The sequence below is a fragment of the Amycolatopsis sp. NBRC 101858 genome, from assembly GCF_030269325.1.
Lineage (GTDB): Bacteria > Actinomycetota > Actinomycetes > Mycobacteriales > Pseudonocardiaceae > Amycolatopsis > Amycolatopsis ponsaeliensis.
Genome location: NZ_BSTD01000005.1, coordinates 1 through 107,240, shown reverse-complemented (window position 1 = coordinate 107,240; position 107,240 = coordinate 1). Strand labels below are relative to the sequence as shown.

Below are 107,240 nucleotides of genomic sequence, written 5' to 3'. Positions count from 1 at the left end.
AGGCGCCGGCCATCGGTGCGTTCGCCCGGGACACTGCCCGCCGCCATCCGTTCGGAGATCAGTTCGAGTACCGGGTGCACTCCTCCCATCCTCGTCGTTTCGGCCGATCCGTCGACCCGATTTGTGCCACCCAGGGGGGTGAAGTGATGCGCGCCTCGTTGCACTGCAACTCGTTGCATAGGACCCTCGGGCCATGGCACTGGAGCACGCGATCCTCGTCTCGCTGTCCGAGCGCGCCGGCTCGGGCTACGAGCTCACGCGCCGGTTCGAGAAGTCGATCGGGCTGTTCTGGAGCGCCACCCACCAGCAGATCTACCGCGTGCTGAAGCGGATGGAAGAGGCCGGCTGGGTCGCCGTCGACGTCGTCGCGCAGTCGGGCCGGCCGGACAAGAAGGTCTACACGGTCGGCGACGGCGGCCGCGCCGAGCTCGTCCGCTGGCTGGCCGAGCCGGACCCGTCGGCCGGGCCGGTGGAACTCGCCGTGAAGATCCGCGGCGCCACTTTCGGCGACCCCTCAGCCGTCGCCGAGGAAATCGTCCGGCACCGCTCCGCGCACGCCGAGCGGCTCGACGTCTACCGCCAGATCGAGAAGCGCGACTTCCCCGCGCCCGCGGCGCTGACCGGCCAGCACCTGCACCAGTACCTGGTCCTGCGCGGCGGCATCCGCGTCGAAGAGGGCCAGGTCGAGTGGTTCGACGAAGTCCTCGCCGCCCTCCACCACGAGAAGGACGCCTGATGAGCCAGTACCCGAACCTGCTGTCGCCGCTGGACCTCGGCTTCACGACGCTGCGCAACCGCGTCCTGATGGGGTCGATGCACACCGGTCTCGAAGACAAGGCCGCCCACTTCCCCGAGCTGGCCGAGTACTACGCCGAACGCGCCCGCGGTGGCGTCGGGCTGATCGTCACCGGCGGGTTCGCGCCGAACAAGACCGGCTGGCTGCTGCCGCTCGCGTCCAAGCTGACGACGTCCGCCGAGGCCCGGCAGCACCGGCAGCTCACCGCGCCCGTCCACGAGGCCGGCGGCAAGATCGCGCTGCAGGTCCTGCACGCGGGCCGGTACGCCTACCACCCGCTGAGCGTGTCCGCGTCGAGCATCAAGGCGCCGATCAACCCGTTCCGGCCGCGGGCCCTCACGAGTCGAGGCGTCCGCAAGCAGATCGACGCCTTCGCCGAGTGCGCCGCTCTCGCACGCGAAGCGGGCTACGACGGCGTCGAGATCATGGGCTCCGAGGGCTACCTGATCAACCAGTTCCTGGCCGAGCGCACCAACAAGCGCACCGACGCCTGGGGCGGCACGCCGGAGAAGCGCCGCCGGTTCGCCGTCGAAATCGTCAAGCGCACCAGGGAAAAGGTCGGCGACGACTTCATCATCGTCTACCGGCTCTCCATGCTCGACCTCGTCCCGGGCGGTCAGCGCTGGGAGGACGTCGTCGCGCTCGCGAAGGACGTCGAAGCCGCCGGCGCGACGATCATCAACACCGGCATCGGCTGGCACGAAGCCCGCGTGCCGACGATCGTGACGTCGGTGCCGCGCGCCGCGTTCACCTGGGTGACCGGGAAGCTCAAGCCGCACGTCGCGATCCCGGTGGTCACGTCGAACCGGATCAACATGCCGCAGGTCGCCGAAGAAGCCCTCAGCAGCGGCGACGCCGATCTCGTGTCGATGGCCCGGCCGTTCCTCGCCGACCCCGAGTGGATCCGCAAGGCCGAGACCGGCCGCGAGGACGAGATCAACACCTGCATCGCCTGCAACCAGGCCTGCCTCGACCACGCCTTCAAGCGCAAGCTCGTGTCCTGCATGGTGAACCCGCGCGCCGGCCACGAAACGACGTTGACGCTGGCGCCCACCCGGCGCTCGAAGCACGTCGCCGTCGTCGGCGCCGGGCCCGCCGGACTCTCGGCCGCGACCGCGCTGGCCGAACGCGGGCACAGCGTCGAGCTGTTCGAAGCCGACGACGAGATCGGCGGCCAGTTCGGCATCGCGCGGAAGATCCCCGGCAAGGAGGAGTTCGCCGAGACGATCCGCTACTACCAGCGGCGCGTCGAGGTGACCGGTGTGAAGCTGCACCTCGGCACCCGCGTGACCGCGGCCGAGCTCACCGGCTTCGACGAGGTCGTGCTGGCCACCGGCGTCACGCCGCGGGTGCCGTCGCTGCCCGGGATCGACCACCCCAAGGTGCTCTCCTACGTCGACGTCGTGCGGCACGGGAAGCCGGTCGGCGAGCGGGTCGCGGTGATCGGGGCCGGCGGCATCGGCGTCGACGTCAGCGAGTTCCTCACGCACACCGCTTCGCCGGCTCTCGACCGCGACGCGTGGATGGCCGAGTGGGGGGTCACCGATCCGGAGCACGCGCCGGGCGGGCTGACGAAGCCGAAGCCCGAGCCGTCGCCGCGGCAGGTTTACCTGCTGCAGCGCAAGAAGTCCGGGATCGGTTCCGGACTCGGCAAGACGTCGGGCTGGGTGCACCGGGCCGCGCTCAAGGCCAAGCGCGTCGAGCAGCTCACCGGCGTGACGTACGAGCGGATCGACGACGCCGGCCTGCACCTCACCGTCGACGGCGCGCCGCGGCTCCTGGAAGTCGACACGATCGTCGTCTGCGCCGGTCAGGAACCCGTGCGGGATCTCGCGGACGAGCTGCGCGCCGCCGGCCTGCCGGTGCACCTCGTCGGGGGTGCCGACGTCGCCGCGGAACTCGACGCGAAACGGGCGATCGACCAGGGAACGAGGCTCGCCGCTGCGCTGTAGCCCGGGAAGCGTCCGGCACTGGCAGGATGAACCCCGTGCGAGACGTATGCGTGATCGGGCTCGGGCTGATCGGTGGTTCGCTGCTGCGCGCGGCGGCCGCCAGCGGCCGCACGGCGTTCGGCGCCGCGGTTTCCGAAGTGGACGCCGACGCGGCCAGCAGAGCGGGTTACGACGTCACGACGGACGTCGAAGCCGCGCTGCACCGGGCCGCCGCCGAGGACGCGATGGTCGTGCTGGCCGTGCCGCTGCCTGCCGTCGACGACCTGCTGCGCCTGGTCGCCCAGCACGCGTCGCACTGCCTGCTCACCGACGTGACCAGCGTGAAAGCGCCGGTCCTGGACGCCGTCCGCCGTCGCGTGCCGTACACGCGCTACGTCGGCGGGCACCCGATGGCCGGGACGTCGAGCTCCGGCTGGCTGGCCGGGGACGCCGCGTTGTTCCAGGGCGCGGCCTGGGTGGTCGGCGTCGAGGACGACACCGATCTCGAGGCGTGGGCCGAGATCGCCGGGTTCGTGCTGGACGTCGGGGCGCACGTCGTCCCGCTGCCCGCCGAGTCGCACGACGAAGCCGTCGCCCGGATCTCGCACCTGCCGCACCTGCTCGCGGCGATCCTCGCCACGATCGGCGCCGAGGGCGGGCCGCTGGCCATGTCGCTGGCCGCCGGGTCCTACCGCGACGGGACGCGCGTCGCGGGGTCGAACCCGCAGCTCGTGCGCGCGATGACGGAAGGCAACCGGGACGCGCTGCTGCCGATCGTCGACGAAGCCCTCGGCCGGCTCGGCGCCGCGCGCGGTTCGCTGGCCTCGACCGGCGGGCTGGCGGCCACGATCAACGCGGGGTACGAAGGCGCGCAGGCGCTGGCCGCCAGCCTGGACGTCGAACGCGCGGGTGTCCGGATCAGCCTCTCGGCCCCGGACGCGCGCCAAGGCCTGATCGCGCTCGGCGAACGCGGCGGCCGGATCACCGGCCTCGCGGACGGGATCGCGACCGGCGAGGTCCAGTAGGAGCTACTGGGCCGGGGGCGTGTCCGGCTTGTCGTCGAACTTGTCGAGGAAGCTCTTCGCCTTCTCGATGCCGCTGTCGATCTGCTCGTCGTGCCCGGCGAACTTCGACTTCGCGAAGTCACCCGCCTTGTCGAGGCCATCCTCGATCTTGTCGCCGTGCTCGCGCAGGGCCTCTTCGGCCTTGCCCTTCAACGCATCGAAGTCGATTCCCATGAGGGCAATTGAACAGCACGGACGTCACGTGCGCCTGTGGTAGGGCAGGAACCGCCGGACGAGCCGCAGCGGCGTGCGTTCCACCAGGTCAGGACCGCGGACGGCGTCGAACGCCGACTCCAGCTGGTCGACCACCCCGGCCAGTTGCGGGCTGTCCGGCAGCGGCACCGACCGCGGCTCGCGCTGCTCGCGGATCGCCGACGCCAGTTCGTCCAGCGCGGTGGTCAGCAGCTCGACGTCACCCGGGTCCGGCGGCACGACGCCCCGGCCGATCGTCACGCCGACCTCGGTGACGGCGTCCGCGACGCGTTCCTGCGCGGCGATGACCGGCCACCACGCCACCGCCTGCCGTCCGTTCGCGGACGGCTCGACGACGACCTGCTGGAACGCCGTCCGCAGGTCGGCCAGCGCCCGGTAGGCGCCGCGCCGCGCCCGCGACCGCGCGAGCCGTGCGTCCCCGGAAGACGCTTCCACCAGCGCGCACGAGACGTACTTCGCGACCGCGTCCAGCCCGTCGGCCAGCCGGCCGCCGACCTGCGGACGACGGCTGCCCGGCCAGAGCAGGTAGCCGAAGACGAGCACGATCACGCAGCCCAGCACGGTGTCCACCAGCCGTGCCACCACGACGTTCCAGCTGCCGGTGTTCGCCAGGTCCATCTGCAGGATGATCAACGGCGTCACGAACGCGCTGAGGATGCCGTAGTTGCGCACCTTCCCGACCGCGACGCCACCGGCGAAGATCGCGATCAGCGCGACCAGCAGCCAGCCGTGCCCGCCGACGCCGAGCACGATGGCCCCCACCCCGACGCCGACGACCGTGCCGATCCCGCGCAGCACCGCGCGGCCGAAGACCGAGCCGAAGTCGGGTTTGAGCACGATCCCGACGGTCAGGGTGATCCAGTAGGACCGCTCGAACGGCACGAGCAGCCCGACGACCTCGGCGATCGCGACGCACAAGGTCAGCCGCAGCGCGGCGATCCACGTCAGCGGGCCGGACGCCAGCGAGCCCGCCCACGTCCGCAGGCGGCGGTACCAGGGCGTCGGCTCCCGGCGCTTGCGGTCGTCGCCCTTCCCGATCCGGACCAGGCCGGCGTACAACGCGGCGAGCAGCGGGTCGCCTTCGTCCTCCGGCATCGGCGGCGGTTCCGGCAGCGGCTGGCTGGCCAGCACGGACGCCGACAGCGCGACGAAGTGGTCGATGACCTCCGGCGGTGTGCGGCGGCCGGCGTTGACCATCGCCACCGACGCCTCGACCGCGGGCGTCGTCGCCGAAAGCAGGTTGAGCAGGTGCCGGTAGGCGGCGTCCCGGCCGGACAGCCACGAGCGCGCGGTGAGCAGCTGGTCGTAGGCGGTGTTCATCGCCGTGGTCAGCCGGTGGCGGGCGACCCGCGAGACGGCTTCGTCGGTCGCCGAGAGCATCGCAGCCAGCTCGACGTAGACGTGCGCGACGGCGGTGCGTTCGGGGCTGGTCGCCCGGAACGTCCAGCTGGCGAGCGCCACCGACAGGCTCCACACCGCGCCGAGGCAGAAGAAGCCGAGCAGGATCTCGACGCGCACGCCGGTCGCGTGCTGGCCGGTCCCGAGGACGCAGAACACGAACATCTGCAGCCCGGCCACCGAGGCGTTGCTGCCGGCCGCGCTGATCAGCGCGGACACCGCCGCGACCAGGATCACCGCGGGCACGGACAGGGCGGGCGTGCCGCCGGTGAGCAGCCCGACGAGGTACCCGGCCGTCGCCGCCAACGTCGCGCCGCCGAGCCGCCGGGCGCGGTAGCGGTAGGGGCCGGCCGACTCGGACAGCACGGCGGGCAGCGCGCCGGTCGAGATCAGCGCGCCGACGGCGATGTCCCCGGCCGCGTAGGCGACCGCGAGCGGCACGGCCAGCGCGAGGACGGCGCGGGCGACCATGTTCCACGGCACCGGGACCGGCTTGCTGCGCAGGAGCTGGGTCAGCCAGTGCGGCGCGGCGATGTCGGGACGCGGCGTGCTCACGCCCCCATCTTGACCTACGCTGCGCGGAACGCTTAATTATCAATCTGTCAACAACGTGGGAGGTTCCGGTGGGCCGCAAGTTCTCCTTCGAGGTCAACCGCACGAGCACCGCGCCGCCGGCCGCGTTGTTCGCGCTCGAAGCCGACGGGCCGAGCTGGGCGAAGTGGGGAAAGCCACTCATCGTGCAGGCCCGCTGGAAGCGCCAGGGCACCGATGAGCCGGGCGGCGTCGGCGCCGTCCGCGAGGTCGGCCTCTGGCCGGTGCTGATCCGCGAGGAGACGCTCGAGTACGAGCCCGGCCACAAGCACGTCTACACGTTCTTCGGCGCCAACCCGATCAAGGACTACCGCGCCGAGGTGCTGTTCACGCCGACCGACGGCGGCGGCACGCACCTGCGCTGGACCGGGTCGTTCACCGAACCGGTCAAGGGCAGCGGCCCGATCCTGGCCGCCGGACTCGAACGGGTGATCCGGCTGTTCTCCGGCAAGCTGGTCAAGGCGGCCGAAACAGGGCGCTGACCTGGGTGGCCCCGGCCACACAAGATCACCGGACACAACCTCGACCCACTCCCCAACGTCACTCTTTCGTGTAGTTGCGTACTACGCGGAAGGGGGACGTGGGATGAAGCGCGTCGTAGCCGTGGTCGCCGCCGCGGCATTGGCACTGACGGCCTGTTCGGCGAACGAGCCGGCACAGCGGGAGTTCGGCACCAGCCAGCCCAACCCGGCCCCCGGGGGCGGCCCCGGGGCGACGACGCCGGGGCCGTACCCGTTCGGCACGGTCCAGCAGAAGGCGCCGGCGATCGCGAACGGCCAGGTCCCGGTGGTCAAGCGGATCCCCACCGACAAGCCGTACGTCTTCCTCACCATGGACGACGGCGCGGTCAAGGACCCCGGCGCCCTGAAGCTGATGCAGCAGAACGGGACCCACCCGGTGCTGTTCCTGAACGAGAAGTACGTGAAGGGCCACGAGGCCTACTTCAAGCAGATCCTCGACGCCACCGGCGCGACGCTCGGCGACCACACGGTCGACCACCCGAACCTCAAGGGCAAGCCGTACGAGTTCCAGCGCAAGGAGATCTGCGACGACGCGGACGACTTCCAGAAGAGCCTCGGCGTGCGGCCGTCGCTGTTCCGGCCGCCCTTCGGCAACTACGACCAGAACACACTGCGCGCGGCGGCGGCGTGCGGGATGCGCGCGGCGGTGCTGTGGACGGCCGCGGTCAACGACGGGCACGTCCAGTTCCAGGCCGGCGACAAGCTCAAGCCCGGTGACGTCGTGCTGATGCACTTCCGCAAGACGTTCGCCGAGGACTACACGGCGTTCGTGGAGCAGGCCAAGAAGGACGGGCTGACTCCCGTCCCCCTGGCCGACTTCCTGGGCTAAAGCACGACCGTCGGCGTCACGACGGTCCGGCGGCACGACACGTCACCGAGGTGCACGAGGATCTGCGTCGTCCCGCGCGGCACGTTGTCGAGCACGAACCGGCCGCCTTCGTCGGCGGTCGTGGACGACGTCCCGTGCTCGGCGACCCGCACCTCGACGCCGTACTGGCCGGCGGGCACCAGCCACCCGTCGATGCGGTGCAGCTTGCCGATCTTGGTCAGGTTGATCATCACGGTCAGGTCGCTGACGGTGAAGGTGATCGTCCCGGTGCCGCCGCCGCGCACGCCGGCGAGGGTGTCCAGCCGTTCCCACCGCGCGACCTCGACGTCGAGGTCTTCGAGGGCGAGCGCGAACTGGACCCGCTGCACCAGGTCGTCCGGTGGCGGGTCCAGCTCGTCGAGGAAGCGGCCGATGCCGGCCAGGATCATTTCGTCGGAAAAGGCCTCGCCCGGCGCTCCGAGGTCGTTCATCGGGTTCCCCCTTCACTGGCGAGGAGATCGCGCATCTGGTCGAGGCAGCGCCCTCTGGTCGGTCCGACGCTGCCGCGGGGCATGCGCAGTGTCTCGGCGACGAGCTGGTACTCCGCCCGACCCGCGAGCACGGTCAGCCGGAGCAGGTCCTGACAGCGGTGGGGCAACCGGACGAAGGCGCGCCAGACCCGGCGGTCGCGGTCGGCGCGGACGGCTTCGTCTTCGGGTGCCGGTTGCGTGCTCGGCATGGCTTCGGCGACTTCGTCGCTCAGCGGCACGGGCTGCATGCGACGGCCGAAGGGGTGCGTGGCCTCGCGCCGGGTGGTCGTGATCAGCCACGCGGCGAGGGCCTTGGGGTCTCTGAGTTTTCCGAGCTGGCTGAAGAGGGCGAGCCACACGGTCTGGACCACGTCCTCGGCGACCGAGCGGTCGAGGCCGTTGGCCCGGGCGACGTGCCAGACGAGGGGGGTCAGCTCGGCGACGAGGCGGTCCATCGCGCGGCGGTCACCCTCCCGGGCGGCTTGCATGCACGCGGCGTGCAGCTCGGCGCCGGTCAAGCCCTCCCAAGGCGGGTCTACCTCTGTGGTTTGCACGTCGGTCACCGTATCTGCCCCTCTTCGGAAAAGTCTTCGAGTCGGCTTCGGCAGTATCGCGGGTCCTTCGGGGGGAAGGAGCGTGCAGGTGGATCTCGGATACATCAAGGTCACTTACTTCGTCGGTCGCGCTCCGGGCAAGGACAGCTGCGGGAGGTACCGGCCGACGCGAGCGGGTGACCCGCGCCGACCGGTACTCCCCTCCCTCAAGGGGCCCGCTCCCCAACGGGACCCCGCCGGATGTCCCCTCCCCCGAAGGGCACCCGGCCGACGGTGTCCGGAAGCCCCCTCGGCTCCCGGTCACCGCGTATTTCCGAACTCGGCACCCCCTGCCGCGTTCCCATCTCGTGCTTGGCTGCTCCACAGGACGCAATGGCGGGACGGCCAGATACACGAACCGCGAACTTTTTTTGAAGATCGACGCAGTGCGGCTAAGCAATCACCGAACGTGCTTCGGAAAGCGTTTGCGCCCACCGCGCGTAGCCCGCGGGCCCGGGGTGGAAGCGATCGGACGCGAACGCGGCCGGGTCGAGCAGCCGCGGGTCCATCGGGAGGTGCGTGACGCCGGGGATCTTCCCGAGCGTCGCGGCCGCCGCGTCGAGTGCGGCCGAGCGGGCGGCGAGGAAGTCCCGCAGTGGCCGCGGCAGCGCCGGGAAGCGGGACATCGGCGGCACGCCGGCCAGCAGGACGTCCACCGGGCCGAGCCGCCGCCGCAGCTCGACGACCAGTTCCAGCAGGTCACGGCGGTAGCCGGCGGCCGTCCGGAGCTCGATGGTGTCGTTGACGCCGAGCGCGATGACGACCAGATCGGCCGGGCGGACGAGCGGCACCAGCTCGGCGCGGACGGTCCGGGCGTTGGCCCCGGTCCGGCCGACCGCCTGCCAGTGGACCGCCCGGCCGTCGCGGGCGAGCTCGCGGGCCAGGCAGCCGGTGAGCGCTTCCTCGTGGTCCCGCGCACCGACGCCGTCCACTGTGGACTCGCCGAGGACGGCCAGGCGGAAGGGCTCGCCCTCGCCCGGGACTCGCCCCTCGGTCGGACCGGACGCGCCGGGGAGCCGCGGGGTCTTCCGCTTGACGTACAGCGCTTGCGCGAGGATCACCATGGCGGAATTAGAACAGCGGCGCGAAGCGCCTCGGTTGAGGGTGGCGGCGGGGAGGAAGGCGGAGTTAGCCGTGCGCGATGGAAACCTTCGCCCTGATCAGCGTGGGGTCCGCCACGGCGTCGAGCAGGAAGGCGGCGACGTCGGCCCGCCGGATGGTGAACGTGCGGACGTTCCCGTCGAGCCGGCTCGCGACCTTGCCGGTGCGCGGGCCGTCGAGCAGCATCGGCGGGCGGACCACCGTCCAGTCCACCCCGGACGCCGTGACCACGTCCTCCATCGCGAGCATGTCGGCCCAGCCGTGCTTGAGGAAGGTGTTGAGGAGCGGCTTCACGAGCGTGCGGGTGAAGAAGCCGTCCCCCTCGGTGTGCATGCCGCTGGCGCTGACGACCAGCAGGCGCTTCGCCCCGGCCTCGATCGCCGCGCGGGCGCCGTCCGCGCAGACCGTGGTCGGCCCGCGGTCCCGCGAACCCACCGCCGAGATCACCGCGTCGCGGCCTTCGATCGCGGCCGTCAGCTTGGCGTGCTCGTGCAGGCCGGCGACGACGACCCGCGCCGGCAGCTTCAGCCGGGCGGGGTCCCGGACGACGGCCGTGACGTCCCAGCCGCGCTCCAGCGCCTGCCCGACGACCTCGCCGCCGACGCCGCCGGTGGCCCCCAGAACGGTGATCTCCATGGTGGTTCCTCCTCGGTTAGTGAACACTCACCAGGTAAGGTGAGTGTTCACTAACCACGCTGAGAACGCACTCAGGAGCCGTCATGGGAAGCCGTGAGGAGATCGTCGCCGCGGCCGCGAAGGTGATGCGCGAGCAGGGCTACGCCCACGCGACCACCAAGGTCATCGCGCAGACCGCGGGCTACTCGGAAGCGATGCTCTACAAGCACTTCCGCGACAAGACGGACCTGTTCCTCAGCGTCATGGCCGAGGAACTGCCCGCCCTCGGCGCGACCCTGGCGGACCTGACCGCGAACCCCGGCCAGGCGCCGTTGCGGGACAACCTCGTCCGCGTCGCGCGGCTCGGCCTCGCGTTCTACCTCGAAGGGTTCCCGATCGCCGTCTCGGTCTTCTCGTCGCGCGAACTGCTCCGCAACCACCGCGAGCGGATGGGCACGACCGGCCCGCGCATCCCGCTGAAGGGGGTCGCGGACTACCTGCGGGCCGAGCGGGCACTGGGCCGGATCAGCGTGGACACCGACGTCGAGGCGGCCGCGTCCCTGCTGCTCGGCGCGTGCTTCCAGCAGGCGTTCCTGGCCACGTTCGAAGAAAGCGAGCCGGCCGATCCCGCCGGCCGGCTCGTGGACACCCTGCTCGCCGCGCTCTAGGCGTTCTTCTCCGCGCGGAGCTTGTGCCAGCGCTCGTACATGCCGTTGAGCTCCTCCAGCATGAACGACAGGAAGTCCCGCATCTCGGCGAGCCGCTGCCCCGCCGGGGAGTCCTCGCCGAGGGCGTCGATGCCGTCGCCCGCCGCGTCGCGCCACATGATGATCATGCGGTCGCGCTTGAGGAACGTGGCGTACCAAAGGTCGTCGAAGAGGCGGTAGTGGTCACGGCGCTCGCCGGGCTCGCGTTCCTTCGCGACCAGGCCGACCTGCTCGAGGAAGCGCACCGCGCCGGAGATGGCCGCCGGGCTCACCGACAGCTGCGAGGCCAGGTCGGCCGCGGTCAGGCGGGCGTCGTCGGTGGTCATCAGGGCCGCGAAGACCCGCGCGGACATGCGCTGCATCCCGATCTGCGAGAGCACCAGGGCCAGGCTCTCGACGTACCGGCGGACGGCGTCTTCATCTCTTTTCGTGTCAGGCGTCGTCATCGGCCCATCCTCTCGTACCCGCCCACCAAGATCACTCAATCTAGACATTTTCTTAACTTCACAACTTCGTGAAATCAGTGTAGCTTCCGAAGCATGGAAAACGCCATCGCGATCTCCGGCCTCCACAAGTCGTTCGGCCGGACCAAGGCCTTGGACGGCCTCGATCTGCAGGTACCTACTGGGGAAGTACACGGGTTCCTCGGCCCGAACGGCGCCGGGAAGTCGACCACCGTCCGGGTCCTGCTCGGCCTGCTCCACGCGGACTCGGGGGACGTCCGGCTGCTCGGCGGCGACCCTTGGAAGGACGCCGCGAGCCTGCACCGCCGGCTGGCCTACGTGCCCGGCGACGTCAACCTCTGGCCCAACCTCTCCGGCGGCGAGGTGATCGACCTCCTCGGGCGCCTGCGCGGCGGGCTCGACGAGAAGCGCCGCGCCGACCTCGTCGAGCGGTTCGACCTCGACCCGAAGAAGAAGGGGCGGACGTACTCCAAGGGCAACCGGCAGAAGGTCGCCATCGTCGCGGCCCTGGCGTCCCGGGTCGACCTGCTGATCCTCGACGAGCCGACGTCCGGCCTCGACCCGCTGATGGAGGCGACGTTCCAGTACGCCATCCAGGAGGAGCGCGAGCAGGGCCGGACCGTGCTGCTGTCGAGCCACATCCTCGCCGAGGTCGAGGCGCTGTGCGACAAGGTCAGCATCATCCGCAACGGCACGACCGTCGAGTCGGGCACCCTGGCCGAGCTGCGCCACCTCACCCGGACGTCGATCACCGCCGAGCTCGCCGGCCCGCCGAACGGGCTCGCGAAGCTGGAGAACATCCACGACCTCAAGGTCGACGGCAACCGCGTCCGGTTCGACGTCGAAACGCGCTCGCTCGACGAAGCCTTGCGCCAGCTGACCCAGGTCGGCGTCCGCAGCCTGGTCAGCCAGCCGCCGACGCTGGAAGAGCTGTTCCTGCGGCACTACACCACCGAGGCGAGCGCGAAATGACCGCGACCCTCGAGCGGCCCGCCGAGGTCGCGCCGGCGCACGAACTGGCCGGCACCTGGCACCTCACCCGGCTCGCGCTGCGCCGCGACCGCGTCGTCCTGCCGATCTGGATCGTGCTGCTGAGCATCGTCCCGGCCAGCACGGTGAAGACGTTCACGCAGTTCTACCCGACCGTCGCCGACCGGCAGGCACTGCAGGTCGGCGCGAACACCAACCCGTCGTACGCGCTGCTCTACGGGCCGCCGTTCGACCTGACCACCGCCGGCGGGTTCATCTCCTGGCGCTTGTGCGGCTTCCTGGCCCTGCTGACCGGGTTGATGGTGGTCTTCACGGTCACCCGGCACACCCGCGCCGAGGAGGACACGGGCCGCGCGGAGCTGCTCGCGTCCGCGGTCGTCGGCCGGTACGCGGCGCTGACGTCGGCCGTCCTGGTGGCCGGTGGAGCGAGCGTGCTGGTCGGCTTGATCCAGTACGGCAGCATGGTCGGCGCCGGGCTGCCCGCCGCCGGTTCGCTCGCCTTCGGCGCGGCGCAAGCGTTGTCGGGCTTGGTGTTCACCGCGGTGGCGGCGGTCGCCGTCCAGCTCGCCGAGTACTCCCGCACGGCCAACGGGATCGGCACCGCCGTGGTCGGCGCGGCCTTCCTGCTGCGCGGCGCCGGGGACTCCACTGTGGACGCTCGCTGGCTGTCGTGGCTGTCGCCGATCGGCTGGGTGCAGCAGGTCCGCGCGTTCGCCGGGGAACGCTGGTGGGTGCTCGTGCTGCCGGTGGTCTTCGGGCTGGCCGTCGGCGCGGCCGGGTACTGGCTGCTGCCGCGGCGCGACGTCGGCGTCGGCATCCTGCCGCCGCGGCCGGGCCCGGCGCGGGCGGCGGCGAGCCTGCGGACGCCGTTCGCGCTCGCCGTGCGGCTGCACCGCGGCCCGCTGCTCGGCTGGACGATCGGGATGGCCGTGGTCGGCGCGGTGTTCGGCTCGATCGCCAGCGGCATCGGCGGCTTGGTCGGCTCCAGCCCGCAGGCGCAGGAGATCATGGCGCGCCTCGGCGGCAGCGCGGCGCTCACGCAGGCGTTCCTCGCCGCCATGGCCAGCATGTTCGCGATGGTCGCGTCGCTGTACGGGATCCAGGCGGTGCTGCGGATGCGCGGCGAGGAGACCGCGATCCGGCTCGAGCCGGTGCTGGCCACGAGCGTCGGCAAGCTGCGCTGGGCGGCGGGCCACCTGGTGTTCGCGTTCTTCGGCACGGCGGTGCTGCTGCTGGCGGGCGGGCTGTTCATGGGGCTGGCCAACGGGTTGCGCACCGGCGATGTCGGCGGCTCGGTCGGCGACTCCCTCGCCGGGATGCTCGTCCAGCTGCCCGCGGTGTGGGTCGTGGTCGCGCTGGCGGTGACGATCTTCGGGCTGCTGCCGGGCTTTTCGGCCGCGGCCTGGGCGGTCGGCTCGCTGGCGCTGCTGCTGAGCCTGTTCGGCCCGGTCGTCAACCTGCCGCAGGCGGTGCTGGACGTCTCGCCGTTCCAGCACCCGCCGAAGATCCCCGGCCAGGAGCTCGTCGCCACGCCGCTCGTCTGGCTCACGGCGATCGCGGCCGCGGCCCTGGTCGCCGGCCTGGTGGGCTGGCGGCGCCGCGACGTCGGCTAACGCGGTTTGATCTCCCGGTCGGCCCCGGCCACGAGCTGAGCCTGTGGCCCCGCCTTCCCACAGGCGGGGCCGCCCGGTTCGCTGAACGCGGGCGTGACGACCGTGGTGTGCGGCTTGCCGTCGTCGAAGCGGACGGTGACCCGGATCGGCTCGGCCGCCAGGCCGGGGATGTCGGCGAAGCCCTGCAGCTCGCCGGTCGGGACCATCGAGACGCCGCACGAGGCGTCCGGGCCGGTCCCGGTGCAGGTTTGGGTGCCCGCGGCCGTCCCGGGGAAGAGCTCCACCGGGCGCGTGACGCACTGGTCGCCCCAGCACGCTTCGAGCGTCGCGCGGGTGATGCCCGCGGGGTCCGGGACGGTCAGGCCGATGCCGATCCGGGTGCCGATCGCCGGGCACGCGACTTCGGTTCCGGAGCCGGCCTGGCCGCAGCCGGCGGTGACGAGCAGCAGGGCCGCGATCCACGTTCGCATGCCGACCAGACGGAATTCCCGGCGCCGGGGTTGCACGGATCAGTCGCGCCACACGCTGGTCAACGGCAAGGCGGGTGGAGTCGAGGTCGGCGTGGCCGACGTCGGGGTGGACGTCACGGTGACCTCGACGACGCTCGTGGTGGTGCTCGGCGGCGAGGTCTCGACCGACGTGACGGTGGACGGCGGCACCGACGCGGTCACGGTGACCGGCACGGCGGGAACCGTGCTGGTCGGCGGCGGGGCGACGACATCGGCGGGTTTGGGGGTGGGCCGGCCGGCGACGAGCAGCGCGGCCACCAGCAACCCGGTGGCGAATCCCGCCAGCCCGGTCACCGCGGTGGAACCCCAGGTAGGTCGACCAGTCATCCGGGCACCCCCTCGCCACGCGCAGCGCAGGTACGAGGACTAACTCGCGTTGATCTTAGCTCTTGTTACAGACCGTGCACCTTGAGTCTGATTGACTCAACTTTATTGAGCGTGGCACGTTGGGGTCATGGGGGCCTTCGGAAACCGCGAATTCCGCCGGCTGTGGCTGGCCGACCTCGTGAGCCAGCTCGGCAGCCGGCTCGACGTGCTGGCAATCCCCTTGCTCGCGGCCACCGCGCTCGGCGCGTCCGTCTTCGAGGTCTCCCTGCTGCGGACCGCGGAGACTCTCCCCTACCTGGTGCTGGGCCTGCAGGTCGGCGCGTGGTGCGACCGGATGCGCCACCGCCCGGCGCTGATCGCCGCCGACCTCGGGCGCGCGGCGCTGATCGGGTCGATCCCGGTCGCGGCGTTGTTCGGGGTGCTCGGGCTGGGGCACCTGCTGGCCGTCGTCCTCGGGGTCGGGCTGCTCGGCGTGTTCTTCGACATCGCGCACCAGACCTACGTCCCCCGCCTGGTGACGCGGGAGCAGCTGCCGGAAGCGAACGCCCGGCTCCAGACGAACCTGTCGATGGCGGCCTTCACCCGGTCCGCGGCACCTGTTGCGCGAGATCGGCGACGGCCTGCGCGCGGTCCGCGGCGATCGCGTCCTGCTGGCGGTCAGCGTCCACGGCGCCGTGTCGAGCTTCTTCCAGTCGGTGCACCTGGCGATCGTGATCGTCTTCCTCGCGCGCGACGTCGGGCTCTCGCCGTGGGCGATCGGGCTGCTCGGCACGTCGACGCTGACCGGCGCCCTCACGGCCGGGCTCACCGCGCGGCGCATCGGCGACCGGATCGGCGGCGCGCGGGCGCTGTGGGGCGCGGCGGTGCTGTACGGCCTGGCCTACCAGCTCCACCCGTTCACCGGCCGCGGCTGGGCGCTCGCCTGCTACGTCGTCGCCGGGTTCTTCGCGAGCTTCGGCGTCATCGTGCTGAACGTGTTCGGCATGAGCTTCCAGCAGTCCGCCGCGGCGCCGGAGCTGCTGGGCCGGGTCAACTCGATCACGCACACGCTGGTGTTCGGCGCGATCCCGCTCGGCAGCCTCGCCGGCGGCGCGCTGGCCAGTGCGTTCGGGATGCGGGTGACGCTGCACATCGCGGCGGCGGGCGTGCTCGCCTCGGCCGCGATCCTGGTGTGCTCGCCGCTGCGGAAGCTGCGCGACCTAGTTCCCGGCTGACGCCCGAAGCCCGTCGACGACCACGCGGACCAGGTGTTCGCTGCCCGGCGCGTACCGCTCGACGGCGAGGCAGCCGACGATGAGCGCACGCAGGTCGTCGGCGTCGATGTCCTTCCGGATGGCACCGGCGGCCTGGGCCCGGCGCAACAGTTCGCCGTGGGCGGCGCGGAAGTCGTCGCCCGCGCCGGCCTTGAAGGCGTGCCCGCTGGTCTCGGCCAGCGCGTCGCAGATGGCGCGGTTGAGCGACGCCTGCTTGATGACGCGGACGAAGTAGTCGAGGAAGGCTTCGCCGGGGTTGTCGGCCGCGGCGAGGGCGCGGGCCTCTTCGGCGAACTGCTCGATGCGTTCGAGGACGACGGCCTGGAAGAGCGCTTCCTTGCTGGGGAAGTGCCGGTAGACGGTCCCGGCGCCGACCCCGGCCAGCCGCGCGATGTCGTCGAGCGGCACGGCGAGCCCATCGGCGGCGAACGCCTCTTCGGCGGCAGCCAGGACCTTGGCCCGGTTGCGCCGCGCGTCCGCACGCATCTTCTCCATGTCTTCTCCTCGTTGACAACCGGAACGCACGCTCCGTATCGTCCTAAGCGGGTGCACCGTTCCGATTCAACGTCCAGTCTTCCAGGAGAATTCCGATGCCACGCACCGTGCCCGAAATAGCCGCCTTGGTGAGCGAGGGGATGTCCACGTTGGACACGACGCCGTTCGCGGACCTCTTCGCCGCCGACGCGGTGTACGAACTGCCCTTCCTCGGCCAGCGTGCTGAAGGCCGGGAAGCGATCTTGGCGCGCCTGGCCGCGGGCGGTACGCGAGCCCGTGCGATCGGCGTCGAGAAGGTGCAGGTCAAGACGACCCCGGCGGAGTCCGGGTTCGTGGTGGAACTGACGGTTTCCGGTCCCGCCTTCAGCTTTCCGTCGTCCGTGGGGATCCTGACGGTGGCCGACGGCTTGATCACGTCGTACCGCGACTACCCGAACGTGGCCGGCGCATCCGCCGGAGCGCGGGCGGTGTTCGACGCGTTCCTGGCCGCCTCGGTGGATAACCGCTGGGACGACCTCGCCGATCTCTACGCCGAGGACGTCGTGCTCGAGATGCCGTTCACCCCCGCCGGCGTCCCCCGCGAAACGAAGGGCCGTGAAGAACTCCGCCGCCGTTTCCGCGCGGCGGGACCGCTCCGGCGGATCGTGGGCGCGGACAACGTCGTGGTCCACGAGACGAAGGACCCGTCGGTGCTGGTGGCGGAGTTCGACCTGCGCCAGGAACTCGGCGGCGAGACCTTCGTGGCGTCCTACGTCATGGTGATGACCATCAAGGACGGCTTGATCACGCACTCCCGCGACTACGCGGACACCGCCGCGTCGGCCGAGCGGATCAAGCGGTTCACGGAGTCGTCGCCTGCTGGCTCGCCGGCGGGATGAACAGCCGCTCGACCGTGTTCACCGACCAGTCCCAGACACCCGGGACCAGCAGCACGCCGAGCACCACGAACACCGGGAAGACCAGCCGCTTCTCGACCTTCTTCCCGGTCTTGAACCGGAGGGCTTTCGGGGGCCCGATCTCGTACCACGTCTCGCCCGCGATCGGGATCGGGAAGAGGAACGGGCAGCCCGACTCGGTCAGGGCGTCGCCCAGGCAGTGGGTCAGGCAGCCCGCCGCCACCGCGATACCCAGCCAGCCCGTGATCGACTCCAGCTCACCCGCCCGGTCGGGCGGTGCCGTGAAGAACCACCAGGCCACCGCGGCGCCGCTCACCGGCAGGAGCCAGTCGCCCAGTGCGCCTTCCGCCAGCATCAACCCGAAGACCACGACGCCGACGACCGCCCACGGGCCGCCGGCTTCCGTGCCCCACGACGTCAAAGCTCCGACGCCCGCCGCGAACAGCACCGTGTGGGAGAGGTGGCGGTGCTGGCCCGTCACCTTCTCGTCGCGCGGGCCCTTCGTCAGCGCGTAGAACGCCGCCGACACGCGGCGCAGCAGCCACGACAAAGCACCCGTCAGCCAACCGAGCAGACGGGACGCGCTCGCTCCGGGGTGGTCAAGATCGGGCAGCAGGGCGAACCCCGCCGTCGTGGCGGCGAAAACCACCGCCTGGTGCACCGAACCGGCCCCGACCGCGGGCGCCAGGGCCAAGCCCGCGCACCAGCCGGTCAGGGCGTGCGTCCGCCCCATCATCGTGCCGCCCCCAAGGTCCACGCACAGAAATCAGTCCGCGGAACCGTAGCGGGCGGTCAGGCTTGGGGGTCTTCCGACACGCTCAGGTGTTCGGCCACGCCGGTGAGCTCGATCACGCGGCTCACCGCGGGGCTCGGGACGACCTCGAGTTCGACGTCCTGCTCGCCGGCCTGGCGTTGTGCGCGGAGCACCACGTTCAGCGCGGAGGAATCGAAGAAGGTCACCCCGGTCAGATCGGCCACGACCCGCTGCGCTCGCTTGTCCGCGATCAGCCCCGCCAGGGCTTCCTGCAGCTGCGGACTGGTCAGCAGATCGAGCTCGCCGGTGACCACCACCCGGGGCTCCGTCGCGTCGGTGTCCAGCGTGATGCCGAACCCGGGCGGGGTGGCGTTCTGGTCGGCTGCGGGCATGCAGTTTCTCCTCGTCAGGCGCTGCTCCTGCGCCGGGTACGCGCCTGTTGTCTCAAGCGGCAACCGTGTCACCGTGCCTTTCCAGAAGCTCGCGGCGGCACGGTCAAGGCAACTCCGGGGCCAACCCTAACCCAGGAAGCGGCCGAGCCCGCCACGGCCGCCGCCCTTTCGCGCTGACTGCTCACGTGCGATCGAATCCTGCCTGGTCAGTGCGCACTCATCACCTTCCGGGCCGCCCTGCGCTGCCGCAGAAAGAGCTGTCGCCGCTCGATCTCCCCGAGGCCGCCCCAGATGCCGTAGGGCTCCTGTACCGTCATCGCGTGCGTGCGGCACTGGGCCAGGACCGGGCAGGTCTGGCAGATGGCCTTGGCCCGCGACTCGCGCCGCTCCCGCGCCGAACCCCGCTCGTTGTCCGTGTGGAAGAAGAGACTGCTGTCGGCGCCGCGGCAAGAACCGCGCAGCTGCCATTCCCACTCTTCAGCAACCACGTTGGGCAGTCGGCTGACGTCAGCCATGTCGTCCCTGCCTTTCCCAGGATGAGCATGTCGATCGCTACATGCCCGCCGGTGGAGCGGATCAAACCCGGGTTTGGTTTGCTCACCCCACGGGCATCTCGCGACCGGGCGTGAAGAGGACACCGCCGAACCCTGGAGCGCGAGCCGGAGAAAGGAACAAACGTGGAGGACAACGCCCCGCTCGTCCCGGAAGGCGCGCAGGTCATCGAGGTGCGGACGGCCGCGATCCCGCACGTCGTGCCGACGCTGCGCACGATCGTGGCGGACATCGCCATGCGCCAGGACTTCGACCTCGACGCCGTCGAGGACCTCCGGATGGCGGTGGACGAAGCGTGCTCGCTGCTCCTCCCCGCCAGCTCGGACGGCCGCCTCACCTGCGTCTTCTCGTGGAGCGGGCCGCGCATCGAGGTTTCGGTGTCGGTGCTTTCGGACACCCCCGACCACGAAGACGACTCCGGCCTGTCGTGGCAGCTGCTCACCGCGCTCGCGACGTCGGCCCAGCGCACCGTGACCCCCGAGGACGGGCGCTACCTGTCCCGGGTCGACCTCGTCCGGGAGAGCCAGGCGGCGGACTCGTGAGCGATCCCGCCGGGAACAGCGGGAGCGACCTCGACGTCGGCGCGCTGTTCACCCGCCTCGCCGCGCTGACGGCGGGCTCCGCGGAGTGGGAGCGCGTCCGCGACACCCTGGTGCGCGGCCACCTGGAGCTCGCGCGCAACCTGGCCCGGAAGTTCCGCAACCGCGACGAGGCGATGGAGGACCTGGTCCAGATCGCCACGGTCGGGCTCATCCACGCCGTCGACCGGTTCGACCCCGAGCAGGGGACGGACTTCCTGGCCTTCGCCGTCCCCACCATCTCCGGGGAGCTGCGGCACCACTTCCGGGACAACAGCTGGTCGGTGCGGGTGCCGCGGCGGCTCAAGGAGCTGAACGCGAACATCTCCGCCGCGCGCGAAGAGCTCACCGTGCAGCTCTCGCGCGCGCCGAAGCCCAGTGAGATCGCGTCCCGGCTCGGCGTGCCGATCGAGGACGTCTACGAGGGCCTTCGCGCTGGTCAAGGCCGTTACGGCGCGTCGCTGGACCACCTGCTGGAGAACGCGGCGCACACACGGTTCGGGGCGCCGGACGCCGAGCTGGGCCAGGCCGAGCTGCGCGAGGCGCTGCGCCCGATGCTGGACAGCCTGCCGGAGCGGGAGCGCAAGATCGTCGCGCTGCGGTTCGGCTCCGGGATGAGCCAGTCGGACATCGCGCGCCGCGTCGGGGTCTCCCAGATGCAGGTGTCGCGGTTGCTGGCCGCGACCTTGAAGAAGCTGCGTTCGGGCCTGGACGAATCCGAGCTCGCCGACGGCACCTGATTAGCCGCTGACGGCCTTGGGTACCTCGCGGACGGTACCGGAACTCACTGGGAGGAGGACCGATGACGACGAACATCCCGCAGCGCACCACCGTGCCGGTCGCGCCGCTGACGGTGCTGCTCCCGGACGACGTCACCGCCCCGGCTCGCGCGCGGCACGAGGTGCGCTCGATGCTGCTCGGCTTCGGCCTGGACGAAGCGCAGCTGGACGACGTCCTGCTGGCCGTGTCCGAGCTGGTCACGAACGCCTTCGAGCACGGTGAGAGCCCGCAGCGGCTCGAGCTCGCCTACTTCGAGGGACAGCTGACGCTGCAGGTGCACGACACCGGCCGCCGGCTGCCCCAGCTGCGGGCGCCGGCCCCGGCCGAGGCGCGCAGCCGCGGGCTGGTCCTGGTCCAGGCGCTGTCGGAAGACTGGGGCTTCGAGGTCTGCCCCGGCGGCAAGTTCGTCTGGGCCGTCTTCCGCATCCCCGGCGCTTGATCAGGGCTCCAGCAGCTCCCGCGCCGCGCCGGTCTCGCCGATCCGCTGCCGGAACGGCTTCCGCTCCAGCGCTTCGACAATCGCCGCCAGCACCCCGCGCAGCGGGTACGGCAGCTCCGCCTCCAGCGCTTCCGACGCCTCGGTCGTCGCCGTCCACTCCGCCTCGATCAGCGGCAGGAGTTCGCGCGTCTTCGCGGTGAGCGACACGATGCGCTGCCGGGCGTCCGCGCCCGGTTCGAGGCCGACGAGCCCGGCGCGGTTCATCTGCGCGACGGTCTGGCTGGCCGCCGAGTGCGTCACGCCCATCTCCGCGGCGAGGTCGCGGATGGCCAGCGGGCCGCGCGCGAGCAGTGCCCGCACGACCGGCGAGTACCGCGGGCGGTAGTCGTCGAGGCCGATGTCGGCGAGGAACTTCGCGACGTCGCCCTCGAGGATCTCGAGGACGTGCCGCATCCGGGTCCCGAGTCCGTCCGGACCCGACGTCATGGCCATGACGGCCGATCATAGGCGGGGCGGTGTGCTTGGATCGCGGCATGGAGAACCGGAAGATCACCCGGCTGGGCCGCGAGGTGTCCGTCGTCGGGCTCGGCTGCTGGCAGCTCGGCGCCGACTGGGGCGAGGTCGACGAGAACGACGCCCTGGCGGTGCTGCACGCGGCGGCCGACGCCGGCGTCACCTTCTTCGACACGGCCGACGTCTACGGCGACGGGCGCAGCGAGCGGCTGGTCGGCCGGTTCCTCGCCGAGCGCGGCGACGTCTTCGTGGCGACCAAGATGGGCCGCCGGGTCGAGCAGCTGCCGGAGAACTACGTCCGCGAGAACTTCCGCGAGTGGAACGACCGGTCGCGCCGCAACCTCGGCGTCGAGACGCTCGACCTGGTCCAGCTGCACTGCCCGCCGACCCCGGTGTACTCGTCCGACGCCGTGTACGACGCCCTGGACGAGATGGTGGCCGAGGGCCGAATCAAGGCGTACGGCGTGAGCGTCGAGACGGTCTCGGAAGCCCTGACCGCGTTGGCGCGGCCGCACGTGGCCTCCGTCCAGATCATCCTGAACTGCCTGCGGCTCAAGCCCCTGGAGCGCGTCCTGCCGGCGGCGGCGGAGGCGGGCGCGGGGATCATCGCGCGGGTGCCGCTGGCGTCCGGCCTGCTGTCCGGGCGCTACACGGCTTCGACGACGTTCGCGGAGAACGACCACCGGAACTTCAACCGCCACGGCGAGGCGTTCGACGTCGGCGAGACGTTCGCGGGTGTGCCGTTCGAGGCCGGCCTGGAGGCCGTCGAACGGCTGCGCGGGCTGGTGCCGGGGGGTCAGACGCTGGCGCAGTTCGCGCTGCGGTGGATCATCGACCAGCCCGGCGTGAGCACGGTGATCCCGGGCGCGCGCAACGCTTCGCAGGCCACGGCGAACACGGCGGCGGCCGCGCTCCCGCCGTTGTCCGAGGAAGCTCTGGCCGGTGTCCGCGAAACGTACGACGAGCTGATCCGGCCGCTGGTGCACGATCGCTGGTAGGCCCGGCATGATGGGCCGATGATGACGCCCGAAGAGCTCCTGACGACCACCAGGACCGTCCGCAAGCGGCTGGACTTCGACCGGCCGGTGCCGCTCGAACTGGTGAAACACTGCGTGCAGGTGGCCCTGCAGGCGCCGAGCGGTTCGAACACCCAGCGGTGGCAGTGGCTGGTCGTGACGGACGCGGACCAGCGGGCCGCGCTCGGGCGGATCTACAGCCGGGCGTGCCACGAGTACCTGGCGTCGCCGAACGCGGCGGGCAAGCAGTTCGCGGACGACCCTTCGCGGGCACCGGTGCAGAAGCGGGTCGGCGACAGCGTCGCGTACCTGGCCGACCGGATGGGCGACGTCCCGGTGCTGGTGGTGCCGTGCCTGGAGACGGCGTCCGCGGAGCTGCCGGCCGGCAACCAGGCGGGGATGTGGGCGTCCCTGCTGCCGGCGGTGTGGAGCTACATGCTGGCGGCGCGGTCGGTGACGCTGGGGACGGCGTGGACGACGCTGCACCTGAAGTACGAGCAGGAGGCGGCGGAGGTGCTGGAGCTGCCGAAGAACGTCCACCAGGCGGCGTTGATCCCGACGGCGTTCTACACGGGCGACACGTTCAAGCCGGCGGCCCGCCAGCCCCTCGACGACGTGCTGCACCTCGACCGCTGGTAGGCGCCGTGAAGGCCTCCTTGCCGGGGCATAGGGGACGTCGGCAAGGAGGCCGTCACGGCCTTTCGGCCGTCAGGGGGACCGTCAGCGCACCGTCAGGGTCAGCCGCTGGATGCCCCAGGCGTCGGCCTGGGAGCCGGGCAGCCAGACGTCGACGATGTCGTCCTTGATCCAGCTGCCGATGTCCGCCGCGTAGCACTCGCCGTAGCCCGGTACCGAGAACCTGGTGCCCCACGGGATGTTCCGGGCGTCGACCGCGCAGAAGCCCGGCCCCGCGCTGTAGCCCAGCGCCGTCTGCGCGACGTCGTTGTAGGACGTGACGCGGTAGTTGAGCGTGGTGCCGGCCGGGATGCGGTAGGTCGCGAGGTGGTTGCCGCTGTCGAGGCGGTACGCGGTGGAGATCTGGCCGAGCGAGCCGGGCGAGTTGTCCTCGGCCGTCATCGCGTAGAGCTGGTAGTTCGCGTTCTGGCAGGGGCTCGCGTCGGTGACGGTGAGCGTCGGCTGGCCCCAGTCGCTGATCCACTGCAGGGCTTGACCGTTGCGGAACGCGCGGTAGGCCTTCGCGCCGGAGACGCGGGCGAAGGTGAACGTGACCTTCCCGTCGGCACCCAGTCCGCCGGCGACCGAGCCGGGCGCGGGCAGGCGGTTGCCCACGTTCACGGCGCCGACGAGCGTGCCGGGACCGTGGCCGCCGGTGACCGGGCGGTCCGGGATGGTGCCGGTGTAGAAGTGCTGGCAGGCGGGCAGGGTGGCCGCGGACGCGGTGGCCGGCGCGACGAGCACGCTGCCGGCGGCGAAGGCCGCGAGCGCGAAGATCCTGGCGAAGCGCATGACGGAGAGACCTCCATGGTGGGGACCGGGGTGGAGGTGACGCAGGTGGGGAGGTGCGGGTTCGCCGCGAAAAAGACGTTAAGTGGCCTGGACCATGCAGTCAATAGGTCTAGACCTTTAAGTTTCCCGGCGCGTGCCGCGATGGCGGCTCAGCGGGCTTCGCTCGCGGATCACCGAACGCGTGCTGTTCGCCGTCGCCGGTACGTCGGCGCTGACCAAGACCGGCCGGCTGTACTCGGGCAGATCCACCGGTCGACGATCGAGCACCTCGCCCTGGAAGGCCAGGCGGTCGAGAAAGATGAACCACGCCGACCGGGTGGTCCGGTGCCGACTGCTCGATCGGGCCACGCCGGAGGAGCTCCCCGAGCGCGTCGGCTCGCGGAGCTGACGAGGACGCCGATCCGGACGCTGGGCACGGTGTGCGCGTTGAGCGGCCGAGGCACGGACGGCGAACCGGGTATGGGGGTCAACGTCGGCACCGCCGAGCCGCTGTGGGTGAAACGGCAGCGGCCTGGTCGGTCGGAGGCGTCGTCGAGGTCTTGTCGAGCAGGGAGGATGCCGAGACACCGGTGACCGCGCGGTCACCACGGCAACTCGCCATGGCCGTTTGGCCGGATCAGGTCCGGGGAGCCGCGGTGCGACAGCGGACCGGCTCCGCCGACTGCGGGACGATCCCGGCGGTGGAGATCATCGACGCCGGGGCCGGACCATCGGTGGCGACCTCGCCGAGCACGCTCCAGGTCCGCCGAACGGACTACCGGAAGCTCACCAGCAGGTCGGCGATCTCGGCCGGGTGACTCAACGGCGCGCAGTGCGGGCCGTCGACCTCGGCCGGCTCGATGCCCAGCCGTTCGCGCGCGACGCGACGCTGGAAGTCCGGTGTGAAGAACCGGTCGTCGCGGCACAGCACCACGCGGGTCGGGACGTCCGGGTGGGCCGGCAGCGGCCACGGCTCGTCCCACTCCTTGCTCACCTGCTCGCGGCCGTGCGCCATGCCCGCCTCGGCCAGTGGCAGCGGGACGCCGTTGAAGTACGTCTCGATGTCGCTCAGGCCCTTCGGCGCCTCGAAGCCCGTGTTGCCCCACCACTGCCCCGGCGGCTCCCCCGGCGCCGGGATCATCCCGGCCAGGTACACCAGCACCCGCGCCCGCACCTTCGCGGCGACCAGCGGTGCCGTGAACCCGCCGTACGAATGGCCGACGACGGCGACGTCCGAAGCGTCGCCCAGCGCGGCCAGCACCGTGTCGGTGAAGTCGGCCAGTCCGGCCGAGGAGTCCGTGATCGGCAGGTCGGGTGCGATCGCGTCGTGGCCGCGCGCGGCCAGCTCCGGCACCAGCCGGTGGAAGTCCCACCCGCTGCCGCCACCCCCGTGGATCAGCGCGAACGTCGTCATGCCGGCCAGCTCAGCAGCGCCGCAGCATGTCCGTCAAGGCGGTCTTCTCCCCGTCGGTGACGGTCAGCCCGTAGTAGTGCTTCACCACGATCCAGTCGGTCGCGTAGGTGCACCAGAACGCGACCAGCGGCGGCTTCCACTGGTCCGGGGCCTTGTCGCTCTTCTGCTGGTTCAGGTTGTCGGTGACGGCGAACAGCTGCGGCCGCGTGAGGTCGTTGGCGAACTGCTCGCGCTTCTCGGTCGTCCACGTCTTGGCGCCGCTGGCCCAGGCCTGCCCGAGCGGGACCATGTGGTCGATGTCGAGGTCGGTCGCCTTGGTCCAGGTCTCGTCGTCGTAGACGCTCTTCCACGTCCCGGACGTCGCCTTGCAGTCCTTGTCCGTCTTCACGTCCGTGCCGGCGCGCTTCAGCACGACTTCGCGGGTGTCACACCCTGACCCCTGGCTGTCCCAGTGCGGGAACTTCTCACGCGAGTAGCCGTCCATGGACGTCCGCGCCGCGACCTTCAGCTCGCCGAGCTGCTTCTGCGCGTCCGCCGCACTCACCGGAACCGGTGCCGGGGACGACGACGGCGGCGGGGTCGCCCCGGAGCTTCTGCTCGTCGCCCAGTACCCGAAGAGGGCAACCGCGAGGATCGCGACTACCAGCAGAGATCGCTGCGTCACGCTGAGCCGAAAGCCGCGGGCCGCCAAGATTTTCTCCTCTCGAATTCACCTGAGCGCGGCGTAGTCTCACCCCTGCCGGCCTGGGAAAACCGCGCCGACACGACGACCCGGCGCGAATGTGACCTCGCCCACCCACGGCGGAGGTGTCACACCGAGCCGATCATCTGCGACTACCGGAGCAGGACCCATCCGGAGGGAGCAGCCGATGCCCGGCCGGCTCAAGAAGTTCGACGAGTTCTTCCAGCGCAAAGCCGCCGAGGGCGGCAACGTCGTCGCCATGGCCCGCATGGGGTCGGCGATGCGCGAGCGCGGGGACCTCGCCGAGGCCGAGACGTGGTTCCGCCAGGCCGCCATGGGCGGCGACCGCGTCTCGATGACCTCGCTCGCCCACCTGCTGGCCGAACGCGGCGCGCACGACGAGGCCGAGCGCTGGTACCACGAGGCCGCCCTGGCCGGCGAGCCGCACGGGATGCTGAACCTCGCCAAGTCCTACGAGCGGCGCGGCAAGCGCGAAGACGCCCAGCACTGGTACGGCGAGGCGGCCCGCACCGGCGACCTGCCCTCGATCGCCGCGCTCGGGCACCTGCTGCGCGAGCAGGGCCGGGTCGAAGAGGCCGAGTCGTGGCTGCGGCAGGCCGCCGACGCCGGGTACACCACCGCGATGATCGACCTGGGCATCGTCCTCCGCGACCGCGGCCAGGCCGCCGAAGCCGCCCGCTGGTGGCGCTCGGCCGTGCTGGCCGGCGACCTCGCGGCCACCTGCCAGCTGGGCAGGCAGGCCGAACGGCTCGGCAGGCCCGGCGACGCGGAGTCGTGGTACCGCCAGGGCGCGACCGGCGGGCACGTCGAGGCGATCGTCCGGCTCGGGCTGCTGCTGCACCGCCGCGGTGACCTCGAAGAGGCCGAGAACTGGTACCTCGACGCCGCCGAGCGCGGCGACCCCGCGGCGATGACCAACCTCGGCGTGCTCGCCCGCAACCGCGGCGACGAGGGCGAGGCCGCCGCCTGGTACCGCAAGGCCGCCGAGCACGGCAGCGTCCCGGCCCTGACCAACCTCGGGCACCTCGCCGAGCACGGGGAGGACTTCGCCGAGGCCGAGCGGTGGTTCCGCCGCGCCGCCGAGACGGGCGACGTCCAGGGCATGCTCAGCCTGGCCCGGATGCTGCGGTCACGCGGGTCCGGCCATGAGGCGGAACAGTGGCTCGCCCGGGCGGAGCACGTCCAGGACGACCGCGAGCACCAGGTCTGAGCGGCCGATCCGACCCGGTTGGCGGAGCGGAGACCACGTTCGATCTATTGTGTGATCCAACTCACAGCTCTAGCCTGAATGGGCTCCCACCACCGAGCAGCAGCCCCCGAGGAAGTGCCGCGATGTCGTGGTCACCGAATCACCCGGACTCCGTCGACGCCCTTTTCGAGCGGCGCAAGGCGCCCGTGCTCGCCCTGGCCGACGACGCCAGGACCGTGGCCGAGGCGTGCCACGGCATGGCCCGCCGCTTCCACCGCGGCGGCAAGCTCGTGGTGTTCGGCAACGGCGGCCCCAGCACCGACGCCCAGCACGTCGCGGTCGAGTTCGTCCACCCGGTGATCGTCGGCAAGCGCGCGCTGCCGGCGCTCTCGCTGACCGCCGACGTCGCGACGGTCACCGGCGTCGCCAACCGCGTCGGACTGGACGACGTCTTCGCGCACCAGCTGCGGATCATCGGCGAACCCGCCGACATCGCGCTGGGCATCTCCACCGACGGCGACTGCGCGAACGTCCGCCGCGCCCTCGAGACGGCCCGTGACCTCGGCATGCTCACCGTCGCGCTGACCGGTGGTAACGGCGGCGCGATTGCCGCGACTACTGGGCTGAATCACGTCTTCACCGCCCGCTCGACCGACCCGCGGATCGTCAAGGAGGTCCACGTGACCACCTACCACGTGCTGTGGGAGCTGGTGCACGTCTTCTTCGAACAACCCGGCCTGCTGACCCCGGAGGTGGCGTCGTGAGCGCCCGTGACGCCGACAGAGACGTCGGCCCCGTCTGCCATGACGGGGTGTGCATCACCTGCTCCGACACCGCGGTCGAAGTGACCGTAGTCGAACTCCTGGACCTCGGGTTCGCCGTCGTGGATACCGGCTCGGGCCGGGAAGAGGTGAGCGTGGCGCTGGTCTCGGCCGGCGTCGGCGACCGAATCCTGGTGCACGCCGGGGAAGCCATCGCCCGTCTGGAGAATCCCTAGCCAAGGGAGTTGACGCGCCATGACGCGGGAGCACACCCCCGTGGGCGCGGACGGTCTCGAAGCGCTGTACCCGTTCCTCTACGCGGGTTCCGGCGATCTCGACGCCGTCCTCAGCCAGGTCGAACACTCCACTGTGGACAAGGTGCGCGAGATCGTCGCCCTCCGCGGCGACGTGCTCGCGGCCGACCGCGACCGGTTGTTCGCGTGCGCGCAGGACCTCGCGCGCGCGTTCCGCGGCGGCGGCAGGCTGCTCGCGTTCGGCAACGGCGGGAGCTCGACCGACGCACAGGACCTCGCCAGCCTGTTCCTCAGCCCGGCGGGCGACGCGAAGCCGTTGCCCGCCTTCGGGCTGACGAACGACATCGCCGTGGTGACCGCGCTGTCCAACGACGTCGGGTTCGACGTCGTGTTCGCCCGGCAGATCGGCGCCTTCGGGCGGGCCGGCGACATCGCGGTGGGCCTGTCCACCAGCGGGAGCTCCGCGAACCTGCTGCGCGCCTTCGACGAAGCCGCCCGGCGCGGCATGGTGACCGTCGGCATCGCCGGCTACGACGGGGGGAAGATGGCCGAGCTGGACAGCATCGACCACCTCTTCGTCGTCCCGTCACCTTCCGTGCACCGCATCCAGGAAGCCCAGACGACCCTCTACCACGCGCTGTGGGAGCTGACCCTCGGCGCGCTCGACGACCTCGCCAAGGGTGATCAGCCGTGACGCATGCCGCAGAGCAAACCGAAGAGCAGCCCATCCACATCCTCTGGATCAACGCCGGCCTCTCGTGCGACGGCGACTCCGTCGCACTGACCGCCGCCACGCAACCGAGCATCGAGGAAATCGTCCTCGGCGCCTTGCCCGGCCTGCCCAAGATCGCGGTCCACTGGCCGTTGATCGACTTCGAATGCGGCCCCGACAAGGGGGCCGACACGTTCATCGAGTGGTTCTACAAAGCGGACCGCGGTGAGCTGGAGCCGTTCGTGCTGGTCGTCGAGGGCTCGATCCCGAACGAGGCGATCAAGGACGAGGGCTACTGGTGCGGCTTCGGGAACAACCCCGAGACCGGCCAGCCGATGACGACCAGCGAGTGGCTGGACCGCCTGGCTCCCAAGGCACTGGCGGTCATGGCCGTCGGGACCTGCGCCACCTACGGCGGCATCCACGCGATGGAGGGCAACCCGACCGGCGCCATGGGCGTGCCCGACTACCTGGGCTGGAACTGGAAGTCCGGGGCCGGCATCCCGATCGTCTGCGTGCCCGGCTGCCCGACCCACCCGGACAACCTCTCGGAGACCATCGTCTACCTGCTCTACCAGGCCGCCGGGCAGGCGCCGATGATCCCGCTCGACGACCAGCTGCGGCCCCAGTGGCTCTTCGGCGCGACCGTGCACGAGGGCTGCGACCGCGGCGGCTACTACGAGCAGGGCCAGTTCGCCACCGAGTACGGCTCCCCGAAGTGCCTGGTGAAGCTGGGCTGCTGGGGTCCGGTCGTGAAGTGCAACGTGCCGAAGCGCGGCTGGATCAACGGCGTCGGCGGCTGCCCGAACGTCGGCGGCATCTGCATCGGCTGCACCATGCCGGGCTTCCCGGACAAGTTCATGCCGTTCATGGACGAGCCGCCGGGCGCGAACGTGTCCTCGTTCGCCAGCGGCGCGTACGGATCGGTGATCCGGCGCCTGCGGAAGATCACCGAACGCAAGGCGGACAAGGAGCCCAAGTGGCGGCACACCGGCAAGACGCTCGACACCGGCTACCAGTCCTCGTGGCGCTGAAAGGGGTCGGAAGATGACGGACAAGGGCGTCAGCACCAAGGGCCGGACCGACCTGGTCGAGATGGCGTGGGACCCGATCACCCGGATCGTCGGCAGCCTCGGCATCTACACGAAGATCGACTGGGCGGCCAAGCGCGTCGTCGAGTGCCACAGCACGTCGTCGGTCTTCCGCGGCTACAGCATCTTCATGAAGGGCAAGGACCCGCGCGACGCGCACTTCATCACCAGCCGGATCTGCGGGATCTGCGGCGACAACCACGCGACGTGCTCGGTGTACGCGCAGAACATGGCCTACGGCGTCCGCCCGCCGCACCTGGGCGAGTGGATCCTCAACCTCGGCGAGGCCGCCGAGTACATGTTCGACCACAACATCTTCCAGGAGAACCTGGTCGGGGTCGACTACTGCGAGAAGATGGTCGCCGAGACCAACCCCGGCGTCCTGGAGCTGGCCAACCGCACCGAGGCACCGCACGCGGGCGACCACGGCTACAAGACCATCGGCGACATCATGCGGTCGCTGAACCCACTGGAAGGCGAGTTCTACCGCGAGGCCCTGCAGGTTTCCCGCAGCACGCGTGAGATGTTCTGCCTGATGGAGGGCAGGCACGTCCATCCGTCCACTTTGTACCCGGGCGGCGTGGGCACGGTCGCCACCGTGCAGCTGTTCACCGACTACCTGACCCGGCTCATGCGCTACGTCGAGTTCATGAAGCGCTGCCTGCCGATGCACGACGACCTGTTCGACTTCTTCTACGAAGCCCTGCCCGGCTACGAAGAGGTCGGGCGGCGGCGCGTCCTGCTCGGCTGCTGGGGCAGCCTGAACAACCCGGAGTACTGCGACTTCAGCTACGAGAACATGGAGTCCTGGGGCCGGAAGATGTACGTGACACCCGGCGTGGTCGTCGACGGCAAGCTCGTCACCACCAGCTTGCTCGACATCAACCTCGGCATCCGGATCCTGCTCGGCAGCTCGTTCTACGAGGACTGGGCCGACCAGCCGATGTTCGTCACCCACGACCCGCTGGGCAACCCGGTCGACCAGCGCCACCCGTGGAACCAGCACACCATCCCGCGCCCGGCCAAGCGCGACTTCGACGGCAAGTACTCGTGGACGATGTCGCCGCGCTGGTTCGACGGCAAGGACCACCTCGCCCTCGACACCGGCGGCGGCCCGATCGCCCGGCTGTGGGTGACGGCGCTCGCCGGGCTCGTCGACACGCCGTACGTCAAGTCGACCGGGCACAGCGTGACGATCACCCTGCCGCGCACGGCGACGAAACCCGAGGTCGCCTTCGAGTGGAAGATCCCGCAGTGGAGCAACGCGCTCGAGCGCAACCGCGCCCGGACGTACTTCCAGGCGTACTCGGCGGCGATGGCCCTGCACTTCGCCGAGCAGGCACTGGGTGAGGTCCGCAAGGGCAACACCAAGACGTGGGAGCCGTTCAAGGTCCCCGACGAAGGGGTCAGCTGCGGGTTCACCGAGGCGGTCCGCGGGGTGCTCTCGCACCACATGGTGATCAAGGGCGGCAAGATCGCGAACTACCACCCGTACCCGCCGACGCCGTGGAACGGCAGCGTGCGCGACAGCTTCGGCACGCCGGGGCCGTACGAGGACGCCGTGCAGAACACGCCGATCTTCGAGGAGAACACGCAGGAGAACTTCAAGGGCATCGACATCATGCGCGCGGTCCGCAGCTTCGACCCGTGCCTGCCCTGCGGCGTCCACATGTACACCGGCAAGGGCAAGGTGATCGAACGGCTGCACACCCCGCACGCGTTCGGCGGGGAGCTCGGCTGATGACGGAGGTCGACCGGGTCGGCGAGCGCATCGAGCAGCTGCTGGGCGAGTTCTCCGGCCCGGACGCCGAGCTCGCCGAGGATCTCGTCCACACGCTGCTCGAGTTCTACGGCGCCGGCCTGGCCCGGATCGTCGAGGTCGTCGATCGTCCCCTGCTGGACCGGCTCGCGGAGGACGACCACATCCGCGGCCTGCTCGTCCTGCACGACCTGCACCCCCGGTCGACCCACGAGCGGGTCACCGAGGCGCTCGACAAGGTCCGGCCGTACCTCGGTTCGCACGCCGGCGACGTCGAGCTCGTCGGGATCGACGACGGTGTCCTGCGGCTGCGGCTGCAGGGCACCTGCGACGGCTGCCCGTCGTCGACGGTCACCGCGAAGTACGCCATCGAGCGCGTGGTCCGGGAAGCGGCGCCGGAGATCGCCGACGTCGTCGTCGAAGGGGTCGTGCCCGAGGAGACCGGACCGGGCGGACGCCCGCTGCTGCCGCTGGTCCCGTGTCCCGTGGAGGTCCCGTGACGGGCGGCCTGCGCAGGTTCCGCACGCCCGCCCCGCGCGCCGCGCCGGGCGAGAAGTGCGAGATGTGCGCGGAACCGATCGGCGCCGAGCACGGCCACGTCATCGACCTCGAGTCCCGGACGATCCTGTGCACCTGCCGGGGCTGCTACCTGCTCTTCACCCACCGCGGGTCGGGCGGGAAGCGGCACCGCGCGGTGCCGGACCGGTTCCGGCACGCACCGCGGTTCGGGCCGGGGACGGCGCTGTGGGAGACGGCGGGCATCCCGGTGAAGACGGCGTTCCTGTTCCGCAACTCGGTGCAGGACCGCCCGGTCGCGTTCTACCCGAGCCCGGCCGGGGCGACCGAGTCGCTGCTGCCGCTCGGAACCTGGGACGAGCTGCTGGCGGGCACGCCGGCGTTCGCCGACATCGCCGACGACGTCGAAGCCCTGCTGCTGAACCAGCTCGACCTGGGTTTCGAGTGCTTCCTGGTGCCGATCGACGTCTGCTACGAGCTGGTCGGGCTCGTCCGGACGACGTGGCGCGGCTTCGACGGCGGCACCGAAGCGCACGAGGCCATCGGCGGGTTCTTCGCTCGCCTGCGGGAGCGCAGCGAGGTCGTGACCGATGGCTGAGCTGACCTTCGACTGCATCGACGTCCGGCCGCTGAAGTACGCCGCGTCCCCGACGCTGGCGTTCAAGCTGCGGATCTCCGAGCTGACCGGGCAGCCCGTCCACGCGATGGTGCTGCGCGTCCAGATCCGCATCGAGCCGCAGCGGCGCCGGTACGCCGACGACGAGTCGGAGCTGCTCACCCACCTCTTCGGCGAACGATCCCGGTGGGGCGAGACGCTGAAGCCGTTCCAGTTCACGACGGTCTCGGTGGCCGTGCCGGGGTTCACCGGCGCCACCGAGATCGACGCCGAGGTGCCGTGCACCTACGACCTCGAAGTCGCGGCGGGCAAGTACTTCCACGCGCTGTCCGAGGGTGTCGTGCCGATGGTGCTGCTGTTCAGCGGGACCGTGTTCGGCAAGGGCGGGCCGGGGTTCTGGGTCGAGCAGGTGCCGTGGCACACCCAGGCCGAGTGCCGGATGCCGGTGGCCGTCTGGGACGAGCTGATGTCCCGCTACTTCCCGAACGTCGCGTGGATCAAGCTGCCGCGGGAGACGGTGGACGCGCTGCTCAAGTACAAGGCGCAGCACGCGATCCCGACCTGGGAAGCCGCGATCGAGCAGCTGCTGGCCGGTGGGCCGTGAACGTTCTCGACCAGGCCCGCGCCATCGGCGACGCCGTCCTCTACGAGGGTTATCTGCTCTACCCGTACCGCGCTTCGGCCGGGAAGAACAAGGTGCGCTGGCAGTGGGGGGTGCTGGTGCCGCCGTCGTACGCGTCGGCCGAGATCGGCGAGCACGCGTCGGCGCGGGCCGAATGCCTGCTGGAACCGCTGGAACGCACGATCCTGCACGTCAAGGTGCGGTTCCTGCAGACGCGGACGCGGCTCACGTGGGACGAGGCCATCGAGCACGAGATCGACTTCGAGCTGCCGCTTTCCGAACTCCCGGCCGAGACGCCGTTCTCCGTGCCCGGCGCAGAAGGGGCCCACCCGCTGTCCGGCGTCCTCACCGCGCGCGTCGACCCGCTCGACGGGCCGTTCGGCGGCGCCCGGCTGCGGCTCGACCTGCACAACACGACGTCGTGGCCCTCCGACGGCGTCCGCGAGCACGCTCTCCGGCATTCGCTGCTGGCCGCGCACCTCGTGCTCAGCGTCGACACCGGGCACTTCCTGTCCATGCTGGACCCGCCGGAGTGGGCCAAGCCGGCCGTGGACGCCTGCCGGCAGGAACGGCTCTGGCCGGTCCTGATCGGCGACACCTCCCGCAGCACGGTCATGCTCGCGTCGCCGATCATCCTCTACGACAACCCGTCGATCGCCGAGGAAAGCCCCGGGGACCTCTTCGACGGCACCGAGATCGACGAAATCCTCACCCTGCGCACGATGACGCTGACCGACGAGGAGAAGCGCGAGGCCCGGGCCACCGACCCGCGCGCGGCGGCCATCGTCGACCGCGTCGACTCGATGCCGCCCGAACTGCTGGAGCGGCTGCACGGCGCCGTTCGGTCCCTCCGGCCGGTCGAGCCTTCGGTGACCGTCGCCGGGGTGCGCGTCGCCGCGGGGTCGCAGGTGCGGCTGCGGCCGAACCTGCGCGGGGCCGACGCGCAGGACATGTTCCTCACCGGCAAGACCGCGACCGTGCGCGTCATCCTGTCCGATGTGGACGGTGCGACGCACGTCGCCGTGACGCTCGACGACGACCCCGGCGCCGACCTGCAGCACGCCCACGGCCGGTACCGGTACTTCTCCCCCGACGAAATCGAACCCTTGGAGGTCGCGGAATGAGGCCACGAGTCCTGGTCGCGGGCATCGGCAACATCTTCCTGAGCGACGACGGTTTCGGCGTGGAGGTCATCAAGGAGCTGGAGGGCACCGACCTGCCGCCCTGGGTGCAGATCGCCGACTACGGCATCGCCGGCATGCACCTCGCCTACGACCTGCTGGGCGGCTACGACACGACGATCCTGCTCGACGCGACCCCGCACGGCCGGCCACCCGGCACGCTCTCGCTCATCGAGGCCGACACCGAGGACCTGACGAGCGCGTCGATCGACGCGCACGGCATGCAGCCCGAGGCCGTCTTCCGGCTGTTGCGGCTGCTCGGCGGCGACGCCGGGCGGGTGCTGATCGTCGGGTGCGAGCCGGCCTGCCTCGACGAGGGGATGGGCCTGTCCCCGCAGGTCACAGCGGCCATTCCGGCCGCGGTCCGCGCCGTCACCGAACTCGCGTGGGGCACCAGCCCCGAGCTGCCGGTCAAGGAAAAGACGGAGGTCTGAGCCATGTGCCTCGGCATCCCGGGCGAGATCATCGAGATCAGCGAGGAGCGGCCGGACCTCGCGAAGGTCTCGGTCAGCGGCGTCAAGCGGCTCATCAACATCGGCCTGCTCGACGACGACCCGCCGAAGCCCGGCGAGTGGATCCTCATCCACGTCGGCTTCGCACTGTCCAAAATAGACGAGGCGGAAGCGGCGGCCGCGCTGGACTTCCTCGAAAGCATCGGCAAGGCCTACGAAGACGAAATGGCCGCGTTGCTCGAGTCTCAGATCGAATAGGAGTGACCATGCGTTTCGTCGACGAGTTCCGCGACGCGGAGAAGGCGCGGGCGCTGTCCGCGAAGATCACGTCGCTGTGCGAGCCGGGCCGCCACTACAAGTTCATGGAGGTCTGCGGCGGGCACACGCACACCATCTACAAGCACGGCCTCGAGGACTACCTGCCCGAGAGCATCACGCTGGTGCACGGGCCGGGCTGCCCGGTGTGCGTCATCCCGATGGGCCGCATCGACGACGCCATCCACATCGCCCGGCAGCCCGGCGTGCTCATGACGTCGTTCGGCGACATGATGCGCGTGCCCGGCTCCGGCGGAAACTTCTTCGACTCCAACGCCGAAGGCACGAACATCCGGATGGTCTATTCGCCGCTCGACTCGCTGAAGATCGCGCGGCAGAACCCGGACCTGCGCGTGGTGTTCATGGCCATCGGGTTCGAGACGACCACACCGTCCACCGCGATGACGCTGCTGCGCGCGGCTTCCGAAGGCATCGAGAACTTCTCGGTGTTCGGCAACCACGTCACGATCATCCCGGCGATCAAGGCCATCCTCGACTCCCCCGACCTGCGGCTCGACGGCTTCATCGGCCCGGGGCACGTCTCCACGGTGATCGGCTGCCGGCCGTACGAGTTCATCGCCCGCGACTACGGCAAGCCCGTGGTCGTCGCCGGGTTCGAGCCGCTCGACATCCTGCAGTCGATCTACCTGCTGATGCTCCAGCTGTCCTCGGGCCGGTCCGAGGTCGAGAACCAGTACTCCCGGGTCGTGCCGTGGAACGGGAACATGGTCGCGCTGAAGGCCATCAACGAGGTCATGGAGTTGCGGCCGTACTTCGAGTGGCGCGGCCTCGGGTTCATCACGCACTCGGCGATGGCGATCCGCGAGAAGTACGCGAAGTTCGACGCCGAGCGCATCTTCGAGATCCCCGGCCTGCGCGTCGCCGACCCGAAGGCGTGCCAGTGCGGTGAGGTGCTCAAGGGCGTGCTGAAACCGTGGGAGTGCAAGGTGTTCGGCACCGCGTGCACCCCGGAGACGCCGATCGGGACGTGCATGGTCTCGCCCGAAGGCGCCTGCGCGGCGTACTACAACTTCGGCCGGTTCAGCCGCCAGCGCGTCCGGGAGGCGAGCCGCGCATGACGACCACCGAGCGCGAGCAGCAGGTCCTCGACCGCATCGAGCGGGCGCGGCGCCGGCGCGCGAAGGTGCGTGAAGAGCGCATCACGCTGTCGCACGGCGCGGGCGGCAAGTCGACGCACACGCTGATCGAGGCCGTGTTCCTCGACGCGTTCCGCAACCCGCTGCTGGAACCCCTGGAGGACTCGGCGTCGCTCACCATCGGCGACGCCCGGCTGGCGCTGACCACGGATTCCTACGTCGTCTCGCCGCTGTTCTTCCCCGGCGGGAACATCGGCGACCTGGCGGTCAACGGCACGGTGAACGACCTCGCCGTGTCCGGCGCGCGGCCGCTGTACCTGACCGCCGGGTTCATCCTCGAAGAAGGCTTCCCCGTCGAAGACCTGCTGAAGATCGTCGACTCGATGAAGACGGCCGCGCTCGCGGCCGGCGTCCAGATCGTCACGGGCGACACGAAAGTCGTCCAGCGCGGCAAGGCCGACGGCGTGTACGTCAACACGGCCGGGGTCGGGGTGCTCACCCGCACGGGCCTCGGCGTGGCCGCCGTGAAGCCCGGAGACGCCGTCCTCGTCTCCGGGCCGATCGGTGACCACGGCGTCACGATCATGCTGGCCCGCGGTGAGCTCGACATCGACGCCGACCTCGAGTCCGACACCGCGCCGGTGCACGAGCTGGTGGCCGGGCTGCTGGCCGCGGTGCCCGGCGTGCGCGCGATGCGGGACGCGACCCGCGGCGGCGTCGCGACGATCCTCAACGAGATCGCGAAGGCCGCGGAGGTCGCCGTGGTCGTCGACGAGAAGGCCGTCCCGGTGCGCGAGGAGGTCCGCGGCGCGTCGGAGCTGCTGGGCATCGACCCGCTGTACGTCGCGTGCGAAGGCCGGATCGTGGTCGTCGTCGACGGCTCGCAGGCTTCGGACGCGCTGGCCGCGTTGCGCGCGCACCCGCTCGGCGCGGACGCAGCGGTGATCGGCCGGATCGCCGACGACCCGCCCGGGATCGTGCTGCTGAACACCGCGTTCGGCGGCACCCGGATCGTGGACCTGCTGGTCGGGGACCCGCTGCCGAGGATCTGCTGAATGCACGAAATGGCGGTCACGCAGTCGGTCGTCGACGCGATCGTCGCCAAGCTGGGCGACGCGACGGTGACGAGCGTCCGGCTGGAGATCGGGAGGCTGTCCGGCGTGGTGCCGGACAGCGTCCGGTTCTGCTTCGACGTCCTCTGCACCGGGACCTCGCTGGAAGGCGCCCGGCTGGACATCGCGGAGCCGTCCGGGCGGGCACGCTGCCGCGACTGCGGCGACGAGTTCACCCTCGACGACTTCATCCTGCTGTGCCCCTGCGGCAGCGCCGACGTCGCGGTGCTCGCGGGGCGCGAACTGCGCATCACCTCGGTGGAGGTCGGACATGTGTGACACCTGCGGCTGCTCGGACGGCGACGTCCGGATCACCGACCACACGCACACGGTGGTCATGGAGCAGGACATCCTGGCGAAGAACGACGAACTCGCGTCGCACAACCGCGCGCACCTCCGCGACTCGGACGTCTTCGCCCTGAATGTGATGAGCTCACCCGGCGCGGGGAAGACGACCCTGCTGGAGCGGACGATCCGCGTCCTGGACACGCCGTGCGCGGTGATCGAGGGCGACCAGGAGACGCTGCTCGACGCCGAGCGCATCAAGGCCACCGGCGCACCGGTCGTGCAGATCAACACCGGCGCCGGCTGTCACCTGGACGCGTCCATGCTGCACCGGGCGCTGCACTCTCTCTCGCCGGTCCCGGGCTCGACGTTGTTCGTCGAGAACGTCGGCAACCTGGTCTGCCCGGCGTTGTTCGACCTCGGCGAGGCGGCGCGGGTGGTGATCCTGTCGGTGACCGAGGGGCCCGGGAAGCCGTTGAAGTACCCGCACATGTTCGCCGCGACGGACCTCGTGCTGCTGAACAAGGTCGACCTGCTGCCGTACGTCGACTTCGACGTCGCCGAGTTCGAGCGGGACTTCCGCCGCGTGAACCCGTCGGCGGCCATGCTCCAGGTCAGCGCGACGCGCGGCGACGGCCTCACCGAGTGGTACGACTGGCTACGGCGACCTGCCCGAAGCTGATCCCGCCGTCGTTGGTCGGCACGTTCCGGTGGGTCAGGACGCGGAAGCCGTCCTGCTCCAGGGCGTCGACGGTCCGGTCGAGCAGCAGGACGTTCTGGAACACGCCGCCCGACAGCGCCACGGTGTCGCTGTGGTCCCTCAGCCGGTCGCAGGTCCTGGCGATCGCGTCGGCGACTCCGTTGTGGAATCGCGCGGCTCTCTTTTCTGCGGTGCTCGGATCGTCCAGGAGGGCGGCGATGAGGTCTTCGCCGTGGACGACGTCGTCGATGCGGGCCCGGTAGGCGGTCGTTTCGGTGGGGTCGGCCAGCTGCTCCAGCTCGATCGCGGCCTGGCCCTCGTAGGTGATGGTGTCCCGGACGCCGAGCACTGCGGCGGCGGCGTCGAAAAGGCGACCCGCGCTGGACGTCAGGGGTGAGTTGAGACCGCTGCGCTTGAGCTTGACGATGTCTTCGCGCGCCGGCCGCCCGAGTTCGTCCACATAGGACGCGGCCATCCGCCAGGGCTGCTTGATGGCCATGACCCCGCCGGGCATGCGGACGGCTTTGAGATGGCTGAGCCGCCGGTAGCCCGTCAGGTCGGCGAGGAGGAACTCACCGCCCCAGACGGTGCCGTCGGGGCCGAAGCCGGTGCCGTCGAAGGCGACGCCGAGGACCGGGTCCTGGTGGTCGTTGTCGGCCAGGCACGCGGCGATGTGGGCGTGGTGGTGCTGCACGCCGAGCAGGTCGACGTCCAGGTCGAGCGCGTATTTCGTGGACAGGTACTCGGGGTGCAGATCGTGCGCGACGAGCACCGGGTCGACGTCGAAGAGGTGCTTGAAGTGCTCGATGCCCTCGGTGAACGCCTTGAGCGTCTCGTAGTTCTCGAGGTCGCCGATGTGGTGCGAGACGAACGCGTGGCGGCCCTTGGCGAGGCAGAAGGTGTTCTTGAGTTCGGCGCCGCAGCCGAGGAGGTGCTGTCTTGCCGGTCTGGGGAGTGTCACGGGCTCGGGTGCGTAGCCGCGGGAACGCCGTTGGAGCTGGGGTTTCGTCCCGACGATGCGCACGACGGAGTCGTCGGTCCGGACGTGGATCGGCCGGTCGTGGGTGAGGTGGGCGTCGGCGATGTCCTTGAGGCGGCCGAGGTCTTCGTCGCGGTGGACGATGGGCTCGTCGGAGACGTTGGCGCTGGTCAGCACGATCGGGCCGGTGTGTTCCAGCAGCAGGTGGTGCACCGGGGTGTAGGGCAGCATGAGCCCGATCCGCCGGTTCCCGGGCGCGACGGCGTCCGCGAGGTCGATTTTCTTGGGCAGCAGCACGATGGGCCGTCGCCGGCTGCTCAGCGCTTCTTCGGCCGCTTCGCTGACTTCGGCGAGCTCCCGGGCTTGCCGGAGGTCGGCGACCATGACGGCGAAGGGCTTGTCCTCACGGTGCTTCCTGGTCCGCAGGCTTTTCGCGGCTTCTTCGTGCCGCGCACCGACGGCGAGGTGATAGCCACCGAGTCCCTTGATGGCGACGATTTTCCCCTCGCGCAGTGCCGCGACGGTCGCTTGGATCGGCTCCCCACCACCGGGCTCGAAGCGGAGCGTGGGCCCGCAGGCGGGACAGCAGACGGGCTGGGCGTGGAACCGCCGGTCGCCCGGGTCTTCGTACTCCCGCTTGCACTCGCCGCACATCGCGAAGCCGGCCATGGTGGTGAGCGGCCGGTCGTAGGGCACGCCCCGGACGATGGTGAACCGCGGCCCGCAGTTGGTGCAGTTGACGAAGGGGTACCGGAACCGCCGGTCAGCGGGGTCGCGCAGCTCGCGCAGGCAGTCGTCACAGGTGGCGGAATCGGCGGAGATCAGCGTGTCGGCAACACCACCGACCGGACTGGCGACGATGACGAACCCGGCGTCCCCGACCGGGGGAATCTCGCGGACGTCCACGTGCCCGACAACCGCCAGCGGCGGCACTTCGGTCTGCAGGGCACCGACAAAGGCTTCCACCTGCGCTGGCGTGCCTTCAGCCTCGACGAAGACGCCGTGGACATCGTTCCCGACAAAGCCGCAGACCCCGAACCGGCGCGCGAGCTGGTGGACGAAGGGCCGAAACCCGACGCCCTGGACGACTCCGGTGACCCTGACCGCCACCCGCACCCGGTCAGTCTGCGCCCTTGGTCCGCCAACGTCGAGGACTCCCGGACCGTCCCGTGAACGCCACCCTTTCCGGTGACCCTGCGGTGGAGACCCCCGTTTTTGTCAGCCCTCGGCCCTACTGTCGTACACGTGTTCGATTGCAGCGGCTACCGCGGCGACAGCGTCGTCAAGAGGCAGGTGTTCCCAGATGCGCACAACGCGCCATCCCGCTTGCACCAGGGCTTCGTTGGCGACCTCATCGCGCTCGACGTTCCGGCGCAGCTTGGGTGTCCAGTACCACTCGTTCGACGTCGGCTGCCTGCCATGTTGAGGGCAGACGTGCCAGAAGCATCCATCCACGAAGACGGCGACCTTCTTGGCCGTGAAGACAACGTCAGGCCGGACTCGCACGCCGTCCGGCAGGTCGAGTCGGAAGTCCTTGCGATAGCGGTAACCGAGCCGATGCAGAGCGCTACGCAATGCCACTTCCGGCTTCGTGTCAGCCCGCCGATTTGCTCGCATGTTCCGCGAGCGTCCCTCGCTCGAAGGTGCCGGGTAAAGGCCCTTCGCATGCGCACGCTCCCGGGCATCTCCGCTGCCACGTGACGACACGCTCACCACTCACACGACCCAATCAAGCCGAGCCACCAGTCCGTGAGGGAAGATACCGGACGAGGACTGCGCGCGAGCTCGCTCCACCTGGAAGGCACCACACATGAAGTACAACGTCATCGAGATCTGCGCCGGAGCTGGCGGCCAGGCTCTCGGGCTTCATCGCGCTGGCTTCAAACACAAACTGGCCATTGAGCTCGACGCAACGGCCGCCAAGACGCTCGAGACGAACTTCAGCACGAAGCTCGAGATCGACGCCAAAGTCGCGGTCGGCGACGTTGCGGATCCCAGCGTGTGGGAACCACGGCACTACGCTGGCGAGGTCGATCTCTTGGCGGGCGGCGTTCCGTGCCCGCCTTTCACCATCGCAGGCAAGCAACTCGGAGCCAACGACGAGCGAGACCTCTTCGCCTGGGCGATCAAGCAAGTCGAGGTCATCAAACCGCGAGCGGTCCTCCTGGAGAACGTCCGAGGGCTGAGCCTGCCAAGGTTTGCCGGCTACCGGCAGCATGTTCTGGACGAGCTGGCCGAGTATGGCTACGTCGGGGAGTGGCGCCTGCTTCAGGCGTCCGACTTCGGGGTTCCTCAACTGCGCCCACGCTTTGTCCTGGTTGCTCTCAGGCCAGAGGATGCTGCCTACTTCCGCTGGCCGCAGCCGCAAGAGGACGCGCCGACCGTCGGTACGACGCTGCGTGACCTCATGGCTTCCAGGAAATGGAAGTACGCAGACGAGTGGGCAGCTGCAGCCAACAAGATCGCCCCCACCATCGTGGGGGGATCAAAGAAGCACGGCGGTGCCGACCTTGGTCCCACGCGAGCGAAGCGCGCGTGGGCGCAGCTGGGAGTGGACGCTCTGGGGGTGGCCAACGAACCCCCGGGCGTCGACGACGAGTTCGACGTCGGCCCAAAGCTGACCACGGAGATGGTTGCCCTCATCCAAGGCTTCCCCGGCGAGGGAGAATGGGATTTCGAAGGAAAGAAGACTTCCCGCTACCGGCAGATCGGTAACGCCTTCCCGCCGCCCGTGGCGGAGGCCGTGGGAAGATCCATCTACGCCGCCCTCGAACACGACGGCACTCCAGAAGCACGCGAAACTGTCGAGCACGACCCCGTGTACAAGGCCTTGAAGAACGCCAACGGGTCGATTCGCGCAGATCGAATTTTGAACGCCAAGGGCGAACCTCTCGATCTCGGCGAGGTCGAGAAGCGGATCACAATGCTCAGTGCGGACTTCGAAATCAAGATTGAAGTCAAGAACAACATACCCCGGTACGAGCTCGGCGAATTCAAAGCTTTCACCGGCCAAGACGACCATGGCCGTCACGAAGTGTTCCTCAAAAACCGCGCCAGAATCAGCTGATCACCACCGGTGGTCTGGATTCAGCACTTCGTCCAGGCCACCGGAAGCATCAATCAATCCCTCCCCGTTTCTGGATAGCTACAGGCTTTCGGGGAACGACGGGGGCGGCAACGATCGGATCGGATTCCTTCGCGCAACGCCAACGTTTTCCACTGATCTCAGCAGCAGGCTGGACGCCTGACTCCGCGGGCACTACGCGCGTAACGACGAACTGACCCTTCTTGGGCTGAGGCAAACCGAGGGCAGCTATAACCGCGGGATCGTTGTCCTGATGCCCGAGCACAAGCAAACCCTCGTCTCGGAGCGCATCGCGAGCCCCACCATTGCTCCGCATTCGCTTCAGCGGATCATCAAGGCCCCAGCCAACTGTCTCAACCGTCGCTCGCGTAATCACCTTGTCGTGCCACTCCCGGCACAACTGGAACAACCGCGCTTGCCCGTGACGGTCACCCCGCTGGGCCCGCGCGTTCATTATCCTCTCGCGCTTGCCCGGCTCCATGTGAAGCAGAACGTTCGACGGCAGGCGATCCGCCTCCTTCCACAACCACCGGACCTTTTCCCGGCCCAGCTGATTCAATGTCCTCTTGGCATCTCTATTCATGCCAGCCCGAAGCCTATCTTGGGTCATTCGAACCAAACCCGCGCGCCACTCACCCTTGAGGTCGTCGGCCCAGAGGACCAGGCATATCTTTCCGACGAGCTCGGGGCCAACCTCCCAGCCTCCAACTCGCTGGGAGAATTTGCAGTCAACCTCGACTCCAGCGATCTTGTAATCAGTCGCATCCCCGTCATCGAAGTCGAACTCGCGATGAAGATTGATCTCAACCAGCGTGCCCATGTGAATTTTTTCGGTCTTGCGCAGGTCACGGTAGTCCCACCTCCCGCTGCGTCGGCCGTCGAGGAGCTGATCGTAGGTGTCCCGCAGGACCGCACCGACTCGCGCGCCCGCCGGATCGAGCCGGACCAGATGATCTTCCACTGTGTCCAGCTCGTCATCTTCACCCCTGGCCGGAGGTCCGGCGATCAGAAGAAGGCCATCGCCGCCCTCGTCACTCATGACCAGCACCCTTTCCTTTGCGACCAGCGCTAATCATGAGTCAGCCAGCCCCCTTCTCGAGATCGTCGATCATTCCTATTTGTTCAGTGGCCGATAGGCGGCGTATATCCGCGTACAGCAAATCCAGGTTGCTCCGGGCTCGTTCTCCAGCATGAAGCCAGTTCAACAGTGTTCGCTTGTCTGCCCGCGGCAGCTTCCGGATCCGCGGGAGGATTTCCGGCAGCGTTATCGGGTTCGGCAGCTCATCGCGCACTGTCTCATTGCAGCGGGCACATTCGGTCTGCAGCTCATCGACCGAAGCGCCGCGATGAAGTCGCTTGCCAGGCACACGGTGACCGAGAGTCACACGCGCTCGCCTCTCCGGCCGGTCGTCGTAGCATTCCCCCGCGGCGATGCCGCAGACGACGCAGGTCCGCCCATCCCTCTCGAAGACTTGACGGCGAATGCTATCGGAAGGAGTTTCGAGCTTCGGCCTGGGCTTTCCTGAGCCTGGGTGCCAGCCCTTGGCATCGAGGCGATACTCGTCGTGACCGAGCGAGCCGTCATCTCTCGCCGACGGGATCTCCCAGCCGTCGCGCTGCCTGAGGACTCGCAAGCGTCGGTTCAGATGCTCCGCCGCGTTCGGACGGTCCTCCTCGCCGAGGGCGACACGAAGCTGCCGCATCGTGATGGTGTCACCCAGCTCACAGTTGAACGCGAGCCATGCGGCCAGTTTCTGCTCGTCACCGAACGGCTGCTTGCTTCCGGGCTTGAACTTCAGCTGCCACCAAAGACATCCATCTGAGGCGTAGGCCGTGGACGGATAGGAACGTTGACTCCCCTGCACTCATAGAGATCTACCAGCAATCCCGTCAGCCGACACGATTGATTACCCTACGAGATCGCATTTGTACGGAATGCAGTCATCGCCAGGACTCAACGCTCTGCGCCGCTATCGACCCACGGGGCCAGTGCCGGGAGGTCCGGTGGCTGCCGCAGGGCGTCGAGGACCACGTTCACCCCCGCGCGCAACGGTGTTCCGCTCCGGACCACCGCCGCGATCGTGCGGGTCACCGGGGAGGCCAGCTCGCGCGTCGACACGCGGTACCTCCGGTCCACCGCCAGCTCCGGCAGCAACGCGATCGACAACCCCGCCTCGACGTGCTGCAACGTCATCAAGTAATTGCTGAACCGGCACACCACCCGCGGCTCGAAACCCGACTCGCGGCACAGGCGCAGCGTCAGGTTCGCCATGTACGAGCGCGGCACGTCCAGCGCCCACGGTGAGTCCGCGAAGGCGGACAGCGAAACCGGCCCGCGGGGGCCCTCCGCGGACGTCACCAGCACGATCGGGTCCGTCGCCAGCGGGACGATGTCGAGGTCCGGGCCCAGCGGCAGCTGCACGAAGTCCGTCGTCGTGATGATCACGTCCGCGTCGCCGCCGCGCAGGGCCGGGATGCTCTCGTGGGGCTCCAGCTCCAGCAGCTCGACCTCCAGGTGCGGGTACGCGCCCGCCAGCCGGGTCACCGCCGGGACGGCCATCGTGTGGATCGCGCTCTGGAACGCGCCCAGTCGGACCTGGCCGACCGGCTCCTCGCCGAGGGTGCGCAGCTCCGCCTCGACCGTGTCCATGTGGTCGAGGATCGCCCGCGCGCGCCGGGCCAGCATCAGGCCCGCCGGCGTCAGGCGGACTCGGCGACCCGTGCGTTCCAGCAGCTGGGTGCGGGTTTCCGCTTCGAGCACGGCCAGCTGCTGCGACACGCTCGACGCACTGAGGTTCGCGTCCTGCGCCACCGCGCGGACCGTCCCCAGGGTGTCGAGCCGGCTCAGCAGCCGCAGGCGCCACGGGTTCAGCATCGCCCCATTCTTGTACGGAAAATCCGAACAGGACAGCCGGAATCGTGAGCTGGACGTGTCGCTCGAACCGGACTTACCGTCGAAGGCATGGCTGCTCCGACTTCCGAGACCACCTCCGCAGACGTCTTCTGGGCCGACGCCGACAAGCACCTGGTGCGCTACGGCGGCGCCTTCACCCACGAGATCATCGACCGCGCCGAAGGCAGCTTCGTCTTCACCGAAGACGGCCGCCGCATCCTCGACTTCACCTCCGGCCAGATGAGCGCGATCCTGGGGCACTCGCACCCGGAGATCGTCGACACCGTCCGGCGGCAAGCCGCGAAGCTCGACCACCTGTTCAGCGGCATGCTGAGCCGCCCGGTCGTCGACCTCGCGCGGCGCCTCGCCGAGACGCTCCCGGCGCCGCTGGAGAAGGCGCTCCTCCTGACCACCGGCGCGGAGTCCAACGAAGCCGCCCTCCGGATGGCGAAGCTCGTCACCGGCAAGCACGAGATCGTCTCGTTCGCGCGGTCGTGGCACGGCATGACGCAGGCCGCGGCGAACGCCACCTACAGCGCCGGCCGCAAGGGGTACGGGCCCGCCGCGCCCGGCAACTTCGCCATCCCCGCGCCGAACGCGTACCGGCCGGACTTCACCGACGCCGCCGGTAACCTCGACTGGCGGCGCCAGCTCGACTTCGGGTTCGAGATGATCGACGCGCAGTCGGTCGGGAGCCTCGCCGCGTGCATCGTCGAGCCGATCCTCAGCTCCGGCGGCATCATCGAGCCGCCCGTCGGCTACTTCGCCGCGTTGCAGGAGAAGTGCCGGGAACGCGGCATGCTGCTGATCCTCGACGAGGCCCAGACCGGGCTCTGCCGCACCGGGAACTGGTACGCGTTCGAGCGCGACGGCGTCGTCCCGGACATCCTGACGCTGTCGAAGACGCTCGGCGCCGGGCTGCCCCTCGCGGCGGTGCTGACGAGCGCCGAAATCGAGGAAGAGGCGCACCAGCGCGGGTTCCTGTTCTTCACCACGCACGTCGCGGACCCGCTCCCGGCGGCGGTCGGCAACACGGTCCTGGACGTCCTGACCCGCGACCACCTCGACGAGCGCGCGCTCCAGCTGGGTTCGTTGCTGCGCCACGGCCTCGAGCGGATCTCCCACCGGCACGAGGTCGTCGGCGACATCCGCGGCCGCGGCCTGCTGGCCGGGCTGGAACTGGTCGTCGACCGGGAAACCAAGCGCAGTTCGGACGAGCTGGGCGCCCGCGTCACGGCGCGCTGCCTCGAGCTCGGGCTGCACATGAACATCGTGCAGCTGCCCGGAATGGGCGGGGTCTTCCGGATCGCACCACCGCTGACGGCGACCGAAGAGGAACTGGAGCTGGGCCTGGCGATCCTCGACGAGGCGATCGGGGACGCCGTCAAGACGCTCTGAACCGGAATCCCCTGGCCAGGCGCGACGTTTTTTGTTAGCAATGACAAGGACCTGTCGCGAAGGAGCTTCCCATGGCTCTCGGCCTTCCCAGTCGCTCGCTCACCGTCGACCTGCCGGTCATCGCGCTCACCCTCGCGGCGATCGCGCACTGGATCCGGGGCGCCCCCGCGGACGCGCTGATCTTCCTGGCGGTCACGCTGGTCCTCCTGATCACCGAACGGCCGCACCCGGAGATCGCGGAACTCGGGCAGCCGTTCCGGGTACCGGGGTTCGCGGTGGTCGCGGCGGGGTTGCTGGTGCTGGCGTTCGGCCGCGACAGCGTCCCGGTGGCGGTCGCGATCTCGGCGATCGGCCTGGTCGCGCTGGCCGAGGAGTGGCGCGACCCGTCGCTGCCGGCCGACCGGCCGGTGCCGCACCGGGCGTGGCTGTGGTCCGCGGTGGCCTTGAGCTGGTGCGCGTGGGAGCTGCTGTCGTTCGTCTACGAGCAGGCGGCGGGCGGGCTGTCGGAGACCCACCCGACGATGAGCGACCTGGTCGACCCGCTGCTGACCAGCCGGATCGTCCAGGCGCTGGCGATCACGGGCTGGCTGGCGGCGGGCCTGGCGATGCTGCGCGCGGCGGCCACGGCGAGGCGGTCTTGAGTACCCGGATCATCACGGAGCTGGGCTTCGGCCTGATCGTCCTGGCGGCGATCGGGCTGGGCATCGCGAGCCACGTGTGGCCGAAGCGGGTCCCCAAGCTGACCAGCGTGCTGGCCGTGGTGATGCGCCGGCGGAGCGCGCGGATCGCCTTCGTGCTGGCCTGGTGGTGGGTGGGCTGGCACTTCTTCGTGGGGAAGTGAACGAAAAGGCCTCCTTGCCGGCCCGGGGAGCCGGCAAGGAGGCCGTCATTCACGACGACGTCAGAAGCCCGCCGTCACCTTGGTGAAGTCCCAGTCGTTCTGGGCGATCCCGCTGCAGGCCGACTGCACGCCGCCGTCGGGGCAGCCACGGTCGCGGTTGACCGACCAGAACGCCAGGCGGCCGATCTTGTTCGACTTGGCCCAGTTCGTGATCTGGGTCCAGGTCGACAGGTCGGTCAGCTCCTGCTGGTCGGACAGGCCGTTCATGCCCGAGATGCCCAGGTGGCTGTACGCCGTGGCGTCGTTCCACCCGAACGTCGACTTCAGCTTGTCGCGCAAGCCGTTCGCCGCGCTCGTCGTGCTGGCGTACATGTTCGAGCCGCCGCCGAAGTCGAACGGCATGATCGTGTACACGTCCACGTTCGCGCCGAGGGCCTTCGACTGGTCGATGAGCCGGTTGCCGTAGTAGTTCGGGCCGGTCGTCGACGTGCCGAACGTCAGGATCGTCTGCACGCCCGGGTTGTTCTGCTTGACGATCTTCAGCGCGTTCAGGATGCGGTCCTGCACGGCCTCGTTCTCGAACTCGTCGGAGTTCTCGATGTCGATGTCGATCGCCTTCAGCCCGTAGGCGTTGATCACCTGCTGGTACGCACCCGCCAACGCCTGGGGCGTCGAGCAGTTCGGGCCCAGCTTGTTGCCGCTCCAGCCGCCGAACGACGGGACGACCTGGCCGCCCGCCGCCTTGATCTGCGAGATCGCGGTGGCGTCGGCACTGCCCGAGAGCGGACGGCTGCTGTCCCACGCCGGGTTGCAGCCACCGGAGGCGTTGATGAACGCCATGGTGAACCACTTGACGCCGGTCGCGCTCATCACCGTCTGCGGGTTCGGCGGGCTGCCCCAGCCCATGTACAGGTACGGCGCGCCCTTGCCACCGGTGCCCGGCGGCGGGGTGGTCGTGGGCGGGGGCGTCGTCGTAGGCGGCGGTGTCGTGGTGGGGGGTGTCCCCCCGGCCGCACACGACCCGCCGTTGAGCTTGCAGTTCGACGGCGCGACGTACGAACCCGAGTACGCCACGTTGAAACCGAAGCTCGCGCTACCGCCGTTGCCGACGTTGCCGTTCCACGAGTTCTTCACCGTGACGTGCTGGCCGGACGCCGTGTAGCTGCCGTCCCACAGCGAGGAGATCTTCGCACCCGACGGCAGGTCGAACTCGACGGTCCACGTCGCGAGCGTCGAGCCCGAGCCGTTGGCGATCGTGTACTTGCCCTCGTACCCGGTGCCCCAGTCGGAGCCCTTCGAGAAGGTCGCGGACACGCCGCCCGCCGCGTTCGCCGGCGCGATCACGAACACCGCGCCGATCGTGGCGGCCGCGGCCGCCAGCCCCAGTGCGGGCAACCACCGGCGCCTCACGACAGGCCGTTCTTCATCGCGGTGATGAGCTCGCCGCCGGTGGTGTCACCGGACAGCTCCCAGAAGAAGGCGCCACCGAGGCCCTGCTGCTTGGAGTAGCTCATCTTGCCGCCGATGGTCGCCGGGGTGTCGTAGCTCCACCAGTTGCTGCCGCACTTCGCGTACGCGGTGCCGGCGATCGTGCCGGTCGACGGGCAGGTGTTCTTGAGGACCTTGTAGTCCTCGATGCCCGGCTCGTACGTGGCCGCCGCCGGCCCGGTCGCCGTGCCGCCCGGCGTGCTCTGCGTGACGCCGGTCCAGCCGCGGCCGTAGAAGCCGATGCCCAGCAGCAGCTTGCTCGACGGAACGCCTTTGCTCTTGAGCTTCTGGATCGCGGCGTCGGAGTAGAAGCCCGGCGTCGGGATGCCCGAGTACGACGTCAGCGGCGAGTGCGGGGCGGTCGGGCCCTGCGGGGCGAAGGCGCCGAAGTAGTCGTAGGTCATGACGTTGAACCAGTCGACGGACGACGCGGCGCCCGCGTAGTCGGCGACGTCGAGCTTGCCGCCGTTGGTGCCGTCCGCCGAGATGGCCGAGGTGACCAGGAACGACGAACCGAACTTCGACCGCAGCGCGGACATCAGGTTCTTGTAGGCCGCGGCACCGCTGGTGTCACAGCTCAGGCCGCACGCGTTCGGGTACTCCCAGTCGATGTCGATGCCGTCCCAGATGTCGGCCCAGCGGGGGTCCTTCAGCAGGTTGTAGCAGGACTGCGCGAACGCGGCGGCGTTCTGCGCGGCCTGGCCGAAGCCGCCGGAGTAGGTCCAGCCGCCGAACGACCAGATCACCTTGAGCCCGGGGTGCAGCTTCTTCAGCTTGCGCAGCTGGTTGAAGTTGCCGGCCACCGGCTGGTCCCAGGTGTCGGCGACACCGTCGACGCTCGTCGAGGCGTCGTAGGTCTTCTGGTAGTCGGCGTACGGGTCGTCGTTCGCCGTGCACTGGCCGTTCTTCACGTTGCCGAACGCGTAGTTGATGTGCGTCAGCTTGCTCGCCGAGCCCGACGTCTCGATGTTCTTGACGTGGTAGTTGCGCCCGTAGACGCCCCACTGCACGAAGTAGCCGACGTTCTTCAGGCCACCCGGCGGGGGCGGCGTGGTGGTCGTCGGGGGCGTGGTCGGCGTCGTGGGGGTGGTGGTCGGCTGCGTCGGGGTCGTCGGCGTGGTGGTCGGGGTGCCACCGCCGGCGTCACAGGAACCGCCGTTGAGCTTGCAGTTCGACGGCGCCGAGTAGGTGCCGGAGTAGCTGACGTTGAAGCCGAAGCTCGCGGTCGAGCCGTTGCCGACGTTGCCGTTCCAGCTGTTCTTGACGGTGACGTGCTGGCCGGACGCGGTGTAGCTGCCGTCCCAGAGGGAGCCGATCTTCGCGCCGGACGGGAGGTCGAACTCGACCGTCCAAGCGGCCAGCGTCGAGCCGGAGCCGTTGCTGATCGTGTACTTGCCTTCGTAGCCGGTGCCCCAGTCGGAGCCCTTCGTGAAGCTGGCGCTGACACCGCCGGCGGCGTTCGCCGGCACGGTCACGAGACCTATCGCGATCGCGCCGACCGCGGTGAACAAACCGAGGAGGTGCCATCTCTTTCTGGACATCGCTCTCCCTTGAACCAGGTGCGGGGGACGGCGGTACCACCAGGCGGGGACCGGGGTGGTGTTTTTGCGCCGTTTGCGAAGACGTTACGTGGTCCAGACCAATTAGGGAAGCACGACCACGGAGAGTGGTGAACGGTGGGTGACCAGCTGAGACGTTGGCGTGTTCACTGGTCCAGTCCAGTTACGCAAAGCAGCCGAACGCGGTCACGGCAGGGCGAACCCGGCCCCGCCGCCGTGCCACCATTTCCGGTAGAACGGCGCCGCCTCGACCAGGGCGAGGTACTCACGGCGGACGTCGGCGCAGAGCTCGTCGACCAGGGTGGCCAGTGGCGAGTCCGTGCGCCACGCGAGGACGAGCTCGCGGTGCAGCGGGGTGCCGGCCAGCGACAGCATCGCGAGGCCGTCGCGGGCCGTGCCGATCGGGTAGAGCAGGCAGATGCCGCGGTCCTCCGCGGTGAGCGCGAAGGCGACGTGCGCCTCGTTCGTCAGGTGCGCGATGCGCTGGTCGAAGCCCGCCGACGCGCAGACGCGGGCGAAGTACTCGTTCATCCCGCTGTCGTCCGGATCGGGCATGACCCACTTCTCGTCCGCGAGATCGGCGAGGTCGACACGCCCGCGGTCGGCCAGGGCGTGCCGCCGGGAGACGCCGATGAAGAACGGCTCCCGCAGCAGCAACCGGTGCTCCACGCCTTCGGGCGGTGTCAGCGGGAAGCCCGGGAACGCCCGCATGACAGCGATGTCAAGCTCGCCGGAAGCGAGCAGCGCGGTGAGCGTGCCGGTCTCGCGGATCGTCCGGCTGGTGACCTCGCGCCGGGGCAGCCTCGCCGTCAGCGCGTTGACCAGGAGGCTGAACTGCTGCGCCGGGATCCCGCCGACCTTGACCGGCGCACCGGCTTCGCGTTGGGCGTTGGCGCGGGCCGTGCGCTGCAGCGCGGCGAACTGCCGCACCAGGTTGCGCGCGTCGCGGACCAGTTCGGTGCCGGTGTGCGTGGGGACGACGCCGTCGGCGGAGCGGATGAACAGCGCGCCCCCGACGAACTCTTCGATGCGCTTGAGCTGCGTCGTCACGGCGGGCTGGCTCAGGTGCAGCCGCGCGGCGGCCCGGCGCAGGCTGCCCGCCTCGGCGATCTCGACGACGAGCTCGAGGTGCCGGATCTCCAGGCGCATCCCGGAACGTTATCGCCCGTTGCAATAGGGCCGATGGTCGTGTGGACCATGGTCGTCGCGCGCGGTGGCCATTACGTTCCTCCGCGTGACAGTCCTGGATTCGCCGGCGCTGCCGGTGTTGTTCTCCGACGAGGTGCTGCGCCGGTTCCTGGACGCGGCCGCCGCCGAATACGCGTTCATCACGCCGGAAGCGCCGAGACCGTGCTTCGGCGTCCTCACCGGGACCATCGCCGACGACGCGGTGCTGGTGTCGGAGATCGCGTTCGGCCGCAACGCCCGCACGACCGACCCGAGCGCACGCGAGGAGTTCGCGCGCACGATCGTGCCGCGGTTCGGCTCGGCGTACGAAAACGCGGTCCGCGCCTGGTGGCTCGCCCCCGACGACCTCCTGCGCATCACGAGGGAGGCGGCCGGCCGCGGCTTGGACGTCCTCGGGTCGATCCACCTGCACCCGGACTGGCACCGGCTCGGGCCGGAGTGCGAGCGCGGCCGGCCGCTGAGCGACCGGCCGACGCCGATGGACGAGTACGTGTTCCGCAGCGCGGGCTGGCCGCTGAACGTCGTGTGCTACCTGGAAAAGCAGCACGGCGGCTTCTACTACTCACTGGCGGCGTGGGACGGCGACTGCGCACCGCTTTCCCTGCGCGTCCACGCCTCGGCGGGGCTGGTGAGCGCGTGACCGCCATCCCGCAGCTGTGGCAGACGATGACGGCCGGCTGGGCCGCGGGCGACGCGGCGCTCTTCGCATCGGTGTTCGCGGCCGACGTCGACTTCGTGAACGTCCGCGGCGAAGCCCTTTCCGGACGCGACGCGGTCGAAGCGAGCCACGCGAAGCTGTTCACGACGGCCTACCGCGGCACGGCGCTGTCGGCGTCGGTGACGTTGATCCGCCCGCTGGCACCGGAACTCGCCCTGGTGCACGCAACGTCCGAGATCGCCCCGGCGGGCGTGCTGACCCACGCCCAGGCAATCGTCCGCGACGGCGAGATCGTCGCGTTCCACAACATGATCCCGAAAGGACCTGCCGCATGACCCGCCCCCGGCTGCGCCACCTGGCGTTCGTCGTCCAGAACGCCCAGCAGATGGCCGAGTTCTACTGCACGCAGTTCGAGATGGAGCTGTTCCACACCGACCCCGACGGCAGCCACTTCGTGACCGACGGCTACCTCAACCTGGCCCTGATCCAGCAAAACCTCGACGGAGACGTCCCGGCGGGCTTCAACCACTTCGGCTTCCAGGTCCCGGACATCCCGGCGGTGGCTTCCCGCTTGGCGGAGGCGGGAGTCCCCCGCCCGGCGTTGCGCGGCGGCGACCGCCCGTTCGCCGAGTACCGCGCGATCGACCCGGAGGGGAACTGGTTCGACCTTTCCGAACACGGATTCCTGCCACCCGGCGTGGAAGCATGAGAAAGGCCCCTCCGGCGAACCGGAGGGGCCTTTGCTGTCTCAACCAGACGTGCGCCCGAAGGGATTCGAACCCCTGACCTTCTGATCCGTAGTCAGATGCTCTATCCAGCTGAGCTACGGGCGCGTGTTCAGTTGTTCTCTAACCTAGCACCCGGCGAACCGGGTACCAGCGGAGGCTCCGGGATTTGAACCCGGGAGGGGGGGTTACCCCCAACCGCATTAGCAGTGCGGCGCCATAGACCAGACTAGGCGAAGCCTCCTGGGCCCAACGACCACTGCTCAGATAGGTTACACACCCCCCGATCACCCTCCGACAGCACCCCCCTCACGCCCGCCGCAGCAGTCTGAGCAGGCGTGGAGAGCGGCCGCCGAGGCCCTCCGCCTCGAACGTCGCGATGCCGACGCGGGGCAGTTCGCGCACTCCCGGGTACACCAGATACCGCGGCACCCAGCGCGGCTGGAACTTCGCGTTGAACTTGAACAGCGTCTCGATCTGGATCCAGCGCGAAAAGAAGTGGAGCACCTTCGCCGCCGTCTTGGCGACCGGGCCGGCGCCGATGCGCTGGCCCTGTTCCATCAACGCCCGGAACGCCGCGAAGTTGAGCGACACCTGCTCGATGCCGTGCCTCTCCGCCGCCAGCAGGAGCTCCGAAATCATCAGCTCGTTGACGCCGTTGTCGGCCGTGCGGTCGCGGCGCATGACGTCCAGCGAAAGGCCCGTCGAGCCCCACGGCACGAACTGGAGCACGCCGCGCACGCGGCCGCCCTGCTCGGCCGTCACCAGCACCGAACCCGCGTCGCCCATGCGGCCCAGCGCCATCGAAAACCCGCGCTCGGTGTCCGTGCCGCGCCAGTTCGCGGCGAGGACCTCCAGCTCAGCCAGCTCACCGGGACGCAGGTCCTCGGCCCGGCGCACGAGCACCTTGTAGCCCGCGCGCTTCGTGCGGGCCGCGGCCTGGCGGACGCCGCGCATGACGCGTCCGTCCAAGGTGAACCCTTCGACGTCGACGACCGCTTCGTCGCCGATCTCCAGGACCTCCAGGCCGAAGCGGGCCCAGACCGTCGCGCCGAGCTCCGAGACGCCCATCGCCGCCGGGACCCAGCCGTTGCGCCGGCAGACCTCCAGGTACTCCTCGATCGCGCCCGGCCACGCCTCGTGGTCGCCGAGCGGGTCGGCCGAGCACAGCGCCACCCCGGCGATCACGCGGTAGGTGACCGCGGCCTTGCCGGTCCGCGAAAACACCGCGAACTTGTCCCGCCGCAGCGCGAAGTAGCCGAGGGAGTCCCGTTCGCCGTGGTCGTCCAAGAGCTTGCGCAAGCGGGCGACCTCGTCGTCGGACAGCCGGGGCGCCGGCTCGGCCGAGCGCAGCAGGAAGTACGCCGAGACCAGGATCGCGGCGAGCCCGAACAGCAGGCCGACGGCCGCGGTCAGGTCCTCCAGCCACATCTGGTGGAACACGGCGGGCCCGCTCGCCCCGACCAGCGCCAGCGCGGACTCGGCCAGCCGGTCCGGGAAGCTCATCGGCTCCAGGACCGCGCGCGACGCCACCGACAGCAGGATGACGTTGATCGCGAACCCGGCCAGCGCCAGCTGCAGGAACACGCGCACCGCGCGCCAGCGGCCGACCACCGGGTCCGGCTTCGCGACGAAGTAGCGCCGGCTCGCGATCAGGCCGACCAGCAGCACGACCGACACCATCCCGGCGCCGAAAACGTGCCGGAGCCCGATGTGCGACACCGTGAGCAGCACCGTCGCGCCGACCGCCAGCTGCCAGGCCCGGCGCTTGCGGCGGCGCAGGCCCGCGGCCAGCAGCACCAGCAGCACGCCCGTGACCAGCGCGACGGTCGCCGCCGCGACCGTCGCCTCCTGCGGCAGCTCCAGCCACTCCGACAGGTGCCCGCGCAGGTTCCGGCGCCCGGCGGGCACCAGGACCGACACGAGCGTCATCAGTCCCGCCAGCCGGGTCACCCAGGTGATCACCCCCACGGTGGTGGCTCCCGCCACCCGCCAGGTGGTCTGCGCGCGGGTCCCCGTCACCACCTGTGCAACCCGTTGTGGACGATCATGCTTCCCCCATCTACCCCCCGGCGAGCTCCACGAACGGCGTCAACGCCGCCGGGTTCGCCAGCGCGTCACGGCTGACGGCCCGGTCGGGAGCCACACCGGCGAGAATCTTCTTCACCGGTACCTCACACTTCTTACCGTTCAAGGTACGAGGAATCTCCTGAACCACTACGAACCGATCGGGTACATGCCGCGGTGACAGCGCGCTACGGAGCTCCTTCTTCAGCCGGGGCTCGACGTCGCCGAGCTCGACGCCGTCGGCGAGCACCAGGAAACAGATCAGCTGCCCGTCGTCGTTCCCGGCCGCCGAAGTGTCCACGACCAGGGAATCCGCGACCTCGTCGTAGCCCTCGACGACCCGGTAGAACTCCGCCGTGCCCATCCGGACGCCGCCGCGGTTGAGCGTCGAGTCGCTGCGGCCGTAGATCACCGCCGAGCCGCGGCCGGTGACGCGGATCCAGTCGCCGTGGCGCCACAACCCCGGGTACATCTCGAAGTACGCCTCACGCAGGCGTGAGCCGTCCGGGTCGTTCCAGAAGAACACCGGCATCGACGGCATCGGCTTCGTGATGACCAGCTCGCCGACCTGCTCGACGACGGCGTTGCCGGCCTCGTCGAACGCGTTGACCGCGGCGCCCAGCGCCGGGCAGGACAGCTCCCCCAGCCACACCGGCACGTCGGGCGCCGACGCGACGAACGCCGCACAGAGGTCGGTGCCGCCGGAGACCGAGCAGATCTGCACCTTCTTGCCGACCTCGTTCACGATCCACCGGAAGCCCTCGACGCTCAGCGGCGCCCCGGTGGAGCCGAGCGCGCGCAACGCCGTCAGGTCGTAGCGCTCGGCGGGCTTGATGCCGGCCTTCAGGCAGCTCTGGATGAACGGCGCCGACGTGCCGAAGTACGTCACGCGGTGCTGCTCGGCCAGGTGCCAGAGCGCGTTGAGGTCCGGGTACCCGGGGCTGCCGTCGTAGAGCACGATCGTCGTGCCGACCAGCAGGCCGGAGATGAGGAAGTTCCACATCATCCAGCCGGTGGTGCTGAACCAGAAGAAGCGGTCGCCCGGCCCGAGGTCGGTCTGCAGCGCGAGGGCCTTGAGGTGCTCCAGCGTGATGCCGCCGTGGCCGTGCACGATGCCCTTCGGCAGGCCGGTGGTGCCGGAGGAGTAGAGCACCCACAGCGGGTGCGCGAACTCGACCGGCTCGAACAGCAGCGGCGAGCCCTCGTGCTTCGCGAGCAGCTCCGCCCAGTCGAGCGCGCCGTCCATCCGGCCTTCGCCGACGTACTGGACGAGCACGGTCGCGGCCAGCGACGGCAGCTTCGCCTGCAGGTCGGCGACCGTCGTCCGGATGTCGAACCGGCGGCCGTTGTACGCGTAGGCGTTGACCGCGAAGAGCACCTTCGGCTCGATCTGCACGAAGCGGTCCGCGACCGCGCGGACGCCGAAGTCCGGCGAGCACGACGACCAGATCGCCCCGATGCTCGCCGCGGCGAGGAACGCGACCAGCGTCTGCGGGCAGTTCGGGGCCAGCGCGACGACGCGGTCGCCCTTGCCGACACCGAGTTCGAGCAGGCCCGCCCGCGCCGCGGCGACCTGGGCGCGGAGCTCGCCGTACGTCAGGTGGTCCGCGAAGCCATCTTCGCGGTGGAAGATCACCGCCGTCTCGTCGTCACCCTTCGCGGCACCGGCGACACCGGGGGTGAGCGCGTGCTCGGCGTAGTTCAGCGTGGCGCCTTCGAACCACACCGCGTCCGGCATCTCACCCGAGAGCACCTCGCCCGGCTGGTCGTGCCAGCGGACGCCGAGGAAGTCCGCGACCGCCGTCCAGAAGTCCGGACCGCGCTCGACCGAGAACTCCCAGAGCGAGCGGTAGTCGTCCACCTCGACGCCGCGTTCGGCACGCAGCCACTGGCGGAAGGCTTCGATCTTGGTGTCGGCAACGTGGCTCGGCTCAGGGCGCCAGAGCACTTCGGGGGCGTCGGCGGTGTGCGTCACGTCACGAGCGTAATCCCGCCTAGCGCAGGTGCGCGTCGAACCAATTCAGGGTGCGCTGCCAGGCCTCCGCGGCCGCGCCCGGGTCGGCGTCGAAGCGGTGGTTCGCGCCCGGGTAGTGGACGACGTTCGTGGCGACCTTCGCCGACGCCGCGGCATCGCGCAGGCGCTCGACCTCGACGCCGCCGGCCTCGTCACCCTCGTCGCCGTACATGCCGAGCCACGGGCTGGTGAGCTTCCCGGCGATCTCGACCAGCGCGGGCAGTTCGGCGGCCTGCTGCCCGCCGACGCTGACGGCGGCCCCCAGCCGGCGGTGCGAGGCGACGACGAGCGCCGCGGTGCCGCCCAGGTCGAAACCCATGACGCCGAGCAGGTCGGCCTGGACGCCGCGGTCGACGAGCCAGGCGAGTGTGATGTCCGTCGCGTCGAGCAGGTCCCGCTGGGTCAGCTCCGCGTTTTCGAGGTGCGGGGTGACGGTCAGCCAGCCTTCGAGGGCGAGGCTGGCGAGCAGCATCTTGACGCCGTCGGTGACCCCGTCCGCCTCGTGCAGGACCACCAAACCGCCGCGTAGCGCGCCCTCGGGTTCCGAGAAGGTCAGGCGGAGGGCTCGGCCGTCGGTGCGCTGGTAGTCCACGGTGCTGGTCGACGTCATACGTCACTCAATCACTTGGAGGTGAACGGCGGGAAGCCATTCTGGCAGCCCGGCCGGTCACATACCGCCTGAAGGGAGTCGCGGGGCGGCGCACGGAAAAGATACGGTGGCCGGGTCGTCCCGTTCAATCCGAGGAGCGCCGAAGATGTCGTCCGTGTCCCCGCGTGCCGATCTCGAATCGTTGCCGAAATACATTCCCGGCCGGACGATCGAAGGCGCCATCAAGCTGGCGAGCAACGAGGTGCCCGGCGGCGCCCTGCCGAGCGTGGCGCAGGCGATCGCCGAGGCCGCGGCGGGCATCAACCGCTACCCGGACACCGGCTCGCAGGCGCTGCGCGAGCGGCTGGCCCGCGAGCTGGACGTGCCGGTGGAGCGCGTCGCCATCGGCTGCGGCTCGGTCTCCCTGTGCCAGCAGACGATCCAGGCGGTCTGCGCCCCCGGCGACGAGGTGATCTTCGCCTGGCGCTCGTTCGAGGCCTACCCGATCGTCACGCAGGTGGCGAACGCCGTGTCCGTGAAGGTCCCGATCACCGAGGGCCAGGAGCTCGACCTCGACGCGATGCTCGCGGCGATCACCGACCGGACGCGCGTGGTCTTCGTCTGCAACCCCAACAACCCGACCGGCACGGCGATCCGCCGCGCCGAGCTCGAACGCTTCCTCGACGCGGTCCCGCAGCGCGTGCTGGTGGTGCTGGACGAGGCGTACAAGGAGTTCGTCACCGACGCCGAGGTGCCCGACGGCGTCGAGTACACGCGGACGCGCTCGAACGTCATGGTGCTGCGCACGTTCTCGAAGGCGTACGGCCTCGCGGGGCTTCGCGTGGGTTACGCCGTCGCGCCCGAGGCCATCGCCGACGCGCTTCGCCAGGTGTACGTCGCCTTCTCGGTGAACATGCTGGCCCAGGTCGCGGCGCTGGCGTCGCTCGACGCGGCCGACGAGCTGCTGGAGCGCTGCAAGGAGATCGTCGCCGAGCGCGGGCGGGTGCGGGACGCGCTCCTCGAGGCCGGTTACCGGGTGCCCGAGACGCAGGCGAACTTCGTCTGGCTGCCCCTGGGTGACCAGGCGGTGCCGTTCGCCGAGCACGCGCTGGACCGCAAGCTGGTGGTGCGCCCGTTCGCCGGCGACGGCGTGCGCGTGACCATCGGGACCCGCGAGGAGAACGACCTCTTCCTGGCCGCGGCGCGCGACTTCAGCCGCTGAACTGCTTGACCACCAGCTGGATCACGGCGGCGACGCCGATCACGACGATCACGCCGCGCAGCACCGCCGGCGGCAGCTTCCGGCCGATCTTCGCGCCGAGGAAGCCGCCGGCGGTCGACCCGACGGCCAGCCAGAGAACGACGGGCCAGCTGATCGGCGCGACGAACGCGTAGATCACCCCGGCGACGACGTTGACGACGGCGGCGAGGACGTTCTTGACGCCGTTGAGCTTCTGCAGCGGTTCGGACAGCAGCATCCCCATGACGGCCATCAGCATCACGCCCTGCGCGGCGGTGAAGTACCCGCCGTAGATGCCGATGAGGAAGATGAAGAACATCAGCAGCGGGCCGGCTTTGTGCTCTTCGCCGTTGCCTTCGCGGCGCTTCGCGACCCACTTCGACACCTTGGGCTGCACGATCACGAGGATCACGGCGAGCCCGACGAGCACCGGGACGACGGCTTCGAAGGCGTCCTTCGGCAGGGAGAGCAGCAAGATCGTGCCGCCGATCGCGCCGAGGAACGACGCGACGGCGAACTGGGCGACCTGCCGCCAGTAGCCGGTGAGCTCGTGCCGGTAGCCCCAGGCACCGCTGAGGGTGCCGGGCGCGAGGCCGATCGCGTTGGACGTCGTCGCCGTAACGGGCGGATAGCCCAGCGCGACGAGAACGGGGAAGGTGACGAGCGTCCCCGACCCGACGACGGCGTTGATGGTCCCCGCCCAGATACCGGCGACCACGATGATCGCCGCATGCCACCACGTCATGAAGCACTCACGTGCTGACCCTAAGCATCGTGGGCCGCTCCCGCGACGCGGATGTGTCTGGGCAGACACTCACCGCGGCGTGAAGACGCAGAACTCGTTGCCTTCCGGGTCCGCCATCACCTCCCAGTCGATGTCGGCGTCGCGGGTGCGGATCAGCGTTGCGCCCAGTTCCGCCAGCTCTGCCGGGTCGCCGAAGACGTCCAGGTGCATGCGGTTCTTGACCGTCTTCCGCTCCGGGACGGGGTTGAGCCAGATCAGCGGGCCGTTGCCGTCGGGGTCGACGATCGGGACGGGCCAGTCGTCCGGCCGCGTGTCGCCGGTGAGCGAGTCCCGGCGAACGTAGCCCATGGCGCGGCACCACCAGTCCGCCAGGGCTTGGTGGTCGGTCGCGTCGAGCGCGAGGTCCTTGAACCGTGCGGTCATTCCGTTCCTTCCGGTACGTGGGCGGGCACCACTTCGGACACCACCCGCCAGCCGAGCGACGCGTACAGCCCGCGCCCGGCCTCCGAAGCCAGCAGGACGCTCGACTCCGCACCGGCCGCGGCGCCCAGCCGGTGCATCACCACGCGGCCCAGGCCGCGGCGGCGGTGCTCGGGCTCCGTGACGATCCGGTCGAACACCGCGACCCCCGAGTCCACCGCGACCCAGCCGCGCGCCGCCGGTGCGCCCGACGCGGTCACCGCCGCCTCCCACAGCGGGCCCTCGCCGGTCAGCGTCACCTCGTAAGGCGCCGGGACCTCAGCCCGCGGTACGGCGCCGTCGAACGCCATCAGGTACTCCGTCGCCCCCACCTCCCATTCCGTCGTCAAGCCCGCGAGCACCTCGGCCCGCGAGCCGCACGTCTTCAGCCACGTGCCCGGCGCCGCCACCGTCCGGGCCCGCGCGGCCACCGCCGACGGTGACCGCAGCAGGTAGCGGACGCGGTGCCAGGGCAAGCCGACGTCGACGCGGTAGCCGTCCGGCTCCGTGACCGGCGGCGGCACCGCGCGCGACACCGCCCAGCCGCGCACCCACGCCCCCAGGATGTCCATGCCGGTGATCATGACAGCCACCCCCGACAGTTTCCGGAGCTGAGAGGATGGGCGCCGTGGACACCGAGCAGGTCTGGAGCGCGACCGTCGACCGGCTGCGGTCGCTGATCGACTCCGGGAAGCTGCCGCCGGGCTCCCGGCTGCCCGCCGAACGCGTCCTGTGCGAGGACCTCGGCATCAGCCGCGGGTCGCTGCGGCAGGCGCTGCGCGTGCTCGACTCCATCGGCTACGTCCGGATCCGCGCCGGCTCCGGCACCTACGTCCGCGAGCAGCAGGAACAGCCGCTGCGCACCTGGTTCACCGAGCACGACCAGCTCGTCGAAAAGCTCTTCGACCTGCGCGCGACCGTCGAGCCGACCCTCGCCGAACGGCTCGCGCGGCACGCGACCGCGAAGACCGTGAGCCGGCTCGAGGACAACGTCGCCGAAATGGCGCAGGCCGCCGAAGACGGCGACATGCTGCACGTCATCGCCGCCGACGCCGAGTTCCACCGGGTGATCGCGCAGAACGCCGGCAACGACGACGTCGCCGGGCTGCTGCGGTCCGTGCTCGCCCTGGTCGGCGAGGAGCGGCGGGCGGCGCTGCGGCTGCCCGGCCAGATCCGCAAAGCCGTCGACGACCACCGCGCCATCCTCGACGCCATCCGCCGGTCCGACCCCGCCGCGGCCCGCGAGCTGACCCTGAAACACCTGGTGGACGCCAAGATCTACGCGCACGACTTCGCCGCCCACCCCGAAGAGCGCTAAACTTTTCACAACATTGTGAAACTTTTGGGGGTCGTGATGGAGAAGGTGCACTTCACCGAAGAGAAAGCCACCATGCTGGCCACGCTGTACGGCCGCGCACTCGACAGCCGCGAGGCCGACCCGGTGCTCGGCGACCACGCCGCCGACGAAGCCGTCCGGCAGATCGACTACGACTTCGCCAAGCTGGGGATCACCCGCGACAGCGCGGTGAGCGTCGTCCTGCGCGCGAAGCCGATCGACGAATGGGCCGCCGACTACCTGCGGCAGCACCCCGACGCGATCGTCCTGCACCTCGGCTGCGGCATGGACACGCGCTTCCAGCGCCTCGCCCCGCCGGAGACCGTCCACTGGTACGACGTCGACTACCCCGAGGTCGTCGAGCTGCGCGAGAAGCTCTACGCGGCGGCGCCGAACCACACGAACATCGGCACGTCGGTGACCGACTTCGTCTGGCTGGACGAGGTGCCATCGGACCGCCCGGCGCTGATCGTCGCCGAGGGCCTGACCATGTACCTGACCCCGGAGGACGGCACCGAGCTCGTCCGCCGGCTGGTCGCGAAGGTCCCGTCCGGCGAACTGATCTGCGACGTCTTCAGCAAGTTCGGCATCAAGGCGCAGAAGCTCAACACCCCGGTCCGGCGCGCGAAGGCGACCCTGAAGTGGGGCATCGACGACCCGCACGAGCTGGAGCGCTACGGCCTCGACTTGATGTCCTCTTTGGACGCCGCGCACTGGTCGCAGCCCGAGGTGATGGCCCGGCTGCGGCCGTTCACCCGGTTCCAGCTGCGGCTGCTGAAGTACTTCCCGGCGATGGCCCGGATGGCGCACATCGTGCGGTACCGCTTCTAACGCGACTCCAGCACCCGCGCGACGAACTTGTGCAGCTTCTCCTCCAGCCGCGCGAGGCGTTCCTCCAGCGTGAGCGTCTCGTACGGCTGGGGCACGTCGGACTTCAGCTCGCCACGCACGTACTGGCAGCAGGCCAGGTTCCCGCAGGCGTAGGTGCCCAGCGTGTTGCCCTCGCGGCCGGCCTTTCCCGCGCGCTTGCCGGAGAACAGCGTGATGTCGGCGAGCCCGTGGGTCGTGGTGCAGAAGCCGCAGATGTTGCTGCGCAGCCGGGACTTCGGCGGCGCGGCCGCACGCAGGGCGAGCCCGACCACCTCACCGCCGTACGGCAGCACGAGGTAGGCGCGCCCCGGTGCCTTCGGGTCGCGCCAGCCGAGGAACTCCCGCTTGTCCCACGGGATTTCCTCGGGCCGGGCGGGCAGCGTCACGCCCTTGGCCTCGCCGCGGGTGCAGTTGACGAACGAGGCCCGGATCTCCTCCTGGCCGAGTGGCTCCATGATCCGCACGGTAACCAGCGGCCACCGGCGGTGGCCACGCATTTTCGGCCGTACGATCACCACCGTGCGCAAGATCGCCGTGAAGAACTTCCGGGTGGTGTTGCGGACCAGCCTGGGCTTCGCCGGGCTGGGCATCGGGTCCAGTGTGGCCGGGTCCGGGGTCGTCGCGCTGCTCCTCCTGCTGCAGGGGCTGCCGAACGACGTCGGGGACCGGGGGTGGGTGCTCGGGCTGACCGCGGCCGGGATCGTCGCCGTCTCGCTGCTCGCCGGGACCGCCTGGACGGCCTGGCTGCAGCGGCGGACCGCGATCTGGTTCGTGCTCGGGCGGCCGCCGTCGGAAAGCGAAGCCCGGCGTGCGCTGCGGCTGCCCGTCGACATGGCCGTCGTCAGCGGGACCCTCTGGCTGATCGGCACCGCCGTCCTGAGCGTGCTGGCCGGTGTCCTCGGCTCCGGCGAGGACGCCCTCGGGATGGCCACGGTCATCGGGCTCGGCGGCCTGACCACCGTGGGGCTCACCTACCTCGCCGCCGAGTGGGTGGCGCGGCCGGTGATGACGATCGCGCTGGGGATCCTGCCGCCGCGCGGGTCGCTGCCGGTCACCGTGCTCACCCGGCTCGTCGTCACCTGGGCGCTGGCCAGCGGCGTCCCGTTCGTCGGCGTCCTGCTCGTCGCGACGCCGCCGGACGTCGGCTCGGGCAACCACACCGCCAGCCTGATCATGCTGTCGGTGATCGGCCTCGGCGTCGGCGCGATCGGCACCGCCCTGCTGGCCCGGGCCGTCGCGGCGCCCCTGCACCGGCTGCGCGTCGCCCTCGACCGGATCGCCCGCGGCGACAACGACGTCACCGTCGACGTCGACGACTCCAGCGAGATCGGCCTGCTCCAGACGTCGGTGAACCAGCTCGCCGCGGGCCTGCGCGAGCAGGCGCGGATGCGGGACCTCTTCGGCAGGCACGTCGGCGCCGACGTCGCCCGGCACGCGCTGGAGTTCGGCGCGTCGCTGTCCGGTGACGTCCGCGAGGTCACGGCGTTGTTCGTCGACGTCGTCGACTCGACCGCGCTCGCCTACCGCACCCCGCCGGAAGAGCTCGTCGAGAAGCTGAACCGGCTGTTCGCCGCGGTCGTCTCCGCGGTCGGCGCGCGTGGCGGGCTGGTCAACAAGTTCCAGGGCGACGCCGCGTTGTGCATCTTCGGCGCCCCGACGCGGCTCGCGGACGCGCCGACGGCCGCGCTGGCCGCGGCCCGCGCGATCCGGGACGCGGTGTGCGCGAACGGCGAGCTCGACCTCGGCATCGGCGTCTCGAGCGGCCCGGTGTTCGCCGGGCAGCTCGGCACCAGCAGCCGGCTCGAGTACACCGTGATCGGCGACGCCGTCAACGAGGCCGCACGGCTGACCGAGCTGGCCAAGGCGGTGCCGTCACGGATCCTCGCCAGCGACGCCGTCGTCTCGGCTGCGCTGCCGAGCGAAGGCGCGTACTGGGAGAAGCACGGCGAGCTGGAGCTGCGCGGCCGTCAGGAGCCGACGCCGACTTGGACAGCCGGCCCGGAACCTCAGGACAGCTGACCCAGCTCCGGCCAGCTCAGCACCGTCGAACCCCACGTCAGGCCCGCGCCGAACGCGCTGAGCAGCACGCGGTGCCCGGCGACGAGGCTGCCGTCGGCGTGGGCGTCGGCCAGGGCGAGCGGGATGGACGCGGCACTCGTGTTGCCGACGCGGTCGATGTTGGCGACGACGGCGTCGGCCGGCATGCCGAGTTGCTTCGCCGTGGCCTGGAGGATCCGGATGTTGGCCTGGTGGCCGACGAAGCGGTCGACGTCGCCGACCATCCAGCCCGCGCGCTCCAGCACGGTCCGCGACGACTCCGCCATCCGCGCGCAAGCGTGCCGGAACACCGCGGTGCCCTGCATCGCGAGGAAGCGGTCGCTCGGCTGGTCGGACAGCCGCCGCCGCGCGCCGCCGGCTTCGACCCACAGCAGGTCGGCGAGCTCGCCTTCGCTGTGCAGGTCGAACGGCCCGAACGCGCCGGGTTCGCAGGGCTCGCCGGCTCGCAGCAGGACCGCGCCCGCGCCGTCGCCGAAGATCGGGACGGTCGTGCGGTCTTCGGGGTCGATGAGCGTGGTGAAGGTGTCGGCGCCGATCACGAGCACGCGCTCGGCGAGGCCGCCCGCGATGAACCCGGCCGCGGTGGCCAGCGCGTAGACGAACCCGCTGCAGACGGCGTTGACGTCGAAGGCCGCGGCCGTGCCGAGCCCGAGCCGGGCGGCGACCTGCGGTGCGCTGGCCGGGCAGGGCTGGTCGGGGGTCGACGTGGCGAGGACGACGACGTCGGCGGAACCACCCGCGAGGGCTTCGCGGCCGGCGCCCACCGCGAGGTCCACAGTGGACTCGTCCGGCCCGGCGACGCGGCGCTCCCGGATGCCGGTGCGGGTCCGGATCCACTCGTCCGTGGTGTCGAGCCGGGCGGCGATCTCGTGGTTTCCCAGGACTGTCGTCGGCAACCACGAACCGATTCCGGTCAGCACGGCGGCAGGTGCGGGCACGGGAAAGCCTCCCCACGCCGGCGGGTTGGCGGGCAGACCGGCTGGTCTTCCACTTCTATGGGCTACCCCCTGGTAGACCGGTGAGTTGTGTTCCAGGTCACTGGAAAAGTTGTTTCACTTTCTCCTCGAACGGAGTAGTGAGCGACGTCACGGTGGGGTGAGCCCGGAGCGAACTCCCGGCAAATCGTCGGGGGTGCCGGTTAGCCTGCTGGAGTGCACACTCCCGACCTCGACCAGCTGGACATCGCCATCCTCGCCTGCCTCCAGGAGGACGCCCGCACCATCGCCGAGACGATCGGGGCGAAGGTCGGCCTCTCGGCCGCGGCGGTGCAACGGCGGATCAAGCGGCTGCGCGAGGCGGGCGTCATCGAGCGCGAGGTCGCGGTGCTGTCGCCGCAGGCGCTCGGGCTGAGCATGACGTTCGTGGTCATGGTCGAGATGGAGCGCGAGAACCTGGCGGTCCTGGACGCGTTCCGCCGCCAGGTCCTCGCCGACGACTGCGTCCAGCAGTGCTACTACGTCACCGGCAACGCGGACTTCGTGCTGGTCGTGACGTGCCCGGACATGGCGGGCTTCGAGGCGTTCACCCGGCGGATGTTCTTCGACAACCCGAACGTCCGGCACTTCACCACGAGCGTGGCGATGGACCGGGTGAAGGTCGGGCTCAGCCTGCCACTGGGCCCGTAGGCGGGGTCCACGACCACGGCGTGACGTCGTCAGGGCCATCGTGCCCTTCTGGCGGGCCATCCGCGCGATGCCGTGGGTCCGCGTGAGCCGGGCCTGGTCGTAGCCCTCGAGGCCGACGGCCGCGAGCGTCACCGCGTCCTCGATCGCCTGGCACGCGCCCTGGCCCAGGTCCGGGGTCATCGCGTGGGCCGCGTCGCCGAGCAGCGCCACCCGGCCGCGGACGTACGACGGCAAGTCCGTGACGTCGTTGTGCAGCACCTTCGGCGTGGCGTCGAGGAACGGCTCGACGTGCCAGCCGCGCACCCGGCGCCGGACTTCGGCCAGGTCGTCGTAGCGGATGCCCGGGCGGCGTTCGTGCACCGCCAGCGCCCAGTACACCCGGTCGCCACCGATCGAGGCGGCGCGCTCGGCTCCCGGTTCGAACAGCGCCAGGCCGTCGTCGGCGATGTCCACGAGGCGAGCGTCGCGATGCGCTCCCGGACCACGCGCGGCCGGCGATCGGCGGGATGCCGTACTGCTCGGCATGGTCTGAAGCGATATTCTGGAGCGCTGTCCATTTGGGGGAAGCATGCTTCGAGATCGCCGGATCTTCTTGGTCGCGACTCTGATCGACGCGCTCGGCAGCGGGCTGTGGGTGCCGTTCGCGCTGCTGTTCCTGGTGCACGGCCAGGGCATGGGCCTGCTCGACGCGGGGACGTCGCTGAGCACCGGCGCGCTGCTGGCCCTCGTCAGCGGCCCGGCGACCGGCGCCGCCATGGACCGGTTCGGGCCGCGGGCGCTGCTCGTCGCCGGGAACCTCGTGCGGCTCGCGGCCTTCTGCGCCTACCCACTGGTCCACACCAGCTGGCAGGTGATCGCGGTGTCGGTGGTCGCCGGCTTCGGCGACCGGCTGTTCTGGACGTGCAACGCGCCGATGGTCGCGCGGCTCACGTCCGGGAGCGAAACCGACCGCATGCTGGCGACGCAGACCGTGGGGCGTTTCGCGGGCGCGGGAATCGGGGCGGCGGCGACCGCGGCGCTGCCGACGATCACGAGCCCGTGGGCGTTCCACCTGCTCGCGTACGTGAACGCGGCGAGCTTCGCGGTGGCGGCGGTGCTGATGGGATTGCTGCCGCGGGCCGAAGCTCGCACGCACGCGCCGTCCGGGAGCTGGCGGACGGTGCTCACCAACCGGCCCTTCACCGGGTTCTGCCTCACCCACACGGCTTTCACGCTCGCCAGCGCGAGCAAGTTCGCCGTGCTGCCCATCGTCGTGCGCGATCTCCTGCACGGTCCACAGTGGATCGCCGGGACCGCGATCACGCTCGGCACCGTGGTCGTCGTGACCGCGCAGCGCCCGATCGTCACCCTGCTCGCCGGGCGCAGCCGGACCGCGGCGCTGATCGGCGCCGCGTCGCTGTTCGCGGTTTCCTTCGCCCTGCTGATCCCGTTGGAAATGGTCTCCCTCCACGTTGCGACCGGGCTGATCCTCGTGACGAGCCTCGGGTTCTCCGTCGCGGAGGCAATGTTCGGCCCCACCGGCACCGCGACGGCCGCCGCGGCCGCACCCGCCGGCGCCGAAGGCCGGGCCAGCTCGATCTTCCAGCTCTCCTGGGGGCTGCCCGTCGCGCTCGCGCCCGGCTTGCTGGCCGTCCTGCTCAGCGTCGGCAACGCGCTGACGTGGTCGGTACTGGCCCTGACCTGCACGGCGGCGATCCCGGCGTTGCTCGTGCTGCGGAAGAAGCTCCCCGGAGCCCTGCGCGAGCCGTCACCGGCAGTTGCGGGCTGAACGCAAGGGGTATGTGCCGGACGTTACACCACAATGGACGGATGCAACCGATCAAGTGAACGTGAGAGTTTCTCCGTCATGGCGCAAGGCCCCCGCCATCTCCTCCTCGAACAGTTCGCGCCGCGCGAACCGCCACCCGGACTCCAGGAGGGGCCATGCAGACCGACGCAGTTCACCAGAGCCAGTTCGTGGTGCTGAACGAGAGCACCACGCCCGTCCTGTCCCGCCTCTCCTACCACGCCGACGAGCCGTTCGCGGTCACCGTCGCGTTCCGGACCGAGCGCGGCCGGTGGATCGAATGGACCTTCGCGCGTGACCTCCTCGTGGCCGGCCTCGACGAGCCGGCCGGTCTCGGTGACGTCCGGGTCCGCCCGGACCTGTCCGAGGACGAGGACTTCCTCACCCTGGAAATCGAGTCACCGGACGGCTATGCGTCGTTCGAGCTCGAGGTCGAAGACGTCCGGACGTTCCTGGACGCTTCCTACGAACTGGTGCCGCTGGGCGAAGAGAGCGCGCACTTCGACGTCGACGGGCTGATCGAGGAGATCAGCAACGTCTGACCCCTGAACCTCCCATTCCCGCGGCGAGGACGAGGGCGGGTTTCGAGTGCGCTGGAGGCACTCGAAACCCGCCCTTCGCTGTTTCCGAGGTCAGCTGGTCTTCAGCGTGGTGCCGGTGCCCGAAAGCGCGCCGGCGATCGGGTAGAAGTACGTCACGGACGTGTTGCCGCCGGACAGGATGCCCTGCGCCGAGTTGCCGCTGATGAAGCCGCCGCCCGAGTCACCGGCCGCCGAGCGGACGTTGGTCGCGGTCATGCCGTTGACCGTGCCCTCGGCGTAGCGGACGCTCTGGTTCTTGGCGCCGATGGTGCCGCAGGTCCAGCCGGTGGTCGAGCCGGCCTTGCAGACCGACGTGCCGGTCGCCGCGTTCGACGAACCCCGCACCGCGGTCCCGTTGTTCATCTGCGCGACCGGGGTCCAGCTGCTGTTGGTCCGGACCGCCGCGTAGTCGCTGCCCGGGAACCGGTAGGTGATCCAGCTGCCGAGCGCCGCGCCGTTCGAGCCGGTCAGCGAGCCGCCGCCGGTGAGCGCGCCGCAGTGGCCGGCGGTGACGAACCCGGTGGTGGTCGCGAAGCCGACCGAACAACGCGACGAGCCGCCGATGTAGTAGGCGTCACCACCGCGGATGTTGGCGTGCAGCGTCGGCTTCGAAGCCGCTTCGAGGATCGTGATCGACGACTTGTCCACACCGGACTGCGTGAGGAAGGCGTCGGCCGCGCCGCGCTGGCCCTGCAGCACCGTGACCGTCACGCGGTTGGTGGCGGAATCCACGCCCCAGCCGGTGATCGCGTACGGGGCCGCGTTGTCGCGGGCGTTCAGGGTGTCCACAGTGGAGTCGAGCTGGCGGGCGCTGAACTTCACGACCTCCGCCTCAGCCCCGGACGCCTGGATCTTGGCGACCTCGGCGGCCTTCGTGGTCTGGATGTGCGCCTTGCCCGTGGCGGCGTTGTAGGTGGCGCCGCCGAACGCGTCGCCGAGCGTCGCGCTGACGGCCTCGGTGACCTTGTTCGCGACGTCTTCGCTCTTCAGCCGCGTCAGCACCTGGTCGTGGGTCAGGCCCAGGTCGCGCTGCATGGCGGGCACGATGTCCGGGTTCAGCAGGTCCTGGCCCGACGCGGGGACGGCGAGCGTGACGAGCGCGCCCGTCGTCATCACCGCGGCGGCAGCGGCACCGAAGAGTCTGGCGATCTTCATGCTTCTCCCTAGGTGGTTACGCGCGGCGCTGAACCGGCCACGCAGTGGTACTCCCCCGGGTGAGGGTCCCCGCAGTGGGCGTTACGGTGCAATCCGGGCACCCGGCGAATGGGTATACGCATTCACTCCGGACGAATCCCCTGCTCCAAGCGGTCCGGACCGCGGGTTGTCACCCGGTCGGACAGGTCCTTAAGTAGGGTTTCCGTGAACTACTTTCGGTAGCCGCCACCCCTCCCGGAACGCGTTACGTGCGGCCGAAACGGGGTAGGTGCCGATGTTTCGCACGCACGGTGACCCAGGACCGGCGAATCCCGCGGCAAACCGGTGACAGCCGGTAGGCGGACGGGTCGTGGCGGTACTGACCACCTATTCGGTTAATGGTTTACGGACGGATCAGCGCTGCTTAGGCTCCCGCGCACAGCCCCGGAGTGCGTCGAGGAGGTCCGTATGTGGTTGACGGCTCCCCGCCCCACGTCGGTGAGCGTCCGGTCGGGACCCGCCCGGCTGACCGGCCGCGACACCGAGCTCGACGCCATCGTCGACGTGCTCCGGCGGCGCCCGGCCGCCGTCCTGATCGAGGGCGAGCCCGGCATGGGCCGGACCCGGCTGCTCGCCGAGATCGGGCGCCGCAAGGAGTTCGAGGGCGGCCGCGTGCTCACCGGCGCCTGCCAGCCGCTGCGGGAACCGTTCCCCTACGGGCCCGTCCTGGAAGCGCTCCGCTCGGTGGGCGACACGCCGCTCGGGCCGATGAGCCCGGTCGCCGGCGTGCTGCGGCCGCTGCTGCCGGAACTCGCGGAAGCGCTTCCTCCCCGGCCCGAGCCCCTCGCCGACCCGGTGGCCGAACGCCACCGCGTCTTCCGCGCGGTGCGGGAGCTGCTGCACGCGTGCGGGCCGGCGCTCGTGCTGATCGACGACCTGCAGTGGGCCGACGAGGACACCCGCGACCTCATGCGGTTCCTCGCCGGCGCGATGCCGCCCGAGCTGGCGGTGGTCGCCACCTTCCGGTCGGCGACCGACGTCCGTCCCGGACCGCTCGGCGCGCCCTTCCGCACCGATGCCGCGGTGCACTCCGCGCGCGTCGCGCTGGGCGCGCTCGACGTCACGGCGGTGCGCAAGCTGGCGGCCGAAATCCTCGACCTGCCCCGCGTCACCGACGAGTTCGCGGCGAAACTGCACGAGTGCACCGCCGGGATCCCGTTCGTGGTCGAGGAAACGCTGCGGGCCCTGCGCGAAGCGGCCGAGCGGCTGCCGGTCGGCGAAGTCCTCTCCGACCGGATGCTGGAGAACCTCGAAGTCCCGGTGCTGCTGCGCGAAGCCGTCACCGAACGGCTTTCCACGCTGCCCGACCACGCGGTCCGGCTGGCCGGCGCGGCCGCGGTGCTCGGCGTCGGCGCCGAAGCCGCCGTGCTCGGCGAGCTGGCCGGGCTCCCGGACGACGTACTCCGCACCGCGCTGCTCGCCGCGTTGTCCGGCGGGGTGCTCGGCGAAGTCGGCGACAGCAAGTACGGCTTCCGGCACCCGTTGGCGCGCAAGGCGGTCTACGACACGGTGAGCGGGCCCGAGCGCGCGCTGCTGCACGCGCAGGCGATCCGGGTGCTCGCCGCGCAGCCCGCCCCGCCGCTGACGCTGCTGGCCCGGCACTCCCGCGCGGCCGGCCGCGTCGACCAGTGGCGTCACTACGCCGAAGCCGCCGCGGACGAGGCCGTCACCCGCGGCGAGACGTCCCGCGCGATCGACCTCCTGCAGTCGGTGCTGGCCGAGCCCGGCCCGGCGCAGTCCGACATCGGGCGCGTGGCCGGCAAGCTGAGCCAGGTCGCGCTGCGCGGGTTCCGCCCCGACGTGATCGGCACGCTCGAACGCGTCCTCGAAGAGGTGACGCTGCCGCCGTCGGTGCGCGGCTCGATCCGGCTGAGCCTCGGCATGCTGCAGGTCCGGACCATCGGCGGGCTCGGCCGCGGCCGCCTGGAGGTCGAGCGCGCGATCGGCGAGCTGACCGACCGGCCCGACCTCGCCGCCCGCGGGATCACCCTGCTCGCGCAGCCGATCGACGGGCTGACGCCGTTGTCGTGGCACGAATCCTGGCGCGCCCGAGCGGGCGAGGTGTACGAGCGGCTCGACGACCCGGAGCTGCGGCTCGCGCTGACCGCCGACCGCATCGCGGCCGCGTCACACGTCGGCGACGGCTCGGCGTGGGCGGAGTTCGAGGCGCTGTCGGACACCGTGGGCACGGTCGCCGAGCGCGTCCAGCTGGCCCGGCTGTGGTGCAACCTCGCCGACGGCCAGTCGTGGGCCGGTCACCTCGACCGGGCGGACCGGCTGGTGACCGAAGGCGTCCGGCGGGCGACCGACGCGGGCGCGTTGTACGCGATCGGGCTGATCCAGGGCACCCGCGTCCGGCTCGACTGGGTGCGCGGGCGCTGGAGCGGGCTCGCCGAAGCGGCCGAGCAGCTGCGCGACAGCTACCCGGAGCTCGGCCCGATCGTCATGGAGTCGTCGCTGGTGCTCGGCGGGCTCGCGGCCGTGCGCGGCGAGTTCGCCGCCGCGCAACGGCACCTGGCCGCGGCGAGCGTGCACGCGCCGGACCGCGGGCCGATCCCGGTGGTGCTTTCGGCAGCCGGGGTGCTGATCTCGGTGCTGCTGGCGACCGACGACGTCGACGGCGCGTGCGCGGCGGCCGACACGGCGGTGGCCGCGGCCGGGCGCAAGGGAGTGTGGATCTGGGCGGCGGCGCTGGTCCCGGCGGCGGCCCAGGCGTACGCGCGGGCCGGGCGCTGGCCGGAGGCCGACAACGTGGTGGAGGCGTTCGCCCGCGGCATCGAGGACCGGGACGCCCCGGTCGCGACGGCGGCGCTCATCGCCGGCCGCGCGGTGTTGCTGGAGGCGCGGGCAAAGCACCTGGCCGCGGCGGCGCTGTTCGACGAAGCGGCATCGGGCTACGCGGCGCTGCCGATGCCGTACCCGGCAACGGCGATGCGTGAGCGGGCGGCGATGTGCCGGCTGGCGGCGGGCAACCGCGACGCGGTCGAGGAACTGACGGCGGCGGCCGAGGCGTACGAACAGCTGGGTGCGACGCGGGATGCGGGGCGGTGCCGCCACCAGTTGCGCGAGCACGGCGCTTGGGCACCTTCGCAACGCGGGCGCCGCGGGTACGGGAGTGAGTTGTCGCCACGGGAACGCGAAGTGGCGCGGATGCTGGCGGAGGGCCGGACGAACCGCGAGATCGCGGACGGGCTGTTCCTGTCGCCGCGGACGGTGGAGCAGCACGTGGCGAAGGTGCTGCGGAAGCTGGGTGCGCGGTCCCGGACGGACGTCGCGCGCAAGCTCCCCGGCGAAGTGACGACGGCTCCGGCGGGCTGACCAGCGCCGCGCGGGCCCGGCTCGCGCTGCCGCCCACCAGCACCCCGACGTGGCGTGCGCGCCCGGCTCGCATTGCGGCTGCCCGCCGGCAACCCAACGCGGCGTTCGGCGCACGCCCGGCTCGCACAGCGGCCACCCGCCGGCGCCCCGTGGCGTGGCGCGCTCCCGGGTGAGCGTTGGCGGGGCGGGGGCCGCCGTCCTACCGTGGGCCGGTGACTGAAGCTGCTCTTCCCGCGTGGCGCCGGCGGACCTCCGGGGAGACCCGGTGGCCCGCCATGGGCGTTGTCGTCGCCACCCTGGTGCTGCAGGTTGCCCTGCCCGATGACATGGCGCTGCACCCCCGGTGGCTGCTGCCCGCCGTCTCCGGGCTGCTCGTCGTCGCCCTGCTGCTGGTCAACCCCGGCCGGATGACCGAGTTCAGCGCCGTCGAACGGGTCATCTCGCTGCTGCTGGTCGCGGCCGTCACCACGGTGAACGTCGCCTCCGCGGTGCAGCTGGTCTACGGCATCGTCACCAGCTCCATCGGCGACCGCGCCGGGGCCGTGCTGGTCACCGGCGGGATCGTCTACTGGACGAACATCGTGGCCTTCTCCCTCTGGTACTGGGAGTTCGACCGCGGCGGCCCGGGCCGGCGGGCCGCAGGCCGGGCCGAGTTCCCCGACCTGCAGTTCCCGCAGATGGCCGACCCGGACCTGGCGCACCAGGACTGGGAACCGTCCTACCTGGACTACCTCTACTTCTCGTTCACCAACGCGGCCGCCTTCAGCCCCACCGACGTCATGCCCCTGCGGATCTGGGCGAAGATGACGATGATGCTGCAGGCCGTCGTCTCGCTGGTGCTCGCGGTGATGGTGGTCGCCTGGGCGATCAACAACTTGAAATGACTCAGTGCCGCGAGATCGTGAAGCTCTGGCCGTCCGAGCCGATCGCGCCCGGGATCCAGGTGTTCGTGCCGCGGTCGTCGGCGTTCAGCGCGGACGGGCTGGTCGAGGCCAGGTTCGTCCCGTTGAACTTGACGCCGGTGAACTTGATGCCGCCCGAAATGGTCGGGTAAGAGTCGGTCGGCGACTCGATGATCGCCTCGGCCGACGCGTGCTTGGACGTCAGCGACTTCGTCGTCGTCTTGGTCCAGCCCTTGGTCGTGTCGGACAGGTCGAGCCGGTAGGTGTTGGTGGCGGTGCGCGTCACCGTCGCGGTGATGTGGTCGCCCGCGCCGACCGACACGTTGTAGTACACCGGCGCGGCCGGGTACATCTCGTACCAGGCCGAGTACACCGGACGCCCGCTGGAGCAGTCCGTCTCGACGCCGGTCTGTTCCACTGTGGACGATCCGTCGCCGTCGATGCCGACCCACGGCGCGAAGAGGTCGTTGCTCGACCGGCACGTCACCGTCGGTTCGGTCCAGCTCGCCGTCGCCGTCGTGAAGCTGCCGAAGCTGACGTAGCCGCCCCAGTTGCCGCCCGAGAACTGGTGGCCGTGACGGTGCTCATTAAAAGAGTGCGAACCGTATTCGACCGCGGCGTGGGCGGTGCCCGAGACAGCCAAGCCGGCGGCGGCCGCGGCGACCGCCGTGAGGACGCGGGCAGCGCGCGACGAAAGGATTTTGGACATGCGGAGACTCCGTTCACCGATGGGGACCGGGAAAGCCGTGTCCTCAAGTGTTGGATCCGCACCGAAAAGAAGGTAGCTACTTTAGAATGGTCTTCCCATTGTCCGAAAAGACCCGTAAAGGCCTCCGCGGGGGAAAGAGGCCTTTACGGGTCGATATCGCTCACCTACCGCCCGGTCAGGTGAGCGGGGCTACTGCTGGGCCTGCGCCTTCGCCGCGTCCACGAACTTCGTGGTGTAGGTCTGCGACAGGTCGATCTTGTCCTTCTTCGGCTTCACGTTGCTGGACGACTCGCCCAGCACCTTCAGCACGTTCTGCGCGCCCGCCGGGTCCATCCGGCCGTCCTTGGTGAACATCGGCAGGCTGTCCTTCAGCGACTTCACGTACAGCGCCTTGTCCCCGCCGGCGAACGACGGCGGCATGATGTCGGCGACCTGTTCCGGTGTGTGCGTGGAAATCCACTTCAGGCTTTCGACGTACGCATTGGCCAGTTTCTGCACGATGTCCGGATACCGCTTCACGATTTCGCAGCCCATGTACAGCGAACTGGCCGGGTACAAACCGCCCAAAGCGGCTTTCGTACCTTCGACCGTGCGCATGTCGTAGAGCACCTTCGCCTGGCCGGTGTTCGTCAGCTGCGCGATGGTCGGGTCGGTGGTCATCCCGGCGTCGATCGAACCCTGGTTCAGCGCCGAGATGAACGTCTGCCCGGCGCCGACCTTCACCGGCGTGTACTCCTTCGAGCTGACCCCGCCACGCGAGGCGAGCGCCTTCGTCAGGAAGTCCGTCGACGAACCCAGCGACGTGACGCCGAGGTTGCGGCCCTTGAAGTCCTTGCCGGAGCGGATCTCGCCCGCCTTGCCGGTGGCGACCATCTCGGCCTCGCCCGGCACGTTCGCGAACTGCACGACGCTCTGGATGCACTGCTCCTTGGCCTGCAGGTCGATCGTGTGGTCGTAGAACCCGACGACCCCCTGCACCTCGCCGGCCAGCAGCGACGTCTCGGCGTTGGCCCCCGACGGCTGGTCGAAGAGCTCGACGTCGAGCCCCTGCCGCTTGTACGCGCCGATCTGCTGCGCCAGCTGCCCGGGCAGGTAGATGACCTTCGAGATGCCACCGATCATGATCTTGATGTGCGGCTGGCCGGTGGTGCCGAGCGCGATCTCCCGCGAGTCGCGGCACGCCGTGACCCCGGCCATGGCGACCGCGAGCGCGGCCACCACGCCGACTGTCCTCTTGAGGCGCATGTCAGATCCCCGGCCCCGCGTCGGCCGCCCGCGGCCGCCAGCGCAGCAACCTGCGCTCGGCCGTGGCGATGCCCCATTCGGCCAGCAGCGCGACGACGGTGATGATCAGCATCCCGGCGTACACCCCGGCGGTGTCGAACGTGCCCTGCGCGTTGGCGATCAGGAAGCCCATGCCCGCCTTCGCGCCGGTGTACTCGCCGACGACCGCGCCGATCAGCGCGAAGCCGAACGCGACGTGCAGCGACGACAGGATCCACGACGTCGCGCTGGGCAGCACGATCGACTTCAGCACCTGGCCACGGGTCGCGCCGAGGATGCGGGCGTTGTCGATCACGTTGCGGTCCACCTCGCGGGCGCCGGTGAAGGCGTTGAAGAACACCGCGAAGAACACGAGCACGACGACCGTCGCGACCTTCGACGACAGCCCGAGCCCGAACCAGATCACGAACAGCGCGGCGAGCACGATGCGCGGCAACGCGTTGGCGGCCTTGATGAACGGCGCGAGCACGTCCGCGAGGTAGGCGCTGCGGCCGAGGACCACCCCGAGCACGACCCCGGCGATGGCGCCGATGACGAAGCCGATCGCGGCCTCCTCGACGGTCACCAGGATCTGGTACCAGATCGAGCCGAAGTCCGTGCCGGCGCTGAACCACTCGACGAGCCGTTCCCAGATCTTCGACGGCTTCGAGTAGAAGAACGGGTCGATCCAGTACGTCGCGGTCAGCTCCCAGCTGCCGAGCCACACGACGACGATGGCCAGGCGCAGCAGCCAGATGTTGCGCCGGCGGGCGGACGACTTCCGCTTCTGCTGCGCGATGATGCTCGCTTCGGTCTCGATGACCGGGTTCGGGTTCGCGGTCGGAAGCATGTCAAGCGACACTGGTCGCTCCCTTCTCACGGGCCTTGTCGACCTCGCTGCGCAGCGATTCCCAGATGTCGGCGTAGAGCTTGCGGAACTCCTCGGTGAGCCGCAGCTCCTCGACCTTCCGCGGCCGCTCCAGGGGGATCTCGAAGGTGTCCTTCACGGTGGCCGGCGAGGACGTCAGCACGACGACCTTGTCCGCCAGCGCGATCGCCTCGTCGAGGTCGTGCGTCACGAAGATCACCGCGGCCCCCGAACCGGACCACAGGCGCAGCAGCTCGTCCTGCATCAGCGCGCGGGTCTGCACGTCCAGCGCCGAGAACGGCTCGTCCATCAGCATGATCTTCGGCTTGGTGACGAGCGTCTGGGCCAGCGCGACGCGCTTGCGCATGCCGCCGGAGAGCTGGTGCGGGTAGTACTTCTCGAACCCGGCGAGCCCGACGCGGGCGATCCAGTCGACGGCCTGCGCGCGGGCCTCGGCCTTCGACGCGCCGCGGAAGCGCGGGCCGGAGGCGACGTTGTCCAGCACCGAGCGCCACGGCATCACGGCGTCGGTCTGGAACATGTACCCGACGCCGTCGGGGATGGACTTCACGTCTTCGCCGTTCACCTGCACCCGGCCCGCGGACGGCGGCTGCAGCCCCGAGACCAGCGAGAGCGTCGTCGACTTGCCGCAGCCGGTGGGGCCCACGACGGCGACGAACTCGCCGGGCTGGACGGTCATGGTCAGGTCGCGGACGGCCGTGTGCACGGAACCGGACCCGCTCGGGAACCGCTTGGTGGCTCCGGTGAGTTCGATCAGTGGGGGAACCATGGGGAGGTGACTCCTTCGTCACGTGGTGCCTGTCACGTTGGGAAGGGACGTTAAGTACGGGTGGCGGCCACGTGAAGCTTGTCGACGTTCTGCGTGCGAGCCGCGCGTTCTGAATGTTTTGCTCGTTTAGCGCACGGCCGTGAGCTGGGGGTATGTTCCGACCCATGCCAAAGTGGGCGCTCTTCCCGCGGATGCGGTTCAGCAGGCAGGTGCTGCTGCTGCAGATCGGCGTGGTCGTCCTCGTCGTCGGGATCGGCGTCGCGCTGATCAGCGTCCTCCTGTCCCGCACCCTCACCGAGCAGTACGGCCAGCGGGCGCTGGCCATCGCGAAGTCGGTGGCGGCGGACCCGGTGGTGGTCGCGAACGCCGGCGCGAAGGTGCCGGGCGGCGCGCTCGAGGAGCGGGCGCTGGCCGTGACCGCGGCCAACGACGCGCTCTTCGTGGTGATCACCGACGACCAGGGCATCCGGCTCGCGCACCCGACCGAGAGCCTGATCGGCCAGAAGGTCAGCACTCCCGCGGACCGGGCGCTGGCCGGCGAGGACGAGGTCAGCGCGGTCCAGAGCGGCACCCTCGGGCTGTCCGTCCGCAGCAAGACGCCGATCTGGACGCCGGACCACCGGCGGGTGGTCGGCGAGGTGAGCGTCGGCTTCGACGTGGCCGACCCGACCGGGGCGTTCAACCAGCTCCTGGCGCTCACGCTGGTGTTCGCCGGTGGCGCGCTGCTGCTCGGCGCGGGCGCGTCGGCACTGCTGAACCGGCGGCTGCGGCGCGTCACGCACGGCCTCGAACCGCACGAGCTCACCGAACTGCTCTACGAACGCGAAGCGGTGCTGCACGGCATCGGCGAAGGCGTTCTCGCGGTCGACGAAGCGAACCGCGTCTCGGTGCGCAACGGCGAAGCCGAACGCCTCCTCGGCACCGAGCTCCCGATCGGCGCCTCCATGGCGGAGCTGGAGCTCAGCCCGCGGGTGCACAAGGCCGTCGCCGAAGGACGGCCGGTCGACAACCTCCTGGCGGTGGCCGGGAACCGGGTGCTCGTCATCAACTCGCGCGCGGTCCGGCTGGACGAGCGGGACATCGGCACCGTGCTGACCTTCCGCGACCGCACCGACCTCGACACGCTCACCCGCGAGCTCGACGGCATCCGCGTGCTGTCCGACGGCCTGCGCGCGCAGCGGCACGAGTTCGCGAACCGGCTGCACACGCTCTACGGGCTGCTCCAGCTCGGCCACCACACCGAAGCCGTCGAGTACCTGCAGACGCTGACGGATTCGAGCTCGGCCCGGCCGAGCGAGCTGGGTGACGCCGTCGCCGATCCGTACCTGCAGGCGCTGCTCGTGGCGAAAACCGAGCAGGCGCAGGAAAAGGGGCTCACGCTCAAGCTCGCCGACGACACCTGGGTGCCGACGACCGTGACGGACCCGATCGCCGCGAACACCGTGATCGGCAACCTCGTCGACAACGCGCTGCACGCGGCCCGGATGGGCCCGCGACGGCCGGCGACCGTCGAGATCAGCCTGCTCGCGGAAGACGGCACGCTGCACCTGTCCGTTGTGGACAGTGGGCCCGGCGTGCCCGAAGACCTGCGCCGGACGTTGTTCGACGAAGGCGTGTCGACGAAGATCGCGCCCGGCCACGGACTCGGGCTGGCGCTCGCCCGCCAAGCCGCCCGCGCCCGCGGTGGTGACGTCTGGCTGGCCGGCCCCGGCGACGGCGAGACGGGTGCCCTGTTCGTCGCGAAACTGCCCGGAATGCTGACGGAGGACGGATGATCCGCACGCTCATCGTCGACGACGACTTCCGGGTCGCCGGGGTGCACGCCGGGTTCGTCGAGGAGGTCGACGGCTTCGCGGTGGTCGGCACCGCGCACACCGCGGCCGAAGCCCGCGCCCGCGTCCGGGAACTCGCGCCGGACCTGATCCTGCTCGACGTCTACCTGCCCGACGAGTCCGGCCTCGCGGTGCTCCCGGAGCTGCAGACCGACACGATCGTGCTGTCCGCGGCGACCGACACCGCGTCGGTGGCCGCGGCGATCCGGGCCGGCGCGCTGAACTACCTGATCAAGCCGTTCACCACGCGCCAGCTCGCCGAGCGGCTGACGTCGTACGCGCGCTTCCGCGGCCTGCTCGCCGAAGACCGCGCGATGGGCCAGGACGACGTCGACCGCGCGTACCGGGTGCTGCACGACCAGGACCGCACGTCCGCGCCGAAGGGCCAGTCGACGGCGACGTCCCGGCTCGTCTCGGAGCAGCTGCGCCGGGCGGGGCGCCCGCTGTCGGCCGCGGAAGTGGCCGGTGAGCTGGGCATGGCGCGGGCGACGGCGCAGCGGTACCTCACGGCGCTGGCCGAGTCGGGGACGGTCCGGATGCGGCTGCGCTACGGCGCCACCGGGCGCCCGGAGCACGAGTACCGCTGGTCCGGCGCCTGAGTCAGCGGCGGGTGGTGGTCGTCTCCGCGCGGTACTGGTACTGCTGCATCATGCTTTCGGCCACGTCCACCCAGGACCGGACCGGGTCGGGCGCCGACGACGTCGGCGACGGCAGGTCGACCCGCGCCTGGTCTTCCGCGGAGGCGGTCTTCTTCCCCTGCGGTTTCGCCTGCGCCTGAACGTGTTTCGGGGCCGGCTTGGCGGGCACCGGGACGAACACGGTCGTCGGGGCCGGCGTGGCCACCGGCGCCTGCGGGGCCTGGGGAGCCTGCGGCGCCGGCGCCTCGGCGACGGCCGGGCGCGCGTCCAGCTGGGCCACGTCGTCGGGCGGCGCCGAACCGAACAGGCCACCGGAGAGCATGCCGCCGCCCAGCCACCCGACGGCGACGAGCAGCACCGCGGCGCCACTGCCGAGCCACGTGCGGGCGCGCCGCCGGATCACCACCGACTTCGGCCGCAGGTCCTGGTCGCACACCGGCGGCCGGGTGTAGATCGGCTCGAGCTCGGGCAGGTCGTCGTCGGTGCGACGGCGCTGCGGCAGGCTCGCCGCGATGATGCCGGTGCGATCCAGCAACTCCACCGCGGTGTCGCCGGCCGGACGGGTCGCACTGCGCGGTGCGGTGCGAAGCATCAGGGACCTCCGGTACGGGGCTCGTGGACCTCACGCATTCTGGACCATTTCGGACGGCCCTGTCAGAAACGCAACTCCATTGAGTGAAGCCGTGAGCCGAGGACAACCCGGAAGTCGCAACCGGAAATTCAGCTTTCCATTTTCTTGAGTCCCATGCGCGCGAGGATCGCGAGCGGCCGCTGGTAGGCCGAGCCGAGCACGCGCGGGATGGCGTCGATGACGTAGGCGTCCGGTCCGATGAGGATCCGCGCCGACTTCCGCTCGATCCCGCGCAGGATCGTCTGCGCCGCCTTCTCCGGCGTGGTCTTCGCGATCCGCTCGAAGCCCTGGGCGGCCTTCTCCTGGTCGTCGGCGCCGCTTCGCGAGTTGCGCACGATGTTGGTCTTGATCCCGCCCGGGTGCACGCAGCTGACCCCGACCGGGTGCCGCGCGATCAGCATTTCTTCGCGCAGGGCTTCGGTGAATCCGCGGACCGCGAACTTCGCCGCGTTGTACGCGCTCTGCGTCGGCACGCCGACGAAGCCGAAGACGCTGGAAATGTTCACGACGTGCCCGTCGCCGGAAGCGATCAGGTGCGGCAGGAAGGCCTTCGTGCCGTTGACGACGCCGCCGAGGTTGATGCCCATCAGCCAGTCGTAGTCCTCGAACGTCATCTCTTCGACGGTCGCGCCGAGCGCGACGCCGGCGTTGTTCACGACGACGTTGACGCGGCCGAACTCCCCGGCGACCTCGTCGGCGTGGGCGAGCACGGCAGCGCGGTCGGCGACGTCGAGGACGTACGGGCGGGCGTTGTCGCCGGCCAGCTTCGCCGTCTCCTCGGCGTTCGCGGCGTTGACGTCGGAGAGCGCGACGCGCGCCCCGCGCCGGGCGAACTCGAGCGCCAGCGCCCGCCCGATCCCCGAGCCCGCCCCGGTGACCACCACGACCTTGTCCGCGAACTGCTTCATCGGCCCTCCCTGGAGGTTACTGGTTGGTAACGGATGGTAGCGGCTGTGAGCTTGCTGTGGGTGTGCCGATCGTCTCGCTCCGGCACCTTAAGGTGATGGGGACGAAGACCGGGGGCGACGACGAGGAGGCGATGCACGTGCGGCGGCCCGCCGTCCTGCTGCTCTCCCTCGCCGCGGTCCTGCTGCTCGGCGCGGCCTTCGTGGTCTTCGCGAACCGGGAGCCGCGGTCCGCGAACGCGTCGGCCCCGGACACCGCCGAGGCCGTGCCCGCGTCGACGCCGGACCTGCCCGCGGAGTCCAGCCCGGCGGTCGGCGCGCTGTTCCTCGACGGTGCGCACTACTGCACGGCCAGCGTCGTCCACAGTGACCAGGGCGACGTGCTGCTGACCGCGGCCCACTGCATCCACGACGGCGAGGGCGGCGACTACCTCGCCGGCGTCACGTTCGCGCCCGCCTACCACGACGGCGTCGCGCCGTTCGGCTTCTGGACGGTCTCCGACGAGCTCGTCGCGCCCGGCTGGAGCACGTCGTCGGACCCGGACCTCGACGTCGGCTTCGCCACCGCGCACCAGGCCGGGGCCACCAAACCGCTGGAAAGCCTGGTCGGCGCGAACACCCTCGCGACGGGAACAGACTTCGAGCAGGCCATCACGCTCACCGGCTACCCGGACGACTCCGAAGTCCCGGCCGTCTGCCGGAACACCACGACCCGCCAGGACACCTACCAGCTGAAAGTGGACTGCGCGGGCTTCCCGACGGGCACCAGCGGCGGCCCGTGGGTGACCGCGCCGGACCCGAAGACCCGCCTCGGCACGGTCATCGGCGTCATCGGCGGTTTCGAGTACGGCGGCGACGACCCGGACACGTCGTACTCGAGCTACTTCGACACGGACGTCCAGGCCCTCTACCGGCAGACGGCCGCCCGGGCATGATGCGCGTATGAGTGATCCCGTCGACGTACCCATCACCGGCGAGCCGATCCGGCTCGGCCAGTTCCTCAAGCTGGCCGGCCTCGCCGAAGACGGCTCCCACGCGAAGGACCTGATCGACGCGGAGGAGGTCACCGTCAACGGCGAGGTCGAGACCCGCCGCGGCCGCCAGCTGACCGACGGCGACGTCGTGGCGGTCGGCGCGGACCGCGGCAAGGTCGTGCTGGTCCACTAACCCACGCTGGTCAGCGGCGGCAGGCCGATCGACGCCGCCAGTGCGTCCAGCTCGCGGCGCACCGGGCCGGACAGGGGCACCCCCAGCGCGCGGCACTGCTCCAGGTGCTGGGCCTCGCGCCAGCCGGGGTAGCGGATCGGCGCCCCGCCCTCCCAGCCGAGCATGCTGCCGAAGAGCGCGCTGGCCGCGCGGTAGAAGCCGTCGGCGCTGCGCAGCGTCGTCGGCGCGATCGCCAGCACCAGCAGGCCGGTGTCGTGCTCGTGGTCGGCCACGCCGGACAGCACCCCGGCGAGGACCTCGACCAGCAGCGTCAGCCCGGCGCCTTCCGAGCCGGAGCGGTCCATGTCGAAGACGAACTCGGGGTACGCGCCCCCGGGCGCGGCCATGCCCAGCGGGTTCATCGGCTGGCCTGGCTCGCCGCCCGCGGCGAGCACCAGCCCGATCATCGCGTGCGGCAGGGCCCGCGCGGCGTGGTGCCCGGCCCGGCCGAACGGCCCGATTCCGCGCAGTGAGACGAGCCCGACGCCGAAGCGGCCGGCCCGCGTCACCGCCCGGTCCATCGCGTCGCCGACCGCCCAGAGCCCGGGCGCGCGGCGGTAGTCGAGCAGCGCGGCGGCCCCGCGGTCAGCGATCATCAGTGGCTCGGCGTGCGGCACGACGTGCCCGGTCTTCAGCATCGGCAGGTGGATGCGGGTCAGGTCGGCGACACCGGTGTCCGGGGAACCGGTCAGGTCGCCGTGGCAGAGGGCTTCCGCCGCCATGCGGGCGCGGGTTTCGGGGAAGCCGTGAGCGGCGAAGACGTGTGCCACGAGGGTGACCAGCTCGTCGGCCCGCACGCGCGGCCAGGCCTGTTCCGGGATCGGGGTTTCCGGGGTTTCTTCTTCGAGGGTGCGCGGTTCGGGACGGGCGGAGCGGAAGGGACGCGGTCTGAGAGGCACTTCCCCGACACTGCCCAACTGCGGGATCCGGCGTCAACGAGGTGGGGCCGGGCCTACCCGACCGTGTGATCGAGGCGTCCGAAGCGTCGTACCCTGGGCGGCATGTGCCGAAACATCACCACCCTCCGAGGGCTCCAGCCGGCCGCGACGGGCGAGGAGATCGAGGCCGCGGCCCGCCAGTACGTCCGCAAGGTGACCGGCGTGCAGTCGCTTTCGGACGCCACGCGCGAGCCGTTCGAAGCGGCGGTCGCCGAGATCACGGAGATCACCACGCGGCTGCTGGAGCAGCTGCCCGAACGCCGTCAGCCGCCGGCGACCATCCCGCCGCTGCGCCGTCCCGAGGTGCAGGCGCGGATCGCGGCCAAGGCGCTGAAGCAGGCCTGAAAACTGTCGTACCCCGTCGATAGGCTGGCCGCATGAGCGGACAGGGCTTGGTGCTGGGCGGCGGCGGAGTCGCCGGCGTCGCGTGGACGACGGGGTTGCTGACCGGGCTGGCCGAGAGCGGCCAGGACCTGACGGGCGCGGACCTGCTCGTCGGGACGTCGGCGGGCTCGGTGGTCGCGGCGCAGGTGACGAGCGGGACTCCGCTCCCCGAGCTGTTCGCGCGCCAGGCGGACCCGGCGCGCCAGACCCCGGAGATCCCGGCCGAGATCGACTTCGAGAAGTTCGCGGCCGACTTCGGCGGCGCGGTCACCGGCTCGACGTCACCGGCCGAGATCCGGCGCGCGGTGGGCCGGCTCGCGCTGGCGGCCGAAACGGTGCCCGAAGCGGACCGCCGCGTGGTGATCGAAGCGCGACTGCCGGTGCACGAGTGGCCGGAGCAGCGCCTGGTGATCGTGGCGGTGGACGCCGAGACCGGCGAGCCGCGCCGCTTCGACCGCGCGTCCGGGGTGTCCCTGGTCGACGCGGTGGCGGCCAGCTGCGCGGTCCCGGGCGTCTGGCCGGCGGTGACGATCGGCGGCAGGCGGTACGTGGACGGCGGCGTCCGCTCGGCCGAGAACGCCGACTACGCGACGGGCTGCACCCGCGTCACGGTGGTGTCGCCGCTGGGGGTGGACGCACCGCTGCCGATGGAGAAACCGCTGCTCGCAGTGCTGGACGACCTGCGCGCGGCGGGCGCGGAGGTCGCCCTGATCACCCCGGACGAGGCTTCGGTGGCGGCGATCGGCGAGAACCCGCTGGACCCGGCGACCCGGACCCCGGCGGCGGAAGCGGGGCGAGCCCAGGGCGCGGCCCTCACGCTCGCCTGGACCTGAGCCGCCCGAGCCAGGCCTTCAGCGCGAACCCGCCGATCACGAGGAGAACGGTGCCGAACGTCACGAGCGCCACCAGCGGCGGCTCGTGCACGGTGTCGACCGCGACGTGCTCGCCGTCCGGCCAGTACCGGACCCCGATCCGGGTGCCGGCGGCGTACTCGCGGGTGTTGCCGTTGGCGATCCGCACCTCGCGGACCCGGCTGCCACCCGGCTCGTCGACGCGGACGGACGCCGTGCTCCAGCCGGTGATCCGCTCCACGGTCCCGGCCGAAGTGGCCGACCCCGAGTAGTAGGAGATCGCGCTCCCGGCGCCGAAGACGGCGGCGAGCACCCCGAAGATCACCAGCAGGGGGCGGATCCCGTCGGTCCACGGTTTCCGGTCTGCCTCACCCATGCCCGGAGCACGTCCCAGGCCGGGCGAAGGTTGCCTCGGAGGCCGTCGGCTACCCTCGTGGAGCGAGGTAGCGTGTCCGAGCGGCCGAAGGAACATGTCTTGAAAACATGCGAGGGGGCAACCTCTCCGTGGGTTCGAATCCCACCGCTACCGCTCCAGGCCCCGGGCGCGGAGTAGCCGCGCCCGGGTCAGCCGTCCACCTCGGACAGGTGGCCCAGGACCCGGTCGAACGCCGCGGCGATCGTCGCCTGCTCCGCGGGGCTCAGCAGGTCGATGAGGTGCTCTCGCACCCCTTCCAGGTGGGTCGGCGCCGCCTTCGCCAGCAGGGCCAGGCCCTCGTCGGTCAGCTCCGTGATGACCCCGCGCTTGTCTTCCGGGTCGCGGACCCGGAGGACGAGCCCCGCGTCTTCGAGCCGGCCGACCTGGTGCGACAGCCTGCTCTTCGTCGATCCCATCAGCAGGGCCAGTTCGGACATCCGCATCCGGTGCCCGGCCTGCATCTCCAGGCACACGAGCACTTCGTAGTCGGTCAACGACACGTCGTGCTGCACGGCCAGCTCGCGGTGGAGCACCTGTCGCAGCTTCAGGGTCGCCACGATGTAGGAGCGCCACGCCGCCATCTCGGCTTCGTTCAACCAACGCACAGGCCGCTCCTCGGTCATAAGGCAGCCTAGAACGCTGATCAAGGGACCGCGCGGTCCGAGTCCGAACTGCGTGCGGGTAAAAATGCCGTCGCAACATCGCCCGAAGGTGGGGTTACGAAAAGGTTGAGACTCGGCCGGAAAAGGCGCATTCTGCTTGTGGCGGAAGGTCGGCCAGGGTATGGCGCGGCGACGATGACGTGCCGGCCCGGCTCCCCGCCGGGAGAGGTCAGGTGGTTGCGTGACGGGTGATCCTCGCGGTTGACCGCCTGCTGTGTCCCCGCGACCGGAACGGTTCACGAACGGGCCGGGCGCGACTGCGAACAGCACCGAAGCGCGGGTCTTCCATGCGTTCACGCATACGGCGTCGATCGGGCCTGTATCGGGTCACGACCTCGGCAGTCGTGACGACAGAGCCTGAACGCCGGCCCGGTCGCGGCCAACCGCCGACCAAAGACACAACCTCGGTACAGAGCCTGGGTGTGGCCGCCAGCGCGACGGCCGCACCCAGGCTCGTTACGTACGGTCGGCTTGGTAACGAACGGCACAGTACGATCTGCGGGTGAGATTCGACGACGATGCCGGCCTGGATGCCTCCGAAGTCCAGGACCTGCGCGGAAGCGGTGGAGGCGGCGGCGGGATCGGCGGCCGCGTTGCGCTCGGCGGTGGCGGACTCGGCGTCGTCGGGGTGATCATCTACTTCGTGCTCTCCCAGCTCGGCGGGGTGAGCACCGGCGGCAGCGGCCTGACCGGCGGGCTCGGCAGCGTCGGCTCCGGCCAGCAGGTCGACAACTCGAAGCTGTCCAGCGAGTGCAAGACCGGCGCGGACGCCAACAAGAACCACGACTGCGCGATCGTCGCGATCGTCAACTCCGTCCAGGACTACTGGACGCAGCAGTTCTCGCGCTCCGGCTCGACCTACCGGAAGGCGCCGACGAACTTCTTCAACGGCGGCGTGCGCACCGGCTGCGGCAGCGCCACCTCCGACACCGGGCCGTTCTACTGCCCGGCCGACTCCGAGGTCTACATCGACCTCTCCTTCTTCGACGAGCTGAAGACCCGCTTCGGCGCGCAGGGCGGCCTCTTCACCGAGGCGTACGTCCTCGCGCACGAGTACGGGCACCACGTGCAGAACCTGCTCGGCACGTCCAAGAAGGGCACGGGCACCGGCCCGACGTCCGGTTCGGTGCGCCTGGAACTGCAGGCCGACTGCTACGCCGGCGTCTGGGCCAACCACGCCTCGACGACGCCGACCGAGAGCGGCAAGCCGCTGATCACCGACGTCACGCAGGACGACATCGCCTCCGCACTGGACACCGCGTCCCGCATCGGCGACGACTACATCCAGCAGAACCTCGGCGGCGGCCAGGTCGACCGCTCGAAGTTCACCCACGGCACGTCCGCGCAGCGCAAGAAGTGGTTCACCACCGGCTTCCAGACCGGCGACCCGGCCCGCTGCGACACCTTCGGCACGAACAACCTGGGCTGAGACACGACAGAAGGGGCCGTCCCAAGCATGGGACGGCCCCTTCTTCGTTCGTCAGGCGGTCAGCGCGTGCGGGTCACCGGCGACGGCGCGGGCGGAGAAGTTCCGCTGGGCACCGCGGTCGGCGGCCTTTTGCTTGGCCGTCTTGCTCTTGCCCGGCTTCACGCCGTTGACGCTCTCGGTGCTCGTCGCGTAGACGCCAAGGGCCCAGGCGACGCCGTCCGCGTTGCGGTCCAGCGCGACCCGGTCGATGTTGCCCAGGTTGTCGCAGGCCTGGTGGTAGCACGGGTCGAACGCGATGCCGGCCGTGCCGCCCCACTTCGCCGCCTGCGCCGGAGTCTTGATGACCTCGGCGCCGGTGTCCAGGCCACCGGCCGGGATGCCGACGGCGATGAACTCGCCGTAGTCCGAACGCCCGGTGAAGTCGGTGCCCTCGAGGGACACCCCGCGCGCGGCCTGCAGGTAGTCGACGAAGGTCTTCTCGATCTGCGCCGAGCCGTACGGGCCGGGGCCCGCGCCGACGCCGTCGGAGTTGTCACCGTCGTAGGCGAAGTACCCGGCGTTCGGCGAGCCGATCATGTCGAAGTTCAGGTACAGCGCGATGTCGAGCTGCTGCTCGAAGCTCAGCGAGTCGACGTAGTAGGTCGAGCCGATCAGGCCGAACTCCTCCGCGCTCCAGAAGCCGAAGCGGACGCCGTTGTTGACCTTCGGGCTGCTCCCCAGCTGCAGCGCCGTCTCGAGCAGGGTCGCCGAGCCGGAGCCGTTGTCGTTGATGCCCGGGCCGGCCGGGACGCTGTCGAGGTGCGACCCCAGCATCACGACGTTGTCCTTGCGGCCGGTCTTGGTCTCGGCGATGACGTTGTAGCTGGTCCGCGCCTCCTGGAAGGCGCGCAGCTCCAGGGTCACCGGCTGCCCGGCGAGGGTGGCCAGCTGCGCACCCGCGGCCGCGGTCACGCCCCCGGTCGGGATCTTCGCGACGGCCGGGTCCCCCAGGGTCCCGTTCAGGTCGCCGTCGGTGTTGTTGTAGACGACGGCGCCGATCGCGCCCGCGGCCGCGGCGGTCTCCTGCTTCTGCGCGAACGAGCAGCCGCCGCGCTTGATCAGCGCGATCTTGCCGGCGACGTCGGCGGTGTAGTCGGTGGCCTCGCAGCCACTGGTGTCGTCGACCGCGACCACGGCGAGCGGCGCGGTGATGCCGCCGACGGGCGTCGAGACGGTGTACTCCATCGCGATGACCGGGACGTTCCGGCCGCCCGCGGTCAGCTTCTCGGCCAGGGTTTCCGAGTAGGTGAACGGGAACTCCTGGCGGGTCACCTGGAAGCCGGCCGCCTCGAGCTTGGTCGCGATGTACTCGGCGGACTTCTTGTGGCCGTCGGTGCTCGCCGCGCGCGTGCCGCCGTTGGTGTCGGCGATGCGCTGCAGGGCGATGAGGTGCCGGTTGACGCCGTTGACGTCGACCTTCTTGACGAGCTGCTTGGCCAGCGCGGGACCGTCGGGGACCGTGGTCGCGGCGGCGGCCGGGGTCAGGCCGAGCACCAGCGTCGCGCCGGCGGCCAGGGCCATCGGCGGGAGGAATCTCTTTCTGAAGGGTGACATGGTTGCTCACCTTTGTTCCGAATGAGTAGTACGTCAATGCGTCATTCGGCGGGAACTTCGTTCGCCGGTATACAGTCGACACATGTTTGCGATCACCATCCGTGAGCCAGGTGACCCGGACGTTCTCGAGTGGTCGGAGGTCGCGGATCCGCGACCCGGCCCCGGCGAAGTGCTGCTGGACGTGGCCGCGAGCGCGGTGAACCGGGCGGACCTCCTGCAGCGCCAGGGCCACTACCCGCCGCCGCCCGGCGCCAGCGAAACGATCGGCCTGGAGTGCTCCGGCACGATCGCCGAACTCGGCGAGGGCGTCACAGGCTGGAACGTCGGCGACGAAGTCTGCGCGCTGCTCGCGGGCGGCGGCTACGCGGAGAAGGCCGTCGTCCCGGCCGGGCAGCTGCTGCCGGTGCCGGCCGAGCTCGACCTGATCACCGCGGCCGGGCTGCCCGAGGTGGCGTGCACGGTGTGGGCGAACGTCGTGATGCACGCGAAGCTCGCCGAGGACGAGGTGCTGCTGGTCCACGGCGGCGCCGGCGGCATCGGCACGCACGCGATCCAGGTCGGCAAGGCACTGGGCGCGTACGTCGTCGTCACCGCGGGTTCGGAAGACCGGCTCGACCGCTGCCGCCAGCTCGGCGCCGACCTGGCGATCAACTACAAGGAGAAGGACTTCGTCGAGGTCGTCAAGAAGGAGTTCGGCGGCGCGGACGTCATCCTCGACAACATGGGCGCGTCCTACCTGGGCCGCAACGTCGACGCGCTGCGCCAGGACGGCCGGCTCGTCATCATCGGCATGCAGGGCGGGGTGAACGGCGAACTGAACGTCGGCGCGCTGCTCGGCAAGCGGGCGTCGGTGTTCGCGGCGGGCCTGCGTTTCCGGCCGCTGGACCAGAAGGCGGCGATCGTCGCCGACGTCCGCGAACGGCTGTGGCCGCTGGTTTCCGAGGGTCTCGTCAAGCCGGTGATCGGCCAGGTCGTGCCGATGGCCGAGGCTTCGACCGCGCACCGCGCTCTGGAAGAGGGCAGCGTGTTCGGCAAGATCCTGCTGGCGGCGAAGTCCTAGCGGAGTTCTTCCAGCACGCGCACGAGCTGGTTGATCTCGAAGACGTTGGAGTAGTGGGCGAGCCCGATCCGCACGGCGCCGCCCACTTCTCCGACGCCGAGTGACGCGAAGACGCCGGCCGCGCCGTCGTCGGCGAAGGCGCACAACCCCTGCGAAGCCAGGTACTCGGCGACCTCGGGGGCTTTCTTGCCGGCGACCGCGAACGCGAGCGCGGGGATGCGGCGCATGGCGTTGCCGATGACCATGATGTGCCGCAGCGACAGCAGTTCCGTCGACAGCTGCGCGAGCAGGCCGGCGTGGTACGACTTCGCCGAGCCGAGCGAGGTGACCAGGCGCTCGCGGCGCGATCCGGACGCGGCGTCGTCGAGGCCGGCGAGGTAGTCGATCGACGCGATCAGCCCGGCCAGCAGCGGGTAGGCGTGCGGGCCGAGCTCGAGGCGGGCAGCGCCGCGCGCCATCGGGTCGAGCGAGACCGACGCGATCCGCTCGATCAGCTCGGGGTCGCGGAAGACGAGCGCCCCCACCGAAGGGCCGCCCCAGGCCTGCGCCGAGACGACCATGACGTCGGCGCCGAGGGCGTTGATGTCCAGCGGCAGGAACGGCGCGGCATAAGTCGCGTCGACGACGACGAGCGCGCCGACCCGCTTGGCGAACTCGATGATCGTCGGGACGTCCGGCCGCGTGCCGACGGACCCGGACGCGAGCGTGACCGCGACGGCCTTCGTGCGCGCCGACACGAGCTGCTCGTACTGCCACGCGGGCAGTTCACACGTTTCAATGTCGATCTCGCCCCAGCGCACGACCGCGCCGACGCGCTTGGCGGCACGCTGCCACGGCGCGAGGTTGGCTTGTTCGTCGAGCCTCGAGACGACGACTTCGTCGCCGATGGTCCAGCGCTCGGCGAGCGCGTCGCAGAGGCGGCGCAGCATCACCGGCGAGCTGGGCCCGAGCACGACGGCGGCCGGGTCGGCCCCGACCAGGTCGGCCACGGCCCGGCGGGCCGCGGTCACGATGCTTTCCGCGCGTTGTGAGGCCGGAAACGCTCCACCCGGCCCCGACACCGGGGCGCGCATCGCCGTCGAAACGGCCGAAGCGACCTGTTCCGGGACCAGCATTCCGGCGGCGCCGTCGAAGTGAATCCAGCCGTCACCCAGCGCGGGAAAGAGCCCACGGATACGAGCGACGTCGAACGCCATGTGGACACCGTACGGACGTGCGGTTTCGCCGTGCGTCCGGGGTTGGGTGGAGAGCCACCGCGAACCCCGATAGCCGCTACGCTCGGAGACGAACACCCCGCAGGTGTCGCGGAGCGTGTTGAACGCGAGCCAGGATGGAGCACATGACCGAGCCGAACTTCACAGCGGGTGACCCCGGCCAGGAATCTTCACCCCACGTGGTGGTAGTCGGACAGGACGGCTCCCCTCTCGAGGGTGCGGAGCAAGCCGAAGCGATGGGCGAGCTCATCGAAGAGCCGGCCAAGGTGATGCGCATCGGCACGATGATCAAGCAGCTCCTGGAGGAGGTCCGCGCGGCTCCGCTGGACGACGCGTCCCGCACGCGGGTGCGCGAGATCCACCAGACCTCGGTGAAGGAGCTGGCGGCTTCGCTGGCACCGGAGCTCCAGGAGGAGCTGGAGCGGCTCGTGCGGCCGTTCACGGACGACTCGACGCCGTCGGACGCGGAGCTGCGGATCGCGCAGGCTCAGCTGGTCGGGTGGCTGGAGGGGTTGTTCAGCGGAATCCAGACGGCGCTGTTCGCCCAGCAGATGGCGGCCCGGGTCCAGCTGGAGCAGATGCGACGCGGGTTGCCGGCGGGTCCTTCGGCGGCCGGCCACGGGCATGAGGGCCACGGGCCTGGCGGGATTTCGGGGACGGGTCAGTACCTCTGACGGTTGGCCACGGGGTTGTCCACAGACCGAAGGGATTGTGGACAACCCCTGTGGACAACTACAGGGTGTTGAAGAACGTCCGGATGTCGCCGATCAGGGCGTCCGGTTCCTCCAGTGCCGGGAAGTGGCCACCTCGCGGGAACTCCGTCCAGTGGACGATCTTGTCCGTTCGCTCCGCCAGCGTCCGGATCGGCAGGCCGATGTCGTCCGGGAAGACCGCCACGCCCGTCGGGACCACGTTCGACGCCGGCGGTGCCCCCCAGCCTCCGGTCAACGCCGCGTACAACCGCGCTGACGAGTTGGCCGTCTCCGTGAACCAGTAGATCGACACGTCCGCCAAGAGGTCGTCGCGGTCGATCAGGTCCGCCGAAGTGTTCGAGAACGAGCGGAACTTCTCCGCGATCCAGGCCAGCTGCCCCGCCGGGGAGTCGTGCAGGCCGTACGCAAGCGTTTGCGGCTTGGTCGCCTGGATGATCGCGTAGCCCGTTCCCGAAGCCGAGAACGCCTGGCCCTTCTCCAGGGAACGCCGGCCGAGCTCCTGGTCCGGCAGGCCCTCGAGGTCCGCCGGAGTCCGCGCCACCGCCGAGGCCAGCATCGTCACGTGGATCCCCAGCACCCGCGACGGGAACTGGACCGCCAGCTCGCGCGAGATGATCGCGCCCCAGTCGCCGCCGTGGGCTCCGAACCGCTCGTAGCCCAAGTCCGTCATCAGCGTGGCGAACGCGCGCGCGATGCGGTCCGGGCCCCAGTCCGGCGTCGGCGTCGGGCCGGAGAACCCGTAACCCGGGATCGAGGGCACCACCACCGTCAGCGCCGAAGCGGGGTCGCCGCCGTACGCGCGCGGGTCCGTCAGGGGCCCGATCACGTCCAGGAACTCGACGATCGAGCCCGGCCAGCCGTGCGTCAGCAGCACCGGCGTCGCGGACGGCTCCGGGGAGACCACGTGCAGGAAGTGCACCTTCGTGCCGTCGATCGTCGTCGTGAACTGCGGGAAGCCGTTGATGCGCTCCTCCTGCGCCCGCCAGTCGAAGCCCGAGCGCCAGTATTCGGCCAGCTCACGCACGTAGTCGACGGGCGCCCCGAGCCGCCAGCCGGCGTCGGCGGGCTGGTCGGGCCAGCGCGTGTTCGCCAGGCGTGCGCGGAGATCGTCGAGGGCGGCCTGCGGGACGTCGATGCGGAACGGAGTGATCGTCATGCCTCAACGATAGGAAGCACCGCGGACAGATCCGGTCCTCGATTCCACCTGATCCAGCACCCGATCCACCCCGCGACCATCCACAGTGGACGACGCCGTCGCCGACAGCCGCTGCCGGAGAGCCGGGTCGGACAGCAGCGAGCGCAAGACGCCCGTCACCTCGGGCAGGCGTCCGGCGAGGGTCGAAGCGGCCCCCAGCCCCGCCGCCAGGCCGAGCTCCACCGCGGCCCGGTAGCCGGGTTCCTGGTTGTCCACCAACTGCACCGCCGCCGTCGGGACGCCGAGGCAGCACAGCTCCACGAACGTCACCCCGGCCGCGCTCACCGCGACGTCCGTCGTCGCGAACAGGTCCAGCAGCGCGGGACTCGGCGCCGCGACCCGGATCGACTGGTCCGGCCGCAAGTCCGGCAACGGCGGTTCGCCGCGCACCAGCACGTCCGCCGCGAAGGGCAGTTCAGTGTCGCGAAGAGCGTGAAGCAGCAACCCGACCGTCGGCGCCCACTGGTCGCCGCCGCCGAGGGCCACCGTGACGTGCGGCGGCGGCCCGGACGGCGCCCGGCGCGTACCCCGCACGACGTCCCGGAGCGGTGCGTACTCGATCCCCCGCAGCACGACGTCCGAGCCGTCGTCGGGCCGCAGTGAAGGCGCGAAGCCGGAATCCACGACGATGTCCGCGGGCCGGCGCCCGAACACGTCGTCCTCGATCGAGACGAGCAGCGCGCCCGCCGCGTTGACCTCCGCGCGCAGGTCACCGAGGCCGTAGTGGTCGACGACCACCGCGTCGAACCCGGAAGCGTCGAAAGGCACGCGCGAGACGCCCAGCTCGTCGAAGCGGGAAGCGAGCCACTCCGCGTTGTCGACGCGGCCCGCGAACGCGACCGGAAAGCCCCGCGCCACCGCCCGCTCGGCGTAGGCAACCATCCGCGCGACGTGCCCGGCGCCGATCGACGCCGACGCGTCCGCGCGCAGGAGCAGCTTCACGAACCGACCTTCTTCTGCTCGACGTGCGCGTTCAGCGCCGCCAGCTCCGGCCGCGAGCGCAGCAGCGCGACCACCGCCCGCCAGTCGCCGACGCCGTCGCCGAGTTCGCCCACCACGGCGGAAAGCAGCTCCCAGTCCTCCGCGGTGTCCAACGTCACCCGCAGGTCGTCGGCCGCCGGGCTCACCACGATCCCCGTGCACGAATAGCGCGAAGGGTCCGCGTAGATGCCCGACGTGACGTGCTCGCGATGCGCGCCGGCCGCCGTCGAGACCTGCTCGAGAAGCACCTCGGCCCGCACCAGCTCGGCGTCGAAGCCGCGCGGCAGCGTCCGGACCAGCGTGGTGCTCACGTAGTCCAGCGACGGCTGGGCCCGCCACAGCGTCGCGAGCTGGCCGATCAGCGCCGGGTCCAGCAGCGGGCAGTCGGCGGTGAGCCTGATCACGGCGTCGGCGGGGTGCTCGGCCAGCGCCCGCCCGAAGCGGTCGAGGACGTCGTCGAGCGGGCCCCGGACCACCGCGGCGCCGCACCGGGCCGCCTCGAGCGCGACGTCGTCGTCCGAAGCGTCCGAAGACGTCGCGACGACCACCTGGTCGACGCCGGATGCGGCCGCCGCGGCCCGGACGACCCAGCCCAGCACGCTGCGGCCGGCGAGCGGGCGCAGCACCTTGCCGGGGAGCCTGGTCGACGACGAGCGGGCCTGGATGACGGCGTTGACCACGGGCGCAGCACGCATGGGTGACATGATGGCCGACGGCCACAGTCACCGAAACGCGGAGGTCAACGATGTCCGAGCTGGATGGCTCCAGCATCCTGCTCACCGGCGGGACCGGTTCCTTCGGCAAGGCGTTCATCGCGCACGCGCTCGCCGAACTGAACCCGAGCCGGCTGGTCGTGCTCTCCCGCGACGAGCTCAAGCAGTACGAAGCCCGGCAGCTGTTCAACGACGACCCGCGCTTGCGCTGGTTCATCGGCGACATCCGCGACCGGCGCCGGCTCGAACGCGCCATGCAGGGCGTCGACTACGTCGTGCACGCCGCCGCGCTCAAGCAGGTCGACACCGGCGAGTACAACCCGTTCGAGTTCGTCCAGACCAACGTCATGGGCTCGCAGAACGTGATCGAGGCCGCGATCGACACCGGCGTCAAGAAGGTCGTCGCGCTGTCGACGGACAAGGCGTCCAGCCCGATCAACCTCTACGGCGCCACCAAGCTGTGCGCCGACCGGATGTTCATCAGCGGCAACCACTACGCGGCCGCCCACGTGACGCGGTTCTCCGTGGTGCGCTACGGCAACGTGATGGGCTCGCGGGGCAGCGTCATCCCGTTCTTCCGCAAGCTGGCCGGGCAGGGCGAGTCGCTGCCGATCACGCACAAGGACATGACCCGGTTCTGGATCACGCTCCCGCAGGCCGTGCGGTTCGTCGTCGACTCGTTCGACCAGATGCACGGCGGCGAGCTGTACGTGCCGCGGATCCCGAGCATGCGGCTGGTCGACCTGGCCCAGGCGATCGCGCCGGGCAGCGAGATGCACGAGGTCGGCATCCGCCCGGGCGAGAAGCTGCACGAGGAGATGATCGCCCCCGACGACGCGCGCCGGACGGTCCAGCTCAAGGACCGCTACGTCGTGCAGCCGCACCTCGCCGGCTGGGGCTTCCAGCCGCCGGCGGACGGCACGCCGATGCCGGAGGGCTTCGCCTACCGCTCGGACACCAACGACCTCTGGCTGAACGGCGAGGAGCTGCGCGAACTGGTCGAGCAGCATGCCTGAGTCTGATGCCGCCTCCGCGGGAAAGAGTGCGTCGGCGGGCTTCCTCCCCTACGGCCGCCAGTCCATCAGCGAAGAGGACATCCAGGCCGTCGTCGACGTCCTGCGCGGCGACTGGCTGACCACCGGGCCCGCGGTCCAGCAGTTCGAGACCGACCTCGCGGCGCACACCGGCGGGACGCCCGCGGTGGCCGTCACCTCGGGCACGGCCGCCCTGCACGTCGCCTACGCGGCCGCCGGGATCAAGCCGGGTGACGAGGTCGTCGCCTCGCCGATGACGTTCGTCGCCACCGCCGCGGCCGCCGCCCTCCACGGCGCCAAGGTGGTCTTCGCCGACGTCGAAGCGGACACCGGAAACCTTTCGGTCGAAGCAGCGAAAGCCGCGGTGACCGAGCGGACGAAGGTCGTCGCGGCCGTCGACTACGCCGGGCACCCGGCCGAGCTGGACGCGCTCGGCGAAATCGCGCACAAGGCGGGCGCGCTGCTCCTGGAGGACGCGGCGCACTCCGTCGGCGGCTCCTGGCAGGGCCGCGCGGTGGGCTCGATCGCCGACCTGACGACGTTCTCGTTCTTCCCGACGAAGAACCTCACGACGGCCGAAGGCGGCGCTGTCGTCACGCCCGATGAGAACCTCCTGGACCGCGCGCGGAAGTTCCGGAACCACGGCCTGGTCCGCGACCGCGCCGAGCAGCGCTACCCGGACGAGGGCGGCTGGCACCAGGAGGTGCACGAGTTCGGCCTGAACTACCGCCTGCCGGACGTCCTCTGCGCACTCGGCAGCAGCCAGCTCACCCGGCTCGCGGAGTTCAAGAAGCGCCGCGCCGAGATCCACGAGCGGTACACCACGGCGCTGGCCGACCTCGACGGCGTCGCGACCCCGCCGAGCCGCCCGGGTGCCGACCCGGTGTGGCACCTCTACCCGCTGCGGGTCCTCGAAGGCCGCCGGAAGGCGCTGTTCGAGCACCTGCGCGGCGTCGGCATCGGCGTCCAGGTCAACTACATCCCGGCGTACTGGCACCCCGTGTTCGAGGACCTCGGCTACCGGCGCGGGCTCTGCCCGAACGCCGAGGCGTACTACGAGCAGGAGCTCTCGCTGCCGCTGTTCCCGTCGCTGGCGGACGCCGACGTCGACCGCGTCGTCGACGCCGTGCGCGCGTTCTTCTAGATCAGGTCCCAGGTCAGGGGCGTGCCCTTCGCGGCGTCGACGCGGAAGGTGCGCCCCACGACCTTGGTGATCTCCGCCGGGGCCAGGCCGCCGGCGGGCCGGATCGACCGGACGTTCGCCGCGGTGACCTCGTCGCCCGCGCGAACGTCCTCGACGACGTAGAGGGACCGGCGCAGCCGCAGGCCCTCCTTCTCGCTCTCCCGCGGCCCCAGCACCGGCTGCCCCAGCGCTTCCCACGCCCGGTGCGTCTCGGTGACCAGGGCGGCCAGCTCCGACGGCTCCAGCGAGAACTCCGAGTCGACGCCGCCGTCCGCGCGAGCCAGCGTCACGTGCTTCTCGATGGCCACCGCGCCCAGCGCGACGGCCGCGACCGGCGCCCCGATGCCCGGGGTGTGGTCCGACAGGCCCACCAGCGTCTGCGTCAGGCCGGCCAGCAGCGGCAGCCCGCGCAGGTTGCTCTCGGACGGCGAAGCCGGGTAGCTCGCCGTGCAGCCGAGCACGATCAGCTGGTCGTTGCCCGCTTCACGCGCCGTGCGCACGGCGGCGTCGATCTCCGCGACGTTCGCCATGCCGGTCGAGATGACCAGCGGCTTGCCGGTGCGAGCGCACAGCTCGACCAGCGGCAGGTCGACGATCTCCGACGACGCGATCTTGTACGCCGGCGCGCCGAGCGACTCCAGCAGCTCGACCGCGGTCGGGTCGAACGGGCTGGAGAAGATTTCCAGCCCGCGAGCACGGGCGCGTTCGAAGAGCGGCTCGTGCCAGTCCCAGGGCGTGTGCGCCTTTTCGTACAGTTTGTACAGGTTTTCCCCGCCCCACAGCTCGTGGGTTTCCCCGATCCGGAACGCCGGGGTGTCGACGTCGATGGTGATCGTGTCGGGGCGGTAGGTCTGCAGCTTGACCGCCTGCGCGCCGGTTTCGGCGATGGCGTCGATGATCTGCAGCGCCCGGTCGAGGTCGCCGTTGTGGTTGCCGGACATCTCGGCGATGACGAACGGCGCGTGGCCCGGACCGATCAGGTGCGCGCCGAACCGGATGTCGTGCATGGTGCCTCCCCGGGGTGGACTGCGGGTCAGCTCAGAGTCTTGCGCAGCTGCCGGAAGCCGTTGACGGCAGGCGCGGCTTCGGCGTAGCCGGCGTGGTCGAACAGCTTCGCCGAAGCGGCGTTGTCCTGGTGGACGGCGGCCAGCACGACCCGCACGCCGAGCCGTTCCCGCGCCACCCGCTCCCCCTCGGCGAGCACCGCGCCGGAGAGGCCACGGCCGCGCTGCTCCGGCGCGAGGGTGATGCTGATCTCCCAGCCGTCGCCGTCCCGGCGGTCGAACCGGACGGTGCCCGCCGGCACGTCCTCGTGGTCCACGACGAGGAGCAGCCGTTCGGGGTCCGCCAGCACCCCGCGCAGCCACGCGAGGTGCTCGGCCAGGGAGACCACCGCCGTCGACCGCGACGACTGCCGCGTCCGCGGGTCGTTGCGCCAGCCCAGCAGCAGCTCGGCGTCCGCTTCGGTGGCCTCCCGGGCGTGCAAGCTACGGCGCGACGGGCTGCTCGGCCCGGTCCTCGAGGCGCCGGAGCCGGTCCTCGTAGCGGGAGATGCCGGCCAGCCGGACGCGGATCTGGGCGTGCTGGCGCTGGATCTCCTCGATCAGCGTGCGGGCCTCGGCGGTCTGGGCGCTGTCGGTGTTCGGGACCAGCGACAGCGACTCGCGCAGCGTCTCCAGGCGGCCTTCCTGCGCGGCCACGTGCGGGATCAGGCGGTCGAGCTCGGCGCGGGCCCAGCGCAGGTCGCCGCGGGCCTGCTCGAGGTTGTGCTCGGCGTTGTCCAGCCGGCGCCGGTGGTCGGCGGTGGCGTGCTCGAGGTTGTTGACGCGCTCGGCCAGGCCGCGCGTGCGGTCGTCGACCCGGAAGTCGATGAGCCGGGCGATCCGGCCGACGAGGCCTCTGCCGAGCTTCTGCATTGCCATGGGTGGTCCTTACGTGGGTGGGGACGCGCGGCTAGCGCAGGAGGGTGGTGTCACCGGTCTTGGTCCAGGAGTCCAGCAGCCGCCCTTCGGCGGCGATCTGGTGCTCCGGGCCGACGATGCAGGAGTCGCCCGCGGCGTGCTCCCACGACGTCTGGTCCGGGTTGTCGATGAACGAGAACCCGGTGAGCACGAGCTGGGCGGTCGGGAACGACGTCCGCGCGATCCAGGCCGCCAGCGTGCCGGTGGTCGACCACGTCGGCTCGTCGCGCGTCGGCAGGCCCAGCGCGTCCGACAGCGGCAGCACGACCTCGCGGTTCGACACCGGGACGGCGCCGAGGTCGGCGGGCCACCAGCCCGGCACGTCCTCCGGCTCCCAGTGCATCCGCCCGGGCTCGACCAGCAGGTAGAGCCGCTTCCGGTAGTCCTGGAAGACGTACGGGGTGGCCCGGATCGCCCGGTTGAACACCACGACGTGCGTCCGGGAGCCGACGACCTCCTCGCCCGGCTTGTCGACGACGAAGCCGTTGACGCGGATCACGAGATCGCACGCGTCGACCGCCTTCGCCCGCTGGGGGTCGGGTGGGAGCGGCTGGTTTCCGACGACGGCCACGGAACGGGGCTCCGGCCGGTCGGCGTACGCCGCGAGCAGGTTGACCATCAAGCTCGCCGCGCCGAGAGCAGCAGTCATAAGCCGAGAAAGTACCAGCACGCAGGACCCGCCCCACCGCGTAGCGGTCCCTAACCTCTACCACACGGGCGGGGTGGCCCGGACGCCGCTCATCCCATCGGTACCCTCGTCCACGTGCATGCCACCAGCACGGTTCAGGCCGCGAACTCACCCGTAGCGGCGTCGGCGCCCCCGACGTCGGACAGCAAGACGTTCGCGCGTGCCTTCGCCGACATCAAGGCCGGTTTCTCCGCCCGCGAGCTGTGGGGTCACCTCGGCTGGCAGGACATCAAGCAGCGGTACCGCCGCTCGGTGATCGGGCCGTTCTGGATCACCATCAGCCAGGCGGTCCTCGCGATCGGGCTCGGGCTGCTCTACTCGCAGCTGTTCAAGCTGCCGGTCGAGGTCTTCCTGCCCTACATCTCCACCGGCTTCATCATCTGGGGCTTCATCAGCGGCTGCCTGTCCGAAGGCATGGAGACGTTCATAACGAACGAGGGGCTGATCAAGCAGCTCCCGGCGCCGCTCAGCGTCTACATGCTGCGCACGGTCTGGCGGCAGACGCTGATGCTGGCCCACAACATGATCGTCTACGTGGCGGTGCTGGCGATCTTCTTCGGCGCCCTCAGCAAGCAGTACTCGCTGCTGGGCGACGGCCTGTGCATCCCCGACCACATCTGCCACCCCGGCCTCAGCTGGAACATCCTGCTGGCCATCCCCGGGTTCTTCCTGCTGGCGCTCAACGCCGGCTGGGTGACGCTGCTGTTCGGCATCATCTCGACCCGCTTCCGCGACATCCCGCAGGTCGTCAACTCGCTGATCCAGCTGCTGTTCTACGGCACGCCGATCGTCTGGCCGGTGGACCAGCTGATGAGCGGCGGGTCCCGGGAAGGCGTTTCGTGGATCCTGCCGATCGTCAAGGCGAACCCGCTCTACCACTTCATGCAGGTGGTCCGCGCGCCGTTGCTCGGCCAGGAGTTCTCCGTGGAGAACTGGATCGTGGTCGGCGCCATCACCGTCGTCGGGTGGGCGCTCGCGCTCGTCGCGATGCGCAACTACCGTGCCCGCGTCTCCTATTGGGTGTGACACATGGTTTCCATTGACGTTCACAACGCGTTCGTCGACTTCCCGATCTTCGACGCGAAGACGCGCTCGATGAAGAAGAAGGTCCTCGGCAAGGTCGGCGGCAAGATCGGCACCGACACCAAGGTGCCGATCATCGAAGCCCTGCACGACGTGACCCTCAACCTGCGTGAAGGCGACCGCGTCGGCCTGGTCGGGCACAACGGCGCCGGCAAGTCGACGCTGCTGCGGCTGCTGGCCGGCATCTACGAGCCGACTCGCGGGTCCTCGCGGATCCAGGGCAAGATCGCGCCGGTCTTCGACCTCGGCATCGGCATGGACCCGGAGATCTCCGGCGTCGAGAACATCATCATCCGCGGCCTCTTCCTCGGCATGACGGCCAAGGAGATGGAGAAGCGGGTCGACGACATCGCGGAGTTCACCGAGCTCGGCGACTACCTGCAGATGCCGCTGCGCACGTACTCCACGGGCATGCGCGTGCGGCTCGCGCTGGGCGTCGTCACGTCGATCGACCCGGAGATCCTGATCCTCGACGAAGGCATCGGCGCGGTCGACGCGGCGTTCCTCAACAAGGCGCGCGACCGCCTCAAGGACCTGGTCAAGCGCTCGGGCATCCTGGTGTTCGCCAGCCACTCGGACGAGTTCCTGTTCGAGCTGTGCGACTCGGCCCTCTGGATGGACGAGGGTCACGTCAAGCAACAGGGTTCGCTGCGGGACGTCCTCACTTCGTACAAGGGGCGCGACCCCTTCGAGAACATGAGCAAGGAAACTCTGGAGCGCTTCGGCATCGAGCCGGTGGCGACGACGAACGGCGGGGAATGATGACCAGCGAGACCCGGCAGCTGCCCGACGGCGCGGTCGTCGGCGTGGTCGTCACGCGGCACCGGCGGGAGCTGCTCTCGGACTCGCTGAAAATCATCGCGGCGCAGACGCGGCCGGTCGACCACCTGGTCGTGGTGGACAACGGGCCGGACGACTCGGCCCGTGAGGTCGTCGAGAACTACCCGCTGCCGCACACGTACCTGCCTTCGCACCGCAACCTCGGTGGCGCGGGCGGGTTCGCGCTGGGCATGCTGCACGCGCTGTCGCTGGGCGCGGACTGGGTCTGGCTGGCCGACGACGACGGGCGCCCGGCCGACGAGAACGTGCTCGCGATCCTGCTGGCGGAGGCGGAAAAGCGGAACCTGGCGGAGATTTCGCCGGTGGTGTCCAACATCGACGCCCCGGAGAAGCTGGCGTTCCCGCTCCGCCGCGGTCTGACGTGGAAGCGGTCGCAGTCCGAGCTGGGCGTGGACTTCCTGCCCGGCATCGCGTCCCTGATGAACGGCGCGCTGTTCCGCGCGTCCACTTTGGACGTCGTCGGCGTGCCGGACCTGCGCCTGTTCTTCCGCGGCGACGAGGTCGAGCTGCACCGCCGGCTGGTGCGTTCGGGGCTGCCGTTCGGCACGTCGCTGAAGACGAAGTACCTGCACCCGGACGGCTCGGACGAGTTCAAGCCCATGCTCGGTGGCAAGTTCCACGCGCAGGACCCGGAGAACGAGGTCAAGCGGTACTACACGTACCGCAACCGCGGATACCTGTTGTCCCAGCCGGGAATGCGCAAGATCGGCGCGCTGGAGATCGTCCGGTTCGGACTGTACTTCGTGGGCGTGAAGCGGGATCCGAAGGCGTTCCTGCAGTGGCTGAAGCTGGTGCGGCAGGGCCGCGCGGAGAAGTTCTACCGCTACTGAGTTCACGAGAAAGGGCCCCCGCCGCGGCGGGGGCCCTTTCCGTTTGCCGTTATTCGCCGATGACCGGCGGGGCGGTGCGCAGGTCGGTGCCGAAGACCTCGTCGGGGTCGCCCTCGACCAGGTACGTCGGGCGCGAGTGCTCGGTGTCCTCGTCACCCTCGCCCTTCTGGCCGCGGCCCAGGCCGCCGCCACCCATGCCGCCACGGCCGGCCGCGCCGCTGCCCGAGCCCAGGCCGCCCATCCCGCGTCCGGCGGCCGCTTCCGCCGCGCCGATGCCACCCGGCCGGGCCGCACCCGAGGCCGAACCCGCGCCCGTCGAGCTGCCGGCGCCGCCCGAGCCACCGGGGCCGAAGCCACCGCCGCCCCCGCGGCCGGCGCCGCCGCCGACCTTGGAGTTGTAGGCCTCGTCGCCGCCGAAGTTCATGCCGCCGCCCATCGGCATCGGGCTCATCGGCGGCATGCCACCGAACGACTGGTTCGGGTTCGGCGCCGACCCACCGGGGATCGACCCCGGCGTGAAGCCGGACGGCGTGGTGGTGCCGGCCGGGATGAGGCCCGCGCCGGTCGTCGAGCCCGGGCCCGAGAAGTGCGGCGTGCCGGTGGTGCCGGGGATGTTCCCGGTGGTGAAGTTGTTGCTGCCACCGCCCGGGGTGTTCACCGAGCCGGAGCCCGGCGTGTTCACCCCGGACGGGGTGTTGATGCCGCCCTTGTCGTCGCCACCGTTGGGATCCCCGGTGCCGCCACCGGTGCTGAAGCTGGGCGGCGGCGCGAAGGCGGGCTGCTTCGACGCGGCTTCGTAGAGGTTCTTGTCGTAGGTCGACATGACGCCCGCGGCCTGGTCGTGTGCCGCCTGGCTGTCCTTCTGCTTCTGGATGGACTTGTCGACGTTGTCCGGCAGGCTGAACGGGTTCGACGTCGCCCAGGACTTGAACTCGTCACCCCAGGAGAACGGGATGGGGGCCGGCATGGAGTTCTTGGCCGTGGAGGCGGCTTGGCCCTGGTCGTAGATGGTTTCGGAGGCGAGCTTCGCGTTCTGCGAGTTCGCGTCGGACCACGTACCGAGGCTGGTGAAGTACTGCTGCGCGTTGGTCGCCGCGGTGCCTTCCCAGGTGCCCTTGGAGGCGTTGACCGCGGTGTTCATCGACGTGGCGAACTTGTCGAACGTCTTGTGCACTTCGTGGTAAGCGGTCGAAACCTCGGAGACCTGGTCGACGTTCAGGTTGCTGTTGAGGTACGCCTGGAGCTGCGCGTGGTCGGTGCCCTTGTAGTCGGCGTTCGACGCGTTCAGGCCCTGGACGTACTCGACGTCACGGCCCTTGGTGGCGTCCGCGACGTTCTTGTCGCCGAGCTCCTGGGACTGGTTCTTGGCCTTCTGCTGGGCCATCCACTGCTGCAACGGCCCGAAGAGCCAGTTGCCCGGGTCGACACCTTCGTCGGCCTTCTGCTGCAGGTAGGCATCACGCTCGGCCGGCGCCATGTCCTGCACTTCTTGCGGCGTCTTGTCCGGGGTCTTCGGCGGCGGTCCCTGTCGCGTCGTCATCTGGGTTCCCCTATCCCTTCGGCAGCCGCGGTTCGACGGCGGCCTTGGCCACCGCTTCGGCGATTTGGCAAGCCTGGTCCGCCGAGTCGGCGCCGAGCACCGCGACGTCCACCCTCGACGAATCGCCCACCGGCAGGGCGAGCGTGCACCCCGGGACGGATGCGCCGCCGGACGCCTCTTTTGCCTGCCGGCCGTTGATGTCCTTGTCGACCACTCCGCCGCCCGTGTCGTTCACCTGCGCGACCGACGCGGTGTCGCGGATGTTCGCGCCGATCACCTTCTGGTCATCACTGGCCGAGGCGATCTTCTGCTGGTAACTGCAGGACCGGGCGCCACCGAGCGTCTGCTTGCGCGGTTCCATGAACTCGCCGTAGCTGCTCAGGTCGCTCATCTCGAGGAGCGAGCAGGGGTCCGTGATCGACTGCGTTCCACCGCCGCCCGCGGACGACGAAGAAGTCTCCGGGGCGCCGGACTCGCTGGCCGACGGCGACTGCGCCGGCGACGCCGTCCCCCCTTGGGTGCTGGTGCACCCGGCCAGCAGTGCCCCGCCGGCGACGAGCGGAAGAACGACGCGAATGAGAAGTTTGGTCATTACCTCAGGCCTATTTGGTCTGGAGCGCGGAGAAAGCCTGGCTCTCGGTTTCCTTGTAGAGGCCCGCGGCCCGGGCGAGCGCTTCGTCGGCCTGCTTCGCGACCTGCTTGAGCTGCTCCAGGACCGCGGTCGCCGAACCTTCGGATTCCGAGGCACTCTTCTGGTCGTGCTTCGCGACGGTGTGCGCGTACGGGTGGTCACCGAGCTGCGGGGCCTGATCGAGCATGGAGCTTTGGTACTGGAGGGCCCCGAGGTCGGTGACCAGCTCGGTCAGCGCGTCCCGGATCGGCTTGACGCCCTCCGGCGTGATCTTGAAGCCGCCGCCCTTGGCCGCGTCGACCAGCTTCTGCGTCTCCGCAGTGACGCTCTGGACCGCCGCGCTCATCCCGGCGGAAGAAAGCGGGTTGACGATGTCCGACATCGAGCCGCCGCCGCCGTCAGCAATCAGCATCGCTGTTCCACCCCGAATCACTTCGCCTGACCGTCTGCACCCGGAAGTCTACTAGCCGGGCACCCTGCGCCACCGCCGTTCACCGATCTTCACCTGTGACGCGGGGGCGCGCTGAGTGGTTCCCTCAGAACTGGCCTTCGAGCTGCGCGTACAGCTGCTGGGCCAGGCGGGCGTTGTCGGCCGGGGCGTAGGTCACCCAGCGCTGGCCGTCCGCGGCTGCTCGCGAGGACATCAGCCAGCGGCCGGACGGGGTGTCGAACCAGGCCAGGGGCGGGAACGCGCCGCCGCGGGTCTGGGCCGTGAACTGGCCCACCCGCTTCTTCGGCTCCTGGAACACGCGCTCGATCATGCGGAGCTGGGGGCCGCCGCCGCTGCTGCTCTGCGAGCGCGGGCCGCTCACGCCCGCGAACGGGTCGTACGCGTCGTCGCGGCGCTGGTGGCGGGGCTGCTCGGCCGGGCGGGCGATGGTGACCGACTGGCCGGGTGCCGCCGGGGTCAGCGGGAGGAGGTCGACGATCGCCGGGACGATGCCCGTCGGGCGGACCTCCTCGAAGACGATGAGGTTCTCCTCCTGGCGGGCGAGCACCGCGAACTGGCCGTCGGACGCGACGCGCGCGAAGAGGTGCCGGTCGCCCAGCTCGGCGGCCGCGTTGATCACCACGCTCCCGCGGACGAACGTGGCCAGCGCCAGCTCGGCGTCCGCGTCGAGGCGGCCGCGGCTCCACATCCCGCGGCCGGACAGGTCGCGGACGACGGCGTCGCGGATCATCGCGCGCTGCTCGACGGTCGTGCCGACGTGCGGGACCTCGAACGGCGTCGGCGCGCGGCCGAATCCCAGGTGCTCCAGCAGGATGTCCACCGCTGCCAGTGACAGCGAGAACGAGTGCGGCATCGCTTCCATCCCCCCGCGGGTTCTTCCGGACTTGGGGAAACGGTAGTCCATCCGCTCTCGGCGAACCCGCTTGCCCGAGCGAGATCGCCGCTGGTCCGATGGACGCATGGCCGACCCGAAACCCGCACTCGTGCTGCACCTCGCCACCGGCGGGGAACCGCTTCTGTTCGCACTGAAGGCCGAAGGATCCGCCGAGCTGGCGGGCAAGCTCGCCCAGCTCGTGCGGACCGGCGCCGTCGAAACGGTGACCACCAAGGACCACTCGGAGGTCGCGATCAACTTCGCCCACGTGGCCGCCGCGTACGTCGACGACCTCACCCGCAAGACCACGGTGTTCGGCATGCACGGCTGACAAAGCGAAGGCCGCCTCACGGCGAGCGTGAGACGGCCTTCGTCGAGCCTGTCGTCAGAGCTTGTACAGGCGCTGCCAGTTCTCGCGCGAGGTGAGCTCCGGCATGGCGCGCTTGTACTGCTCCTGCACCGCCGCGCCTTCCTTGCGCAGCCGCTGGACCACCTTCGCGCCGCGCTTGGCCAGGTCGAACATCTTGACCTTGTCGTACGAGCGGACGCGGACGCCTTCCTGGTTCGCGTCCGTCACGACCGCCGTGTCGAACAGGGCGATGTGCCACCAGTTCGCCTCGTCGATCGGCACCGCGCCGAGCCCGAAGCGGCTGCGGCCGAGGACCCGGTCGAGCACGCGCTTGATCAGCACCAAGCGCTGCATGCTGGGCCGCGGCGCGCTGTTGATGATGCCGATGTCGTTGGACGCGATGCCCGGGACGTCGGTGGCCTTGTGGCGCTTGGTCTCCGGGTACTGGTCGCGGATCCGGCGGATCTCCTTCATCGCCTCCACACCACCGTCACGCAGCACCTCCGGCCCTTCGAGGAAGTCCT

Annotated in this window: 120 protein-coding genes, 3 tRNA genes and 3 pseudogenes (1 of these 126 running past the window's edge); 64 read left to right on the top strand and 62 right to left on the bottom strand. The window is 70.5% G+C overall.

Features of this window, described 5'->3' with window-relative positions:
* Positions 1 to 89 carry the 5' portion of a patatin-like phospholipase family protein gene (locus QSK39_RS34445; RefSeq protein WP_285482048.1) on the bottom strand. 850 nt of this gene lie to the left of the window's left edge, so 89 of the gene's 939 nt are visible here — the first part of the coding sequence; it begins with the start codon at positions 87 to 89; its stop codon lies beyond the left edge, outside the window.
* Between the two features lie 104 nt (positions 90 to 193).
* Here QSK39_RS34445 and QSK39_RS34440 point away from each other — a divergent pair, with 104 nt between their 5' ends.
* From QSK39_RS34440 to QSK39_RS34430, 3 genes are read left to right on the top strand one after another with little or no spacing between them, the layout of a single operon-like run.
* On the top strand, positions 194 to 736 hold the full coding sequence (locus tag QSK39_RS34440; RefSeq protein ID WP_285482047.1) for a PadR family transcriptional regulator: 543 nt from the start codon (positions 194 to 196) through the stop codon (positions 734 to 736).
* Positions 736 to 2,748, top strand: a complete 2,013-nt coding sequence (locus QSK39_RS34435) for an NADPH-dependent 2,4-dienoyl-CoA reductase (RefSeq protein ID WP_285482046.1) — start codon at positions 736 to 738, stop codon at positions 2,746 to 2,748. The genes QSK39_RS34440 and QSK39_RS34435 overlap by 1 nt, the downstream gene beginning before the upstream one ends.
* A 26-nt stretch (positions 2,749 to 2,774) precedes the next feature.
* Complete coding sequence (locus QSK39_RS34430; protein ID WP_285482045.1) at positions 2,775 to 3,752, top strand: prephenate dehydrogenase; 978 nt, start codon at positions 2,775 to 2,777, stop codon at positions 3,750 to 3,752.
* A 3-nt stretch (positions 3,753 to 3,755) separates the two neighbouring features.
* Here QSK39_RS34430 and QSK39_RS34425 read toward each other — a convergent pair whose 3' ends face one another.
* Positions 3,756 to 3,965, bottom strand: coding sequence for an antitoxin (locus QSK39_RS34425; protein WP_284744550.1), 210 nt, complete (start codon positions 3,963 to 3,965; stop codon positions 3,756 to 3,758).
* A gap of 24 nt (positions 3,966 to 3,989) precedes the next feature.
* Positions 3,990 to 5,957 carry an FUSC family protein gene (locus QSK39_RS34420; protein WP_285482044.1) on the bottom strand — a complete coding sequence of 656 codons (1,968 nt, stop codon included), beginning with the start codon at positions 5,955 to 5,957 and terminating at the stop codon, positions 3,990 to 3,992.
* 68 nt (positions 5,958 to 6,025) lie between these two features.
* On the opposite strand from QSK39_RS34420, the gene QSK39_RS34415 reads away from it, so the two are divergent.
* Together QSK39_RS34415 and QSK39_RS34410 are read left to right on the top strand one after the other, a co-directional pair.
* On the top strand, positions 6,026 to 6,475 hold the full coding sequence (locus QSK39_RS34415) for an SRPBCC family protein (protein WP_284744548.1): 450 nt from the start codon (positions 6,026 to 6,028) through the stop codon (positions 6,473 to 6,475).
* Between the two features lie 121 nt (positions 6,476 to 6,596).
* Entirely contained in the window at positions 6,597 to 7,343 is a 747-nt protein-coding gene (locus tag QSK39_RS34410; protein ID WP_285482836.1) for a polysaccharide deacetylase family protein, read from the top strand.
* On the opposite strand, the gene QSK39_RS34405 is transcribed toward QSK39_RS34410, so the two are convergent.
* The 4 genes from QSK39_RS34405 to QSK39_RS34390 form a co-directional block, all read right to left on the bottom strand.
* A complete protein-coding gene (locus tag QSK39_RS34405) occupies positions 7,340 to 7,813 on the bottom strand; it encodes a carboxypeptidase regulatory-like domain-containing protein (RefSeq protein WP_284744546.1) in 474 nt (157 codons plus the stop codon). The genes QSK39_RS34410 and QSK39_RS34405 overlap by 4 nt on opposite strands.
* On the bottom strand, positions 7,810 to 8,415 hold the full coding sequence (locus QSK39_RS34400; protein ID WP_284744545.1) for an RNA polymerase sigma factor: 606 nt from the start codon (positions 8,413 to 8,415) through the stop codon (positions 7,810 to 7,812). The genes QSK39_RS34405 and QSK39_RS34400 overlap by 4 nt, the downstream gene beginning before the upstream one ends.
* A 422-nt stretch (positions 8,416 to 8,837) precedes the next feature.
* Positions 8,838 to 9,509, bottom strand: coding sequence for an SGNH/GDSL hydrolase family protein (locus QSK39_RS34395; protein WP_285482043.1), 672 nt, complete (start codon positions 9,507 to 9,509; stop codon positions 8,838 to 8,840).
* A 64-nt stretch (positions 9,510 to 9,573) separates the two neighbouring features.
* Positions 9,574 to 10,182: an NAD(P)-dependent oxidoreductase gene (locus QSK39_RS34390; protein ID WP_285482042.1), complete on the bottom strand. Its 609-nt coding sequence runs from the start codon at positions 10,180 to 10,182 to the stop codon at positions 9,574 to 9,576.
* An 83-nt stretch (positions 10,183 to 10,265) separates the two neighbouring features.
* Here QSK39_RS34390 and QSK39_RS34385 point away from each other — a divergent pair, with 83 nt between their 5' ends.
* Positions 10,266 to 10,829, top strand: a complete 564-nt coding sequence (locus QSK39_RS34385; protein ID WP_285482041.1) for a TetR/AcrR family transcriptional regulator — start codon at positions 10,266 to 10,268, stop codon at positions 10,827 to 10,829.
* On the opposite strand, the gene QSK39_RS34380 is transcribed toward QSK39_RS34385, so the two are convergent.
* Positions 10,826 to 11,314, bottom strand: coding sequence for a GbsR/MarR family transcriptional regulator (locus QSK39_RS34380; RefSeq protein ID WP_285482040.1), 489 nt, complete (start codon positions 11,312 to 11,314; stop codon positions 10,826 to 10,828). The two genes, QSK39_RS34385 and QSK39_RS34380, sit on opposite strands and share 4 nt — an antisense overlap.
* Positions 11,315 to 11,407: 93 nt before the next feature.
* Here QSK39_RS34380 and QSK39_RS34375 point away from each other — a divergent pair, with 93 nt between their 5' ends.
* Both QSK39_RS34375 and QSK39_RS34370 read left to right on the top strand, forming a co-directional pair.
* On the top strand, positions 11,408 to 12,304 hold the full coding sequence (locus QSK39_RS34375) for an ABC transporter ATP-binding protein (protein WP_285482039.1): 897 nt from the start codon (positions 11,408 to 11,410) through the stop codon (positions 12,302 to 12,304).
* Entirely contained in the window at positions 12,301 to 13,935 is a 1,635-nt protein-coding gene (locus tag QSK39_RS34370) for an ABC transporter permease (protein WP_285482038.1), read from the top strand. Before QSK39_RS34375 ends, QSK39_RS34370 begins: the two co-directional genes overlap by 4 nt.
* Here the strand turns inward: QSK39_RS34370 and QSK39_RS34365 are convergent.
* Positions 13,932 to 14,405, bottom strand: coding sequence for a hypothetical protein (locus QSK39_RS34365; RefSeq protein ID WP_285482037.1), 474 nt, complete (start codon positions 14,403 to 14,405; stop codon positions 13,932 to 13,934). The two genes, QSK39_RS34370 and QSK39_RS34365, sit on opposite strands and share 4 nt — an antisense overlap.
* Positions 14,406 to 14,444: 39 nt before the next feature.
* On the bottom strand, positions 14,445 to 14,771 hold the full coding sequence (locus QSK39_RS34360; protein WP_285482036.1) for a hypothetical protein: 327 nt from the start codon (positions 14,769 to 14,771) through the stop codon (positions 14,445 to 14,447).
* A 127-nt stretch (positions 14,772 to 14,898) separates the two neighbouring features.
* Between QSK39_RS34360 and QSK39_RS34355 the strand changes: the two are divergent.
* Positions 14,899 to 15,264: pseudogene (locus QSK39_RS34355) on the top strand (MFS transporter); the annotation flags it as partial.
* A 106-nt stretch (positions 15,265 to 15,370) separates the two neighbouring features.
* On the top strand, positions 15,371 to 15,985 hold the full coding sequence (locus tag QSK39_RS34350; protein ID WP_285482035.1) for an MFS transporter: 615 nt from the start codon (positions 15,371 to 15,373) through the stop codon (positions 15,983 to 15,985).
* Here the strand turns inward: QSK39_RS34350 and QSK39_RS34345 are convergent.
* Positions 15,971 to 16,519: a TetR/AcrR family transcriptional regulator gene (locus tag QSK39_RS34345; protein WP_285482034.1), complete on the bottom strand. Its 549-nt coding sequence runs from the start codon at positions 16,517 to 16,519 to the stop codon at positions 15,971 to 15,973. The two genes, QSK39_RS34350 and QSK39_RS34345, sit on opposite strands and share 15 nt — an antisense overlap.
* Positions 16,520 to 16,614: 95 nt before the next feature.
* Here QSK39_RS34345 and QSK39_RS34340 point away from each other — a divergent pair, with 95 nt between their 5' ends.
* Complete coding sequence (locus tag QSK39_RS34340) at positions 16,615 to 17,397, top strand: nuclear transport factor 2 family protein (protein WP_285482033.1); 783 nt, start codon at positions 16,615 to 16,617, stop codon at positions 17,395 to 17,397.
* Here the strand turns inward: QSK39_RS34340 and QSK39_RS34335 are convergent.
* The 3 genes from QSK39_RS34335 to QSK39_RS34325 form a co-directional block, all read right to left on the bottom strand.
* Positions 17,360 to 18,148: a metal-dependent hydrolase gene (locus QSK39_RS34335; RefSeq protein ID WP_285482835.1), complete on the bottom strand. Its 789-nt coding sequence runs from the start codon at positions 18,146 to 18,148 to the stop codon at positions 17,360 to 17,362. The genes QSK39_RS34340 and QSK39_RS34335 overlap by 38 nt on opposite strands.
* A gap of 59 nt (positions 18,149 to 18,207) precedes the next feature.
* Positions 18,208 to 18,561, bottom strand: a complete 354-nt coding sequence (locus QSK39_RS34330; protein ID WP_086862300.1) for an STAS domain-containing protein — start codon at positions 18,559 to 18,561, stop codon at positions 18,208 to 18,210.
* A gap of 206 nt (positions 18,562 to 18,767) precedes the next feature.
* Complete coding sequence (locus tag QSK39_RS34325) at positions 18,768 to 19,076, bottom strand: WhiB family transcriptional regulator (protein ID WP_284744532.1); 309 nt, start codon at positions 19,074 to 19,076, stop codon at positions 18,768 to 18,770.
* 162 nt (positions 19,077 to 19,238) lie between these two features.
* Between QSK39_RS34325 and QSK39_RS34320 the strand changes: the two genes are divergently transcribed.
* The 3 genes from QSK39_RS34320 (at position 19,239) to QSK39_RS34310 (ending at position 20,910) form a co-directional block, all read left to right on the top strand.
* Entirely contained in the window at positions 19,239 to 19,655 is a 417-nt protein-coding gene (locus QSK39_RS34320) for an ATP-binding protein (RefSeq protein ID WP_155548577.1), read from the top strand.
* Positions 19,652 to 20,431 carry a SigB/SigF/SigG family RNA polymerase sigma factor gene (locus QSK39_RS34315; RefSeq protein WP_285482032.1) on the top strand — a complete coding sequence of 260 codons (780 nt, stop codon included), beginning with the start codon at positions 19,652 to 19,654 and terminating at the stop codon, positions 20,429 to 20,431. The genes QSK39_RS34320 and QSK39_RS34315 overlap by 4 nt, the downstream gene beginning before the upstream one ends.
* A 62-nt stretch (positions 20,432 to 20,493) precedes the next feature.
* On the top strand, positions 20,494 to 20,910 hold the full coding sequence (locus QSK39_RS34310; RefSeq protein WP_285482031.1) for an ATP-binding protein: 417 nt from the start codon (positions 20,494 to 20,496) through the stop codon (positions 20,908 to 20,910).
* Here QSK39_RS34310 and QSK39_RS34305 read toward each other — a convergent pair whose 3' ends face one another.
* Positions 20,911 to 21,396, bottom strand: a complete 486-nt coding sequence (locus QSK39_RS34305) for a MarR family winged helix-turn-helix transcriptional regulator (RefSeq protein WP_502873346.1) — start codon at positions 21,394 to 21,396, stop codon at positions 20,911 to 20,913.
* A 47-nt stretch (positions 21,397 to 21,443) separates the two neighbouring features.
* Here QSK39_RS34305 and QSK39_RS34300 point away from each other — a divergent pair, with 47 nt between their 5' ends.
* Positions 21,444 to 22,421 carry an aldo/keto reductase gene (locus QSK39_RS34300; RefSeq protein ID WP_285482029.1) on the top strand — a complete coding sequence of 326 codons (978 nt, stop codon included), beginning with the start codon at positions 21,444 to 21,446 and terminating at the stop codon, positions 22,419 to 22,421.
* 18 nt (positions 22,422 to 22,439) lie between these two features.
* A complete protein-coding gene (locus QSK39_RS34295) occupies positions 22,440 to 23,078 on the top strand; it encodes a nitroreductase family protein (RefSeq protein ID WP_284744527.1) in 639 nt (212 codons plus the stop codon).
* 81 nt (positions 23,079 to 23,159) lie between these two features.
* Here the strand turns inward: QSK39_RS34295 and QSK39_RS34290 are convergent, their stop codons facing one another.
* The 4 genes from QSK39_RS34290 to QSK39_RS34275 form a co-directional block, all read right to left on the bottom strand.
* On the bottom strand, positions 23,160 to 23,906 hold the full coding sequence (locus QSK39_RS34290; protein WP_285482028.1) for a 3D domain-containing protein: 747 nt from the start codon (positions 23,904 to 23,906) through the stop codon (positions 23,160 to 23,162).
* Positions 23,907 to 24,023: 117 nt separating this feature from the next.
* Positions 24,024 to 24,254, bottom strand: coding sequence for a hypothetical protein (locus QSK39_RS34285; RefSeq protein ID WP_285482027.1), 231 nt, complete (start codon positions 24,252 to 24,254; stop codon positions 24,024 to 24,026).
* 406 nt (positions 24,255 to 24,660) lie between these two features.
* Positions 24,661 to 25,299, bottom strand: coding sequence for an alpha/beta fold hydrolase (locus QSK39_RS34280; protein WP_285482026.1), 639 nt, complete (start codon positions 25,297 to 25,299; stop codon positions 24,661 to 24,663).
* Positions 25,300 to 25,309: 10 nt separating this feature from the next.
* A complete protein-coding gene (locus tag QSK39_RS34275) occupies positions 25,310 to 25,990 on the bottom strand; it encodes an HNH endonuclease family protein (protein ID WP_285482025.1) in 681 nt (226 codons plus the stop codon).
* Between the two features lie 178 nt (positions 25,991 to 26,168).
* On the opposite strand from QSK39_RS34275, the gene QSK39_RS34270 reads away from it, so the two are divergent.
* The 16 genes from QSK39_RS34270 (at position 26,169) to hypB (ending at position 38,646) form a co-directional block, all read left to right on the top strand.
* A complete protein-coding gene (locus QSK39_RS34270) occupies positions 26,169 to 27,212 on the top strand; it encodes a tetratricopeptide repeat protein (protein ID WP_285482024.1) in 1,044 nt (347 codons plus the stop codon).
* Between the two features lie 122 nt (positions 27,213 to 27,334).
* Positions 27,335 to 27,955, top strand: a complete 621-nt coding sequence (locus QSK39_RS34265; protein WP_285482023.1) for a D-sedoheptulose-7-phosphate isomerase — start codon at positions 27,335 to 27,337, stop codon at positions 27,953 to 27,955.
* Positions 27,952 to 28,188, top strand: coding sequence for a HypC/HybG/HupF family hydrogenase formation chaperone (locus tag QSK39_RS34260; protein WP_285482022.1), 237 nt, complete (start codon positions 27,952 to 27,954; stop codon positions 28,186 to 28,188). Before QSK39_RS34265 ends, QSK39_RS34260 begins: the two co-directional genes overlap by 4 nt.
* Positions 28,189 to 28,207: 19 nt before the next feature.
* On the top strand, positions 28,208 to 28,900 hold the full coding sequence (locus QSK39_RS34255; RefSeq protein ID WP_285482021.1) for a D-sedoheptulose-7-phosphate isomerase: 693 nt from the start codon (positions 28,208 to 28,210) through the stop codon (positions 28,898 to 28,900).
* Positions 28,897 to 29,952 carry an NADH-quinone oxidoreductase subunit B family protein gene (locus QSK39_RS34250; RefSeq protein WP_285482020.1) on the top strand — a complete coding sequence of 352 codons (1,056 nt, stop codon included), beginning with the start codon at positions 28,897 to 28,899 and terminating at the stop codon, positions 29,950 to 29,952. Before QSK39_RS34255 ends, QSK39_RS34250 begins: the two co-directional genes overlap by 4 nt.
* Positions 29,953 to 29,965: 13 nt before the next feature.
* Positions 29,966 to 31,750 carry a nickel-dependent hydrogenase large subunit gene (locus QSK39_RS34245; RefSeq protein WP_285482019.1) on the top strand — a complete coding sequence of 595 codons (1,785 nt, stop codon included), beginning with the start codon at positions 29,966 to 29,968 and terminating at the stop codon, positions 31,748 to 31,750.
* On the top strand, positions 31,750 to 32,268 hold the full coding sequence (locus QSK39_RS34240; protein ID WP_285482018.1) for a NifU family protein: 519 nt from the start codon (positions 31,750 to 31,752) through the stop codon (positions 32,266 to 32,268). The genes QSK39_RS34245 and QSK39_RS34240 overlap by 1 nt, the downstream gene beginning before the upstream one ends.
* Positions 32,265 to 32,882, top strand: a complete 618-nt coding sequence (locus tag QSK39_RS34235; protein WP_285482017.1) for a DUF5947 family protein — start codon at positions 32,265 to 32,267, stop codon at positions 32,880 to 32,882. The genes QSK39_RS34240 and QSK39_RS34235 overlap by 4 nt, the downstream gene beginning before the upstream one ends.
* On the top strand, positions 32,875 to 33,504 hold the full coding sequence (locus QSK39_RS34230) for a DUF6084 family protein (protein ID WP_285482016.1): 630 nt from the start codon (positions 32,875 to 32,877) through the stop codon (positions 33,502 to 33,504). Before QSK39_RS34235 ends, QSK39_RS34230 begins: the two co-directional genes overlap by 8 nt.
* A complete protein-coding gene (locus tag QSK39_RS34225) occupies positions 33,501 to 34,646 on the top strand; it encodes a hypothetical protein (RefSeq protein ID WP_285482015.1) in 1,146 nt (381 codons plus the stop codon). The genes QSK39_RS34230 and QSK39_RS34225 overlap by 4 nt, the downstream gene beginning before the upstream one ends.
* A complete protein-coding gene (locus tag QSK39_RS34220; protein ID WP_285482014.1) occupies positions 34,643 to 35,137 on the top strand; it encodes a hydrogenase maturation protease in 495 nt (164 codons plus the stop codon). The genes QSK39_RS34225 and QSK39_RS34220 overlap by 4 nt, the downstream gene beginning before the upstream one ends.
* Before the next feature lie 3 nt (positions 35,138 to 35,140).
* Complete coding sequence (locus tag QSK39_RS34215; RefSeq protein WP_285482013.1) at positions 35,141 to 35,413, top strand: HypC/HybG/HupF family hydrogenase formation chaperone; 273 nt, start codon at positions 35,141 to 35,143, stop codon at positions 35,411 to 35,413.
* A gap of 8 nt (positions 35,414 to 35,421) precedes the next feature.
* The gene (gene hypD / locus QSK39_RS34210) at positions 35,422 to 36,549 is read left to right on the top strand and encodes a hydrogenase formation protein HypD (protein WP_285482012.1); all 1,128 of its coding nucleotides are present in this window, start codon (positions 35,422 to 35,424) and stop codon (positions 36,547 to 36,549) included.
* A complete protein-coding gene (gene hypE / locus QSK39_RS34205) occupies positions 36,546 to 37,622 on the top strand; it encodes a hydrogenase expression/formation protein HypE (protein ID WP_285482011.1) in 1,077 nt (358 codons plus the stop codon). The genes hypD and hypE overlap by 4 nt, the downstream gene beginning before the upstream one ends.
* Positions 37,623 to 37,958: a hydrogenase maturation nickel metallochaperone HypA/HybF gene (locus tag QSK39_RS34200; protein WP_285482010.1), complete on the top strand. Its 336-nt coding sequence runs from the start codon at positions 37,623 to 37,625 to the stop codon at positions 37,956 to 37,958.
* Complete coding sequence (gene hypB, locus QSK39_RS34195) at positions 37,951 to 38,646, top strand: hydrogenase nickel incorporation protein HypB (RefSeq protein ID WP_285482009.1); 696 nt, start codon at positions 37,951 to 37,953, stop codon at positions 38,644 to 38,646. The genes QSK39_RS34200 and hypB overlap by 8 nt, the downstream gene beginning before the upstream one ends.
* On the opposite strand, the gene hypF is transcribed toward hypB, so the two are convergent.
* Positions 38,603 to 40,759 (bottom strand): carbamoyltransferase HypF, encoded by a 2,157-nt coding sequence (hypF, locus tag QSK39_RS34190; RefSeq protein WP_285482008.1) that lies wholly within the window; start codon positions 40,757 to 40,759, stop codon positions 38,603 to 38,605. The genes hypB and hypF overlap by 44 nt on opposite strands.
* Positions 40,760 to 40,861: 102 nt before the next feature.
* The gene (locus QSK39_RS34185) at positions 40,862 to 41,350 is read right to left on the bottom strand and encodes a very short patch repair endonuclease (protein WP_285482834.1); all 489 of its coding nucleotides are present in this window, start codon (positions 41,348 to 41,350) and stop codon (positions 40,862 to 40,864) included.
* Between the two features lie 103 nt (positions 41,351 to 41,453).
* On the opposite strand from QSK39_RS34185, the gene QSK39_RS34180 reads away from it, so the two are divergent.
* Positions 41,454 to 42,710 (top strand): DNA cytosine methyltransferase, encoded by a 1,257-nt coding sequence (locus QSK39_RS34180; RefSeq protein WP_285482007.1) that lies wholly within the window; start codon positions 41,454 to 41,456, stop codon positions 42,708 to 42,710.
* A 49-nt stretch (positions 42,711 to 42,759) separates the two neighbouring features.
* Here the strand turns inward: QSK39_RS34180 and QSK39_RS34175 are convergent, their stop codons facing one another.
* The 3 genes from QSK39_RS34175 to QSK39_RS34165 form a co-directional block, all read right to left on the bottom strand.
* Complete coding sequence (locus tag QSK39_RS34175; protein WP_285482006.1) at positions 42,760 to 43,767, bottom strand: NaeI family type II restriction endonuclease; 1,008 nt, start codon at positions 43,765 to 43,767, stop codon at positions 42,760 to 42,762.
* A gap of 40 nt (positions 43,768 to 43,807) precedes the next feature.
* Positions 43,808 to 44,593 carry an HNH endonuclease gene (locus QSK39_RS34170; RefSeq protein WP_285482005.1) on the bottom strand — a complete coding sequence of 262 codons (786 nt, stop codon included), beginning with the start codon at positions 44,591 to 44,593 and terminating at the stop codon, positions 43,808 to 43,810.
* A gap of 89 nt (positions 44,594 to 44,682) precedes the next feature.
* Positions 44,683 to 45,603, bottom strand: coding sequence for a LysR family transcriptional regulator (locus QSK39_RS34165; protein ID WP_285482004.1), 921 nt, complete (start codon positions 45,601 to 45,603; stop codon positions 44,683 to 44,685).
* A gap of 87 nt (positions 45,604 to 45,690) precedes the next feature.
* Here QSK39_RS34165 and QSK39_RS34160 point away from each other — a divergent pair, with 87 nt between their 5' ends.
* The 3 genes from QSK39_RS34160 to QSK39_RS34150 all read left to right on the top strand — a co-directional run bounded on the left by QSK39_RS34160 (position 45,691) and on the right by QSK39_RS34150 (position 47,860).
* Positions 45,691 to 47,019, top strand: a complete 1,329-nt coding sequence (locus tag QSK39_RS34160; RefSeq protein WP_285482003.1) for an aspartate aminotransferase family protein — start codon at positions 45,691 to 45,693, stop codon at positions 47,017 to 47,019.
* A gap of 71 nt (positions 47,020 to 47,090) precedes the next feature.
* Complete coding sequence (locus tag QSK39_RS34155) at positions 47,091 to 47,660, top strand: hypothetical protein (RefSeq protein WP_285482002.1); 570 nt, start codon at positions 47,091 to 47,093, stop codon at positions 47,658 to 47,660.
* Complete coding sequence (locus QSK39_RS34150) at positions 47,657 to 47,860, top strand: DUF6186 family protein (RefSeq protein ID WP_285482001.1); 204 nt, start codon at positions 47,657 to 47,659, stop codon at positions 47,858 to 47,860. The genes QSK39_RS34155 and QSK39_RS34150 overlap by 4 nt, the downstream gene beginning before the upstream one ends.
* 60 nt (positions 47,861 to 47,920) lie before the next feature.
* Here QSK39_RS34150 and QSK39_RS34145 read toward each other — a convergent pair whose 3' ends face one another.
* The 3 genes from QSK39_RS34145 to QSK39_RS34135 form a co-directional block, all read right to left on the bottom strand.
* Positions 47,921 to 49,270, bottom strand: coding sequence for a cellulose binding domain-containing protein (locus tag QSK39_RS34145; RefSeq protein ID WP_285482000.1), 1,350 nt, complete (start codon positions 49,268 to 49,270; stop codon positions 47,921 to 47,923).
* Complete coding sequence (locus QSK39_RS34140) at positions 49,267 to 50,889, bottom strand: glycosyl hydrolase family 18 protein (protein WP_285481999.1); 1,623 nt, start codon at positions 50,887 to 50,889, stop codon at positions 49,267 to 49,269. Before QSK39_RS34140 ends, QSK39_RS34145 begins: the two co-directional genes overlap by 4 nt.
* Before the next feature lie 204 nt (positions 50,890 to 51,093).
* A complete protein-coding gene (locus tag QSK39_RS34135; RefSeq protein ID WP_285481998.1) occupies positions 51,094 to 52,056 on the bottom strand; it encodes a LysR family transcriptional regulator in 963 nt (320 codons plus the stop codon).
* An 85-nt stretch (positions 52,057 to 52,141) separates the two neighbouring features.
* On the opposite strand from QSK39_RS34135, the gene QSK39_RS34130 reads away from it, so the two are divergent.
* The 3 genes from QSK39_RS34130 to QSK39_RS34120 are packed head-to-tail and all read left to right on the top strand — an operon-like array spanning position 52,142 to position 53,462.
* Positions 52,142 to 52,735 carry a hypothetical protein gene (locus tag QSK39_RS34130; RefSeq protein WP_285481997.1) on the top strand — a complete coding sequence of 198 codons (594 nt, stop codon included), beginning with the start codon at positions 52,142 to 52,144 and terminating at the stop codon, positions 52,733 to 52,735.
* Positions 52,732 to 53,088 (top strand): SgcJ/EcaC family oxidoreductase, encoded by a 357-nt coding sequence (locus QSK39_RS34125; RefSeq protein WP_285481996.1) that lies wholly within the window; start codon positions 52,732 to 52,734, stop codon positions 53,086 to 53,088. The genes QSK39_RS34130 and QSK39_RS34125 overlap by 4 nt, the downstream gene beginning before the upstream one ends.
* Entirely contained in the window at positions 53,085 to 53,462 is a 378-nt protein-coding gene (locus QSK39_RS34120; RefSeq protein ID WP_285481995.1) for a VOC family protein, read from the top strand. Before QSK39_RS34125 ends, QSK39_RS34120 begins: the two co-directional genes overlap by 4 nt.
* A gap of 50 nt (positions 53,463 to 53,512) precedes the next feature.
* Here QSK39_RS34120 and QSK39_RS34115 read toward each other — a convergent pair.
* The 5 genes from QSK39_RS34115 to QSK39_RS34095 form a co-directional block, all read right to left on the bottom strand.
* Positions 53,513 to 53,586: transfer RNA gene (locus QSK39_RS34115), tRNA-Arg, on the bottom strand.
* Positions 53,587 to 53,632: 46 nt separating this feature from the next.
* A tRNA-Ser gene (locus tag QSK39_RS34110) sits at positions 53,633 to 53,722 on the bottom strand.
* A gap of 65 nt (positions 53,723 to 53,787) precedes the next feature.
* Positions 53,788 to 55,503: a phosphatidylglycerol lysyltransferase domain-containing protein gene (locus QSK39_RS34105; protein WP_285481994.1), complete on the bottom strand. Its 1,716-nt coding sequence runs from the start codon at positions 55,501 to 55,503 to the stop codon at positions 53,788 to 53,790.
* A gap of 37 nt (positions 55,504 to 55,540) precedes the next feature.
* Positions 55,541 to 57,520 carry an acetoacetate--CoA ligase gene (locus QSK39_RS34100; RefSeq protein WP_285481993.1) on the bottom strand — a complete coding sequence of 660 codons (1,980 nt, stop codon included), beginning with the start codon at positions 57,518 to 57,520 and terminating at the stop codon, positions 55,541 to 55,543.
* 19 nt (positions 57,521 to 57,539) lie between these two features.
* Positions 57,540 to 58,169: a dienelactone hydrolase family protein gene (locus tag QSK39_RS34095; protein ID WP_285481992.1), complete on the bottom strand. Its 630-nt coding sequence runs from the start codon at positions 58,167 to 58,169 to the stop codon at positions 57,540 to 57,542.
* Positions 58,170 to 58,314: 145 nt separating this feature from the next.
* Between QSK39_RS34095 and hisC the strand changes: the two genes are divergently transcribed.
* Complete coding sequence (gene hisC / locus QSK39_RS34090) at positions 58,315 to 59,370, top strand: histidinol-phosphate transaminase (protein ID WP_285481991.1); 1,056 nt, start codon at positions 58,315 to 58,317, stop codon at positions 59,368 to 59,370.
* On the opposite strand, the gene QSK39_RS34085 is transcribed toward hisC, so the two are convergent.
* From QSK39_RS34085 to QSK39_RS34075, 3 genes are all read right to left on the bottom strand, one after another.
* Positions 59,360 to 60,133: a sulfite exporter TauE/SafE family protein gene (locus tag QSK39_RS34085; protein ID WP_285481990.1), complete on the bottom strand. Its 774-nt coding sequence runs from the start codon at positions 60,131 to 60,133 to the stop codon at positions 59,360 to 59,362. The two genes, hisC and QSK39_RS34085, sit on opposite strands and share 11 nt — an antisense overlap.
* Before the next feature lie 69 nt (positions 60,134 to 60,202).
* A complete protein-coding gene (locus QSK39_RS34080; protein ID WP_285481989.1) occupies positions 60,203 to 60,556 on the bottom strand; it encodes a VOC family protein in 354 nt (117 codons plus the stop codon).
* Positions 60,553 to 61,176, bottom strand: coding sequence for a GNAT family N-acetyltransferase (locus tag QSK39_RS34075; protein ID WP_285482833.1), 624 nt, complete (start codon positions 61,174 to 61,176; stop codon positions 60,553 to 60,555). Before QSK39_RS34075 ends, QSK39_RS34080 begins: the two co-directional genes overlap by 4 nt.
* Positions 61,177 to 61,220: 44 nt before the next feature.
* On the opposite strand from QSK39_RS34075, the gene QSK39_RS34070 reads away from it, so the two are divergent.
* Together QSK39_RS34070 and QSK39_RS34065 are read left to right on the top strand one after the other, a co-directional pair.
* Positions 61,221 to 61,910: a FadR/GntR family transcriptional regulator gene (locus tag QSK39_RS34070; RefSeq protein WP_285481988.1), complete on the top strand. Its 690-nt coding sequence runs from the start codon at positions 61,221 to 61,223 to the stop codon at positions 61,908 to 61,910.
* 36 nt (positions 61,911 to 61,946) lie between these two features.
* Positions 61,947 to 62,759 carry a class I SAM-dependent methyltransferase gene (locus QSK39_RS34065; protein ID WP_285481987.1) on the top strand — a complete coding sequence of 271 codons (813 nt, stop codon included), beginning with the start codon at positions 61,947 to 61,949 and terminating at the stop codon, positions 62,757 to 62,759.
* Here QSK39_RS34065 and QSK39_RS34060 read toward each other — a convergent pair.
* A complete protein-coding gene (locus QSK39_RS34060) occupies positions 62,756 to 63,253 on the bottom strand; it encodes an FBP domain-containing protein (protein WP_285481986.1) in 498 nt (165 codons plus the stop codon). The two genes, QSK39_RS34065 and QSK39_RS34060, sit on opposite strands and share 4 nt — an antisense overlap.
* A 64-nt stretch (positions 63,254 to 63,317) precedes the next feature.
* Here QSK39_RS34060 and QSK39_RS34055 point away from each other — a divergent pair, with 64 nt between their 5' ends.
* Positions 63,318 to 64,817, top strand: coding sequence for an adenylate/guanylate cyclase domain-containing protein (locus QSK39_RS34055; protein WP_285481985.1), 1,500 nt, complete (start codon positions 63,318 to 63,320; stop codon positions 64,815 to 64,817).
* On the opposite strand, the gene QSK39_RS34050 is transcribed toward QSK39_RS34055, so the two are convergent.
* Positions 64,805 to 65,794 (bottom strand): beta-ketoacyl-ACP synthase III, encoded by a 990-nt coding sequence (locus tag QSK39_RS34050; RefSeq protein WP_285481984.1) that lies wholly within the window; start codon positions 65,792 to 65,794, stop codon positions 64,805 to 64,807. The two genes, QSK39_RS34055 and QSK39_RS34050, sit on opposite strands and share 13 nt — an antisense overlap.
* A 213-nt stretch (positions 65,795 to 66,007) precedes the next feature.
* Here QSK39_RS34050 and QSK39_RS34045 point away from each other — a divergent pair, with 213 nt between their 5' ends.
* Complete coding sequence (locus QSK39_RS34045) at positions 66,008 to 66,481, top strand: Lrp/AsnC family transcriptional regulator (RefSeq protein ID WP_285481983.1); 474 nt, start codon at positions 66,008 to 66,010, stop codon at positions 66,479 to 66,481.
* 132 nt (positions 66,482 to 66,613) lie between these two features.
* Here QSK39_RS34045 and QSK39_RS53330 read toward each other — a convergent pair.
* Positions 66,614 to 67,006, bottom strand: a pseudogene (locus QSK39_RS53330) (FAD-dependent monooxygenase); the annotation flags it as partial.
* Between the two features lie 43 nt (positions 67,007 to 67,049).
* Here QSK39_RS53330 and QSK39_RS34035 point away from each other — a divergent pair.
* Together QSK39_RS34035 and QSK39_RS34030 are read left to right on the top strand one after the other, a co-directional pair.
* Positions 67,050 to 68,249, top strand: a complete 1,200-nt coding sequence (locus QSK39_RS34035; RefSeq protein WP_285481982.1) for an MFS transporter — start codon at positions 67,050 to 67,052, stop codon at positions 68,247 to 68,249.
* A 155-nt stretch (positions 68,250 to 68,404) separates the two neighbouring features.
* Complete coding sequence (locus QSK39_RS34030) at positions 68,405 to 68,809, top strand: SsgA family sporulation/cell division regulator (protein ID WP_285481981.1); 405 nt, start codon at positions 68,405 to 68,407, stop codon at positions 68,807 to 68,809.
* A gap of 90 nt (positions 68,810 to 68,899) precedes the next feature.
* On the opposite strand, the gene QSK39_RS34025 is transcribed toward QSK39_RS34030, so the two are convergent.
* Complete coding sequence (locus tag QSK39_RS34025) at positions 68,900 to 70,003, bottom strand: S1 family peptidase (protein WP_285481980.1); 1,104 nt, start codon at positions 70,001 to 70,003, stop codon at positions 68,900 to 68,902.
* 447 nt (positions 70,004 to 70,450) lie between these two features.
* On the opposite strand from QSK39_RS34025, the gene QSK39_RS34020 reads away from it, so the two are divergent.
* Together QSK39_RS34020 and QSK39_RS34015 are read left to right on the top strand one after the other, a co-directional pair.
* Positions 70,451 to 73,360, top strand: coding sequence for an ATP-binding protein (locus QSK39_RS34020; RefSeq protein WP_285481979.1), 2,910 nt, complete (start codon positions 70,451 to 70,453; stop codon positions 73,358 to 73,360).
* A 275-nt stretch (positions 73,361 to 73,635) separates the two neighbouring features.
* On the top strand, positions 73,636 to 74,244 hold the full coding sequence (locus tag QSK39_RS34015) for a hypothetical protein (protein ID WP_285482832.1): 609 nt from the start codon (positions 73,636 to 73,638) through the stop codon (positions 74,242 to 74,244).
* A gap of 1 nt (position 74,245) precedes the next feature.
* On the opposite strand, the gene QSK39_RS34010 is transcribed toward QSK39_RS34015, so the two are convergent.
* The 4 genes from QSK39_RS34010 to QSK39_RS33995 form a co-directional block, all read right to left on the bottom strand.
* Entirely contained in the window at positions 74,246 to 74,971 is a 726-nt protein-coding gene (locus QSK39_RS34010) for a G1 family glutamic endopeptidase (protein WP_285481978.1), read from the bottom strand.
* A 189-nt stretch (positions 74,972 to 75,160) separates the two neighbouring features.
* Positions 75,161 to 76,216: an ABC transporter substrate-binding protein gene (locus QSK39_RS34005; protein WP_285481977.1), complete on the bottom strand. Its 1,056-nt coding sequence runs from the start codon at positions 76,214 to 76,216 to the stop codon at positions 75,161 to 75,163.
* A gap of 1 nt (position 76,217) precedes the next feature.
* A complete protein-coding gene (locus QSK39_RS34000; RefSeq protein ID WP_285481976.1) occupies positions 76,218 to 77,084 on the bottom strand; it encodes an ABC transporter permease in 867 nt (288 codons plus the stop codon).
* A gap of 1 nt (position 77,085) precedes the next feature.
* On the bottom strand, positions 77,086 to 77,892 hold the full coding sequence (locus tag QSK39_RS33995) for an ABC transporter ATP-binding protein (protein WP_285481975.1): 807 nt from the start codon (positions 77,890 to 77,892) through the stop codon (positions 77,086 to 77,088).
* Between the two features lie 191 nt (positions 77,893 to 78,083).
* Here QSK39_RS33995 and QSK39_RS33990 point away from each other — a divergent pair, with 191 nt between their 5' ends.
* Together QSK39_RS33990 and QSK39_RS33985 are read left to right on the top strand one after the other, a co-directional pair.
* Entirely contained in the window at positions 78,084 to 79,667 is a 1,584-nt protein-coding gene (locus tag QSK39_RS33990; protein WP_285482831.1) for a sensor histidine kinase, read from the top strand.
* Positions 79,664 to 80,323: a response regulator gene (locus QSK39_RS33985; RefSeq protein WP_285481974.1), complete on the top strand. Its 660-nt coding sequence runs from the start codon at positions 79,664 to 79,666 to the stop codon at positions 80,321 to 80,323. Before QSK39_RS33990 ends, QSK39_RS33985 begins: the two co-directional genes overlap by 4 nt.
* A gap of 1 nt (position 80,324) precedes the next feature.
* On the opposite strand, the gene QSK39_RS33980 is transcribed toward QSK39_RS33985, so the two are convergent.
* A complete protein-coding gene (locus QSK39_RS33980; RefSeq protein WP_285481973.1) occupies positions 80,325 to 80,954 on the bottom strand; it encodes a hypothetical protein in 630 nt (209 codons plus the stop codon).
* A gap of 128 nt (positions 80,955 to 81,082) precedes the next feature.
* A complete protein-coding gene (locus QSK39_RS33975; protein ID WP_285481972.1) occupies positions 81,083 to 81,901 on the bottom strand; it encodes an SDR family oxidoreductase in 819 nt (272 codons plus the stop codon).
* Positions 81,902 to 82,032: 131 nt separating this feature from the next.
* Here QSK39_RS33975 and QSK39_RS33970 point away from each other — a divergent pair, with 131 nt between their 5' ends.
* Complete coding sequence (locus QSK39_RS33970) at positions 82,033 to 82,833, top strand: trypsin-like serine peptidase (protein ID WP_285482830.1); 801 nt, start codon at positions 82,033 to 82,035, stop codon at positions 82,831 to 82,833.
* A 7-nt stretch (positions 82,834 to 82,840) separates the two neighbouring features.
* Positions 82,841 to 83,065, top strand: a complete 225-nt coding sequence (locus QSK39_RS33965; RefSeq protein ID WP_285481971.1) for an RNA-binding S4 domain-containing protein — start codon at positions 82,841 to 82,843, stop codon at positions 83,063 to 83,065.
* On the opposite strand, the gene QSK39_RS33960 is transcribed toward QSK39_RS33965, so the two are convergent.
* Complete coding sequence (locus QSK39_RS33960) at positions 83,062 to 84,003, bottom strand: Ldh family oxidoreductase (RefSeq protein WP_285481970.1); 942 nt, start codon at positions 84,001 to 84,003, stop codon at positions 83,062 to 83,064. The two genes, QSK39_RS33965 and QSK39_RS33960, sit on opposite strands and share 4 nt — an antisense overlap.
* 102 nt (positions 84,004 to 84,105) lie before the next feature.
* Here QSK39_RS33960 and QSK39_RS33955 point away from each other — a divergent pair, with 102 nt between their 5' ends.
* Together QSK39_RS33955 and QSK39_RS33950 are read left to right on the top strand one after the other, a co-directional pair.
* Entirely contained in the window at positions 84,106 to 84,387 is a 282-nt protein-coding gene (locus tag QSK39_RS33955) for a DUF2277 domain-containing protein (protein ID WP_285481969.1), read from the top strand.
* A 32-nt stretch (positions 84,388 to 84,419) separates the two neighbouring features.
* On the top strand, positions 84,420 to 85,259 hold the full coding sequence (locus QSK39_RS33950; protein ID WP_285481968.1) for a patatin-like phospholipase family protein: 840 nt from the start codon (positions 84,420 to 84,422) through the stop codon (positions 85,257 to 85,259).
* Here QSK39_RS33950 and QSK39_RS33945 read toward each other — a convergent pair.
* Positions 85,240 to 85,653, bottom strand: a complete 414-nt coding sequence (locus QSK39_RS33945; RefSeq protein WP_285481967.1) for a hypothetical protein — start codon at positions 85,651 to 85,653, stop codon at positions 85,240 to 85,242. The two genes, QSK39_RS33950 and QSK39_RS33945, sit on opposite strands and share 20 nt — an antisense overlap.
* 66 nt (positions 85,654 to 85,719) lie before the next feature.
* Here QSK39_RS33945 and QSK39_RS33940 point away from each other — a divergent pair.
* Positions 85,720 to 85,806 (top strand) — tRNA-Ser (locus tag QSK39_RS33940).
* 35 nt (positions 85,807 to 85,841) lie between these two features.
* On the opposite strand, the gene QSK39_RS33935 is transcribed toward QSK39_RS33940, so the two are convergent.
* Complete coding sequence (locus QSK39_RS33935) at positions 85,842 to 86,315, bottom strand: MarR family winged helix-turn-helix transcriptional regulator (RefSeq protein WP_285481966.1); 474 nt, start codon at positions 86,313 to 86,315, stop codon at positions 85,842 to 85,844.
* 541 nt (positions 86,316 to 86,856) lie between these two features.
* Here QSK39_RS33935 and ypfJ point away from each other — a divergent pair.
* Complete coding sequence (gene ypfJ, locus QSK39_RS33930; RefSeq protein ID WP_285481965.1) at positions 86,857 to 87,783, top strand: KPN_02809 family neutral zinc metallopeptidase; 927 nt, start codon at positions 86,857 to 86,859, stop codon at positions 87,781 to 87,783.
* A gap of 51 nt (positions 87,784 to 87,834) precedes the next feature.
* On the opposite strand, the gene QSK39_RS33925 is transcribed toward ypfJ, so the two are convergent.
* Entirely contained in the window at positions 87,835 to 89,376 is a 1,542-nt protein-coding gene (locus tag QSK39_RS33925; protein ID WP_285481964.1) for a M28 family metallopeptidase, read from the bottom strand.
* An 82-nt stretch (positions 89,377 to 89,458) separates the two neighbouring features.
* Between QSK39_RS33925 and QSK39_RS33920 the strand changes: the two genes are divergently transcribed.
* Positions 89,459 to 90,436 carry an NAD(P)H-quinone oxidoreductase gene (locus QSK39_RS33920; RefSeq protein ID WP_285481963.1) on the top strand — a complete coding sequence of 326 codons (978 nt, stop codon included), beginning with the start codon at positions 89,459 to 89,461 and terminating at the stop codon, positions 90,434 to 90,436.
* Here QSK39_RS33920 and QSK39_RS33915 read toward each other — a convergent pair.
* Positions 90,433 to 91,632: a cysteine desulfurase-like protein gene (locus QSK39_RS33915; protein WP_284744461.1), complete on the bottom strand. Its 1,200-nt coding sequence runs from the start codon at positions 91,630 to 91,632 to the stop codon at positions 90,433 to 90,435. The genes QSK39_RS33920 and QSK39_RS33915 overlap by 4 nt on opposite strands.
* A 134-nt stretch (positions 91,633 to 91,766) precedes the next feature.
* Between QSK39_RS33915 and QSK39_RS33910 the strand changes: the two genes are divergently transcribed.
* A complete protein-coding gene (locus tag QSK39_RS33910) occupies positions 91,767 to 92,324 on the top strand; it encodes a bacterial proteasome activator family protein (protein WP_285481962.1) in 558 nt (185 codons plus the stop codon).
* A gap of 58 nt (positions 92,325 to 92,382) precedes the next feature.
* Here QSK39_RS33910 and QSK39_RS33905 read toward each other — a convergent pair whose 3' ends face one another.
* The 3 genes from QSK39_RS33905 to QSK39_RS33895 are packed head-to-tail and all read right to left on the bottom strand — an operon-like array spanning position 92,383 to position 95,243.
* Entirely contained in the window at positions 92,383 to 93,519 is a 1,137-nt protein-coding gene (locus QSK39_RS33905) for an epoxide hydrolase family protein (RefSeq protein WP_285481961.1), read from the bottom strand.
* 3 nt (positions 93,520 to 93,522) lie between these two features.
* Complete coding sequence (locus QSK39_RS33900) at positions 93,523 to 94,500, bottom strand: spore coat protein (protein WP_285481960.1); 978 nt, start codon at positions 94,498 to 94,500, stop codon at positions 93,523 to 93,525.
* Positions 94,497 to 95,243, bottom strand: a complete 747-nt coding sequence (locus QSK39_RS33895) for a cytidylyltransferase domain-containing protein (protein ID WP_285481959.1) — start codon at positions 95,241 to 95,243, stop codon at positions 94,497 to 94,499. Before QSK39_RS33895 ends, QSK39_RS33900 begins: the two co-directional genes overlap by 4 nt.
* Positions 95,244 to 95,284: 41 nt before the next feature.
* Between QSK39_RS33895 and pseB the strand changes: the two genes are divergently transcribed.
* Both pseB and pseC read left to right on the top strand, forming a co-directional pair.
* On the top strand, positions 95,285 to 96,268 hold the full coding sequence (gene pseB / locus QSK39_RS33890; RefSeq protein ID WP_284744456.1) for a UDP-N-acetylglucosamine 4,6-dehydratase (inverting): 984 nt from the start codon (positions 95,285 to 95,287) through the stop codon (positions 96,266 to 96,268).
* Positions 96,261 to 97,430 (top strand): UDP-4-amino-4,6-dideoxy-N-acetyl-beta-L-altrosamine transaminase, encoded by a 1,170-nt coding sequence (gene pseC / locus QSK39_RS33885; RefSeq protein WP_285481958.1) that lies wholly within the window; start codon positions 96,261 to 96,263, stop codon positions 97,428 to 97,430. The genes pseB and pseC overlap by 8 nt, the downstream gene beginning before the upstream one ends.
* On the opposite strand, the gene pseI is transcribed toward pseC, so the two are convergent.
* The 4 genes from pseI to QSK39_RS33865 are packed head-to-tail and all read right to left on the bottom strand — an operon-like array spanning position 97,427 to position 100,049.
* Positions 97,427 to 98,476 carry a pseudaminic acid synthase gene (gene pseI / locus QSK39_RS33880; protein ID WP_285481957.1) on the bottom strand — a complete coding sequence of 350 codons (1,050 nt, stop codon included), beginning with the start codon at positions 98,474 to 98,476 and terminating at the stop codon, positions 97,427 to 97,429. The two genes, pseC and pseI, sit on opposite strands and share 4 nt — an antisense overlap.
* Positions 98,477 to 98,502: 26 nt before the next feature.
* Positions 98,503 to 98,955 carry a GNAT family N-acetyltransferase gene (locus QSK39_RS33875; protein ID WP_285481956.1) on the bottom strand — a complete coding sequence of 151 codons (453 nt, stop codon included), beginning with the start codon at positions 98,953 to 98,955 and terminating at the stop codon, positions 98,503 to 98,505.
* A 1-nt stretch (position 98,956) separates the two neighbouring features.
* Entirely contained in the window at positions 98,957 to 99,391 is a 435-nt protein-coding gene (locus tag QSK39_RS33870; RefSeq protein WP_285481955.1) for a hypothetical protein, read from the bottom strand.
* 31 nt (positions 99,392 to 99,422) lie between these two features.
* The gene (locus tag QSK39_RS33865; protein WP_285482829.1) at positions 99,423 to 100,049 is read right to left on the bottom strand and encodes a glycosyltransferase family 29 protein; all 627 of its coding nucleotides are present in this window, start codon (positions 100,047 to 100,049) and stop codon (positions 99,423 to 99,425) included.
* A 144-nt stretch (positions 100,050 to 100,193) separates the two neighbouring features.
* Here QSK39_RS33865 and wzm point away from each other — a divergent pair, with 144 nt between their 5' ends.
* Genes wzm through glfT1 form a run of 3 tightly spaced genes read left to right on the top strand, consistent with a single transcriptional unit; the run spans position 100,194 to position 102,871 of the window.
* Complete coding sequence (wzm, locus tag QSK39_RS33860) at positions 100,194 to 101,144, top strand: galactan export ABC transporter permease subunit Wzm/RfbD (RefSeq protein ID WP_285481954.1); 951 nt, start codon at positions 100,194 to 100,196, stop codon at positions 101,142 to 101,144.
* A gap of 3 nt (positions 101,145 to 101,147) precedes the next feature.
* Complete coding sequence (wzt, locus tag QSK39_RS33855) at positions 101,148 to 101,963, top strand: galactan export ABC transporter ATP-binding subunit Wzt/RfbE (protein WP_285481953.1); 816 nt, start codon at positions 101,148 to 101,150, stop codon at positions 101,961 to 101,963.
* Complete coding sequence (gene glfT1 / locus QSK39_RS33850) at positions 101,963 to 102,871, top strand: galactofuranosyltransferase GlfT1 (protein WP_285481952.1); 909 nt, start codon at positions 101,963 to 101,965, stop codon at positions 102,869 to 102,871. The genes wzt and glfT1 overlap by 1 nt, the downstream gene beginning before the upstream one ends.
* A 49-nt stretch (positions 102,872 to 102,920) precedes the next feature.
* On the opposite strand, the gene QSK39_RS33845 is transcribed toward glfT1, so the two are convergent.
* From QSK39_RS33845 to QSK39_RS33830, 4 genes are all read right to left on the bottom strand, one after another.
* The gene (locus tag QSK39_RS33845) at positions 102,921 to 104,411 is read right to left on the bottom strand and encodes a hypothetical protein (protein ID WP_285481951.1); all 1,491 of its coding nucleotides are present in this window, start codon (positions 104,409 to 104,411) and stop codon (positions 102,921 to 102,923) included.
* Positions 104,412 to 104,421: 10 nt separating this feature from the next.
* A complete protein-coding gene (locus QSK39_RS33840; protein ID WP_285481950.1) occupies positions 104,422 to 105,003 on the bottom strand; it encodes a DUF3558 family protein in 582 nt (193 codons plus the stop codon).
* Positions 105,004 to 105,013: 10 nt separating this feature from the next.
* Positions 105,014 to 105,454 carry a hypothetical protein gene (locus QSK39_RS33835; RefSeq protein ID WP_285481949.1) on the bottom strand — a complete coding sequence of 147 codons (441 nt, stop codon included), beginning with the start codon at positions 105,452 to 105,454 and terminating at the stop codon, positions 105,014 to 105,016.
* Between the two features lie 124 nt (positions 105,455 to 105,578).
* Entirely contained in the window at positions 105,579 to 106,346 is a 768-nt protein-coding gene (locus tag QSK39_RS33830) for an ESX secretion-associated protein EspG (protein WP_285481948.1), read from the bottom strand.
* Positions 106,347 to 106,452: 106 nt separating this feature from the next.
* On the opposite strand from QSK39_RS33830, the gene QSK39_RS33825 reads away from it, so the two are divergent.
* Positions 106,453 to 106,698, top strand: coding sequence for a hypothetical protein (locus QSK39_RS33825; protein WP_285481947.1), 246 nt, complete (start codon positions 106,453 to 106,455; stop codon positions 106,696 to 106,698).
* Between the two features lie 54 nt (positions 106,699 to 106,752).
* Here QSK39_RS33825 and QSK39_RS33820 read toward each other — a convergent pair.
* A pseudogene (locus tag QSK39_RS33820) lies at positions 106,753 to 107,240 on the bottom strand (glycosyltransferase); the annotation flags it as partial.

Excerpts from the sequence above, each read along its gene's own strand:
- QSK39_RS34440 (WP_285482047.1), top strand. The coding sequence starts at position 194 with ATGGCACTGGAGCACGCGATCCTCGTCTCGCTGTCCGAGCGCGCCGGC.
- QSK39_RS34435 (WP_285482046.1), top strand. The coding sequence starts at position 736 with ATGAGCCAGTACCCGAACCTGCTGTCGCCGCTGGACCTCGGCTTCACG.
- QSK39_RS34430 (WP_285482045.1), top strand. The coding sequence starts at position 2,775 with ATGAACCCCGTGCGAGACGTATGCGTGATCGGGCTCGGGCTGATCGGT.
- QSK39_RS34425 (WP_284744550.1), bottom strand. The coding sequence starts at position 3,965 with ATGGGAATCGACTTCGATGCGTTGAAGGGCAAGGCCGAAGAGGCCCTG.
- QSK39_RS34405 (WP_284744546.1), bottom strand. The coding sequence starts at position 7,813 with ATGAACGACCTCGGAGCGCCGGGCGAGGCCTTTTCCGACGAAATGATC.
- QSK39_RS34395 (WP_285482043.1), bottom strand. The coding sequence starts at position 9,509 with ATGGTGATCCTCGCGCAAGCGCTGTACGTCAAGCGGAAGACCCCGCGG.
- QSK39_RS34390 (WP_285482042.1), bottom strand. The coding sequence starts at position 10,182 with ATGGAGATCACCGTTCTGGGGGCCACCGGCGGCGTCGGCGGCGAGGTC.
- QSK39_RS34385 (WP_285482041.1), top strand. The coding sequence starts at position 10,266 with ATGGGAAGCCGTGAGGAGATCGTCGCCGCGGCCGCGAAGGTGATGCGC.
- QSK39_RS34380 (WP_285482040.1), bottom strand. The coding sequence starts at position 11,314 with ATGACGACGCCTGACACGAAAAGAGATGAAGACGCCGTCCGCCGGTAC.
- QSK39_RS34375 (WP_285482039.1), top strand. The coding sequence starts at position 11,408 with ATGGAAAACGCCATCGCGATCTCCGGCCTCCACAAGTCGTTCGGCCGG.
- QSK39_RS34370 (WP_285482038.1), top strand. The coding sequence starts at position 12,301 with ATGACCGCGACCCTCGAGCGGCCCGCCGAGGTCGCGCCGGCGCACGAA.
- QSK39_RS34365 (WP_285482037.1), bottom strand. The coding sequence starts at position 14,405 with ATGCGAACGTGGATCGCGGCCCTGCTGCTCGTCACCGCCGGCTGCGGC.
- QSK39_RS34360 (WP_285482036.1), bottom strand. The coding sequence starts at position 14,771 with ATGACTGGTCGACCTACCTGGGGTTCCACCGCGGTGACCGGGCTGGCG.
- QSK39_RS34345 (WP_285482034.1), bottom strand. The coding sequence starts at position 16,519 with ATGGAGAAGATGCGTGCGGACGCGCGGCGCAACCGGGCCAAGGTCCTG.
- QSK39_RS34340 (WP_285482033.1), top strand. The coding sequence starts at position 16,615 with ATGCCACGCACCGTGCCCGAAATAGCCGCCTTGGTGAGCGAGGGGATG.
- QSK39_RS34335 (WP_285482835.1), bottom strand. The coding sequence starts at position 18,148 with ATGGGGCGGACGCACGCCCTGACCGGCTGGTGCGCGGGCTTGGCCCTG.
- QSK39_RS34330 (WP_086862300.1), bottom strand. The coding sequence starts at position 18,561 with ATGCCCGCAGCCGACCAGAACGCCACCCCGCCCGGGTTCGGCATCACG.
- QSK39_RS34325 (WP_284744532.1), bottom strand. The coding sequence starts at position 19,076 with ATGGCTGACGTCAGCCGACTGCCCAACGTGGTTGCTGAAGAGTGGGAA.
- QSK39_RS34310 (WP_285482031.1), top strand. The coding sequence starts at position 20,494 with ATGACGACGAACATCCCGCAGCGCACCACCGTGCCGGTCGCGCCGCTG.
- QSK39_RS34305 (WP_502873346.1), bottom strand. The coding sequence starts at position 21,396 with ATGACGTCGGGTCCGGACGGACTCGGGACCCGGATGCGGCACGTCCTC.
- QSK39_RS34300 (WP_285482029.1), top strand. The coding sequence starts at position 21,444 with ATGGAGAACCGGAAGATCACCCGGCTGGGCCGCGAGGTGTCCGTCGTC.
- QSK39_RS34295 (WP_284744527.1), top strand. The coding sequence starts at position 22,440 with ATGATGACGCCCGAAGAGCTCCTGACGACCACCAGGACCGTCCGCAAG.
- QSK39_RS34290 (WP_285482028.1), bottom strand. The coding sequence starts at position 23,906 with ATGCGCTTCGCCAGGATCTTCGCGCTCGCGGCCTTCGCCGCCGGCAGC.
- QSK39_RS34280 (WP_285482026.1), bottom strand. The coding sequence starts at position 25,299 with ATGACGACGTTCGCGCTGATCCACGGGGGTGGCGGCAGCGGGTGGGAC.
- QSK39_RS34270 (WP_285482024.1), top strand. The coding sequence starts at position 26,169 with ATGCCCGGCCGGCTCAAGAAGTTCGACGAGTTCTTCCAGCGCAAAGCC.
- QSK39_RS34265 (WP_285482023.1), top strand. The coding sequence starts at position 27,335 with ATGTCGTGGTCACCGAATCACCCGGACTCCGTCGACGCCCTTTTCGAG.
- QSK39_RS34255 (WP_285482021.1), top strand. The coding sequence starts at position 28,208 with ATGACGCGGGAGCACACCCCCGTGGGCGCGGACGGTCTCGAAGCGCTG.
- QSK39_RS34245 (WP_285482019.1), top strand. The coding sequence starts at position 29,966 with ATGACGGACAAGGGCGTCAGCACCAAGGGCCGGACCGACCTGGTCGAG.
- QSK39_RS34240 (WP_285482018.1), top strand. The coding sequence starts at position 31,750 with ATGACGGAGGTCGACCGGGTCGGCGAGCGCATCGAGCAGCTGCTGGGC.
- QSK39_RS34230 (WP_285482016.1), top strand. The coding sequence starts at position 32,875 with ATGGCTGAGCTGACCTTCGACTGCATCGACGTCCGGCCGCTGAAGTAC.
- QSK39_RS34220 (WP_285482014.1), top strand. The coding sequence starts at position 34,643 with ATGAGGCCACGAGTCCTGGTCGCGGGCATCGGCAACATCTTCCTGAGC.
- QSK39_RS34215 (WP_285482013.1), top strand. The coding sequence starts at position 35,141 with ATGTGCCTCGGCATCCCGGGCGAGATCATCGAGATCAGCGAGGAGCGG.
- hypD (WP_285482012.1), top strand. The coding sequence starts at position 35,422 with ATGCGTTTCGTCGACGAGTTCCGCGACGCGGAGAAGGCGCGGGCGCTG.
- hypE (WP_285482011.1), top strand. The coding sequence starts at position 36,546 with ATGACGACCACCGAGCGCGAGCAGCAGGTCCTCGACCGCATCGAGCGG.
- QSK39_RS34200 (WP_285482010.1), top strand. The coding sequence starts at position 37,623 with ATGCACGAAATGGCGGTCACGCAGTCGGTCGTCGACGCGATCGTCGCC.
- hypB (WP_285482009.1), top strand. The coding sequence starts at position 37,951 with ATGTGTGACACCTGCGGCTGCTCGGACGGCGACGTCCGGATCACCGAC.
- QSK39_RS34180 (WP_285482007.1), top strand. The coding sequence starts at position 41,454 with ATGAAGTACAACGTCATCGAGATCTGCGCCGGAGCTGGCGGCCAGGCT.
- QSK39_RS34175 (WP_285482006.1), bottom strand. The coding sequence starts at position 43,767 with ATGAGTGACGAGGGCGGCGATGGCCTTCTTCTGATCGCCGGACCTCCG.
- QSK39_RS34165 (WP_285482004.1), bottom strand. The coding sequence starts at position 45,603 with ATGCTGAACCCGTGGCGCCTGCGGCTGCTGAGCCGGCTCGACACCCTG.
- QSK39_RS34160 (WP_285482003.1), top strand. The coding sequence starts at position 45,691 with ATGGCTGCTCCGACTTCCGAGACCACCTCCGCAGACGTCTTCTGGGCC.
- QSK39_RS34155 (WP_285482002.1), top strand. The coding sequence starts at position 47,091 with ATGGCTCTCGGCCTTCCCAGTCGCTCGCTCACCGTCGACCTGCCGGTC.
- QSK39_RS34140 (WP_285481999.1), bottom strand. The coding sequence starts at position 50,889 with ATGTCCAGAAAGAGATGGCACCTCCTCGGTTTGTTCACCGCGGTCGGC.
- QSK39_RS34135 (WP_285481998.1), bottom strand. The coding sequence starts at position 52,056 with ATGCGCCTGGAGATCCGGCACCTCGAGCTCGTCGTCGAGATCGCCGAG.
- QSK39_RS34120 (WP_285481995.1), top strand. The coding sequence starts at position 53,085 with ATGACCCGCCCCCGGCTGCGCCACCTGGCGTTCGTCGTCCAGAACGCC.
- QSK39_RS34095 (WP_285481992.1), bottom strand. The coding sequence starts at position 58,169 with ATGACGTCGACCAGCACCGTGGACTACCAGCGCACCGACGGCCGAGCC.
- hisC (WP_285481991.1), top strand. The coding sequence starts at position 58,315 with ATGTCGTCCGTGTCCCCGCGTGCCGATCTCGAATCGTTGCCGAAATAC.
- QSK39_RS34085 (WP_285481990.1), bottom strand. The coding sequence starts at position 60,133 with ATGACGTGGTGGCATGCGGCGATCATCGTGGTCGCCGGTATCTGGGCG.
- QSK39_RS34080 (WP_285481989.1), bottom strand. The coding sequence starts at position 60,556 with ATGACCGCACGGTTCAAGGACCTCGCGCTCGACGCGACCGACCACCAA.
- QSK39_RS34075 (WP_285482833.1), bottom strand. The coding sequence starts at position 61,176 with ATGATCACCGGCATGGACATCCTGGGGGCGTGGGTGCGCGGCTGGGCG.
- QSK39_RS34065 (WP_285481987.1), top strand. The coding sequence starts at position 61,947 with ATGGAGAAGGTGCACTTCACCGAAGAGAAAGCCACCATGCTGGCCACG.
- QSK39_RS34060 (WP_285481986.1), bottom strand. The coding sequence starts at position 63,253 with ATGGAGCCACTCGGCCAGGAGGAGATCCGGGCCTCGTTCGTCAACTGC.
- QSK39_RS34035 (WP_285481982.1), top strand. The coding sequence starts at position 67,050 with ATGCTTCGAGATCGCCGGATCTTCTTGGTCGCGACTCTGATCGACGCG.
- QSK39_RS34030 (WP_285481981.1), top strand. The coding sequence starts at position 68,405 with ATGCAGACCGACGCAGTTCACCAGAGCCAGTTCGTGGTGCTGAACGAG.
- QSK39_RS34025 (WP_285481980.1), bottom strand. The coding sequence starts at position 70,003 with ATGAAGATCGCCAGACTCTTCGGTGCCGCTGCCGCCGCGGTGATGACG.
- QSK39_RS34020 (WP_285481979.1), top strand. The coding sequence starts at position 70,451 with ATGTGGTTGACGGCTCCCCGCCCCACGTCGGTGAGCGTCCGGTCGGGA.
- QSK39_RS34015 (WP_285482832.1), top strand. The coding sequence starts at position 73,636 with ATGGGCGTTGTCGTCGCCACCCTGGTGCTGCAGGTTGCCCTGCCCGAT.
- QSK39_RS34010 (WP_285481978.1), bottom strand. The coding sequence starts at position 74,971 with ATGTCCAAAATCCTTTCGTCGCGCGCTGCCCGCGTCCTCACGGCGGTC.
- QSK39_RS34005 (WP_285481977.1), bottom strand. The coding sequence starts at position 76,216 with ATGCGCCTCAAGAGGACAGTCGGCGTGGTGGCCGCGCTCGCGGTCGCC.
- QSK39_RS34000 (WP_285481976.1), bottom strand. The coding sequence starts at position 77,084 with ATGCTTCCGACCGCGAACCCGAACCCGGTCATCGAGACCGAAGCGAGC.
- QSK39_RS33995 (WP_285481975.1), bottom strand. The coding sequence starts at position 77,892 with ATGGTTCCCCCACTGATCGAACTCACCGGAGCCACCAAGCGGTTCCCG.
- QSK39_RS33990 (WP_285482831.1), top strand. The coding sequence starts at position 78,084 with ATGCGGTTCAGCAGGCAGGTGCTGCTGCTGCAGATCGGCGTGGTCGTC.
- QSK39_RS33985 (WP_285481974.1), top strand. The coding sequence starts at position 79,664 with ATGATCCGCACGCTCATCGTCGACGACGACTTCCGGGTCGCCGGGGTG.
- QSK39_RS33980 (WP_285481973.1), bottom strand. The coding sequence starts at position 80,954 with ATGCTTCGCACCGCACCGCGCAGTGCGACCCGTCCGGCCGGCGACACC.
- QSK39_RS33975 (WP_285481972.1), bottom strand. The coding sequence starts at position 81,901 with ATGAAGCAGTTCGCGGACAAGGTCGTGGTGGTCACCGGGGCGGGCTCG.
- QSK39_RS33970 (WP_285482830.1), top strand. The coding sequence starts at position 82,033 with ATGCACGTGCGGCGGCCCGCCGTCCTGCTGCTCTCCCTCGCCGCGGTC.
- QSK39_RS33965 (WP_285481971.1), top strand. The coding sequence starts at position 82,841 with ATGAGTGATCCCGTCGACGTACCCATCACCGGCGAGCCGATCCGGCTC.
- QSK39_RS33955 (WP_285481969.1), top strand. The coding sequence starts at position 84,106 with ATGTGCCGAAACATCACCACCCTCCGAGGGCTCCAGCCGGCCGCGACG.
- QSK39_RS33950 (WP_285481968.1), top strand. The coding sequence starts at position 84,420 with ATGAGCGGACAGGGCTTGGTGCTGGGCGGCGGCGGAGTCGCCGGCGTC.
- QSK39_RS33945 (WP_285481967.1), bottom strand. The coding sequence starts at position 85,653 with ATGGGTGAGGCAGACCGGAAACCGTGGACCGACGGGATCCGCCCCCTG.
- QSK39_RS33935 (WP_285481966.1), bottom strand. The coding sequence starts at position 86,315 with ATGACCGAGGAGCGGCCTGTGCGTTGGTTGAACGAAGCCGAGATGGCG.
- QSK39_RS33925 (WP_285481964.1), bottom strand. The coding sequence starts at position 89,376 with ATGTCACCCTTCAGAAAGAGATTCCTCCCGCCGATGGCCCTGGCCGCC.
- QSK39_RS33920 (WP_285481963.1), top strand. The coding sequence starts at position 89,459 with ATGTTTGCGATCACCATCCGTGAGCCAGGTGACCCGGACGTTCTCGAG.
- QSK39_RS33915 (WP_284744461.1), bottom strand. The coding sequence starts at position 91,632 with ATGGCGTTCGACGTCGCTCGTATCCGTGGGCTCTTTCCCGCGCTGGGT.
- QSK39_RS33910 (WP_285481962.1), top strand. The coding sequence starts at position 91,767 with ATGGAGCACATGACCGAGCCGAACTTCACAGCGGGTGACCCCGGCCAG.
- QSK39_RS33905 (WP_285481961.1), bottom strand. The coding sequence starts at position 93,519 with ATGACGATCACTCCGTTCCGCATCGACGTCCCGCAGGCCGCCCTCGAC.
- QSK39_RS33895 (WP_285481959.1), bottom strand. The coding sequence starts at position 95,243 with ATGTCACCCATGCGTGCTGCGCCCGTGGTCAACGCCGTCATCCAGGCC.
- pseB (WP_284744456.1), top strand. The coding sequence starts at position 95,285 with ATGTCCGAGCTGGATGGCTCCAGCATCCTGCTCACCGGCGGGACCGGT.
- pseC (WP_285481958.1), top strand. The coding sequence starts at position 96,261 with ATGCCTGAGTCTGATGCCGCCTCCGCGGGAAAGAGTGCGTCGGCGGGC.
- pseI (WP_285481957.1), bottom strand. The coding sequence starts at position 98,476 with ATGCACGACATCCGGTTCGGCGCGCACCTGATCGGTCCGGGCCACGCG.
- QSK39_RS33870 (WP_285481955.1), bottom strand. The coding sequence starts at position 99,391 with ATGGCAATGCAGAAGCTCGGCAGAGGCCTCGTCGGCCGGATCGCCCGG.
- QSK39_RS33865 (WP_285482829.1), bottom strand. The coding sequence starts at position 100,049 with ATGGTCAACCTGCTCGCGGCGTACGCCGACCGGCCGGAGCCCCGTTCC.
- wzt (WP_285481953.1), top strand. The coding sequence starts at position 101,148 with ATGGTTTCCATTGACGTTCACAACGCGTTCGTCGACTTCCCGATCTTC.
- glfT1 (WP_285481952.1), top strand. The coding sequence starts at position 101,963 with ATGACCAGCGAGACCCGGCAGCTGCCCGACGGCGCGGTCGTCGGCGTG.
- QSK39_RS33845 (WP_285481951.1), bottom strand. The coding sequence starts at position 104,411 with ATGACGACGCGACAGGGACCGCCGCCGAAGACCCCGGACAAGACGCCG.
- QSK39_RS33840 (WP_285481950.1), bottom strand. The coding sequence starts at position 105,003 with ATGACCAAACTTCTCATTCGCGTCGTTCTTCCGCTCGTCGCCGGCGGG.
- QSK39_RS33835 (WP_285481949.1), bottom strand. The coding sequence starts at position 105,454 with ATGCTGATTGCTGACGGCGGCGGCGGCTCGATGTCGGACATCGTCAAC.
- QSK39_RS33830 (WP_285481948.1), bottom strand. The coding sequence starts at position 106,346 with ATGCCGCACTCGTTCTCGCTGTCACTGGCAGCGGTGGACATCCTGCTG.
- QSK39_RS33825 (WP_285481947.1), top strand. The coding sequence starts at position 106,453 with ATGGCCGACCCGAAACCCGCACTCGTGCTGCACCTCGCCACCGGCGGG.